Origin of the sequence: Pseudomonas sp. IT-P395 (assembly GCF_949767675.1) — a bacterium.
Classification (GTDB): Bacteria; Pseudomonadota; Gammaproteobacteria; order Pseudomonadales; family Pseudomonadaceae; genus Aquipseudomonas.
Genome location: NZ_CATKPW010000055.1, coordinates 224,657 through 334,571 on the forward strand (window position 1 = coordinate 224,657; position 109,915 = coordinate 334,571).

Consider the following 109,915-nt stretch of genomic DNA (forward strand, 5'->3'; position numbering starts at 1 on the left):
TGTTTTTGTGTTGTTCATTCATTTTGTGAAGGAGATCGAGTTTTGTCCTCTCCCATCCCGGTCACGGTACTCAGCGGTTTCCTCGGCGCCGGCAAGACCACTTTGCTGCGCCATATCTTGAAAGCCGAGCACGGCCTGAAAATCGCCGTGATCGAAAACGAATTCAGTGACGCCGGTATCGACACGCAGCTGTTGGGTGACGAACCGGTGCAAGTCATGACCCTGGCCAACGGCTGCGTGTGCTGCACCATTCACACAGACCTGACCAAGGCGCTGTACTTGCTGCTTGAGCGTCAGGACAGTGGCGAGATCGCCTTCGACCGTCTGGTCATCGAGTGCACCGGTCTGGCCGACCCTGCTCCAGTGGCACAGACCTTTTTCATCGACGAAGAACTGCGCGAGCGTTACCTGCTCGATGGCATCATCACCCTGGTCGATGCCGCCCACGCGGACGTGCACCTGACCCAGACCATCGCTCAGGCGCAGATTGGTTTCGCCGACCGCTTGCTGGTGAGCAAGACTGATCTGGTGGACGAGGCGACTTTCAACGCGTTGAGCGAACGCCTGACGCGAATCAACCGTCGCGCGCCAGTCCGCGTGGTTGAACATGGCAACATTGATCTGGCTGAACTGCTGGATGTGCGTGGCTTCAACCTCAATGCCGATCTTGGCGGCGGATTGAGCCTTCGCCCAGTGAGCAAGGCACCGTCGATTGATCGCATTTCCAGTCTGGTGTTGCGCACAGATCAGCCGCTGGATATCGATCAGCTCAGCGAGTTCATGAATGAACTGCTGGAAGAACACGGCAAGCAATTGCTGCGTTACAAAGGCGTGTTGAACATTGCGGGTGAGGATCGGCGCTTGGTGTTTCAGGGTGTGTTGAAGCTTTACGGTTTCGACTGGGACACTGAATGGGCCGAGGGTGAGGCGCGGGAAAGTGTGATTGTGTTTATTGCCGATGACTTGCCGGAAGAAAAGATTCGGGCGGGGTTTGCCAGGGTGGCTTCTGCCTGATGGGTTTGTAGTGTCAATGATGACGCCATCGCGAGCAGGCTCACTCCTACAGGGGAACGCGTTTCAAATGTAGGAGCGAGCCTGCTCGCGAAAGCGATCTAACCGACAGCACAATGTTCACGATCTGAACCCAGCAACGTCTGCTCAAGATGATCCAGATGCCGATTCATCAGCATCCCGGCCTTGGAAGCATCCCGATTTTCCACCGCTTCAACCAATGCCAAATGCTCTTGCCATGCGCAACGGCTGTGCGTTTGACGCTCACTTCGCGCAACCGCCAATGACGTCAACGGCACCAGACTGCCGAGAAAATGCGCCAACGGTGCATTCCCCGCCATCTGCGCCAAGTGCAGATGAAACTCCCCGGACAAGCGAATCGCCGCACCACGCCGATCCTGCTCGACAGCCTGACGCTCACGCTCGATCAACCCGCGCAAGCGTTTCAACCCTTCCGCTTGCGCGCGCTGACAGGCCAAATGTACCAGCGTGCTTTCGGCCAGCCGCCGCGCATGCAGGGCCTGTCGTGTCTGCTCCCGATCAGGTGCTGCCACACGCGGCCGATGGTTGGCCCGCAGCACAATGACGTGCTCAAGCGACAACTGCGTCAACACCCGCCGCACATCGGCGCGGCTGGCGCAGAACATCTCTTTCAAGCTGTCCTCGGTAAATCGGCTGGTCGAATCGATGCGCTGTTCCAGAATCGCATCGAACAGTCGCGGATAAAGACCCTCTGCCGGTTCGCGGAGGCGGGAGAAGGGCAGGGGCGCAGTAGTCGATTGGGTTTGCGACGGTGAAGCGAAACTGTTCATGGCCTGTCTCCAATAGAAATCAGCGACTCAGGTTGTCTTCCGGAATATTCAACTCAATCCCCATCCGCTGGCCTTCGCGCAAAATGTGCCGACGCATTTCCGCACTGGCCTGGGCGCTGTTCTTGCTGCGGATCGCGCGGACCACCGCTTCGTTTTCTTCGAGGCGCTCGGCCAGATGTTCTGGAGAATTACGCAGCACCTCGGCGCTCTGCTTGAGGGCGTTGCTGGTTTGCTGCACCACACTCTGGAAGATCGGATTCGACGTGAGCGTGAACAGCTCTTCGTGGAAGGCGATGTAAGCGCTGACCCCGGCCTCGCTGTCGCCGGCCTCAAGGGCTTCGCGCATGTCCATCAGGGTCAGGCGCAACTGGCCGACTTCCTTGCTGCTGATCGACTGCGCAACCAGACCGACAATGAACGGCTCGAGGGTATAACGCAGTTGCAGCACGTCTTCGAGGCTGGCACCGGCCACCGCGCTGTCGTGGCTCTGGTTATCGCTCAATTGCGCGTCGAGCACGACCACGCCTTTGCCCGGCATCGAGCGGACGAGGCCGAGGGTTTCCAGGACGATCACTGCTTCGCGCAGGCTCGGGCGGCTGATGCCCAATTGTTCGGCCAGTTCGCGCTGGCCCGGCAGCATGTCGCCGGAGCGCCACTGGCCACGGGCCAATGCGGCGCGGAGTTTTTCTACGACTGAGTTGACGACGGTTGATGTGGTTATCAAGGGTCTTGCTCCATTTGCCTGGGGGGAGATAGCCGCAAACTCAAGATCAAAAGATCGCAGCCTGCGGCAGCTCCTACAGGGGTTAAATCAGAACTCCTGCTGGTGCGCCGGAGTTGCTGTTTTACGCGGCTGAAAGGTGTAGCCCTGCTGACCGCTGAGTACTTTGTTGGCGCGTTGCACGTCGATGTCTTTTTCCCAACGGGCGATCGCAACCGTGGCGACGCAGTTGCCGATCAGATTGGTGAGTGCCCGGCCGATGCCCATGAACCAGTCCACTGCCAACACCAGCACCAGACCGACCACCGGGATCGCCGGAATCGCTGTCAGCGTTGCCGCCAGAATCACCAGTGCCGACCCCGGAATCCCGTGGGCACCTTTGGAGGTAATCAGTGACACCAGCAAAATGGTCAGCAGATCGGTCATGGCCAGCGGCGTGCCGGTGGCGTTGGCAATGAACACGATGGCCAGGGTCAGGTAGATCGAGAAACCGTCAAGGTTGAACGAGTACCCGGTTGGAATCACCAGACCCACGGTCGAGCTGCCAATGCCGAGGTGTTCGAGTTTGCGCATGATCTGTGGCAGCACGGCGTCGGACGATGCCGTGCCCATGACGATCAGCAGTTCTTCGCGCAGATACTTCAACAGCGGCCACATGCGCAGGCCGGAAGCGCGCATCACCAGACCGAGAATCACGCTGACGAACGCGATGCAGGTCAGGTAGAACAAACCGACCAGACTACCCAGATGTTGCAGGGAGTCGAGGCCATATTTGCTGGTGGTGAAAGCGATGGCGCCGAACACGCCGATCGGCGCCAGACGCACGATCATGCCCATGATGCGGAAGATCACATGGCTCAGCTCGTTGATCAGCCGCGAGATCCCGGAAGCCGCTTCACCGACCAGATTCAACGCGCTACCGAACAGCACCGAAAACAGCAGCACTTGCAGGATGTTGTTGTCAGCGAAGGCGCCGATCACCGAGGTCGGGATCAGGTCCATCAGGAACTGCGTGGTGGTGTGCATGTGCTGGCTGCGTTCGGCGAGATCGCCCATGTCGGCCGCAGACAGTTGCTCGAGATGGATGTTCGCGCCGCTGCCGATGCCGGTGCTGAAGGCGAAGACCAGGCCGATCACCAGAGCGATGGTGGTCAGCACTTCGAAATAGATCACCGACTTGAGGCCGATGCGCCCGACCTTCTTCAGATCGCCGGCGCCGCTGATGCCGCTGACCACCACGCAGAACACGATGAGGCCGATGAGCATCTTGATCAGTTTGATGAAGCCGTCGCCGAGCGGTTTGAGCTGGGCCGAGTATTCAGGAAGGGTCAGCCCGCAGACGATGCCGAGCATCAGTCCGAGAACCACTTGGAGGAAGATTGAACGCGAGCACCATCTGAGCATGGGAGGAATCCTGGTCGGTGTCCTGGCTGCCGTGCGCTTGAACGCATCAGATTCAGAACTTAATTATTGTGGTCTTACCGGTATGTCCAGTGCAGGCGCAGTCTAGGCGCTGGATTTCTTTGATCGCAAGTGAAAAATGACGAATTGGCATGACCGGTCTGACCAGTTGTGCGGCAAGTCCCATTCTTGAGCGGTTCAGGCGTTTGAAAATATTCAGGCGAAAAAAAACCGGCCAATCACTTGGCCGGTTTTTCATGGTGCAGATTTAACGTCGCAATTAAGCGCCGTATACCGGCAGTTTCTTGCAGATGGCTTTGACTTTCTCACGAACGGCGTCGATCACCGCTTCGTTGTTCAGGTCAGCCAGGATGTCGCAGATCCAGCCAGCCAGCTCTTTGCACTCAGCTTGCTTGAAGCCACGAGTGGTCACAGCCGGAGTACCGAAACGCAGGCCGGAAGTGACGAACGGCGAGCGTGGATCGTTTGGCACGGAGTTCTTGTTCACGGTGATGAACGCTTTGCCCAGAGCGGCGTCGGCGTCTTTACCGGAGATGTCCTGCTTGATCAGCGACAGCAGGAACAGGTGGTTCTTGGTACCGCCCGAAACCACGTCGAAACCGCGCTCGATGAACACTTCGGCCATGGCCTGGGCGTTCAGTACCACTTGTTCCTGGTAGGCCTTGAACTCTGGCTGCAGCGCTTCCTTGAAGCAGATCGCTTTAGCGGCGATCACGTGCTCCAGCGGGCCACCCTGGGCGCCCGGGAATACCGCGGAGTTCAGCTTCTTCTCGATGTCGGCGTTGGCGCGCGCCAGGATCAGACCGCCACGTGGACCGCGCAGGGTCTTGTGCGTGGTGGTGGTCACGACGTCAGCGAAAGGCACCGGGTTCGGGTACACGCCAGCGGCAACCAGACCGGCTACGTGAGCCATGTCGACGAACAGGTAAGCACCGACTTTGTCCGCGATGGCGCGGAAACGCGGGAAGTCGAGAATTTGCGAGTAGGCAGAGAAACCGGCCACGATCATTTTCGGCTTGTGTTCAACTGCCAGACGCTCGACTTCGTCGTAGTCGATCAGGCCGTTGGCGTCGATGCCGTACTGCACAGCGTTGTACAGTTTGCCCGAGGAGGAAACGCTGGCGCCGTGAGTCAGGTGACCGCCGTGGGCCAGGCTCATGCCCAGAATGGTGTCGCCACCTTGCAGCAGGGCCAGGTAAACAGCGGCGTTGGCTTGCGAACCGGCGTGCGGCTGAACGTTGGCGTAATCGGCGCCGAACAGCTCTTTGGCGCGGTCGATGGCCAGTTGCTCAACGATGTCGACGTACTCGCAACCACCGTAGTAACGCTTGCCTGGGTAGCCTTCAGCGTACTTGTTGGTCAGGACCGAGCCTTGAGCTTCCATCACCGCTGGGCTGGTGTAGTTTTCCGAAGCGATCAGCTCAATGTGTTCTTCCTGGCGCTGAGCTTCTTGCTCCATGGCGGCAAAAAGGTCGGCGTCGTACTTGGCAATAGTCAAATCACGGCTGAACATGGCGGTCCTCAAGGATCGGGGGCAGAAAAGGGGGGCATTCTAACCCAATGGGTTTTGGATGGCATATGAAACGACATCATGTCGCAGACAAGTGGCGTTCATGCGCAGATAGATGGTGATTGTGCTGGCCTCAAAAGATCGCAGCCTTCGGCAGCTCCTACAGTAATCCGAGCTGATCCCGAATACTGTGACCGACATCAATCCTTGCAGGAGCTGCCGAAGGCTGCGATCTTTTCGGTCGCGCCGCCGATGTTCAGTCGAACATGAACAGCGCGTCATTGCTGAACTGCGCCTCAAACCGCCCCGCCGGCATCGGCCGCCCGAACAGATAGCCCTGAACCTCATCGCAGCCATGTTCGCGCAGGAAGTCCAACTGCTCATGGGTCTCCACACCCTCGGCGATCACCGCCAGATTCAGACTGTGCGCCATGGCGATGATCGCCCGGGCGATCTGCGCGTCCTGCTCACCGGACGGCAGGCCATCGACGAACGTGCGGTCGATCTTCAGCACGTCGATCGGGAATTGCTTGAGGTAGTTCAGCGATGAGTAACCGGTGCCGAAGTCATCGACCGCGATGCTCAGGCCAAGGTTTTTCAGCCCGGCAAGAATCTGCATGGCCTCGCTGACTTCACGCATCAGGATACTTTCGGTCAGTTCCAGTTCCAGGCACGCCGGCGGCAGGCCGGTTTCGCGCAGGATTGTGGCGATCCGCGTGCCGAGCTGGCCATCGGAGAACTGCCGCGCGGAAATGTTCACCGACACCTTCGGCACGCGTACACGATTCTGGTGCCAGGTCTTAAGTTGACGGCACGCTTCGCTGATCACCCAATCGCCAACGTCGACCACCAGACCAAGCTCTTCGAGCACCGGAATGAAATCCCCCGGCGGCACCAGTCCACGACGTGGATGGCGCCAGCGCAACAGCGCTTCGGCGCCGGTCAGACGCTTGCCGTCGCCGCTGAATTGCGGTTGGTAATACAGGACGAATTCGTTTTGTTCCAGGGCGTGGCGCAAGTCGCTTTCCAGCTCCAGACGCTCCAGCGCACTGGCGTTCATGTCGGCCTGATAGAACTGGAAGTTGTTCTTGCCGCGCTCCTTGGCGTGGTACATCGCGGTGTCGGCGTTCTTCATCAACTGGCTGAGTTCGTTGCCGTCCTGCGGACTCAGGGCGATGCCGATACTGGCGGTGACGAAGAACTCGCGACCTTCGAGCACGAACGGCCGCACCAGGCTGCCGAGGATCTGTTCGGCGACATGAATCGCCCGGTTCAACGCCATTTCGCGACTGGAGCGATGTTGCAGCAGCAGCGTGAATTCGTCACCGCCCATGCGCGCTACAGTGTCGTCATCGTCGACACAGGCCAGCAGGCGCGTGGCCATGTCTTTGAGCATGCGGTCGCCGGCGGCGTGGCCGAGTGAGTCGTTGATCGGTTTGAAACGGTCGAGGTCGAGGAACATCAGCACCACCCACGACTTCTGCCGCTCGGCCGATTGCAGCGCGGTGTGCAGGCGATCCTGGAACAGCGTGCGGTTCGGCAAATGGGTCAGGGCGTCGTAGTAGGCGAGGCGGTGAATGCGCTGCTCGCTGGCCTTGCGCTCGCTGATGTCGCTGAAGAAGCACACATAACTGGCCAGATCGCCTTCGTCGTCGAGCACCGCGGTGATGCCGACCCACGCCGGGTAGTGCTCGCCGTTACGGCGCTTCATCCAGACTTCGCCTTCCCACGTGTTGTGCTCGTGCAATTGCTTGATCACGTAACGCAGGTGCGCGTCCTGCTGTTCGTCAACGGTGAGCATGTTCGGCAATTGGTCGAGCACTTCGCTCACCGCGTAACCGCTGACGCGGCTGAAGGCTTCGTTGGCCTGCACGATGTATCCGGCCGGGTCGGTGATCAGGATCGCCGAGGTCGAGTGTTCAAATACTGTGGCGGCCATGCGCAGGTCTTTTTCGGCGCGGCGCTGCTGACTGATGTCGCGACCGACACCGAGCACGCCTTCGAACGCGCCGTGCTCGTCCCACACCAGCACCAGACGCAACTCGATCGGGATCTTGCGGCCATCGGCGCGCAGGCAGTCGAACAGGAACAATTGCGTTTGCACCTGATTGCGCAACACCGCCAGTTGCTCGGGCTTGTCCAGCGCCTTGCTGACCCGATCCATCAGCGTATAGATGCCGCTCAGTTGCTGCGGGTTGGCGATGGTCGATTGCCAGCCGTTCTGGAAAATCCACTCGGCGTCGTAGCCCAGTACCGCCTGCACCGACGGGCTGACGTAGTTCAGCGAGAGCTTGCTGTCGGTGGAAAAAATCACGTCACTGATGCTTTCGGCGAGCATGCGATAACGCTGCTCGCTGTCGCGCAGGGATTCGCTGGCTTCGATCTGTTCGGTGATGTCCTTGGCCACGCCGATGATTCGCGTCACCTGATCGTGTTTGTCGCGAGCCAACGCCTGTTCGCGAATGTCGAAACGCCGCCATTTGCCGTCGCGATGGCGGAAGCGCAATTGGCACTGAAGCAACTGACTGTAACCGGCGTGCCGCTGCATCTGCCGCGAGCGATGGTAGTAGTCGGCGTCTTCCGGGTGCAGGAGGATTTCCCAGAAATACTCGCCCATCTGATGCAGTTCAGTGCGGTTGTAGCCGAGGGTTTGACCGAGGTGGTGGTTACTGAAAATCATCCGCTGGCTGATCACGTCCTGCACGTACAGATGATCCGGCACGGTGCGCACCACGTCCGACCAGAAGCCTTCGCGTTCAAGCAGCGACAGTTCGATCAGCTTGCGGCTGGTGATGTCGTTGATGCTGAGGATCACCGCCTTGTAGTCGTGCTGCTCGTTGGGCAGGCGCAAGACCATCCACAGGTGCTGGTCGCGGCCGTTGACGTCCGGCAGTTTGATTTCCAGTTCCAGCTGCTTTTGTTGCTGCAGGACGGCGTCGAGTACTTGATTGCCGATGGCGCACTGGCGGTGTGGATGGCCATCGATCAACAGTTGCCAGGCGTGCTCGCAAGAGTTGACGTTGAGCAGTTGCAACGCGACCTGGTTGACCTCGGTGACGCGCAATTCCTGCAGCAGTTGTTGACGTTGCGCCGGCTGGTCGAGCCAGGCTTTGAGCTGGTCGCTGGTCTGGATCTGCGCCTTGTCGAACACCTGCTTGAGGCCGGACAGATCAAGCACACACAGCGCCACGCCGGTGCCTTCGAAAATGTCTTGATAGCGTCGGCGACCCTCATGCAACTGGCGCTGGCGGCGGCGCATGTTGAGCAGGGCGATCACCGGCAGCATCGAGAACGCCAGGCCCAGCAGGCATTTGCCGATAAACGCCGGCAGCAATTCTTCGAGCACGCGCTGGCGGTCGAACAGGCCACGCAATTGCCAGTCGCTGCTGCTCAGTGGCACGGTCAGCACGGTGTTGGCCAGGTCGTCCGGGCTCAGCACGCCGGGCTTGGCCGAGGGCAACGCTTCATCGCGGCTGATGATCTGATGGTTGATGCGGTTTTCCACCAGCCACAACGGGCGGATGCCGGTTTCGCCCTGTTTGGTCAGCGAGTCGAAAAAGGTCGGGGTCAGGCGCAAGGCCCAATAACCGCGCGTGCTGCCGCTGGCTTGATGCAGCAATAGATGCACCACCGAGCCGTCGTCGGCGTTACTGAAATAATGTGCCTGGGCACGGCTGCGGCGCACCAGTTCGGTGAGGTAGTCGGCATCGTGACTGTCGACGGCGCTGTCGTTGATGATTCGTCCGGAAGGACTGAGCAACGCCAGGCTGCGCAAATCGGGCAGCGATTGCTGGAGCTTGCGCAGCAACGCCTGCTGTTCGTCGGCTGATTGCGGTTGTTCGACGATCGGTAGCAGGTTGAGGGCGATTTGCGCGTTCAGCGCCATGTTCAGGCTGACCTGCGAGGCGAGGTCGGCGGTGTAATCGATGGTGTATTGACGCTGGTTTTTCTGGGTTTCGCGCAGTTGATCGAGCAGTTGCCAGAACAGCAATGCGAGCAACAAAAGCACAAGCGTCGCCAGCGCACCCTTTAATGTACCGCGCAGGGACGAGCCGGGCGCCGGTGGGGTGCTGCTCACAGAGGCTGGCGGAGTGACATTGGACAAGCTGGAATCCTGCGGTTTGGCTGGACTGGCGCGACGTGCACTATAAGCCGGACGCCCAAAGGGCGGCTAGCATGCCTTGAGTCGTGGCGAAGTGCCAGCCCCGCGCGGCTGGACTGCCTTTCATCATTCAGGTAGCTTTGCCGGTTACGCGGGAGCCCAGACACTGTTAAAACTACTGCGCTCGGAAATACTGCGTTGAAAACAGGCTCGGACTGCTCATTTACAACCCGTAAACTCCGCGTCCTCGCCTGTTTTCGCCTTGTCTTTCCTTCGCTCGTTACGTTTTAACAGCGTCTGGTCCAGCTCCTAGACTCAGACTTTTTCAGCGCGCACGCATTGATAACCATCAAGTGAACGACGCGCATGGTCTGGCCGGGCTTCGCCTGCGCTGCAATCATTCATCTGTCACTGACCCAAGGTTCTCCATGGCTCAATACGTCTTCACCATGCATCGGCTGGGCAAAGTTGTTCCGCCGAAGCGGGAAATTCTCAAAAACATTTCGCTGTCGTTCTTCCCCGGCGCCAAAATTGGCGTACTCGGCCTCAACGGTTCGGGTAAGTCCACGCTGCTGAAAATCATGGCCGGCGTCGACACCGAGTTCGAGGGCGAAGCCCGTCCGATGCCGGACCTGAACATCGGTTATCTGCCACAAGAGCCACAACTTGACCCGACCAAGACCGTGCGTGAAGTGGTCGAGGAAGCAGTCAGCGTGATCAAGGATGCGCAAGCGCGTCTGGACGAGGTCTACGCCGCTTACGCCGATCCGGATGCCGACTTCGACAAGCTCGCCGCCGAGCAAGCCAAACTCGAAGCGATCCTGCAGGCCAGCGATGGGCACAACCTTGAGCGTCAACTGGAAGTCGCTGCCGACGCCCTGCGTCTGCCGGCCTGGGACGCAAAAGTAGAACACCTGTCCGGTGGTGAAAAGCGTCGTGTGGCCCTGTGCCGTCTGCTGCTGTCCGCCCCGGACATGCTGCTGCTCGACGAACCGACCAACCACTTGGACGCTGACTCCGTGGCGTGGCTGGAGCACTTCCTGCACGACTTCCCGGGCACCGTGGTAGCGATTACGCACGACCGTTACTTCCTCGACAACGTCGCCGGCTGGATTCTCGAACTCGACCGCGGCGCGGGCATCCCGTACGAAGGCAACTACTCGGGTTGGCTCGAAGCCAAGTCCGATCGTCTGGCGGCGGAATCCAAGCAGCAGTCGGCCCACGAAAAAGCCATGAAGGAAGAACTGGAGTGGGTGCGCAAAGGCGCCAAGGCCCGCCAGTCGAAATCCAAGGCACGTCTGCAACGCTTCGAGGAAATGCAATCGCAGGAATTCCAGAAGCGCAGCGAAACCAACGAGATCTACATCCCGGCCGGTCCGCGCCTGGGCGACAAGGTCATCGAATTCAAGAACGTCACCAAGGGCTACGGCGATCGCGTGCTGATCGACAACCTGTCGTTCTCGATGCCGAAGGGCGCCATCGTCGGCGTGATCGGCGGTAACGGTGCCGGTAAGTCGACCCTGTTCCGCATGCTGATGGGCAAGGAAACACCGGATTCGGGCAGCATCGAAGTCGGCGAAACCGTGCAACTGGCCTGCGTCGATCAGAGCCGTGACGACCTGGATGGCAGCAAGACTGTGTTCCAGCAAATCTCCGACGGTTCCGACCAGATCCGCATCGGCAACTACGAGATTCCGTCGCGTACTTATGTCGGTCGCTTCAACTTCAAGGGCGGCGATCAGCAGAAGTTCGTCAAGGATCTGTCCGGTGGTGAGCGCGGTCGTCTGCACCTGGCGCTGACCCTGAAGGAGGGCGGCAACGTCCTGCTGCTCGACGAACCGTCCAACGACCTCGACGTTGAAACCCTGCGTTCCCTGGAAGAAGCCCTGCTGGACTTCCCGGGCGCTGCGATTGTGATCTCTCACGATCGGTGGTTCCTTGACCGTGTGGCGACACACATCCTGGCGTACGAAGACGACTCGCAAGCGATCTTCTTCGAAGGTAACTACACCGAGTACGAAGCGGATCGCAAGAAACGCCTCGGCGAAGCGGCTGCCCAGCCGCACCGCGTACGTCACAAGAAACTGGCCTGATATCGGGTTGGTTGCATGAAAAAGCGGAGCCTTCGGGCTCCGTTTTTTTTTGCCTGGTTTTTCAGGGATACCGAGTTGGATTCATCGCTGGCAAGCCAAGCTCCCACAGGGTTTTGTGGGGTGTTCGAGATAGGTGTTTCACCGATGTCCACTGTGGGAGCTGGCTTGCCAGCGATGGCGGTATAACTGTTGGTGCATCACTTGAATTTGATCTCACCATTCAGGTGCAAAACTGGGCAAAAACCAGCCGGATTTATATCTTGTGCACCATTTAATTTCATAACTGCGACATTTTGCTCTGTTCCTGTGCGCATTTCGTTTGTTACAGTCCGGCCCAATCTCCTCCAACGACAATAAATTTGCCGAGACTTTTGCCATGATCGAATCCGTTGAATCCTTCCTCGCCCGCCTGAAAAAACGCGATCCGGATCAACCCGAATTTCACCAGGCCGTCGAAGAAGTCCTGCGCAGTCTGTGGCCGTTCCTCGAAGCCAATCCGCATTACCTGAACTCGGGGATTCTGGAACGTATCTGCGAGCCGGAGCGTGCCGTGGTGTTCCGCGTGTCATGGGTCGACGATCAGGGCAAAGTGCAAGTCAATCGCGGTTTCCGCATCCAGATGAACAGCGCCATCGGCCCGTACAAGGGCGGCTTGCGCTTTCACCCATCGGTGAACCTGGGCGTGCTGAAATTCCTCGCCTTCGAGCAGACCTTCAAGAACTCCCTGACCTCGTTGCCGATGGGCGGCGGCAAGGGCGGTTCCGACTTTGATCCGAAGGGCAAGAGCGACGCTGAAGTCATGCGCTTCTGTCAGGCGTTCATGAGCGAGTTGTATCGCCATATTGGCGCCGACGTTGACGTGCCGGCCGGTGATATCGGTGTCGGTGCGCGCGAGATTGGCTTCCTCTTCGGCCAGTACAAACGCTTGAGCAACCAATTCACCAGTGTGCTGACCGGCAAAGGCATGACCTACGGCGGCAGCCTGATTCGTCCGGAAGCCACCGGTTTCGGTTGCGTGTATTTCGCTGAAGAAATGCTCAAGCGTCGCGGGCAGGGCGTTGAAGGCAAGCGCGTGGCGATCTCCGGTTCCGGCAACGTTGCGCAATACGCGGCGCGCAAAGTGATGGATCTGGGCGGCAAAGTGATTTCCCTGTCCGACTCCGAAGGCACGTTGTATTGCGAAGCCGGGTTGAGCGAAGAGCAGTGGCTGGCGCTGCTGGAACTGAAAAACGTTAAACGCGGGCGCATCAGTGAATTGGCGGCAGCGTTCGGTCTGGAATTCCGCGCCGGCCAGTTGCCGTGGTCGCTGCCGTGCGACATCGCGCTGCCGTGCGCTACGCAGAATGAGCTCGACGCTGAAGCCGCACACGCGTTATTGCGCAATGGCTGCGTGTGCGTGGCTGAAGGCGCGAACATGCCGACCACACTGGAGGCTGTGGATATCTTTATCGAGGCGGGGATTCTGTTCGCCCCGGGCAAAGCATCCAACGCCGGCGGCGTGGCGGTGAGTGGTCTGGAGATGTCGCAGAACGCCATGCGCCTGCTGTGGACGGCGGGTGAGGTGGACAGCAAGCTGCACGCGATCATGCAGTCGATCCATCACGCTTGCGTGCATTACGGCGAAGAGAACGGGCGGATCAACTACGTCAAAGGTGCGAACATCGCCGGCTTCGTCAAAGTCGCCGACGCGATGCTCGCGCAGGGCGTGGTTTAAGCCGGTTCGATGCGGATCACTTCAATCATTTGATCGCCGGCGGGGCGCTGCCACAGCACCTCGTCGTTGAGTCGGGCACCGAGCAGCGCCCGGCCCAAGGGTGAGCCCCAATTGATCAGGCCTTTGCTGGCATCGGCCTGATCTTCGCCGACCAGTTGTACCCGGCGCTCAGTGTCGTGTTCGTCGGCGTAGGTCACCCAACTGCCGATTTGCACCTTGTCCGTGGACGTAGCAGCGACGGCGACTTGCGCGCTGCTCAGGCGTTGATTGAAATAACGCAAATCCCTTTGCAGATCCGCCAGCCGTTGCTTGTCAGCCTGCTCGCCTTTGGCGGTTTGTTCGGCATGCAGGCTTTGCAGCTCGGCGACTTTGGCCTGCAACTGCGCCAACCCTTGCGGCGTGACGTAATTGGGCTGCTCGCTGACCTGTCGTTCAACCGGCTGATCGGCTTGTGCGGCGGCGTTGTCTTCGTTGACGAATGCGCGACTCATGGTGTCCTCCTCGTATGAGGTTTGGGCCATGCTCGCAGGCATTTGGTTTCACTGGATGTCTGGAAGCGACCTATTGCGAGCGATAAGCCCGTCCGGCGTCCTGATCTTTCTGCTGCTGCCAGGCGCGTTCTCGTTGGTCCCAGTGTTCGTTGCGATACTCTTCGCGTCCCTTGTTTTCCAGCATCGCCTGACACTGGCGGAAGCCGTCGGTCCAGCCTTCGGCGTATTGCTTGTCTTTAAGATAACGCGGCACGTTCTTGCGGAATTCGCCGCTGATCGAACCGGCCGCCTGGCGACCGCTGATGCAACCGTCATCGAAGCCGTCGGCGAAGGCCGGTGGATAACCCTTGGCGATCAGATCTTCATGGGTGGTCTGGCAACCGCCCAGCAACAACACAACACCCAACAAACCCGCACACCGCCACATCGCACTCTCCCGCGCCGGTTGTCCGGCTTATGGGGAAAGTCTAGAAGGGGATTCGTTGGTGGGGTGTGAAAGAAAGATCAAAAGATCGCAGCCTGCGGCAGCTCCTACAGGTGAAACACATTCCAAATGTAGGAGCTGCCGAAGGCTGCGATCTTTTAATAGTGATACCACTTCACTTCAAGCATGACCTCGGTTTCCGGCGTGGCGAGATGGCTGAACTCACGCTGCGCACTCAGGCGCAAACCAAGGTTGCGCGACAATTCCCACTGCTGATTCAGACTCAGGCTGCGGCGCACTTCGCCATTGAAGAAGTAATCGCCCTTGGCCTCCAGGCTGAGATTGCCCAGCGGATTTTTCCACAAGACGCCGGTATTGAAACCGCCGGCCGGGGACACGAACTCGGCGAAATCATTGTTGTGTTCAACGCGCACGGTGCCGAGGGCAAAACCCAGCACATCGTCACCCAGCGCCCACGTGCCACCGCCACCACCGTTGACGTGGCTGACCAGCGTCTCGTCATCATGCTTGCCCGGTACGCGCTCCAAACCACCAGTGACCTGCCACGACAGCGGTTGCAGCAGCTCATTACGCGGCGTCAGCGAACGAATCGTCGCCAGATCCAGTTGCTGGAACTGCCAGTGATTGCCTTCGTACTGACGCAACTTCATCTGCAGGATCTCGATTTGTGCGCCGAGCGGGAAGCTTTCGGCGTTGTCGTTGAGATCGTGATAAGCCATGCGCAAACCGTACTCACCGAATGCACGATCACCACGGGTGCCGAGACCGGCCTGCCAGGTGCGGGATTCGTGGCCGTCTTCCGGCAAGCCTGGCTGCGGAATGTCCAACTCAGGCGCCGGGTTCTTGTTGATCGCCCGCAGCAATTCGAAACTGCGTTGCGCTCGCTGCGGATCACGCTCCTGACCGTTGGCGCGGTAGCGCTCCAGACGATACGCCGCGTCGATGATCAACGCCTGACGGTCGCGTGGCAGGGCTTTGAACGCCGGATCCTGCAACTGCTGCTGATCGGCGCTGACGTTCAGCACCCATTGCTGCTCTTCACCGCTGAGCGGCTCGGCGCGGCTGAGCAGTTCGCGCTCGCGGGACGGACGATATTCGATGCTTTCCACCAGCCCGGCTTCTTTCACCGCTTTAACGGTGTCGGTAGGAATGGCGGTCAGCGGGAATTGTTCGGTCAGGCGCAGGCTCGGGCGTGCGACTTGCAGCAGTTCCAGCAAGCGATACGAGCAGTTTTCGTCGAAGAAAAAGTAATCGAACTGAATCTGCTTCAACTCCCACACATGCTCGACCATGCGCGCGGTTTCTTCTTGGCTCAGATTGAGCCGGTATTCCCACAGGTCGCGGTTTTCCAGGCTGCGGTATTCCGAGAGTTTTTCCTGATACGGCACCAAGGCGAACAATCCCGGATAACCGCCCATCAAACCTTTCCAAGCGTAGAGAATGCTGTTGTCCGAGCCTTCGATGTAGGCGCCAAAGTTGATCGCATAACTGAGCAGCGACGTTTTGTCGGCCTGCACGTCAGCCTGATCGATACGCAGCAGGGTGTGACCGAACATCGATGACGGACTGTTCAAATAAGCCGCCGGGAAGATCATCACCGCGCTGTGCGGCGAGACATCCTTGAACCACTTCTTGTATTCAGCGCATGCCGGTGTCGGTAGATCCCCGAGATTGAGCTGCGCTTTCAGCCAGCGGGTGCGCGCCGGATAAACGCATTGCGCATGTTGCTCGCCGAGACTGGCCGGGGCGTACAGCGCTTGCACGGTGGCCGCCAGTTCATGATCGGGGTGTTCGTTGCCATCGGGCGCCAGAAAAAACTTCTTGTCGCTGACATAGCTGCGCCAGCCGCCAAGCTTGGCGGTTTCGTAGTGACCGAGGGAAATCCAGAAGCGGTCGTTGGCCAGTTGCTGCAAACGTTGAGGGTCGATGGTTGGCGCGGCGGACAGCGGGGCGCAGACACAGAGCGCCAGCCAGGCAAGGCGTTTGAGCATAGTCGGCAACTTGAACAGGAAAGAAATAAAGACCCAAGGAGGGCGGGCCGAAAAAATAAAACCCGCTTCCCGAAGGAAGCGGGCGAGGTCGAGCTTAAGCCTGAGTTGCGTACTTGGCCAGACGAGGATCCGATTTCAGTACGGCCAGGGTGTTGGTATGCACGTCTTCAGCGGTCACGTCAGCCTTGCTGAAGATCTGCTGGAAGTGCTCGTGAGTCACCGCCGCGAAGTGCGCACGGTCTTCCGGCGCCACGCCCAGTACCACGGCATAAGTCGTCAGCGCTTCGCCGTTGCCTTTGGCCATGTCTTCGGACAGCTCGTTCATCATGCCATTCATGGCAAACCAGGATTTGCCGCCGTAGGTCAGCGATGCGTTGGTCGAGCAACCGTTGGTGCCGGACGTCATCCCGAAGGTGGCGTTACCGGAAGTACCGTTGGTGGTGGAAGCGAGGAAGTGAGCAGGGGTGCCACGCTGACCTTCGAACAGCATGTTGCCCCAACCGCAATCCGGGCCGCCTGGAGCTTGCGCCATTGCGTTGATGGATACAGCGGTGAAGAGAGTACCGAGAAGAATCCGTTTCATAGCTTTTTTCTCTTTGTGTGCATACCAATGGACAGGGTTCTGGCCGGCTCTAAACGTAAGCTGCCTGCGCGACGATCATGCTGCGTTGAAAACAGGCTCGGAATGCTCATGTAGGACCCTACACTCCGCTTCCTCGCCTGTTTTCGCCTTGCCTGATCGCCGCTCGGCGAGCTTACGTTCAGAGCCAAACGAAGCCAGTGGGCCGGTATTAGTTCCAGCCGCGCAGTTTGGAGTTTAGGCACGTTCCAGGGGTTCCGTGGTTTTTTGCAAAATATTTGGAATAAACCCCGGTTTCAGGGGGCGGGCCGCCGGCTTGGCCGGTTGTCTATGCTTTGTGGTGTGGCGCGCCTTGCCAGTGGGGCACGGGCAGCGCCAGAATGCCGCTATCTGCCCCGCCTGATTGTTAAGGAAGCCCGATGCCTGATCCTGTTGCTGCCAGCTTGCGTCTCGCGCCCGAAGCGCTGACCCGTCCGTTTTCCGCTGAACAGTTCAGCTTCACTACCACCAATGATCTGGAGCCCTTTCGCGGTGTGCTCGGCCAGGAACGCGCGGTCGAAGCCTTGCAGTTCGGTGTGGCCATGCCACGCCCCGGTTACAACGTATTCGTGATGGGCGAGCCCGGCACCGGCCGCTTCTCGTTCGTCAAACGCTACCTGAAGGCCGAAGGCAAGCGCCTGCAGACCCCGGCCGACTGGGTCTACGTGAATAATTTCGACGAGCCGCGCGAACCGCGTGCACTGGAATTGCCTTCTGGCACTGCCGGCGTCTTTATCGGTGACATCAACGGCTTGATCGACAACCTGCTGGCAACGTTTCCAGCGGTGTTCGAGCACCCGTCCTACCAGCAAAAGAAAAGCGCCATCGACCGCGCCTTCAACCAGCGCTATGACAAGGCCCTCGACATCATCGAGCGTCTGGCCCTGGAAAAAGACGTCGCCCTGTACCGCGACAGCAGCAACGTTGCCTTCACGCCGATGCTCGACGGCAAGGCTCTGGACGAAGCGGAATTCGCTCAGTTGCCAGAGGCTGATCGCGAGCGTTTTCACGAAGACATTTCCGGCCTCGAAGAGCGCCTGAACGAAGAACTCGCCAGCCTGCCGCAGTGGAAGCGCGAGTCGAACAATCAACTGCGTTCGCTCAACGAAGAAACCATCACCTTGGCGCTGCAGCCATTGCTGTCGCCGCTGTCGGAGAAGTACGCCGAGAACGCCGCGGTCTGCGGTTACCTGCAAGCCATGCAGGTCTACTTGCTGAAAACCGTGGTCGAGCAATTGGTCGATGACAGCAAGACCGACGCCGTCGCGCGCAAGCTGCTGGAAGAGCAATACGCGCCGAGCCTGGTGGTCGGCCATCCGGTGAGCGGCGGTGCGCCGGTGGTGTTCGAGCCGCACCCGACTTACGAAAACCTCTTCGGTCGCATCGAATACACCACCGATCAGGGCGCGCTTTACACCACCTATCGGCAGTTGCGTCCCGGTGCCTTGCACCGCGCCAACGGTGGTTTCCTGATTCTTGAAGCGGAAAAAATGCTCAGCGAGCCGTTCGTGTGGGACGCGCTGAAACGCGCCCTGCAATCGCGCAAACTGAAAATGGAATCGCCGCTGGGCGAGATGGGTCGTTTCGCCACTGTGACGCTCAACCCGCAGCACATACCGTTGCAGGTCAAAGTCATCATCATCGGTGCGCGGTCGCTGTATTACACGCTGCAGGACCTTGATCCGGACTTCCAGGAGATGTTCCGCGTCCTCGTGGATTTCGACGAAGACATCCCGATGGTCGACGAGAGCCTGGAACAATTTGCCCAGCTGTTGAAAACCCGCACGTCGGAAGAAGGCATGGCACCGTTGACCGCCGATGCGGTGGCACGTCTGGCGACGTACAGCGCTCGTTTGGCCGAGCACCAGGGGCGTTTGTCGGCACGTATCGGTGATCTGTTCCAACTGGTCAGCGAAGCGGATTTCATCCGTCATCTGGCCGGCGATGAGATGACCGATGCCGGGCATATCGAACGTGCGCTGAAAGCCAAGGCCACACGCACCGGTCGAGTGTCGGCGCGGATTCTCGACGATATGCTCGCCGGGATCATCCTGATCGACACTGATGGTGCGGCGGTCGGCAAATGCAATGGCCTGACCGTACTCGAAGTCGGTGATTCGGCATTCGGTGTGCCGGCGCGGATTTCCGCCACGGTGTATCCGGGCGGCAGCGGCATCGTCGACATCGAGCGTGAAGTCAACCTTGGGCAGCCGATTCACTCCAAAGGCGTGATGATTCTCACCGGGTATCTGGGCAGCCGTTACGCTCAGGAATTCCCGCTGGCTATTTCCGCGAGCATCGCGCTGGAGCAGTCGTACGGTTACGTCGATGGCGACAGTGCGTCGCTGGGTGAGGCGTGCACGCTGATTTCGGCGCTGTCGAAAACCCCGTTGAAGCAGTGCTTTGCGATCACCGGTTCGATCAATCAGTTTGGCGAAGTGCAGGCGGTGGGCGGGGTCAACGAGAAGATCGAAGGCTTCTTCCGTCTCTGCGAAGCACGCGGGCTGACGGGCGAGCAGGGCGCGATCATTCCGCAGGCCAACGTCGCTACGCTAATGCTCGATGAGAAAGTCCTGGCGGCAGTGCGTGCCGGGCAGTTCCACGTGTACGCGGTGCGTCAGGCCGACGAGGCGTTGAGCCTGCTGGTCGGTGAACCGGCCGGTGAGCCGAATGCCGATGGCGAATTCCCGGAAGGCAGCATCAACGCGCGGGTGGTGGAGCGCTTGCGCGACATCGCTGAAATGATCAGCGAAGAAGACCTCAAGGAAGCCGAGAAGGAACTGGCGCAAGAGGCCTTGGCCGAAGCCAAACCGGCTTAAGCCTGGCGCGGTCAAACTGTAGGAGTGAGCCTGCTCGCGATAGCGGAGTGTCAGTCGGCGAATAAGTCGACTGGTTCACCGCTATCGCGAGCAGGCTCACTCCTACATTTGTTTTGTGGGGATCTTCGGGAAAATCGCCACTACTCTGGCGCCAATATTCACACAATGACCATTCGGCGCCTTCTGGTTTCATTCGGCTTGCGCAGCGGACTTTTCTTCTATTCTCAGCTCAAGGATATCGACAGTATCACTGGATCGAGCCAGTCCTCCCGTGGGGGCTGAATACCGGCTTCACCGAGGGTCGCCGCCATGTCGCGCAACCTCTGCCTCACCCGTCAATGCCTGGGTCTTGTGACCCGTATCGAATGCGCCATCAAGCCGTTGGCCGGCGATAACGGTATGTGGACGCTGCTCTTCGCGGCCGGCATGGCCGGCGAACAACCTTCTGCCATCAAAGCCCAGGGCCCGTTTCATGGGCCGGTCGCCGCCGAATCGATACTCGACACCATTGTCGAAAGTCTGACCTTGCATGGCTACGAACTGGCTGACGATCCGCAGATCTGGAGCCTGCACCTGCAAGCGCAGTTGCGGCAGATCAACGGTGGTCGCGGCCGCGCTCTTTAGGCGCTGCCGCAGGCTGAGATCTTTTGATCTTGCCCTTCAAGGGGCAGCATCAGGCATTGGCGCCTTGTCGAGCTTGACCTCAAAACCGTATTGCACGGTGGCGAGGTCGGTTCGCTGATAGGCTTCGACGTGGGTCGGGCGGCCATAGAAATAATGCACGCCAAACAACGCCGGGCCTTCTGCGCTTGCATCGTGGCTGACCGAGAGAATCTGCTTGAGGTAGTTGCCACTGTCGTCTTTGACGAAGAAACGCCACTCGTTGGGCGGGAACAGTTTCAGATCCACCACCAATTGGTTGTTCTTGATCTCCAGGCCTTTGGGCAAGGACTTGGCGTCGTATGCCTGTTTGGCCACCGTGGCGAGAAACAGTGGCATTGAGCCTACCGCAATCGCCGGGGTTTCCGGGAACAGGTTCAGGTCGTAGGTGATCGTCGCGCGCAGCGGATCGACTTGATAGGCCTCGGGCGGCAGTTCGATCGGTTCATCGAGCTTGCCACTGCGCTTTTCGGTAAAGAACGTGACCGGACTGACGCCCGGACTGAAGTCATCGCCCAGCAACTCATCGTTGAACGTGCGGCGATGGGAAAACTCGATGCGCGCTGCGCTCGGTTCTTCCACGGACTGATGGACGCGGATGCCAGCCTTCAATTGCTCTTCGGTCAGGCTCGCCCCCTTGAGCCAGTTAACCGCCAGATCGTCGTACACCGTCACCGAGGGATCCAGCGGCTGGATGGTTTTCTCCGTGGTGTGCTGATTGAACGTACGAATCGGCAGATCCAGCGATTTGCGGGTCACGGTCGCCGAAGAAAAATCCAGCACGCTGACTTCCAGCGTTTCGATCGGGCCATTGAAATAGACCTTGTTGTAGCGACGCGGGTGTTTCTGCTCGAAATCCTGTTGTTCCTGGGTCAGCTGCTTTTCCAGCGTAGCGCTCCAGGCTTTCTGCTGTTGCAGGTACGTCAGTTGTTTTTCGTAGAAGGCTACTTGCTCCGGACCCTCGTTGATCGAACCGGCGCGTACCAGATACTGCCCGGTTTTATCGCGGGCCTGGACGATCAGCGGATTGAGCTGCGCCTCTGCGACTTCCGCAGCCAGTGGCAGGTTGTTGCTGAATTCGACTTCGGCGTAGTTGTTTGCAAGTTTCAGCAGTTTGACGCTGAGGTTGTCATTGCTGCGGGTCTGGCCGACGTCCTGTTGTGTCAGGTCGAAGCTGTACAGGCGGCGCGGGGCGATGACTTCGATCTGGCCTTGCAGGCTGACCGGTTGCGGCAGGGACTTCTTGTCCACGTTCAGCCCATCAATGAACGGATAGGTCACGGTCAGGTCATCGGGGTTGGTGACGTTGGAGCTGGAAGGGCTGAGCTGAATGCCAGGATCGGTTTCTGACCATTCCGGCTGATAGGCGATCACACGGTTGTTGCTCAAGGTCACTGACTGCCATTCCACGCCATGGGGGAACAGGAAACCGCCGGGAATGTTCAGGTTGAACGGGAACACCGGTTGCAGATCGGTGAGGTAATCGGAACTGGCGTCCTTGTGCAGCACGAACAAGCCATTGATAAACGTGTCGACCAGCGTCTGCGGGGCAGGGTAGTGCTTGAGCACGGCGAGGGCGTCTTCACCGTATTCGGTGTGCGGTGGGTTGTCGTCGAGTTTGATCTGCGCCCGTTCGAGCAGCAGCAGCGAGCCGCCGAGTTCAGTGATGGCGTCCTTGAGTTTTGGATCGGTGATGGCGTCCAGTGACTGTTCGAACTTTGCCGTTTTTTCTTCAAGGCTGGCGGCGTGTTTCTCGTCGCCGGGCGAGCAACCGCTGATCAACAGAGCAAGGCAGATTCCGGCCGTCATTATCGGTAATCGCACATCCATTTCCACACGTCCTGTCTACAGTCACTGGGCTGTCAATGGTTTGGACACTAGCAGAAAAAAAACGCCCACACGCGCAGGTGGCGGATTTTCGGGCAGTTTCTGGCTGTCATGGGGGGCTGGTATACTCGCGGCCATTTCCAGCCCCCTGTGTGAGATTCAATGGAACGCTTTATCGAAAATGCAATGTACGCCTCGCGCTGGCTGCTGGCGCCGATCTATATCGGGCTGTCCCTCGGGCTGCTGGCGCTGGCACTGAAATTTTTCCAGGAAGTTTTTCACATCCTGCCCAACGTGTTCTCGATGGCCGAGTCGGAACTGATTCTGGTGCTGCTGTCGCTGATCGACATGGCGCTGGTTGGCGGCCTGCTGGTGATGGTGATGATTTCCGGCTACGAGAACTTCGTCTCTGAACTGAACATTGATGAAGGCAAGGAAAAACTCAGCTGGCTCGGCACCATGGACTCTTCGTCGCTGAAGATGAAAGTGGCGGCCTCGATCGTGGCGATCTCTTCGATCCACTTGCTGCGCATCTTCATGGATGCCAAGAACGTCGATCCCGAGCACTTGATGTGGTACGTGATCATCCACATGACCTTCGTCGTCTCGGCGTTCGCCATGGGTTACCTGGACAAGGTCACCAAGCACTGATCAACCGTTGATCGCTGCAAAAACACCGCCCGTCTGTTGCGAAACAGACGGGCGGTGTCATTTGTGGCTTGTGCTTTGATGCGTGCGGGCATATCCCTGTAGAGGTCCTGATTCGCCACTGTCTGAGGTGCGTTCATGAACCTGCAAGAGTTGAATGCGTATGCCATCGCCAAGAAGGTCGATGAGTTGAACCTGATCTCCATGGAAGGCGGGATTTATCTGCTCGAAGCACGGATGCATGGTGCGGCATATCCGTTAAGTGATCTCAAAGGCAACATGCTGACACTGCGTTCGGTGGAGCATGCGCGGGATTTGCTGCATGCCTTCCCGGTGCTGCCGTTCAATCTCGTACACACCTCGGTACACGATGAAATGTGTGGCCTGGGCCCGAGCAGCGAGGAAAGTCTGAAAGTGCCACTGGCCTGGGGTTCGGCGCTGTAGGCCTTGCGCGCCATCGCCTGAGCATCTGTGCTAGTCTGCTCGCCCTTTTGATTCCGGGCGCGCCGGGACGCGCTGTGCACGCACGGCAAGTCTTGTGGCCGTCCGCACAGCGGAGCAGTGTCATGTCCGAAGTAAATCTGTCCACCGACGAAACCCGCGTCAGCTACGGCATCGGCCGTCAGCTGGGTGACCAGCTGCGCGACAACCCGCCACCGGGCGTGAGCCTGGACGCGATCCTGGCTGGCCTGACCGACGCGTTCGCCGGTAAGGAAAGCCGTGTTGGCCAGGAAGAAATGTCCGCCAGCTTCAAGGTTATCCGCGAGATCATGCAAGCCGAAGCGGCTGCCAAAGCTGAAGCCGCTGCTGGCGAAGGCCTGGCCTTCCTGGCTGAAAACGCCAAGCGTGACGGCATCACCACCCTGGCTTCCGGCCTGCAGTTCGAAGTGCTGACTCAGGGCGAAGGCGCCAAGCCGACCCGTGAAGATCAAGTACGTACGCACTACCACGGCACACTGATCGACGGCACTGTGTTCGACAGCTCCTACGAGCGTGGCCAGCCTGCAGAATTCCCGGTTGGCGGCGTGATCGCCGGCTGGACCGAAGCCCTGCAACTGATGAATGCCGGCAGCAAATGGCGTCTGTACGTGCCGAGCGAACTGGCTTACGGCGCTCAAGGCGTTGGCAGCATCCCGCCGCACAGCGTTCTGGTATTCGACGTCGAGCTGCTGGACGTTCTGTAAGACCGGGCCTGTCTTGATGGCGGGCTAATGTGGGAGCCAGCCTGCTGGCGATAGGGTCGACCGGGTTTTCCTTCAGGACCGCGTTGATACCATCGCCAGCAGGCTGGCTCCCACAGTTTTTTGGGTGATGCTCATAGTTCTATCTTGTGATGCAGCTCACTGGTCGGGCGCAAGGCCCGGGCATAGCAGAACAGGAACAGATTGCGCACCAGCTCCTTGAGCACCAATGGCTCGCTGGAATTGAGGCTGCTGACGTCCAGATCCCCTTGGTCTTGCAGCTCATGCAGGGCCTCTTCTTCAAGCACCGCGCAGACTTCACCGGTTTCCCGATGGAGGATTCTGAGGTAAGGGTGTGGGCGATCCAGCCACGCGTCGATCAAATAAGTCATGGTTCTCATCTCCTTGAAGGGTTTCAATGAGAATAATTCTTATTCATTAAATAGCAAGCGTCTATTGGCGGATTCTGAGATTTTCCGGGTAAAGATTGCGTAAGGTCAAAACGGCTGGCGTTTGGCTATTGCGTGATTTTATTGGGGCGGAGCGCGGAGGGCGAAGCTCCATCCCACGTCTGGCGCGGGATGGATGACAACAGATTCAGACCTTTCTGACGAACTCGGATTTGAGCTTCATCGGGCCGATACCGTCGATCTTGCAGTCGATGTCGTGGTCGCCATCGCACAGGCGGATGTTCTTGACCTTGGTGCCGACCTTGACCACCAGCGAGGTGCCCTTGACCTTGAGGTCCTTGATCACGGTGATGGTGTCGCCGTCCTGCAGGACGTTGCCGACCGAATCTTTCTTCACGGCATCATCGGACGCCACTTCGGTTTCGCCGCTGGCGGACCACTCGTGGGCGCACTCCGGGCACACCAGTTGGCTACCGTCTTCGTAGGTGTATTCGGAATTGCATTTCGGGCAGGGTGGCAACGTGCTCACTAAGGCTCCTTGGGTATGGATCGCTAAAAGTCGCACATTGTATAGGGTTTTAGCTTTTCAGGCAGTCAAAAGCAAAAGATCGCAGCGTCGACAACCCCTGTAGGAGCTGCCGAAGGCTGCGATCTTTTGATCTTGCTTCAGCGATATCAGTGCGTACGGGCGACCGCAAACTCGCTCAGTTCAACCAGTGCATCCCGATATTCACTGGCCGGCAGCGCCTCAAGGCACTTGATCGCACGGGCCACATAATCACGGGCCAGTTGCGCGGTGTACTCCAGCGAACCGGAAGCTTCTACGGCAATACGGATGCTTTCCAGGTCTTCGATCCCGCCTTTCTGGATCGCCTGACGTACCAGTGCAGCCTGTTCCGGCGTGCCTTCGCGCATGGTGTAGATCAGCGGCAGGGTCGGCTTGCCTTCGGCCAGATCGTCACCGACGTTCTTGCCCAGGGTTTCGGCGTCACCCTTGTAGTCAAGCAGGTCGTCGACCAACTGGAACGCCACACCGAGGTGATCACCAAACGTGCGCAGCGCTTCGCTCTGTTCGGCGGTAGCGCCAGCCAGTGCGGCAGCACTGTGGGTTGAGGCTTCGAAGAGCATCGCGGTCTTGCCGCGGATGACTTCCATGTAGGTTTCTTCGGTGGTGCTGGCGTCGCGCACCTTGGACAGTTGCAGCACTTCGCCTTCGGCGATGATGCGCGTGGCCTGGGAGAGGATCTTCATCACCGGCATCGAGCCCAGTTCGACCATCATTTCGAACGAGCGCGAATACAGGAAGTCGCCGACCAGCACGCTCGGGGCGTTGCCCCACATGGCGTTGGCGGTCGAACGGCCACGGCGCATGCCGGACATGTCGACGACGTCGTCATGCAGCAGAGTGGCGGTGTGCAGGAATTCGATGGTGGCGGCCAGCAGACGCATGTCGTCGCCTTCGCGACCCAGGGCCTTGCCACACAGCAACACTAATAAAGGACGCAGACGTTTGCCGCCGGCCGAGGTAATGTAATCGCCGATTTTCGATACCAGCGGTACTCGGGAAGTCAGCTGCTTCTTGATGATGCCGTCGACGGCGCTAAAATCGTCCGCCACCGCGCGGTAGAAAGCTTGGGGTTGCATCAGCGAGAGTCGCTCCAGAAGGGTTGCGCGGCATGCTAGGACCCCCGTCCAGACCTGTCAAGGCGCGATGGACGGCTACTTGCAAGGCTGCCGCGCCTTGCGTACAATCGCGCACCCTGAACTTCCTGGGCAGCACCTGCCTTACGCAATTGCAACGGGCCTTCCAGCCTAATGCAGCCATGCCAGCCAATACCTCTTCTTATAAAGAGCTGGGTGAGCAGGATTATCGGAGAAATACCATGTCTTATGCAGTAATCGTTACTGGCGGCAAGCAGTACAAAGTCGCCCCAGGTGAATACCTGAAGATCGAAAAACTGGAAATCGCTACCGGCGAATCCGTTACCTTTGATCGCGTTCTGTTGGTTGCCAATGGCGACGACGTGAATATCGGCGCTCCAGTTGTTGCTGGCGCTACCGTTGTGGCTGAAGTGATCTCCCAAGGTCGTCACGATAAAGTCCGCATCATCAAGTTCCGTCGCCGTAAGCACCACATGAAGCGTATGGGCCACCGCCAGTGGTACACCGAGATCAAAATCACCGGTATTCAGGCTTAATTTCAGCCTAATTCCTCACTAGGAGAATTGACTCATGGCACACAAAAAAGCTGGTGGTAGTACCCGTAACGGTCGCGACTCAGAAGCCAAACGCCTTGGCGTGAAGATGTATGGCGGCCAGGTCATCAAGGCCGGCAACATCATCGTGCGTCAGCGCGGCACCCAATTCCACGCTGGTTACGGCGTTGGCATGGGTAAAGATCACACCCTTTTCGCGAAAATCGAAGGCGTGATCAAGTTTGAAGTAAAAGGCGCTTTCAACCGCCGTTACGTGAGCGTAATCGCGGCTTAATCGCGAGATCGCTGGAAGAGCCCTGTCTTGCGACGGGGCTTTTTCGTTTGTGGGGTGAGTCTCTTGCAAAACTGTTTGTATGGGCTGTCGGCGTGCGATACATGTCGTGTTTTGGGGTCGCTGCGCTCATTTTTGCAAGAGTCTTATGTCTTGATTGTTTTTCGGCTCGTCCGTATGGCGAGAGGCGTTGGTTATGAAGTTTGTTGATGAAGTATCGATTCGTGTAAAGGCTGGTGACGGCGGCAATGGCGCCATGAGTTTCCGTCGGGAAAAGTTCATCGAAAACGGTGGCCCGAACGGCGGTGATGGTGGTGATGGCGGTTCCATCTACATGATGGCCGATGAAAACCTCAACACACTGGTCGACTACCGTTACACCCGGCACTTCGATGCCGAGCGTGGTTCCAACGGCGGCAGCACTGACTGCACCGGTAAAAAAGGCGAAGACCTGATCCTGCGCGTGCCGGTCGGCACCACGGTGATCGACTCTGCTACCCAGGAAGTGATTGGCGACCTGACCAAGGCTGGCCAGAAGCTGATGGTCGTGCAGGGCGGTTGGCACGGGCTGGGTAACACCCGTTTCAAATCCAGTACCAACCGTGCGCCGCGTCAGACCACTCCGGGTAAGCCGGGTGAGCAGCGCGACCTGAAGCTGGAAATGAAAGTCCTGGCTGACGTCGGTCTGCTGGGCTTGCCGAACGCCGGTAAAAGTACCTTTATCCGTTCCGTATCGGCCGCCAAGCCGAAAGTCGCCGACTACCCGTTCACCACGCTGGTGCCGAACCTCGGTGTGGTCAGCGTCGATCGCTGGAAGAGCTTCGTCATTGCCGACATTCCGGGTCTGATCGAAGGTGCTTCCGACGGTGCCGGTCTGGGTATTCGCTTCCTCAAGCACTTGGCGCGTACGCGTCTGCTGCTGCACCTCGTCGACATGGCGCCGCTGGATGACAGCAGTGCACCGGATGCCGCTGAAGTGATCGTCAACGAGCTGATCAAGTTCAGCCCGTCCCTGGCTGAGCGTGATCGTTGGCTGGTACTGAACAAGTGCGACCAGATCCTTGAAGAGGATCACGATGAGCGCGTCAAGGAAATCGTTGATCGCCTCGAGTGGACCGGTCCGGTCTACGTTATCTCGGCCATCGCCAAGATCGGTACCGAGCGTCTGTGCCACGACATCATGCGTTACATGGAAGATCGTGCCGACCGTTTGGCTGCCGACCCGGCGTACAAGGAAGAGCTGGCCGATCTCGATCAGCGCATCGAAGACGAAGCTCGCGCGCAACTGCAGGCGCTGGATGACAAGCGTGCCCTGCGTCGCAGCGGTGTGAAGTCGGTCCATGACATCGGCGACGATGATTGGGACGAAGAAGATGTGGATGACGAAGACGGTCCGGAAATCATTTACGTGCGTGACTGATTCGTTGGGTAGGAGCTGCCGCAGGCTGCGATCTTTTGATCTCCAGAAGATCGCTGGTGTGTGCTGAGTCTTCATCTCGGGGCGGTGTTATCATCGCTGCAAGCCGTTTTTCTATGGCGCCGCTCAATCGAGCGGCGTTTTAGTATCTGGAAATCGCAAGTCACAAATAACGTCATGGGCGGCGCTGGGTCGCGCTGCCCTCAAGCTAAGGTTGAAGATGATGCGGAGCAAGGTGACAGGTGCGCAGCGTTGGGTCGTGAAGATCGGCAGCGCTTTGCTGACAGCTGATGGCAAGGGGCTGGATCGCGCGGCAATGAGTGTCTGGGTCGAGCAGATGGTGGCCTTGCATGAGGCTGGCGTCGAGTTGGTGCTGGTGTCCTCTGGGGCGGTGGCGGCCGGCATGAGTCGTTTGGGCTGGACCGCACGACCCAGTGCGATGCACGAGCTCCAGGCGGCCGCTGCTATTGGTCAGATGGGTCTGGTGCAGGCGTGGGAGTCGAGCTTCGCTGAGCATGGCCGGCACACTGCACAGATTCTGCTGACTCATGACGACCTGTCCGACCGCAAGCGCTACCTGAACGCCCGCAGCACCTTGCGCGCACTGGTCGAGCTGAAAGTCATCCCGGTGATCAACGAAAACGACACTGTGGTCACTGATGAAATCCGTTTCGGCGACAACGACACGCTGGCGGCGTTGGTGGCGAATCTGGTCGAGGCGGATCTGCTGGTGATCCTGACCGATCGCGACGGCATGTTCGACGCTGATCCGCGTAACAACCCTGAAGCGCAGCTGATTTACGAAGCGCGCGCCGATGATCCGAGCCTCGATGCGGTAGCGGGCGGCACGGGTGGTGCGCTGGGGCGCGGCGGCATGCAGACCAAGCTGCGTGCGGCGCGACTGGCTGCGCGTTCCGGTGCGCACACCATCATTGTCGGTGGGCGTCTTGAGCGCGTGCTTGATCGCCTGAAAGCGGGTGAGCGCATTGGCACCTTGCTGTCGCCGGAGCGCGGCATGCTCGCGGCGCGCAAGCAATGGCTGGCCGGGCATCTGCAAACTCGCGGCACCCTGGTGCTGGATGAGGGGGCGGTGTCGGCGTTGTCCAAGGGCAATAAAAGCCTGCTGCCTGTCGGTGTGAAGTTGGTGCAGGGCAGTTTCCGCCGCGGCGAAATGGTGGTCTGTGTGGCGCCTGACGGTCGTGAGATTGCCCGGGGCCTGGCTAACTACAGTGCGCTGGAAGCGCAAAAAATCATCGGTCAGTCGTCGGATGCGATTGTCGGTTTGCTCGGTTACATGGCGGAGCCGGAACTGGTTCACCGTGACAACCTGATTCTGGTCTAAGGAAAACTCGATGCGTTTAGCGAAAGGATTGTTGGGCTTGCTGATGGCAATGCCATTGCTCGCCTCGGCCGAGGAAATCGGTCAGGTGTCGACGGTGTTCAAGTTTGTCGGCCCGAACGACCGCATTGTGGTCGAGGCTTTCGATGATCCGAAAGTCGAAGGGGTGACCTGTTACCTGTCGCGCGCCAAGACGGGCGGTGTGAAGGGCGGTCTCGGTCTGGCTGAGGATCGCGCCGAAGCGTCGATCGCCTGTCGCCAGGTTGGTCCGATCAAGTTCAAGGGTGATCTGAAGGATGGCGATGAGGTGTTCAAGGAGCGCACTTCGCTGGTATTCAAGACCATGCAGGTGGTGCGTTTCCTCGACAAGAAGCGCAACACGCTGGTGTATCTGGTCTACAGCGACCGCTTGATCGAAGGCAGTCCGCAGAATGCCGTGACCGCCATCCCGATCCTGCCGTGGGTGCCGGTCCAGCAATAACGCCGCGAAACCAACTGTAGGAGTGGGGCTGCTCGCGATAGCGGTGTGTCAGTCGATGCAATTATTGACTGTGACACCGCTATCGCGAGTGGGCTCACTCCTACATTTTTTTGCGCTGGGATTTGTTAAATCACAGGCAATAAAAAACCGACCCTAAGGTCGGTTTTTTAATGACTACGTCGGATTAAGCAGCTTCTTTCAGTGCTTTGACGTGGCCATTCAGACGGCTCTTATGGCGAGCAGCCTTGTTCTTGTGGATGATGCCTTTATCGGCCATACGGTCGATAACTGGCACAGCCAGAACGTATGCAGCTTGAGCTTTTTCAGCGTCTTTTGCGTCGATGGCTTTAACTACATTCTTGATGTAGGTGCGAACCATGGAACGCAGGCTGGCGTTGTGGCTGCGACGCTTCTCAGCCTGTTTTGCACGTTTTTTGGCGGAAGGTGAGTTGGCCACCGTCGAGCTCCTCGAAAGACTTTTTAGGAAATAGCAAACAAAATAGGCCGCGAATCATGCCGATGAGTTGAAGTCTTGTCAAGGGCACTTGAAACGTTCCGCTAAGTGGTAGGTATAAAGAGGCGGGATATTTATTTCCGGCGCTTGACCTGTAAACTCGCGAGCTTTGGCTCTGTGCTGCTGCGGCGCGGAGTATCGCACAAGTAGGCGCTTTGTTCGCCTGCTGTTTATCGACAGGCACAAATTCCCTCAATGAATCTGCTCAAATCGTTGGCCGCCGTCAGCTCTATCACGATGCTTTCCCGGATTCTGGGCTTTGTTCGTGACACGCTGATTGCCCGTACATTCGGCGCCGGGATGGCGACGGATGCCTTCTTTATTGCCTTCAAATTGCCCAATCTGCTGCGACGAATCTTCGCTGAAGGTGCGTTTTCTCAAGCATTCGTGCCGATTCTCGCTGAATACAAAAGCCAGCAAGGTGAAGAGGCAACCCGTACGTTCATTGCCTATGTCTCGGGTTTGCTGACACTGGTGCTCGCGGTGGTGACTGCGCTGGGCATGATTGCCGCACCCTGGGTGATCTGGGCTACGGCTCCGGGTTTTACCGACACGCCGGAAAAATTCCAGCTCACTTCTGATCTGTTGCGGGTGACCTTCCCTTATATATTGCTGATCTCCCTGTCCTCACTGGCGGGCGCGATTCTCAATACCTGGAACCGTTTCTCCGTGCCGGCCTTCGTGCCGACTCTGCTTAACGTCAGCATGATCGTGTTTTCGCTGTTCCTCACACCGTACTTTGACCCGCCGGTGATGGCGCTCGGTTGGGCGGTGCTGGTCGGTGGTCTGGCGCAATTGCTCTACCAGCTGCCGCACCTGAAAAAGATCGGCATGCTGGTACTGCCGCGTCTGAATCTGCGCGATACCGGCGTCTGGCGCGTAATGAAGCAGATGCTGCCGGCGATTCTCGGCGTCTCGGTCAGCCAGATCTCGCTGATCATCAACACCATCTTCGCCTCGTTTCTGGTCGCAGGCTCGGTGTCGTGGATGTATTACGCCGACCGCCTGATGGAGTTGCCATCCGGCGTACTGGGTGTGGCGCTGGGCACAATCCTGCTGCCGACCCTGGCAAAAACTTACGCGAGCAAGGATCGCCACGAATACTCGCGAATCCTCGATTGGGGCCTGCGTCTGTGCTTTGTGCTGGTGCTGCCGTGTGCGCTGGCGCTGGGGATTCTCGCCGAGCCGCTGACGGTTTCGCTATTCCAGTACGGTCAGTTCAGCGGCTTTGACGCCGAAATGACTCAGCGCGCATTGATTGCTTACTCTGTCGGGTTGCTCGGGATTATCGTGATCAAAGTCTTGGCGCCGGGCTTTTATGCGCAACAGAACATCCGTACGCCGGTAAAAATCGCAATCTTCACCCTGGTGGTCACTCAGTTGTTCAACCTGGTACTGATTGGCCCGTTGGCGCACGCGGGGCTGGCACTGGCGATCAGTGCCGGTGCCTGTCTCAACGCCGGATTGCTGTTCTATCAACTGCGCAAGCAGCAGATGTATCAGCCGCAGCCGGGTTGGGCCAAGTTCGGTTTCAAACTGGTTATCGCGGTGGCGGTGATGTCGGCAGTGCTGTTGCTGGGCATGCATTTCATGCCGGCGTGGGATCAGGGGCACATGCTTGAGCGCTTTCTGCGTCTGGGCGCATTGGTCGCGGCGGGCGTGGTCGCTTATTTCGGTATGTTGCTGCTGCTCGGTTTCCGCCTGCGAGACTTCAATCGCAAGGCCTTGAGCTAAGGTTTTACCCTTTATAAGCAGGCCCGGGCCGGCAGTTTTGTCGGCTCGTTCACTTTGCGTTACGGTGTTGCCTGTCGTCGACCGTCGGGTGTGGTTATAATCGACCACTTTATGAGCAAGAAGCGCGTTATGCAGCTGGTTCGAGGCCTCCACAACTTGCGCCCCCAGCATCGGGGCTGCGTCGCCACTATTGGCAACTTTGACGGTGTTCACCGTGGTCACCAGGCTATCCTGGCCCGACTGCGTGAGCGTGCGCTCGAGTTGGGCGTACCCAGCTGCGTGGTGATTTTCGAGCCGCAGCCACGGGAGTTCTTTGCCCCCGAGACTGCGCCGGCGCGTCTGGCAAGGTTGCGCGACAAGCTGCAATTGTTGGCTGCCGAAGGCGTTGACCGGGTCTTGTGCCTGGCGTTCAACCAGCGCTTGAGCAAGCTCAGCGCGAGTGAGTTCGTCGACACCATCCTCGTCGATGGCCTCGGCGTGCAGCACCTGGAAGTCGGCGATGATTTCCGCTTCGGCTGCGACCGCCTCGGCGATTTCGATTTTCTGATGCAGGCCGGGCAGATGCACGGTTTTACCGTCGAAGCGGCACAAACCGTCGAGCTGGACGGCATTCGCGTCAGCAGCACACAAGTGCGCAACGCCTTGGCCGCCGCCGATTTTGCCTTGGCCGAACGTTTGCTCGGCCGCCCGTACCGCATCGCCGGTCGCGTGCTGCATGGCCAGAAGCTGGCCCGGCAACTGGGTACGCCGACTGCGAACATTCAACTCAAGCGTCGTCGCGTGCCGTTCACCGGGGTGTACCTGGTGGATGTCGATATCGACGGCAAGACCTGGCCCGGTGTCGCCAATATCGGCGTACGGCCTACGGTGCAAGGTGATGGCAAGGCCCACCTTGAAGTCCATCTTTTAGATTTTGCCGGCGATCTGTATGACCGGCGTTTGACGGTGGTTTTCCACCAAAAGCTGCGTGAAGAGCAGCGCTTCGCCTCCCTGGAGGCATTGAAAACGGCGATCAATGCGGATGTCGCCACCGCCCGTGCACTAGCCGCACCTAGCGCCCATCGCTAATGAAGAGCCTTAAATGACCGACTATAAAGCCACGCTTAACCTTCCGGACACCGCCTTCCCAATGAAGGCCGGCCTGCCACAGCGCGAACCGCAGATCCTGCAGCGCTGGGACAGTATTGGCCTGTACGGAAAGTTGCGCGAGATTGGCAAGGATCGTCCGAAGTTCGTTTTGCATGACGGCCCTCCGTATGCCAACGGCACGATCCACATCGGTCACGCACTGAACAAGATTCTCAAGGACATGATCATCCGCTCGAAGACCCTGTCGGGCTTCGACGCGCCGTATGTTCCGGGTTGGGACTGCCACGGCCTGCCGATCGAGCACAAGGTTGAAGTGACCCACGGCAAAAATCTGGGCGCGGACAAGACCCGCGAACTGTGCCGTGCCTACGCCACCGAGCAGATCGAAGGGCAGAAGTCCGAATTCATCCGTCTCGGCGTGCTGGGCGATTGGGCTAACCCGTACAAGACCATGGATTTCAAGAACGAGGCCGGTGAAATCCGCGCCCTCGCGGAAATCGTCAAGGGCGGTTTCGTGTTCAAGGGCTTGAAGCCTGTGAACTGGTGCTTCGACTGCGGTTCGGCTTTGGCTGAAGCGGAAGTCGAGTACGAGAACAAAAAGTCCTCGACCATCGACGTGGCCTTCCCGATCGCTGACGAAGCCCAACTGGCTGCCGCGTTCGGTCTGCCATCGTTGAGCAAGCCTGCCTCGATCGTGATCTGGACCACTACCCCGTGGACCATCCCGGCCAACCAGGCGCTCAACGTGCACCCGGAATTCAACTACGCGTTGGTTGATGTCGGCGACAAGCTGCTGGTACTGGCTGAAGAGCTGGTCGAGGCCTGCCTGGCGCGTTACAGCCTGGAAGGTTCGGTCATCGCCACCACCACCGGTAAACAGCTGGAACTGATCAACTTCCGTCACCCGTTCTACGACCGTCTGTCGCCGGTGTACCTGGCTGACTACGTCGAACTGGGCGCTGGCACCGGTGTGGTTCACTCCGCTCCGGCCTACGGCGTGGACGACTTCGTGACCTGCAAGAAATACGGCATGGTCAACGACGACATCCTCAACCCGGTGCAGAGCAACGGCGTGTACGTGCCGTCGCTGGAGTTCTTCGGCGGTCAGTTCATCTGGAAGGCCAACCCGGCCATCGTCGACAAGCTGACCGAAGTCGGTGCGCTGATGCACACCACCGTCATCGAACACAGCTACATGCACTGCTGGCGTCACAAAACCCCGCTGATCTACCGCGCGACTGCGCAGTGGTTCATCGGCATGGATAAAGAGCCAACCAGCGGTGACACCCTGCGTGTGCGCTCGCTCAAAGCCATTGAGGACACCAAGTTCGTTCCGGCCTGGGGCCAAGCGCGCCTGCACTCGATGATCGCCAACCGTCCGGACTGGTGCATCTCGCGTCAACGTAACTGGGGCGTGCCGATCCCGTTCTTCCTCAACAAGGAAAGCGGCGAACTGCACCCACGCACCGTCGAGCTGATGGAAGAAGTCGCCAAACGCGTTGAAGTCGAAGGCATCGAAGCCTGGTTCAAGATGGACGCTGCCGAACTGCTCGGCGACGAAGCGCCGCTGTACGACAAGATCAGCGACACCCTCGACGTCTGGTTCGATTCGGGCACCACGCACTGGCACGTCCTGCGCGGTTCGCACCCCATGGGCCACGAGAGCGGCCCGCGTGCCGACCTGTATCTGGAAGGTTCCGACCAACACCGTGGCTGGTTCCACTCGTCGCTGCTGACCGGTTGCGCCATCGACAACCACGCGCCGTACCGCGAACTGCTGACCCACGGTTTCACCGTCGACGAAGCCGGCCGCAAGATGTCCAAATCGCTGGGCAACGTGATCGCGCCGCAGAAGGTCAACGACACCCTGGGCGCCGACATCATGCGTCTGTGGGTGGCTTCGACCGACTACTCCGGCGAAATGGCGGTTTCCGACCAGATCCTGCAGCGCAGTGCGGACGCCTATCGTCGTATCCGTAACACCGCGCGTTTCCTGCTCTCGAACCTGACCGGCTTCAACCCGGCCACCGACATCCTTCCGGCCGAAGAAATGCTCGCGCTGGATCGTTGGGCGGTCGACCGCACCTTGCTGCTGCAGCGCGAGCTGCAAGAGCACTACGGCGAATACCGTTTCTGGAACGTCTACTCGAAGATCCACAACTTCTGCGTGCAGGAGCTGGGCGGTTTCTACCTCGACATCATCAAGGACCGTCAGTACACCACTGGCGCCAACAGCAAGGCCCGCCGTTCGGCGCAAACCGCGCTGTTCCATATCTCCGAAGCGCTGGTGCGCTGGATCGCGCCGATCCTCGCCTTTACTGCTGACGAACTGTGGGAATACCTGCCGGGCGAGCGTAACGAATCGGTGATGCTCAACACCTGGTACGAAGGCCTGACCGAACTGCCGGCTGACGTGGAACTGGGTCGCGACTACTGGGAACGCGTGATGGCGGTCAAAGTAGCGGTCAACAAAGAAATGGAAATCCAGCGCGCAGCGAAAGCTGTCGGTGGCAACCTGCAAGCCGAAGTGACGCTGTACGCCGAAGACGCCCTGAGCGCCGATCTGGCCAAGCTGAGCAACGAACTGCGCTTTGTCCTGATCACTTCGACCGCAAGCGTTGCGCCGTTCGTTCAGGCACCGGCTGATGCGGTAGTGACTGAAGTCAGCGGCCTGAAGCTGAAGATCGTCAAATCGGCCTTCCCGAAGTGCGCCCGTTGCTGGCACTGCCGCGAAGACGTCGGCGTGAACCCGGAGCATCCGGAAATCTGCGGTCGTTGCGTCGACAACATCAGCGGCGCTGGCGAGGTTCGTCACTATGCCTAATGCCGTTGGCCGTTTCGGACGGTTGAGCTGGCTGTGGTTGAGTTTGCTGGTTCTGGTCATCGACCAGGCCAGCAAGTTCTACTTCGAAGGCAAGCTCGAAATGTTCCAGCAGATCGTGATCATTCCCGATTACTTCAGCTGGACCCTGGCTTACAACACCGGCGCTGCTTTCAGCTTTTTGGCTGACAGCTCCGGCTGGCAGCGCTGGCTGTTTGCCCTGATCGCGATTGTGGTCAGTGCGGTGCTGGTGGTCTGGCTCAAGCGTCTGGGCCGCAACGAAACCTGGCTGGCCGTCGCGCTGGCGCTGGTATTGGGCGGCGCGCTGGGCAATCTGTATGACCGCATTGCCCTGGGCCATGTGATCGATTTCATTCTGGTGCACTGGCAGAACCGCTGGTACTTCCCGGCGTTCAACTTCGCCGACAGCGCGATTACCGTTGGCGCGGTGATGCTGGCACTGGATATGTTCAAAAGTAAAAAGACCGGAGAAGCCGTTCATGACTGAACAGGTATTGGCTGAGCAACGCATCGGCCAGAACACGGAAGTCACCTTGCACTTTGCATTGCGCCTGGAGAACGGCGACACCGTCGACAGTACGTTCGACAAAGCCCCGGCGACCTTCAAGGTCGGCGACGGCAACCTGCTGCCGGGTTTCGAAGCAGCGCTGTTCGGCTTCAAGGCCGGCGACAAGCGCACGCTGACCGTCGAGCCGGAAAACGCCTTCGGCCAGCCGAACCCGCAGAACGTGCAGATCATTCCGCGTTCGCAGTTCGTCGACATGGAGTTGTCACCGGGTTTGCTGGTGATCTTCAACGATGCGGCCAATACTGAGCTGCCGGGTGTGGTGAAAGAGTTCGACGACACGCAAGTGACCATCGACTTCAACCACCCGCTGGCGGGCAAGACGCTGACCTTTGACGTCGAGATCATCAACGTTAAAGCGCTGTAAAAATGTGGGAGCGAGCCTGCTCGCGAATGCGGTGTGTCAGGCGACATCAGTGTTGAATGTCAGTCAGCTTTCGCGAGCAGGCTCGCTCCCACAATTAGTAATTCATTGTTTTCGCGCGCAAGACACGAGGCACAGCATGCAAATCAAACTCGCCAACCCCCGTGGCTTCTGCGCCGGCGTGGACCGGGCGATCGAAATCGTCAACCGCGCCCTGGAAGTCTTCGGGCCGCCGATCTACGTGCGTCACGAAGTGGTGCACAACAAGTTTGTCGTTGAAGACCTGCGTAGTCGCGGGGCGATCTTCGTCGAGGAGCTGGATCAGGTGCCGGACGATGTCATCGTGATTTTCAGTGCTCACGGTGTTTCCCAAGCTGTGCGCACCGAAGCCGCCGGCCGTGGCCTGAAAGTATTCGACGCCACTTGCCCGCTGGTGACCAAGGTGCACATCGAAGTGGCGAAATACAGCCGCGACGGTCGTGAGTGCATCCTGATCGGTCACGCCGGTCACCCGGAAGTCGAAGGCACCATGGGCCAGTACGACGGCAGCAATGGCGGCGCGATCTACCTCGTTGAAGACGAGAAAGACGTCGCCGAATTGCAGGTGCACAACCCGGACAAACTGGCTTTCGTCACCCAGACCACGCTGTCGATGGACGATACCAGTCGTGTCATCGATGCGCTGCGCACGCGCTTCCCGGCTATCGGCGGCCCGCGCAAGGACGATATCTGCTACGCCACGCAAAACCGTCAGGACGCGGTCAAGCAATTGGCTGACGAGTGCGACGTGGTGTTGGTGGTCGGCAGCCCGAACAGCTCCAACTCCAATCGTCTGCGTGAACTCGCCGAGCGCATGGCCACACCGGCCTACCTGATCGACGGTGCCGAAGACCTGCAAAAGAGCTGGTTCGATGGCGTTGAGCGTATCGGCATTACCGCCGGTGCTTCCGCGCCGGAGGTACTGGTGCGCGGCGTGATTCAGCAATTGCAGGCCTGGGGCGCTACCGGTGCCGATGAACTGGCCGGGCGTGAAGAGAACATTACGTTCTCGATGCCTAAAGAGCTGCGCGTGCGTTCGATCTGACGTTTTCGGTTTTTTGACACAGCGCCTGCTCAGTCTCTTGACTGTTCAGGCGCACGCGACCGGTCGCCGCCAGTACTATCTGGCGCTGACTGACCGGCTCGCGAGCCGAGCAGACATGTAATGTCCCAGCCTGAAACGCCCGCCCGGGCATCAGTGGTTGCCCCAGACTGCTGAAACGTACGTAACCACTCACCGACCAATTGCCGACAATCGGCACCTGCGTGTCACTCGCACGCTCTTGCAGCAGCGGATTGCTGCTGTCCTTCGGCCCTTTGCCGCTGATATCCAGAATGATTCGCCAGCCCTGACTCCAGTCGCCGTTGATGCCATGAATCACCACGCTCTGATTGCGCGTGATGGCCAGTGTGCGAGCGTTACGCAGGCCATCGAGCAGCGATTGCGCCGCTTGATCCCGATGGCTCGATTCTCTGAGCGTGGCGAACGCCGGACTGACCAGCAGCAGAACAATTGCGCCAATCGCCAGTCCCATAAGCAGTTCTATCAGGCTGAAACCCTGTTGCGGCATGAAAACACCCTCCGTGGAATGTGATGAACGGCGCGCTCCGTGCGCCGGGCAGGGCAAATCAACCGACGCGGGCCGGTTGAATGTTCTAGCGTGTAGAAGCAGGTATAGCCGACGGCAACGGAGGGCATCGATGGATCTTCGTACAAAAGGTTTCACGCTGATCGAGTTGTTGGTTGCGATCGCGATCTTTGTGATCCTGATTACCCTGGCGGTGCCGGCGTTCACCCGTTCGGTACAGGGCAGCAGGGCTGATACCGAGATGGGCGATCTGCAACGGGCGATCAATTTCGCCAGGCTCGAAGCCATAAATCGAGGTACTACCTTGCGCCTGCGCCCGACTGCCGGCGGCAGCGTCTGGACCGGTGAACTGGCGGTTTATGACAGTACTGGCACTCCGGCCAATGTGTTGCGGGTTGTTCCCGCGATGAGCAGTGGTGCGACTCTGACGCTACCCTCAGGAGTGACCGCACTGGATTTCAACAACCTTGGCGGTCTGGCGGCGCCGTCGACGGCGGTGGTCATCAGTTACACGCTGGGAACGCAAAGCAGGACGCTGAACGTGTGTTTGAACGGACGAATTCAATTGGGTGGAAGTTGCGGATGAGGGCAGGGAGCAAAAATGCACAGCACGGCATGACGCTGATCGAGGTGCTGGTCGCGTTGCTGATTCTGACGGTCGGGCTGCTGGGCGCGGCAGCGGTGCAACTGAATGCGCTGAAGTACACCGATAGCTCACGGATGACCAGTCAGGCCAGTTTCATTGCCTACGACATGATGGACCGCATCCGCGCCAACTCCGGCGCCGACTACACCGCCACGCCGCCGACCTCGGGCAATCTGAGCGTTGCCCGCGATCAGGACCTCTACGATTTCACTACCAACATCACCAACTTCGGTGGGCCGACCGCGACTGGCAGCATCACCCTCAATCAGCGCGTCTACACCATCACCATCAACTGGAGCGATGCGCGAGCCGCCAACACCGCCAGCGCCCAGCGCAGCTTTGTCCTGACCAGCCGCGCTGCGGTTGATCCGGTGGCCACGCCATGAAGCAGCAAAACCGTGGATTCGGTCTGATCGAATTACTTATTGCTTTGGCACTGGGGCTCATCGTGGTGCTGGGCGTGGTGCAGATTTTCATCGCGGCGAAAAATACTTATGTCAGCCAGAACACTGCCGCGGCGATGCAGGAAGACGCACGGTTTGTGTTGAGCAAGATGATTCAGGAAATTCGCATGGTCGGGATGTTCGGCTGTCTTGGCACCATTACCGATTCGAGCAGTGCGGGCGACTTCAACGCTGCGCAGGTCACGCCGATCAACTGGGACAATGCCAACCTCAAACTGACGCTGGTCACTGCCGATATCGGCAGCGGCGGGGGCACGCCAACCTGGACCGTGGTCTCCGATTGCCGCAACAGCGCAACGGCCTATACCGGCTTGCGCTCCCCGGCGAGCGGGCAGATCGCGTTCCCGATCCGGCGTCTGATCTACAGCTTCAGCAACAATCAGATTCTCATGGGCACCGGCAGCGGCAATCCTGCGCAGCAGGTGCTGGTGAACAACGTCAGTGCGTTCACCGTGATGTTCGGTCTGGCCAGTTCGGCAACGGATGTGGCCGCTTCGACTTACAGCGCCAATCCCAGTGATCCGGCGCGCATCCGCAGTGTGCGCCTGAGCCTGACCCTCACCGACCCGAACAACCGGGTGCGCAATCAAACCTTCAACGTGGTTGCCGCTTTGCGCAACCGCTTGCAGTGAGGGGCGCGGCGATGAGGATGACTCTCCACACCCGTCAGGCGCAGCACGGCATGGTCTTGCTGGTCAGTCTGGTATTCCTGTTGTTACTGACCCTGATTGGTCTGTCGTCGATGCAGAGCGCCAACCTGCAGGAAAAAATGGCCGGCAGCGTGAGCCTGCGCAATCAGTCGTTCCAGACTGCCGAGGCGGCGTTGCGCATTGGCGAAAGTGCGGTGCAACTGGACAGTTATTCGCTGGCTGTATGCAGCGGTACCACGCAATGCGCGCCGCCGGCGGAGTCGTCGGTGGTCAGCGCGGCGGGACTCAATTCGACTTCCGGGGTGACCTGGATTGCGGCCGGCAATGGATTCTATGGAGTACAGAACATCGGTACGACTCTGACGGCCGTGAACGTACCGAGCAACACCTCGGTGACGTTGTATCGGGTTACAGCGGTCGGCATCGCCGGCACTTCGCGTAGCGTGGTGGAGAGTGTTTATGCGAAGTATTGAGCGCTGCATATCACTATGGATCGGCATGCTGCTGAGCTGTTATCTGGCCGCGCCGGCGTATGCGTTCACGCCTTCCGATTCGCCGCTGTTGAGTGCGGCAGCGGTACCACCCAACGTCATGCTGCTGATCGACGATTCGGGGAGTATGAACAGCATCATCTATGCGACCGGTTTTGACCCCACCGACAATTTCACCCCGGCCCGGCAATGCAACGCCTTACTTGGCCTGTGCCTGAGTTCGACAGCGATTACCGGCGATACGATCTTTCTGTCCAGCCTGCCGACATCAGGTTGCTCCGGCGGCGCCTATGCGTTCTACAACAACAGTCTGGCGCCGTTGTGCCTGAAGCTGCCGGATCCGGTCGGCAGCGGCAATACGCGTTACTCAGGGGATTACATTTCCTACGTATTCGGCATGGCCATCAACAACGGCACACGCGATTTCACCACCGGGGCGATTCCCAACGACTACCGCATCAACGTCGCGCGCAACGTCTCCACGGCATTGGTCAGCAGCAACCGCACGTTGCGTATGGGTCTGTCGACATTCAATCCGGCCACCAGCAACAATTCCGGCAATGGCGGTTTCATTGCTCGTGCGATCAGCGATTTGTCGCCGGTGTCCGGCAGCGTGACTCAAGCCCAGGCCGACTCCAATTACAACGCACTGATCTCTTCCATCAACGGTTTGAGCGCCGTGGCCAACACGCCGTTGGCGGAAACCTATTACGAAATCACTCGTTACATGCGTGGCATGGCGCCGTACTACAACAGCACACCGACCACCTACACCAGCCCGATTCAGTACCGCTGCCAGAAAAACTATGGTGTGGTGATCACCGACGGCTTGCCGACCTTCGACCGTACTTTCCCCACCAATGACCCACTGGGCGGCAGCCGTTTGCCGAACTGGGATGGCGTCAACAATGACGGCAACAACCTTAACGGTGATGGTGAAGGGGATACGCTGTATCTGGATGACATCGCCAAGTTTGCCTTTGACATCGATATGCGTTCGACCGGCACCGACGCAGCGGGTAAGAGCTGGAGTGCGGTGGATTTTCCCAAACAGAACATGAACACCTACACCGTGGGTTTCACCGCCGATAATGACATGCTGTCGGACGCCGCCAGTTATGGACAGGGCAGGTATTACCAGGCGACCGACAGTACCGGGCTCAACGCCGCCTTATCCTCGGCGCTGAGCGACATCACGTCCAAGGCCGGCTCCGGCGGCGCGGGAGTCACCAGCGGAACCACACTGACGTCCAGCAGCAGCTTTTATCAAACCACTTATGACCCCAAGGACTGGCGCGGCACGATCAAGTCGTTTGGGTTCACCTCGACCGGGACGGTCAATACCTCGGCGGCGCAGTGGACGACCGACACCACCATCGTGCCAGCCGCCACCGCCGCGACCTTTCAGTCATGGAATACCCTGAGCAACGCAGCGGTAACCCTGGCTTACGGCAACTTTTCCCCGGCCCAGCAGACCACGCTGAGTCAGGGATTGCCCACCGGTATCAGTGGCATTGATCTGGTGGAGTGGAGCAAGGGCACGAACAAGGCCGGGCTGAAAGTGCGCAGCGTGCTGCTCGGCGACATCATCAATTCGCCGCTGGTGCTGGCTTCGCCATCAGACAAAACCGCCTCCGATCTTTCCGGCGACACCAGCTACAGCACTTACCTGGCCACCAAGGCTGCGAATATGAACACCAGCCTGGTCGTCAACGCCAACGATGGTTTCGTCAACGTGATCAATTCGGCGAACGGTACTCGCCGTTACGCCTACATGCCGTCCAGTGTGCTGCCGTCATTGCGCCTGATCGCCGATACCAACTACGTCAACGGTGTGAGCCACAAGTTTTTGGTAGACGGTCAGGTTGGGGTGTTCGACGCGCAGTCCGGCACCGCGTGGAAAACCCTGGCCATTGGCGGCACCGGTGCCGGGGGTAAAACCTTCTACGGGCTGCAACTGTTTGATGCGTCTGCGGGCAATGTGATCAAGGCCTTGTGGGAGGTCAGTGCGCCGGCCACCGCCAGTGCTGCGAACGCATTCAATGATCTGGGTTATGCCTACGCCCGTCCGGAAGTGGCACGCTTGGCCAATGGTCGCTGGGCGACATTCATTGCCAATGGCTACGGCAGTAATTCGGGCGTGGCGGCCCTGTATGTACTGGATGCGCTGGACGGTTCGCTGATCAGGAAAATCGTTATCGACAGCACGGAAACCACCAACGGTTTGTCGTCGGTGAAACTCAAGGTCAACTCTTCGAATGTGGTGCAGGCCGCTTACGGTGGCGACTTGAAGGGGCGGTTATGGAAGTTCGACCTGAGTGCCACGTCCTCCGATAGTTGGGGCGTGGCGTTTTCCGGCAAGCCACTGTTCACCACGGCGGGCGGGGCGACTCAACCGATCACCGCGCAGCCGTTACTGGCGGATAACGCGCTGGGCGGCAAACAGGTCTTCGTCGGTACCGGCAAGTTCAATGAAACGGCCGATAAGACCAACAAGGATTTGCAGGCGTTCTATTCCGTGTGGGACGCCGATGGTGGTTCTGGACAGTTGACCGTCAGCAGTTTGCAGCCGCAGGCGATCACCGGATCATTCTCCGGCAGCTCTGGACAGTTTCTGACCACAACGCAGAATGACACGACGTATCCGGCGGAGAAGGGTTGGTATCTTCCGCTGGTGTACAACAACGTGCTGACCGGCGAGCGGGTGATCAATCAGGCGAGTATCGTGCTGGGCCGTGTTGTCTTTACCACGGCGAGTGTTGATACCACTGATCCCTGTGCGAGTTTTGGTACCGGCAAACTGGTCGAACTGGATGCGTTCAGCGGTAAGATGCTCAATTACGCCGTGCTCGATACCAGCTCTGACGGTTTGGTCGACAGCAATGACTCGATCTCCAGCGGCGTGATATTCACCGGTGGCATTCCGACCCTGAACTTCGTCTCCAGCGATGGCAAGCGCAAGGGTACGACCGACACCAGTGGCACCATCACGATCATTGTAGAAAAGGGCGGTGGCGGCAGCCGTCGTATCATGTGGCGACAAATACAGTAAGCGAGAGTTTGAGGCATGCGCAGATCCAACCGAGGCTTCACCCTGATCGAAATCATGATCGTGATTGCGATCATCGGGATCGTCATCACCATCGCCGCACCGAGCTATACCGAATATGTGAAAAAGGGCCGTCGCGCCGAAGTGGTGTCGCTGCTCTCGGAGCAGGCGCAGACCCTTGAACGTTTCTACACCAAGAGCAATGTCTACACCGGCGTTACCGGGCTCAGCACGGGCACTGATTTCTACACCATCACCCCGACCATCGCTGACCAGACCTTCCTGTTGACCGCCACCCGCAAGACGGGCACGGCCATGGCCACCGACAAATGCGGGGATTTCACCCTGACCAACACCGGTGTCAGAAGCATGAACAACGCGACTACCGGGCTGACCACCAAGGATTGCTGGGGCCGCTGAGGCGCTTTCTTTCGGGTGCCTTTTGCGCCCACTGTCTTTTTTACGGTTGGATCAAACATGACCAGGCAACAGCAAGTGGTGATTGTCGGTGGCGGGGTGATTGGCCTGCTGACCGCCTACAATCTCGCCTCCGAAGTACGCAGCGTGGTGCTGCTCGATCGCTCGAACCTCGGCCAGGAATCGTCCTGGGCGGGCGGCGGTATCGTTTCGCCGTTATATCCGTGGCGTTATAGCCCGGCGGTCACGGCACTGGCGCACTGGTCGCAGGATTTTTATCCACAGCTCGGCGAGCGTTTGTTCGCTGACACCGGGGTGGATCCTGAAGTACATACCACCGGCCTGTACTGGCTGGATCTGGACGATGAAGCCGAAGCGCTGGCCTGGGCCGAGCGGGAAAACCGGCCGCTGCGGGCTGTGGATATCTCGGCGGCGCATGATGCGGTGCCGGTGCTCGGTGGCGGTTTCTCCCGAGCGATCTACATGGCGGATGTCGCCAACGTGCGCAATCCGCGTCTGGTGAAATCACTGAAAGCGGCGTTGCAGGCACTGCCTAACGTGACGATTCATGAACAGTGCGAAGTCAGCGGGTTTGTCCGTGAGGGCGGGCAGGTTGTTGGCGTCGAGACGTCGAAGGGTGTGATCAACGGTGATCAGGTCGTACTGACCGCGGGGGCGTGGAGCGGTGATCTGCTCAAGACGCTGGATCTGACATTGCCGGTCGAACCAGTCAAAGGCCAGATGATTCTCTATAAATGTGCGGCAGATTTCCTGCCGAGCATGGTGCTGGCCAAAGGGCGTTATGCAATTCCGCGTCGTGACGGTCATATCCTGATCGGCAGCACGCTGGAGCACGAAGGTTACGACAAGACCCCAACCGACGTTGCGCTGGAAAGTCTCAAGGCTTCAGCGGTGGAATTGTTGCCGGCGCTGGCAGAGGCCGAAGTGGTAGGGCACTGGGCAGGGTTGCGTCCGGGGTCGCCGGAGGGCATTCCGTACATTGGCCGTGTGCCGGGGTTTGCCGGGTTGTGGCTGAACTGCGGACATTACCGCAATGGGCTGGTGCTGGCGCCAGCGTCGTGTCAGTTGTTTGCCGATGTGATGCTGGGAAGGGCGCCGATTATTGATCCGGCGCCGTATGCGCCTGAAGGCCGCATTTAGTCTGATATTTCTCTGTAGCCTGGCAGATCGCTTTCGCGAGCAGGCTCGCTCCCACAGTTGATCTTTGTCGGTCAAAAAATCCAATGTGAGAGCGAGCTTGCTCGCGAAGGGGCCCTCAGTCCAAACCGAGTTTTTTCAGCCTGTAACGCATCGACCTGAACGATAGACTCAAGCGCTGCGCCGCCGCCGTACGATTCCAGCGCGTCTCCTCCAGCGCTTGCAGAATCAGCTTCCGCTCGACGTTCTCCAGGTAATCCTCAAGATTGTCGATCTGCGTCAGATCGGCAATCCCGCCATCCGCCGCGCAGTTCCCCTCGCTCAAGCGCAAATCCTCTGCCTCGATCGTGCGGTTTTCACACAAGGTGTGCGCCCGTTCGAGCACGTTTTCCAGCTCCCGCACATTCCCCGGAAACCGGTAATTCTTCAGCGCTTCCAACGCCTGCGGATGCAAGCGTGCTGCTGGTTGGCCGGTGTCCTTGGCGAGGCGCTTGAGCATATTGGCTGCCAGCACTTCAATGTCATCACGGCGCTCACGCAGGGACGGCACGCGCAATTCAATCACGTTCAGGCGGTAATAAAGGTCCTGACGAAAGCGTTCGGCCGCGACCTCGGCATCGAGGTCCTTGTGCGTGGCACAGAGGATCCGCACATCGACCACGCTTTCCTGCTGACCGCCAACACTGCGCACAGCTTTTTCCTGAATCGCTCGCAGCAGTTTTACCTGCATCGACAACGGCAAGTCTGCCACTTCATCGAGGAACAACGTGCCGCCGTGGGCCGCCTGAAACAGCCCCGGCTTGTCTTCGACCGCGCCGGTGAAACTGCCTTTGCGATGGCCGAAAAACTCGCTTTCCATCAGCTCCGAAGGTATTGCCCCACAGTTCACCGGCACGAACGGCTGGCTGGCGCGTGGCCCTTGTTCATGGATCAGCCGCGCGACCAGTTCCTTGCCACTGCCCGACTCGCCACTGATGTACACCGGCGCTTGGCTGCGAGCGAGTTTGTCGATTTGCTTGCGCAGACTGCGCATCGGCTGCGAATCGCCCAGCAAGCGCCGTTCTATCGTTGTAGAGCTGCCTCCTGCCGCCGGCATGCGCAGGGCCGTGCCGACCAGTTCGCGCAGGCGCGTGAGGTCGACCGGTTTGGTCAGGAAGTCGAAAGCACCTGCTTTCAAAGCGTTGATGGCCGTTTCCAGGCTGCCATAGGCGGTGATCATCGCCACCGGCAGTTGTGGATAACGTTGCTGGATGTGCTGCACCAGTTCCATCCCCGTACCATCGGGCAGGCGCATGTCGGTCAGGCACAGATCGAAGTTCTCGCGGTTCAGCAGCGCCTGGGCTTCAGCCAGATTGCGTGCGCTGTAGGTGTCGAGCTTCATCCGTCCCAGAGTGATTTCCAGGAGTTCGCGGATGTCCGGTTCGTCGTCGACGATGAGGATTTTTTGCCGTGGGCTCGTATTCAACTTTGTTTCCGTCCGTGAGCAAAGGTGATGCGAAAGCAGCCGCCGCCTTGGCGTGATTGAAAGTCTAGGCGCGCTTGGTTGCTTTCGCACAGCTCACGGGACAGATAAAGCCCAAGGCCGGTGCCCTGGCTGCTGGTGGTGAAGAACGGTTCGAACAGATGCGCCTGTTCATCGGCAGGCACGCCGGGGCCGTTGTCCTGCACTTCAAGGACCGCCAACTGGCTGTCGGCGTCGATGAACAGGGCCAGCCAGACTTGCGCCTGATCGTGCAGCAGGGCGCTGTGGCGCCAGCCGTTGCGTAACAGGTTGTCGAGAATTTGCGTGAGCTGGTTGGGGTCCATCAGCGTGGTGAAATCCCCCGAATTGATTCGCAGGTGAATCTGCTGTCGCTCGCTGGCCTGTTCGCGGCTTTCAACAACGAAGTTTTCCAGCCACGGCTTGAGATCCAGTCGTTGCGGGGCGCTCTGTTGGCGGCGAGACAGTTGCAGGACGTTTTCGATGACTCGGTTCATGCGCTGGGAGTGGTCTTGAATGATCTGCGTCAGACGCCGATCGGCGCTATCGAGTTCCTCGGATTCAGCCAATAGCTGTGCGGCGTGACTGATGGCACCCAGCGGGTTGCGGATCTCATGGGAGATGCCAGCGGTCAGTCGCCCCAACGCAGCGAGTTTCAGTTGCTGAGCTTGTTGGGCGATTTGCGCGAGGTCTTCGAGAAACACCAGGGTTTGCTGGTTTGGGCTTTGTTCGAGGGCGATGAAACTCGGTTGCAGCTCCAGGCCGTTGCCGGGGATTTTCAGGCTCTGTGGGCGCAGGGTCGGGTTGTTCATCCACAGTTGCAGGCGATCAACCAGCGCCATCGAATAGTCATCGATCAGATGTCCCTGAAGTTGCGATTGCGCGAGCAGGGTTTGTGCGCTGTGGTTGGCCAGTTGCACCCGACGCGCCTCGTCGAGCACCAGAATGCCGGTGCGCATGCGTTGCAGGATCAGCGCGTTGAGGGCTTCGAGCCCCACCACTTCGCTGGCGCGTTGCTCGGCCAGGGTTTCGCTGACCTCCAGGCGTCGGATCAAGCCTTGCACCAACAGCGAGGCGGCAAAGCACAGAGCGCCGAGGGTGCCGGCCTGCAAGTATTCATTGGCGCTCAGGGGATGGTTGAAGCCGAGCAGGAAACTTGAGCCGACGATGCCCAGCGCACCGATAGCGGCGATCAACAGGCCGATGCGTCGCCGTAGCAGGGTGTTGCTGATCGCCACCGAGACAATCAGCAAATTACCCAGCGCACTGCCGACGCCGCCCGCAGCAAAGAACAATGCGCATAAAAGCAGGATATCGACGAGGGCCAGGCTGAATAGCTGCGCCGGCCGTCGTGTGTTCTCCAGGAACACCACCAACAGAATATTGAGGATCAGGTACAGCCAACTGCCACCGCGCAGCAATTCGTCATTGGCCGACGTCAGCAGGCGGTTGTCCATGTTGCTGGAGATCAGCAGCACCAGGGTGATGCCGATGCTTAAGCGGTAGAGATGATAAAGGCGCAGCAGGCGCTGCGCCTGTTTGCTGTCGGCGTGGGTGGCCTCAGCGATCACTGGAGCCCGGGCCTTGCTCGAGGTGAGCCTGGCTGCAATACCACTGTTGTTGCACGCTCAGCGCACGGTCGCGCGGCAAATGTACGCCGCAATGGGCGCAGCGCACCATCGGTGGCGCGTCCTGTTCGCGATTTGGGCGATTGGATGGGTTGGATGCGGCAGGCGCCTTGAATTTACGCCACAACCATATCGCGGCAAAAATCACGACGATCCAGAACAATAAACGAAGCATGATGAGCGGCTTTTCGACTGATGATCCGGCAGTTTAGCCAAGGAGCTGACGAGCGCACAGCGGATTAAAGCGCAGAAATGAAAAAGGGAGATCCGCAGATCTCCCTTTTCTGTACCGCCGGTGTGATCAGTCGAACACGCCGAAAGTCATGTAGCTGAACCACGAGCGGTCGGTGTTGCTCGACTCTGGTTCCGGCTCTTCGATCACGTCGCCGTTTTCGTCTTTAGGCTTGAGCTCGTTCGGGATCGCGTCTTTCGCGTCCTGGAACTGCTTCTGCACGTCCTGGTTGGCGCGGGTTTCGCCCGGCGGCAGCGGTGGACGCGACTCGATCAGACCCAACGTCGCCTTGCTCAGGAACGAACGGTTGTCGGCTTCGGCAACCCGTGGCACGAACTGGCCGTCTTGCAGGCTCGGGTGGTTCGGGTAGTTGAGCTTCAGGGTTTCCAGGCTGGTGGCCGCCAGTTCGTCCAGGTGCAGACGCTGGTAGGCTTCAGTCATCACTGCCAGGCCGTCGCCGACCGATGGGGTTTCCTGGAAGTTTTCCACTACGTAACGGCCACGGTTGGCAGCGGCTACATACGCCTGACGGGTCAGGTAGTAGTCGGCCACGTGGATTTCGTAAGCGGCCAGCAGGTTGCGCAGGTAGATCATGCGCTGCTTGGCGTCCGGCGCGTAGCGGCTGTTCGGATAACGGCTGGTCAGCTGTGCGAACTCGTTGTACGAGTCGCGGGCGGCGCCCGGGTCACGCTTGGTCATGTCCAGCGGCAGGAAGCGCGCCAGCAGGCCGACGTCCTGGTCGAAAGAGGTCAGACCTTTCAGATAGTAGGCGTAATCCACGTTCGGGTGCTGCGGATGCAAACGAATGAAACGCTCGGCGGCGGACTTTGCAGCTTCCGGCTCGGCGTTCTTGTAGTTGGCGTAGATCAGCTCCAGCTGTGCCTGATCGGCGTAGCGACCGAACGGATAACGCGACTCCAGAGCCTTCAGCTTGGCTGTGGCGCTGGTGTAGCTGTTGTTGTCCAGGTCAGTCTGAGCCTGCTGATACAGCTCGGCTTCGCTGAGGTTTTCGTCTACGACTTCCTTCGATGAGCAAGCAGCGGTCAATGCGAGGATGGCGATCAGCAGCAGGTGTTTCACTTGCATGGCGGCTTGCGTCCCTATGACGGCCGCTGTCTTGGGCGGGGCCGTCCTGTTATGATGAGCGCCCCGTTGAAAAGCCTCGGGGCAAAAGACGCCGTATTTAACCACAAGCGCGCAGCCGAAACCAAAAGCTGTGCCGACGCACAGTCAGAGCATGTCCGATAAAATTGAACTTCGCGCAGAGGTGCCGTCCGAATTGGGCGGCCAACGCCTCGATCAAGTCGCTGCCCAACTCTTCGCTGAGCACTCACGCTCGCGCCTTTCCGCCTGGATCAAAGAAGGTCGCCTGACTGTGGACGGGGCGGTCATCCGCCCGCGCGACATCGTGCATGGCGGTGCCATCCTTGAGCTGACTGCCGAGCAGGAAGCCCAGGGTGAATGGATCGCTCAGGACATCGAGCTCGACATCGTCTATGAAGACGACGACATTCTGGTGATCAACAAGCCTGCGGGCCTGGTGGTACACCCGGCTGCCGGTCACGCCGATGGCACCTTGCTCAACGCCTTGCTGCACCACGTGCCGGACATCATCAATGTCCCGCGTGCCGGCATCGTGCATCGTCTGGACAAGGACACCACCGGTCTGATGGTGGTGGCCAAGACCATTCAGGCGCAGACCAAGCTTGTTACTCAACTGCAGAGTCGCAGCGTCAGCCGCATCTATGAGTGCATCGTGATTGGTGTCGTGACCGCCGGGGGCAAGATCAACGCCCCGATCGGTCGTCACGGCCAGCAGCGCCAGCGCATGGCGGTTATGGAAGGTGGCAAGCCTGCCGTCAGCCACTACCGCGTGCTGGAGCGCTTCCGCTCCCACACCCACGTACGGGTGAAGCTGGAAACCGGTCGTACGCACCAGATTCGCGTGCACATGTCGCATATCAACTTCCCGTTGGTCGGTGATCCGGCGTATGGCGGCCGTTTCCGCATTCCGCCGGCGGCAAACCCGACGATGGTTGAGTCCCTCAAGCATTTCCCGCGTCAGGCCCTGCATGCGCGCTTCCTTGAACTCGATCATCCGACGACCGGTGTGCGCATGAGCTGGGAATCGCCGCTGCCAGAAGATTTCGTCTGGCTGCTGACCCTGCTCAAGCAGGATCGCGAGGCCTTCGTCGGATGAACTGGCTGACGCCGGACTGGCCTGCGCCGGCCAGCGTCAAAGCCTGCGTCACCACCCGCGAGGGCGGTGTCAGCGAGGCGCCGTTCGACAGCCTCAATCTGGGCGATCATGTCGATGATCGTCCTGAGGCTGTTGCCGAGAACCGACGGCGCCTGACCGATCACTTCTCTATACAGCCTGCCTGGTTGCAGCAAGTGCACGGGATTGCCGTGGCGCATGCTGATCCGGGCATTGTTGCGACTGCCGATGCCAGCTGGACGGCAACGCCGGGCATTGCCTGCGCGGCGATGACGGCAGACTGTCTGCCAGCATTATTCTGCGATCGTGCCGGTACTCGCGTCGCAGCGGCTCACGCCGGTTGGCGTGGTCTGGCGGCGGGTGTGCTGGAAGCGACCCTCGACAGCCTCAATGTTCCGGCTGAAGACGTTTTGGTCTGGCTCGGCCCGGCGATTGGCCCGAAGGCCTTTGAAGTCGGCCCGGAAGTGCGGGAAGTCTTTATTGATCAATTGCCCGCAGCGGCAGATGCCTTCGTGCCGAGCCACAATGCCGGCAAGTTCATGGCTGACATCTACTTGCTGGCGCGCCTGCGCCTGGCGGCTCGTGGTGTCACAGCGGTTTACGGCGGTGGCTTCTGCACCGTGACCGATCCACGCTTCTTCTCCTATCGCCGTGCTTCACGCACCGGTCGCTTCGCCTCCTTGGTTTGGCTCACCCGCTAGACTGTCTGATCTGCATCAACTGCCTGACGCTTGAATCTTGCAGAATCGACCGCATCTACAGTGGTATCTGGCAGGTTTCTTTATTCAGGATGGTTTTTTAGGTCCGGCCTGCTCAAAAGGAAGGTGACCCATGCGTATAGACCGTTTAACCAGCAAATTACAGTTGGCCTTGTCCGACGCCCAGTCGTTGGCTGTCGGCCACGATCATCCGGCCATCGAGCCGGCGCACTTGATGCAAGCCATGCTTGAACAGCAGGGTGGTTCGATCAAACCTCTGCTGATGCAGGTGGGCTTCGACGTCAACAGCTTGCGTAAAGAGCTGACCAAAGAGCTCGACCAATTACCAAAAATCCAGAACCCCACTGGCGACGTCAACATGTCGCAGGATCTGGCGCGCCTGCTTAACCAGGCTGACCGGCTGGCCCAGCAGAAGGGCGATCAGTTCATTTCCAGCGAACTGGTGTTGCTCGCGGCGATGGACGAGAACAGCAAGCTCGGCAAGTTGCTGCTCGGCCAGGGCGTGAGCAAGAAAGCTTTGGAAAACGCGATCAATAACCTGCGTGGCGGCGAAGCGGTTAACGACGCCAACCACGAAGAGTCGCGGCAGGCGCTGGATAAATACACCGTCGACCTGACCAAGCGCGCCGAAGACGGCAAGCTCGATCCGGTGATCGGTCGTGATGACGAAATCCGTCGCACCATTCAGGTTCTGCAACGCCGCACCAAGAACAACCCGGTGCTGATCGGCGAGCCCGGCGTGGGTAAAACCGCAATCGCCGAAGGCCTGGCGCAGCGCATCATCAATGGCGAAGTGCCGGACGGCCTTAAAGGCAAGCGTCTGCTCTCGCTGGATATGGGCGCGTTGATTGCCGGTGCCAAGTATCGCGGTGAGTTCGAAGAGCGCCTGAAATCGCTGCTCAACGAGCTGTCGAAGCAGGAAGGGCAGATCATTCTGTTCATCGACGAACTGCACACCATGGTCGGCGCCGGTAAGGGCGAAGGTTCGATGGACGCCGGCAACATGCTCAAGCCAGCACTGGCGCGCGGCGAGTTGCACTGCGTCGGTGCGACCACGCTCAACGAGTACCGCCAATATATAGAGAAGGACGCGGCGCTCGAGCGACGCTTCCAGAAAGTATTGGTGGATGAGCCAAGCGAAGAAGACACCATCGCCATCCTGCGGGGCCTCAAAGAGCGTTACGAGGTTCACCATAAAGTGGCGATCACCGACGGCGCGATCATCGCCGCGGCCAAGCTCAGCCATCGCTACATCACTGACCGGCAGTTGCCGGACAAGGCCATCGACCTGATCGACGAGGCCGCGAGCCGTATCCGCATGGAAATCGATTCCAAGCCGGAAGTGCTCGATCGTCTGGAGCGTCGCCTGATTCAGTTGAAGGTGGAATCCCAGGCGCTGAAGAAAGAAAGCGACGAAGCGGCGATGAAACGTCTGGAAAAACTCCAGGAAGAAATCGTCCGTCTGGAGCGCGAGTACTCGGACCTGGAAGAAATCTGGAACTCGGAGAAAGCCGAGGTGCAGGGTTCTGCGCAGATTCAGCAGAAGATCGAACAGTCGCGTCAGGAGCTGGAAGCCGCACGCCGTAAGGGCGACCTTAACCGCATGGCCGAGTTGCAGTACGGGGTGATCCCGGATCTGGAGCGTAGCCTGCAAATGGTCGATCAGCACGGCAAGAGCGAAAACCAACTGCTGCGCAGCAAAGTGACTGAAGAAGAAATCGCTGAAGTTGTATCGAAGTGGACCGGCATCCCCGTGTCGAAAATGCTCGAAGGCGAGCGCGACAAGCTGATGAAGATGGAAAGCCTGTTGCACAAACGCGTGATCGGCCAGGAAGAAGCGGTGGTTGCCGTCGCTAACGCTGTACGCCGTTCGCGTGCCGGGTTGTCCGATCCGAATCGTCCAAGCGGCTCGTTCATGTTCCTCGGCCCGACCGGTGTCGGTAAAACCGAACTGTGCAAGGCGCTGGCCGAATTCCTCTTTGATACGGAAGAGGCGATGGTGCGGATCGACATGTCCGAGTTCATGGAGAAACATTCCGTGGCGCGTCTGATCGGTGCGCCACCGGGATACGTCGGCTATGAAGAGGGCGGTTACCTGACCGAAGCGGTGCGTCGCAAGCCTTATTCGGTGATCCTGCTGGACGAAGTCGAGAAGGCGCACCCGGATGTGTTCAACATCTTGCTGCAAGTGCTCGAGGACGGTCGCCTGACTGACAGCCATGGCCGTACGGTGGACTTCCGCAATACCGTGATCGTCATGACCTCGAACCTGGGGTCGGTACAGATCCAGGAGCTGGTCGGTGATCGTGAAGCGCAGCGTGCTGCGGTGATGGATGCGCTGACGTCGCACTTCCGTCCGGAGTTCATCAACCGGGTCGACGAAGTGGTGATCTTCGAGCCACTGGCGCGGGATCAGATTGCGGGCATCACCGAGATCCAGTTGGGTCGCCTGCGTACGCGTCTGGCTGAGCGTGAGCTGAAGCTGGAACTGAGCCCGGAAGCGATGGATAAGCTGATCGCTGTCGGTTACGACCCAGTGTATGGCGCACGTCCTTTGAAACGCGCGATTCAGCGCTGGATCGAAAACCCGCTGGCGCAATTGATCCTTTCGGGTCACTTCATGCCAGGCGACACCGCAACCGGCGTGGTTGAGAACGACGAAATCGTTTTCAACTAAGTCCAAACGCCAATGAAAATTGGCAGGCCCCACCTTGTGGGGCCTTTTTTTTCGTTAGGCTGTTGAACTCAAAGGAAAAGGCTTGTAAAGTGCGCCCCGCAGTCAGTCGCCAAGACGGTCTCAGCTCACTGAGTTGAAATCTGAAATAAGTTGCAAATCATTAACTTGAAAGCAATTTAGGGGGTTGACAGAGGTGTTCTAGGTTGTAGAATAGCGCGCCTCAGACACACGAACGCAGCGATGCGAACGAGTGACTGAAAGCAACAAGTTTCACCGTTGTAAATTGAAATATGTAGTTCCGTGATAGCTCAGTCGGTAGAGCAAATGACTGTTAATCATTGGGTCCCAGGTTCGAGTCCTGGTCACGGAGCCAATTTCAAACCGGGGTATAGCGCAGTCCGGTAGCGCGCCTGCTTTGGGAGCAGGATGTCAGGAGTTCGAATCCCCTTACCCCGACCATTTTTGGGTCGTTAGCTCAGTTGGTAGAGCAGTTGGCTTTTAACCAATTGGTCGTAGGTTCGAATCCCACACGACCCACCATTTTTGAAACCAGTTAGCGCTGGGATCGAATCTTAAGATCAGAGGCCAAAAGCGCTGATCGAAGAAGGCGATCTTTGAAAGGTCGCCTTTTTTTTACCGGGGTATAGCGCAGTCCGGTAGCGCGCCTGCTTTGGGAGCAGGATGTCAGGAGTTCGAATCCCCTTACCCCGACCATATTAAAAATCCTCGTATCGAAAGATACGGGGATTTTTTTTGTCCGACAAAAACTCATTTCCCTTCAAGTCATCATACAACCTGCCGATAGCCCGCTAACACGAGGGGACTGCCATGGCTTTCGCCCCTTGAATCTGGCCAATACAAGAATAAGGGCGTGCGTCATGTTGCTTCGTCAGTTGAATATTGCTCCCCGGGCTGCCTTGGGATTTGCCCTGATTGCGGTGTTGGTCGCCTTGCTCGGCGTGTTTGCGCTGGGGCAGATGTCGAGTATTCGCGACAGTGAAGTTGCGGTAGAAAATCAGTGGCTGCCAAGCATTCGTGGCGGCGACGAGATTCGCGAGATCATGCTGCGCATTCGCACCATCTCGTTGCGCATGGCGCTGGACCAGGATGCGAACAATATCGCCACCTACCGCAGCCAGATGGACACCCGCGACAAGGAGCTGAGCGAGAAAATCGCCGCCTACGACAAACTGGTCAACACCCCGGAAGGCCAACAGTTATACGACCAGTTCAAAAAAACCTTCGCCGCGTATCGCAGCGGTATCGCTCAATCCTTCGCCCTTGCCGAGCAAGGCAAGCGTGATGAGCTGACCAAGTTGCTGTTGGTCGACATGAAAACTGTCGTCGATGGCTCCGGCAAACAACTCAACGACCTGGCAGACCTGTTTGCCAAACAGGTCGCGGCTGAAAGCCAGAAGTCCGCTGCGCACTACGAAAACTCGCGCACGATCGTCAGTTTGTTCATTGCGTTGGCCGCGCTGGCCACGGTAGCACTGGCGATGATGCTCACGCGCAGCATCGTTCGACCGCTGAGCAGTGCCGTGAGCGCCGCAGAAAGTGTCGCGCAGGGTGATCTGACCCGGCCGATCGAAACTCATGGCAACGACGAAGTCAGTCGTTTGCTCAAAGCCTTGGCGACCATGCAGCAAAACCTGCGCGAGACGCTGCAAGGCATCAGCGGTTCCGCCACGCAACTGGCGACCGCTGCCGATGAACTCAATGCGGTAACACTCGACAGTACGCAAGGGCTGCAACAGCAGAACCACGAAATCGAACAAGCCGCGACAGCGGTCAATCAGATGACGGCTGCGGTGGAAGAGGTCGCACGCAATGCGGTGTCGACTTCTGACGCGACCCGCCAGTCCAGCGAGTCGGCGCATCTGGGCCAGGTGCGTGTCAGTGAGACCGCCACGGCCATCAACGCACTGGCCAGCGATGTGCAACAGACCGGTGAGTTGGTGCAATCACTGGCCAACCAATCGCAGGACATCGGCAAAGTACTCGACGTGATTCGGGCGATCGCCGAGCAGACCAATCTGTTGGCGCTCAACGCGGCTATTGAAGCGGCGCGGGCCGGTGAGAGCGGGCGAGGTTTCGCCGTAGTGGCCGATGAAGTACGCGCGCTGGCCTATCGCACGCAGCAATCGACTCAGGAGATCGAGCAGATGGTCCAGGGCATGCGCAGCGGTTCGAGCCTGGCGCTGGATTCGATGCAGGCCAGTACCGCGCGGGCGACGACCACGCTGGCCTTGGCTGAGCGCGCCGGTGAGGCGCTGCAAACCATTACCGCGTCGGTGCATGAGATCCATGAGCGCAATCTGGTGATTGCCAGCGCTGCGGAAGAACAAGCGCAAGTCGCGCGGGAAGTGGACCGCAATCTGGTGAATATTCGGGATTTGTCGGTACGTTCTGCCGCCGGTGCCGACCAGACCAGCGCCTCCAGCCATGAGTTGTCGCAACTGGCCAATGCTTTGCAAGGCATGGTGCGGCGTTTCCAGCTGTAAATAACCACGCATAAAAAAGCCGCGCTTCTCTCAGGAGAAGCGCGGCTTTTTCTGCCGATCAGGCGCCGTCTTGATCTTTCAGGTGCTCGAACAGACCTTTTGGCATCTTCTTGCCGTTGGCTTCAAAGTTGGCCTTTACGTTGTTGTAGGCCTCTTGCTCGTCGATGAAACCGTCATGGTTGGTGTCGATCTTGTCGAAGTCGGACTTCGGTGCGACTTTGAGGAATTCGGCGCGGGAGACCTTACCGTCACCGTCGCTGTCAGTCTTGGCCATCGAGGCATCGCCGCATTTGCCTTCACCGCATTTGCCTTCCGGCGCTTTCACCGAGGTTTCCGCCGAGGCGACCATGTAGCCCTGTGCCAGTGGCTGGGCGGCAAACACCGATCCGGACAACATCAGCCCGCCAGCCAACGCTGCGCCGATCAGGCCAATGGATTTTTTACCGAGGGTCGAAGTACGGGACATTTACATTCTCCTGGCTGCACAACGCAACCACACGTTAAGGACGAAAGCCTGAGCAGGTGTGCTCGGGTGTGGCCATTAGGCGGTGGCGGTGTATCGCGACTGTGTCGCGCAGCGGGGGAGTTTGTAAGCGAAGGAGGGAAAAGCGGGGCGGGGATACAGTAAGAAACAGATCTTTCGATCAACACAAAACATTGTGGGAGCGAGCCTGCTCGCGAATGCATCAGATCAGTCGCATCAATAACGACTGACAGAACGCTTTCGTCGGATCGCCGCCCGGAGCAGGCTCGCTCCCACAGGTTTACATCAATGCAGTTTCAGACGCGGTTCAGTGCCACGGCCGATCTTGCTGCCCAGCATCAGCATCGCCGTGCGGAACGGCCCGTACAGCGCCATCTGGTGCATGCGGTACAGCGACACGTAAAACATCCGCGCCAGCCAGCCTTCAAGCATCACGCTGCCGGTCAGGTTGCCCATCAAGTTACCCACCGCCGAAAAACGCGACAGCGAGATCAGCGAGCCGTAGTCGGTGTACTTGTACTCCGGCAGGGTCTTGCCTTCGATGCGCAGCTTCAGCGACTTGGCCAGCAACGACGCCTGTTGGTGCGCGGCTTGCGCCCGTGGCGGCACGTTACGATCGGTGCCCGGTTGCGGGCACGCAGCGCAATCGCCGAAGGCAAAGATGTTTTCGTCGCGAGTGGTTTGCAGCGTCGGCAGCACTTGCAGCTGATTAATGCGATTGGTTTCCAGACCGTCGATGTCCTTGAGGAAACCTGGTGCGCGAATACCGGCAGCCCAGACTTTCAGGCTGGCCTTGATCTCATTGCCATCGGCCGTGATCAGACTGTCGGCGGTCACTTCGCTGACCGACGCGTTGGTCATGACCTTGACCCCGAGCTTTTCCAGGGTTTTGTGCACCGGCCCGCTGATACGCTCGGGCAGGGCCGGCAACACCCGTGGGCCGGCTTCGATCAGAGTGATGTGCATGTTTTCCGGTTTGATCCGGTCCAGACCATACGCCGCCAGTTCATGGGCGGCATTGTGCAGTTCTGCCGCCAGCTCGACGCCCGTGGCGCCAGCGCCGACGATCGCTACGCTGATCTGTTCGACCACATCGGTTTGCCCGGCGTGCGCACGCAGATAGTGATTGAGCAGTTGTTGGTGGAAACGCTCGGCCTGTTTGCGCGTGTCGAGGAACAGGCAGTGCTGCGCCGCGCCCTGAGTGCCGAAATCATTGGTGGTACTGCCGACGCTGATCACCAGCGAGTCGTACTGCACTTCACGCGCCGGCACTAGCTCGACGCCGTTTTCGTCGTAGGTCGCCGCCAGCTGGATTTTCTTCTGTGCGCGATCAAGCCCGCTCATGCGCCCCAGCTGGAACTCGAAGTGGTTCCATTTCGCCTGGGCAACATAGTTGAGTTCGTCTTCGGAAGAGTTCAGCGATCCGGCGGCCACTTCGTGCAGCAGCGGTTTCCAGATGTGTGTCAGGTTGGCGTCGACCAGCATCACACTGGCCGTGCCGCGCTTGCCCAGAGTCTTACCCAGACGGGTAGCCAACTCCAGACCGCCGGCGCCGCCGCCGACAATAACAATACGATGGGACATAGGGATAACTCGCAAGGTTTTTAAAGGAAATCGGTGTCGTTACCCAAGCGAGCGCGAGGCAGCTCATAGCGTCAGGTAACTGATAAATCGGCTCAACAGGCCCAGACCAATGGTCACTGCCAGCACCAGCACCAGGAGCATCCACGGCCGGAAAGGCCGGCGCTCGACTCGGTGTTGGGACAGTTGCAGGTACTCTTCGACATGTTTCTGGTCTTCGGGGTTCAGGCGGCTGGTCATATTTGCCTCGTCAGGTAGACGTTGCTGAATGGACAGAAGCTACAGCGGTTTTTATCCGGGGTTGAACGCAGCATAGCCGCTGTCCGGAACCGGCTCGACGCTGACCCGGTCTTCGAGGCGAATGATCCCGCTTTGTAACACCCGCGCGGTAATTCCGCCATGTCCGCGCACCGCTTGAAAGGTGCCCGGGCCGAGGTTGTTCTGCAGGCGTGCGCAGGGCTGACACCAGCCCGTGGTTTCGAATATTGCCTGACCGATGCGAAAGCGCCGACCTTTCAGGCTAAACAAATTGATACCGCTGATAACAAGGTTGCGCCGCAGGTCTTCAGGCCTGACGGGTTGATCGTCGGGGCGGCCCATCAATGCGCTGATCACTGCCAGATGTTCCCACTGGACCAACGTCACCTGCCGCGCGTTACGCACACCGGGACGGGCGTGATCGCCGGTCAGCCCTGCTTCCAGACGCGCTTCCACCGCATCAAGTTCGATCATCGGCCCACGGGATTCCGGACGCACGCCGATCCAGCGCACGCGGCCGGTTTGCGGCACATCGGCGATCAATTGCTGCAGCGGCGTCACAGGCTGATCCCGACATCGAAAACAATGCTGCGACCGAGGTTGCTGCGCAGAAAGTCCGGCGCATCCGGATGGGCGAACAGCACGCGGGCGAAAGTCGGGCCGACCAGCGACAGCGAGCGCCAGCCCTGGCGCAGATATTCGGTGGGCGGGGGGAAATGGCTGTTCAGATCCAGCACCTCACGTTTAAGACTGGCGAAGGCGATGATATCCAGTTCGCCCAGATCCATGCCGCGTTCCTTGTAGTTGTGGGCTTTTTTGCGCAGGGTCGGCGCCAGTCGCAGCAAGAATTCATTGGCCGGGATCCGTTTCGGTTTGGCTTCGCGGCGCACCAGTTGGCTGAGGGAAAAGGCGCTGCGGCGGCGCTGCAGTTCATCGCGCCATTCGTCGTTGAGTCGGCGCCCCTCGTCGAGCACGAAGAACACCTCGAAATTGGCATCGCGAAACAGCACATCCGGCGGTTCGCCGGCCGGCGCGAATTCGTCGGCGCGGTAGGGAATGTTGAGGCCTTGCAGCAGGCGTTGGCAGACCCAACGCTCACGCTCCCATTTGCGGGCATTGGACAGAAAGGCGTTGGCCTGCTCGGCCGCGATGGTCAGCAGGCGTAAATAATCTGAGTCATCCATAAGCCCAAGCTTAGCGTTCAAATGCGACAAGCTGAAAGCGTTACGCGGCAAAGTGCATCAGTGGGCAGTCGAGAAGGGCGGTGTAGACTCATGGCAATCGATTATTTGCGCCAAACCGTGAGGACTCATCGTGAAATTTCGCTGGCTGCTGCTGTTTGCTGTTTTTCCGCTGTGTGCCCATGCACTCGAAACCGGCGAGCGTCTGGCTCCCTGGACGTTACTCGATCAGTACGAGCAACCCTTCACCCTCGACAACAGCACCACCACGCTGCTGGTGGCGCGCGATATGGACGGCGCCAAACTGATCAAAGAAGCGTTGAAGGATCGGCCCAAGGGCTATCTGGAGGCGCGCCACGCAGTATTCGTTGCCGACATCCAGCGCATGCCGGCGCTGATTGCCAAAATGTTTGCCGTACCGGCCATGCGCGACTACCGCTATCGAGTCATGCTCGATCGAGAAGGTCGGGTTGCATCGCGCTATCCCGGCGCGGAAGGGCAGGTGTTGTGGTTGCAACTCAAGGACGGTCAATTGCTCTCGCAACGTGAATACGCCAACGCGAGCGAGCTGCGCGAGGCACTGGAGAAGGCGCGCCCATGATCGGCGTCGAGGTGCTGGCGACTGAAAGTCTGCTGCTGGGCTGGCTGATTTACTTGCCGGTGTTGCTCTGGGCGATCATGCGTGCACCGTGGGTCGAGTTGTTCAGCGACAGCCGGCGTCAGCATCTGCTGTTCGGCACCGTGTTTGCGTTGTTTCTGTTGTGGTTGATGCGCAGGGATTTCGATACCGGTGTGTCGTATCACTTCCTCGGCATGACGGCGGTGACACTGCTGCTGGACTGGCCGCTGGCGATCGTCGGCGGGCTGGTGGCGCAAATCGGCCTGGTGCTGCTCGGGCGTCAGGATCTCGCGGCGATGGGGGTCAATGGTGCCTTGTTCATTTTGCTGCCGGTGCTGGTCACCGAGTGTGTGGCGATCCTCGTCGAGCGGGCGCAGCCGCGCAACCCGTTCGTGTACATCTTCTGTTCCGGATTTTTTGCCGCCGCGTTGTCGGCCCTGTTGTGCCTGATCCTCAGCCTGACGCTGCTGTGGTACGACGGCCTCTTCGCCATGCCGGAGTGGCTGGAAGACTTCATCGGTTACGTGTGGCTGATCATTTTCCCCGAGGCGTTCATCAACGGCATGATCGTCAGTGCGCTGGTGGTATTCAGCCCGGAATGGCTGGAGACCTTCAACCGCACGCGCTACCTTTCGGCGCCGTGGAAGGACGACGACCCCAAGTCTTGATCCACATCAAACCCGCCACGCGCGGGAAATTTCATGCTCGCGCAAATCTCTTCAGGAGCAGCGGCATGAGCGTTTACGAGTGGGCAAGGCAGGAAACCCGACAGAGTCTGGACATGGCGCAGGAGGTGGGCTTTGACCCGGGGTTGAGTTTGCGCGCCTTGCTCAGTGCGGTGGTGCAGCAGAGCAAGGCCGTGCGCAACGCCGAAGACCTGGCCGACGAGTTGCGCTTTCTGGCGGAAAACCTCGACGACGATCAGGACTACGGCTTTATGCGGCCCTGAGAGGATCAGTGGCGCGGATCGAAGTCACCGGAAAACAGTTCGTCCTCGGCATCCGGTGCGACCGGAATTTTGTGTTCTTCCGACGCCCAGGCGCCGAGGTCGATCAGTTTGCAGCGATCGGAGCAGAACGGCCGAAACTTGTTTTCGGCGGTGAATTCTACGGGGGCGCCACAGGTCGGGCATTCAACGGTGGGGATCTGGCTCATGCTTGGCCTCCGGATAAAGTCAGGTAAAAGTGATGCAGACGCTCGACTTCGCTGTGCAGCCAAGCGAGATCGCGGTCGTTGACCACCACGTCGTCGGCGCGGCTTACACGGTCTTCGCGGCTCGACTGAGCCTTGAGGATCGCCTGAACCTGCTGCTCGCTGGTCTGGTCACGCTGCAAGGTGCGTTCGATCTGCAATTGTTGCGGGGCGTCGATCACCAGGATGCGCTGGGTCATCGCGTATTGCCCGGATTCGATCAGCAGTGGCGAAACCAGAATCGCGTAAGGCGATTTTGCCAGCGCCAGGTGATGGGCGATTTCTTCGGCGATCAACGGATGCAGCAGCGCTTCGAGCCAGCGACGTTGCTCCGGCAATTCGAAAATCAGTTTGCGCAGGGCGGCGCGGTCCAGCGTGCCATCGGCCTGCAGCACGCCGGGGCCGAAGTGTTCGGCAATCTTTGTCAGCGCCGCACGCCCGGGTTCAACCACCCAACGCGCCGCGTGATCGGCATCCACCACGTGGACACCCAGATCAATGAAGTGCTGAGCCGCCGCGCTTTTGCCGCTGCCGATGCCGCCGGTGAGGCCGAGAATCCAGGGTTTTTCCACAGGGGTATTCATTTCAAACCGACAAACTGCCAATAGAAGCCGGTTATTTGACCACCCCAGAGCAAGGCAATCCAGCCGGCAATTGCCAGCCAGGGGCCAAAGGGTATCGGCGTGGAGGTTTTCTCATTGCGCAAGCGCAGTAAAACCACCCCGATAATGGCGCCCACCAGCGATGACAGCAGGATGGTCAGCGGCAGAATCTGCCAGCCGCCCCACGCGCCGAGCAGCGCCAGCAACTTGAAATCACCGTGACCGATGCCGTCCTTGCCGGTCAGCAGTTTGAACAGCCAGAACACCGACCACAGCGTCAGGTAACCGGCCACCGCGCCCCACAGCGCATCGTGCAACGACACGAACAGGCCGAAGCTGTTGACGATCAACCCCAGCCACAGCAGCGGCAGCACCAGCACATCGGGCAGCAGTTGATGTTCGGTGTCGATCAGGCTCATCGCCAGTAACCCCCAGGTGAGCAAGATCAACAAGCACGCCGGCCAACCGAAACCGAAGTGCCAGGCGATGAAGGCCGAGAGCAACCCGCAAGTCAGTTCGGTCAAAGGATAGCGTTTGCTGATGGGCGCCGCGCACGCTGAACAACGCCCGCGCAGCCATAGATAACTGAGCAGGGGAATGTTTTCCCACGGACGGATCCGGTGGGCGCAATGCGGGCACTCGGAGTGCGGCAGCATCAGGTTGTAGGTGGGCAGCGGCGTTTCGCCGGGCAAACCGAGCACGTCGTGGGCCTGCTGGCGCCAATCGCGTTCGAGCATTTTCGGCAGGCGCCAGATCAGCACGTTGAGGAAGCTGCCAACCACCAGACCCAGCAGCAGGGCAGTGAAAACAAAGGCCAGCGGATACAGGGCAAACAGTTCGTCGATAGGCATGTCAGATCGCTGAGCCGAGTTGGAAGATCGGCAGGTACATGGCCACCACCAGCCCGCCGACGATAACGCCTAGCACCACCATGATGAACGGCTCCATCAGGCTGGTGAGGTTGTCGACCATGTTATCCACTTCCTCTTCGTAAAAGCCTGCAACCTTGTCGAGCATTTCATCTAGCGCCCCCGACTCTTCGCCAATTGCAGTCATCTGCACGGCCATGTTCGGAAATACCCCGGTGCTGCGCATCGAAAAATTCAACTGCATGCCGGTGGAGACGTCCTGGCGAATGCGCAACACGGCACGCTTGAACACCACATTGCCGGTGGCGCCGGCCACTGAGTCGAGCGCTTCCACCAGCGGCACACCGGCAGCGAATGTGGTCGACAGGGTTCGAGCGAATCGCGCCACCGCGGACTTGTACATCAGCGTGCCCACCAAGGGCAGTTTCAACAGCCAGGTGTCTTTGCGGTCGCGTAATGCCTGAGATGTTTTCAGTGCATGGCGGGTACCAAAGATCGCCGCGACCAGCGCGCCGAGCATCGCCCACCACCATTGCTGCATGAATTCCGACAGGCTGATCACCATCAGGGTGAAGGCCGGCAGTTCGGCGCCGAACCCCGAGAACACCGACTGGAATTGCGGCACCACTTTGACCAGCAGGATCCCGGTCACGACTGCCGCCACCAGCACCACGGCGGTGGGGTAGGTCATGGCTTTTTTGATTTTGGCCTTGAGCCGTTCGCTTTTTTCCTTATAGGTCGCGACGCGTTCCAGCAACGTGTCGAGGGCGCCGGACTGCTCGCCCGCATCGACCAGGTTGCAATACAACTCGTCGAAATACTGCGGCTTCTTGCGCAGGGCTGTGGCGAAGCTGTTACCGGCCGCGACCTCCTGTTTTATCTCGTCCACCAGCTTGCGCATGGCCGGGTTTTCAAAGCCTTCGCCAATGATGTCGAACGACTGCAGCAGCGGCACACCGGCCTTCATCATGGTCGCCATCTGCCGGGTGAACAGAGCGATGTCCTGGGCCTTGATGCGTTTGCCAAAACTCAACAACGATGCGGATTTTTTGCGTACCTTGCCGGGACTGATCCCCTGTTTACGCAGTTGTGCCTTGATCAGTGCCGGATTCTGTCCACTGAGTTCACCGGTGACTTTGCTGCCTTTCCTGTCCGTACCTTCCCAGGCATAGATACTGATTTTCGCTGCCTTGACCGCCATGTTCAGTCCTTGGTCACCCGGTTGATTTCTTCAAGGCTGGTGATGCCTTGCATGGCCTTGTGCAGCCCGGAGGTGCGCAGGTCGTCGAAGCCGTCGCGGCGCATCTGCAGGTCGATTTCCAGCGAGTTGCCTTCGGCCATGATCAAGTGTTGGAGTGCTGGTGTGTTCTTCACCACTTCATATATCCCCACGCGTCCTTTGTAGCCGCCGTTGCAGTGATCGCAACCGACCGGCTCGTAGATCGTGAAATGGCCGATGCGTTCCTCGGGGAAACCTTCCTTGATCAAGGTTTCGCGCGGGATCTCGATGGCTTTCTTGCAGTGACTGCACAGTTTGCGCGCCAGGCGCTGGGCAATGATCAGGCTGACCGAGGTGGCAATGTTGAAGCCGGGAATGCCCATGTTGTGCAGGCGCGTCAGGGTTTCCGCGGCGCTGTTGGTGTGCAGGGTCGAGAGCACCAGGTGACCGGTCTGCGCAGCTTTGATGGCGATCTCGGCGGTTTCCAGGTCGCGGATCTCACCGACCATGATCACGTCCGGGTCCTGGCGCAGAAACGAGCGCAACGCCTGAGCAAAGTCGAGTCCTTGTTTAGGATTGACGTTGACCTGGTTGATGCCTTCCATGTTTATCTCCACCGGGTCTTCGGCGGTGGAGATGTTGATGTCGACGGTATTGAGGATATTCAGGCCGGTGTAGAGCGACACGGTTTTACCCGACCCGGTGGGGCCGGTGACCAGAATCATGCCCTGTGGCTGCTTGAGTGCGGCCATGTACAGATCCTTTTGCTCGGGCTCATAGCCGAGGGCGTCGATACCGATCTGCGCGCTGGACGGGTCGAGAATCCGGATCACCACTTTTTCGCCCCACAACGTGGGCAGAGTGTTGACCCGGAAATCGATCGACTTGCTTTTCGACAGGCGCATCTTGATCCGCCCGTCCTGCGGTTTGCGCCGTTCCGAGATATCGAGGCTGGCCATGACTTTCAGGCGTGCGGCGATGCGCCCGGCCAGTTGAATCGGTGGTTTGGCCACCTCACGCAGGATGCCGTCGGTGCGCACCCGCACCCGGTAGTTTTTCTCGTAAGGCTCGAAGTGCAGGTCGGAAGAGCCACTCTTGATCGCGTCGAGCAGCATCTTGTGCACGAAACGCACCACCGGCGCATCGTCGGCATCGAGGCCACCGATGGCGTCCTGCTTGCTGTCATCGACGGATTCGACATCGAGGCCGTCAAGATCGACATCGGCCATGTCTTCCAGGCCACTGCTGTGGGTGTCGAAGAACTTCTCGATGGCATCGGTGAGCTTGTCGTCCTCGACCAGAATGGCTTCGGTGCTCAGCCCGGTGCTGAACTGAATGTCGTTGATCGCTTGATGGTTGCTCGGGTCGGAGATGCCAACGAACAGCTTGTTGCCACGTCGCCACAGGGGCAGGGCATGGTGCTGACGCACAAGTTTTTCGCTGACCAGTCCTTTGGGTTGGGTTTCCTTGTCGAGGCAATTGAGATCAAGGAACGCCATGCCGAAATGCTCGCTGGCAATCTCGGCCACTTGCCAGCTCTTGACCAGTTTGTTCTGCACCAGATAGCTGACCAGCGACAGGCGATTGCGCTGGGCCTGTTGCCAGGCTTGCTGGGCGCTTTTTTCCGTGAGCAGTTCGGCCTGGACCAATTGCTTGGCCAGACCGCTCAGAGCGATGTCATTCATGGGAATTCCGCACACTTGCAGTTCATGACTTATAGCCTAGTCAAGTGACAGCGCCAAACACGGCGGGTGCAGGTGACAAAAAGTGTCAGATAGTGCGGTTGCGGGTTGTAGGAAATGGCGTTGTAGGTGGTTCGCGCCCAAGGGGCAGGGCCTCGAAGGCATTGGCATGGCCTATGCTGCGTCCCTTTCAGATCATGAGATTTCGACTCATGCATGGAGCGTGTCTATGAAAAAACAACAAGGTTTTACGCTGATCGAGCTGTTGATCGTGGTGGCGATCATCGGGATTCTGGCGACCATCGCCCTGCCGCAGTACTCCAAGTATCAGGCGCGGTCGAAGGTGACGGCGGGGCTGGCGGAGATCAGTGCGATGAAAGTGCCGTTCGAAGACACCATCAACCAAGGTACCGATCCGACGCTGACGCTGGTGGCCGGTAGTGCCACGGTCACAACGTCAAATTGCGCCGTGACCGCATCGGGCACCGCTTCGACCGGGGCCGGCACCATTGTCTGCACAATCAAGAACGCTCCTGGCCCTGTTCTGGACAAAACCATTACCTTGACCCGTTCATCGGGCACCGGTGCTGGCGTCTGGACTTGCGGCACCACGGTGGCACCGGACTATTCGCCAAAAGGCTGCACCGCCAGCGGTACATAAGTTGAATGTGTGCTGAACAGGATGCCCCGCTTTGCGGGGCATTTTTCATTGCGCGACACTTCACAAAAGCTTCAATAATTTCAGCGTCTTAGGAACTTTCCAAAAAACCGCAACTTGCATGTGAATATTGCGCATGTCATGCAAATTGCATGATTTCGAAAAACTGCGTTAAACATAAGATGTTGATTTATAAGGATTTTGTGTTGATGGAAAAGTTGGCACAGCGTTCGCAACTACCTTGGTAACCCTGCTGACAAGACAACCAGCAGACTTTCCAGAAAAACAGGAGTTACTCGTATGAAGAAGTTCGCTATCACTGCCGCTGCTGCTACCGCGCTGACCCTGACCATGACTTCCGGTGCATTCGCACAATCCACTCAGGCTACCCAGGCTCCAATGACTCTGGCTGCCGGTGAAGTCACCCAGGCTAAAGAAGCTACTTCTGACACCTGGATCACCACTAAAGTGAAAAGCGACCTGGTGACCGAAAAAGGCATCCCAGGCACTGACATCAAAGTAGAAACCAACAAAGGTGTTGTATCTCTGTCGTCGACTGTAGCCATTACCGAAGCTCAGAAAACCACCGCAGTGAATATCACCAAGAAAATCAAAGGCGTCAAAGCGGTCTCCGCTGACGGCCTGAAAGCCGAGTAAGGCATGACTTCTCGCCTGGACCGGGAGAAGACGCGACAGACGGGCCGAGCAATACGTCTGCCGCAACTTTAGAGTTCATGCGAACGGTCACACGGAGGTGACCATTACGGGCCCCGGCACTTGTGTCGGGGCCTGTTCTATTTTTAGAAGCAAAAGATCGCAGCCTTCGGCAGGTCCTACAGGGAAATGCATTCCAGATTGTAGGAGCTGCCGAAGGCTGCGATCTTTTGCTTTTTCAGTTGCCGCGTTTGCTGTTGATCTGCCGCAGGCGATTGCCTTCGAAGCGCAGGTATTGATACATGCCGTTGCTCGGGCCGTAAGTCCACTCCTCGACCTGAAACTCCTCGCGGCGATTGGCGCTGCGCTTGTAGCCCAACACATCACGGCTGACCGGCTCACCGCATTTCTGCAGGACTTCGCTGGACCGGTCGCCAAGGCTGATCAATTGACTGCCGCAGCGCAGGGTATCGGACGCCGAGGCGTGACTGGCCGCGAGCGTCATTGCGAGCAAGGCCAGCCACTGAAGTTTCATCACTCGGCATCCAGATGCATTTGCGTGACCACGCGGCCATCGCTTTCGGCCTCGCCAAGGTTGGCGTCGATGAAGTACACGCGGTCGTCTGCCAGTTGGCCTTTATCGACCAGATAATCCTTGATGCTGCTGGCGCGGTCCTGACCCAACTGACGCAACAGCACGTCGCTGCCACTCCAGAACTTGATCACGCCTTCGCGCATTTTCGCCGTACGTTCTTCCTTGCCCAGATCCTTCCATTCCGCCGGTGGCTGGGTTTTCAGGCGGGTGCGGTAAATGCCTTCGAGCAGCGGACCTTTCTCGCTGTCCGGCACTTGCAGCAACGACGCCTGCGCCGGGACTTTATCGCCGCGACGCTGGAGCATCTTGTAGTAGTTGTACTGGTATTCACGTTCCAGACGCTGCTCGGCGAGCAATGGGCCATCGCTGCTTTGCGCGGCAGTACCCTCGATTTCCAGGCGCAGTGCCGGACGTTCCTTCAGTGCTTGGGACAGCTTGATCAGCGCCGCTTCGGCATCCTTGCTCAACTCGCTGGAGCCGGGCGCAAACGACACAGTGCCAAGGTCTTGCGAACCGCCGCCACTGATCAACCCGCCGATCATTTTGAATGGCGCGGCTGCGGCTTTGACGATCAGGTTGCGCAGGGTCTGCCAGACGATCGGCATCACGCTGAATTGCGGGTTGTTCAAGTCGCCGGTCACCGGCAATTCGATGGAGATCTTGCCGTCGACGTCCTTGAGCAGGGCAATCGCCAGTTTCAGCGGCAGGCTCACGGCATCCGGGCTGTCGACTTTTTCGCCGAGCTGCAATTGTTCGACCACCACTTTGTTTTCGGCTTTGAGCTGGCCCTTGGTGATCAGGTAATGCAGGTCGAGGTTGAGCCGACCCTTGCGAATGCGGTAACCGGCGAATTTGCCGGAGTAGGGCGTCAACGTCGTCAGTTCGACCCGTTTGAAACTGGTGGCGATGTCGAGGCTGGCCATCGGGTCGAACGGATTGACCGCGCCCTTGATGGTCACCGGTGCATAGCGGTCGACCTTGCCTTTGATGTCGACGCTGGCCGGTTTCGCCTGACGGCTGTCGATGGTGCCGATCTGGCCGTTGAGCTGCTGCACGGCGGTGGCGAAGTTCGGCGTCAGGCTGAAATCGGCGAAGTTGGCCGAGCCGTCATTGATCGCGATGCCACCGATGTGAATGCCCAGCGGTTTTTCGTTGCTGGCTGGTTTGGCTGCTGTGCTTTTTGCGCCACTGTCAGCGGGCTGCGGGATCAGCAGATCATCAATGTTGGTGGTGCGATCATCGTTGATCATGAACCGCGCGTACGGCTGGAACAGGTTGATCCTGTCGATCGACAGGCTGTCGCCGTGCTGATAATTCAGGCCTTCGACCACCACTTGCTGCCACTTGAGGAAATCGCGGGTTTTCAGGGTGTCGAGGGTGTGCAGTTGATCGATCTGCGCGCGACCGGTGACGCTGAGCGCCAGCGGTTCGGTGCTCTTGAGGTTGAGCTTCAGGTCACTGCCGAGCATGCCGCTGCGCAGTTCCAGGCGAATGAAAGGATTGATGTAGGACTGTGCGACGCGCAGGTCGATGTCCTGGGTTTTCACGTTGAGCTGGGCGTTGACCGGGGCGAGATTGACGGTGCCGTCGGCGGTGATCTTGCCTTGCTTGCCCACGCCGCTTTCGAGCTTGAGCTTGAAGGGCGAGCCGTTGAGGCTGTCGAAATCCTGCAGGTCGACGTTGAGCGGGGTGATATCCAGTGCTACTGCCGGTTGGGCCGAGCGGTCGGCCAGATGCACGGTGTAGTTACGCAATTGCACGTCTTTGAGCAGCACTTGCCAAGGCTTGCTTGGCGCAGTCGGTTCAGCTTTCGGCGAGTCGGCAGCGGCGGGCGTGCTGGCAGGTTCTGCGGCGGCTTTGGCGGCCGGTTTCGACGGTTGGCTGGCGAACAGTTTCTGCCAGTCCAGTTGGCCGTCAGCTTCGAGCGCCGCCCAGGTTTCCAGTTTGTTGCTGCGGATCTTGCCGACCACGACTTGTTGCTTGGCCAGATCCAGCGAGGTTTCGCTGATGTCGAGACGTTCGAGTTTTGCCAGTGGGCGTCCATCAGGCGCCTTGATCGCGAAGGGCGCGATGCTCACTGCGACATTGTTCAACTGCAGTTCGGTTTCTTTCGACAGATTGAGTTTGTATTCGCTGCTGAGACTGATCACGCCGTCTTCAAGTACCAGCGGCACCGAGTCTCGCACGTAGGGCCAGAAGGCTTTCATCTTGCCGTCGGTGACTTTCAGGGTGCCTTCGGAAGTGAACGGGATCAGGCTGAAATTGCCACTCCAGTCGATCCGGCCACCGGCCGGGCCGATGGCGACCAGGGTCATGTCGGCGCTGTCTTCGGGCAGGGTGCTGAGGTTTTTCAGCTCGAAGCTGAGATCGTCGTAGAGAAACTCGATGGGTTCGCTGGGGCGCACGTCCTCAAAGTGCACGACGCCGCCGGCCAGTTTGATGTTGTCGATGCGCAGCGGGAACGGTTTGGCGTCCGGGTCGGCTGGTGTCGGCTCACTGGCCGGCACATTGAACAGGCCCAGCAGGTTGAGTTTGCCGTCTTTGGCGAAAAGGATTTCGCTCTTTGGTTTGTCCAGCTCGATGTTGGACAGATGCAGGGCTTTGGTCCACAGGCTGTCGATTTGCAGGTCGGCGTACAGGCGATCGAAGCCGATCTGTTCCTTGCCCGGCTCGCCGATGACCAGCCCCCACAGGGTGACTTCAAGGCTGAACGGGTTGAGCTCGATACGCTGGATATGCGCAGGCACCGTAGCGTAGGTGGCCAGTTGCTGATTGGCTACCCGCAGAGCGATGCCCGGCAAAATCAGAAACCCCAGCAGGCTGTAGAGGGCCAGAGCAGTCAACAAGGCGCCAATCGCGCGAATCAATCCTTTGGGCATGTGCGGCTTCATCTGTCTGAATCGGAGTGCCTTGGAGTATGGCACGCGATTCTGGTTCCGAAGTACCTCGCATGGAGCAGGATTGTTCAGATTTCTCTCAAAACACAGAACCCCTGTGGGAGCTGGCTTGCCAGCGATGAGGGAATACCAGTCGACAACTTTGTTGACTGACCCCCCGCAATCGCTGGCAAGCCAGCTCCCACAGGGTTGTTTATAGCTGCAGGATCAGGGTTTTCAGCGGCGGTTGCTGGTCCATGGACGGGAAGTCTGCACCCGGGGTCATCACGCTCCACTCACGCACCGGTCGCCCGGCCTTCTCGGCGCAGCGCAGCACCTGTTCGCGCCAATCGTCCATGCTGACTTTCGCCAGGTTGTTGCAGCAGATCAGCACGCCGTTGTCGGCGGTGGTCAGCAAGGCCGGTTTGAGCAGGCTCTGATAGTCGCGCAGCAGGTCGACGGTGCCGAATGCGCTCTTGGCCCAGGCGGGCGGATCAAGCAGGACCAGATCGTATTGACGCTGATCGAGGCGCTGGTAGCTCGGCAGTTTCTGCCCGCGACGCTGGCTGATCGGCAGGCCGGCGAGTTGGCGAATGGCCGGGAAGTAGTCCGACTGAATGAATTCCATCTCCGGCAACTGCGGGTTAAGCCGACCGTTTTCGCGTCCGACCGCCAGATTGCCTTCGGCGAAATCCAGGTTGCACACTTCACTCGCGCCGCCGGCAGCCGCACTGAGGCCGACGCCGCAGGTGTAGGCAAACAGGTTGAGCACGGATTTACCTTTGGCGTGATCCTTGACCCAGCCGCGCGTGTTGCGCAGGTCGAGGAACAGCAGCGGATCCTGCCCGGCATGACGCCCGCGCACACGGTAGTTGAGGCCCCATTCGTGACCGACCAGATCAACCAGTGCGGCGTCTTCGGCTTTGTAGACGCTGTCTTCACGGTCGATGCGCGAGTTGCCACGGGAGCGGTCGTTGTAGACCAGCAAGGTTTCCAGGCCCAGGGTTTGATTGACCATCGCGTGCAGTTGCAGCAGGTCATCGCGTTCCAGCGTCTGGTGAAAACTCTGCACCAGCAGTTGCGGGCCGTAGCGGTCGATGGTCAGACCGCCGGCGCCTTCCTGGCTGCCGTGGAACAGCCGATAGCAATCGGTGCCCTGGCTGTGCAGCACAGCGAGCAAGTCCTGGCGTTGATCGAGGGCGGCGCGCAGCGCCTGATTCAAGGAAGACATGCATGCGCCTTGCTGGAGAGAATTGGGGCGCGGGAGTTTAGCAGCTTGGCGGGTAACCGAGGTGCTGCCTTCGCGAGCAGGCTCGCTCCCACATGGGAATGCATTCCAAATGTGGGAGCGAGCCTGCTCGTGAAGCTTTTTAGGTCAACAGGCCCATCCGCCGTTTCGCTCGTTGCACCGAACCATTGCGCATCGCCCAACGCAGCATCGGTGCGCTGCGCCTGACGCTGGCGCGAATCAATTGCCGTTGCAGCGAGCTCTGCCGGACATCGAGCATGTCGCTGGCCCAGTCCGGCAGCAGGTCGATGCCGGCCTTCATCATCAAATCACCAAAGGGTCGCGCCAGAACACTCGGCGCCGGTGCTGCGAGCAACAATCGCAAAACCTCGCGGCTGCGTTCATCGCACAACAACTGCGGGCGCATGCGTTGCAGATAGTCGGCCACGGCTTGCCGTGATTTCGGCACATCCCGCGCGCCCAGGCGTTCGGCAATCACGGCGATTTCCGCGTAATAACGATCCTGATCCGCCCCCGACAACTGCGGATTGCGATAACGCAAATGCGCGGCGAGAAAGTTACTCACTTCCGCCACATGCACCCACGTCAGCAAATCCGGGTCGCTGGCCGCGTAAGGGCGGCCATCCGGCGCGGTGCCAACCACTTGCAGGTGAATGGTGCGCACCTTCTCGATCAACCAGTCGGCGTCGCGTCGCGAGCCGAACGTGGTGCCGGATACAAACTGACTGGTGCGCCGCAAACGCCCGAGCATGTCTTCACGAAAATTCGAATGATCCCAAACCCCGGCCAGTGCCAGCGGATGCAAAGCCTGCAACAACAACGCACTGATACCACCGATCAACATGCTGCTGAAATCGCCGTGCACTTGCCAACTGACTGAGTCGGGGCCGAACAGGCCGGGGTCGCCCTTGGGGTTTTCCAGGTCGAGTTGACCGAGCGACAGCCCGGTCAGGCTCATGAGTTGCTGTTCGATACGACTGCGGATGAATTCCATGACCACTCAGTGCGAAAGGGCGGGCGCGGTCGGTTGACCACGCCCGGGGTGTTACTGATTGAGGCGCTTGTCGATCAGTCCCTGCACCACACTCGGGTCGGCCAAGGTCGAGGTGTCGCCGAGGCTGTCGAGTTCGTTGCAGGCGATCTTGCGCAAGATGCGCCGCATGATCTTGCCTGAGCGGGTTTTCGGCAAGGCCGGCGCCCATTGGATCAAGTCGGGTTTGGCGAAGCTGCCGATTTCCTTGCTGACGTGGGCGAGCAGTTCTTTCTTCAGCTCGTCATTCGGTTCGGTGCCGTTCATGGGCGTGACGAAGGCGTAGATGCCCTGACCTTTGACGTCGTGCGGGTAACCGACCACGGCAGCTTCGGCGATGCTGTCGTGCAGCACCAGCGCGCTTTCCACTTCAGCCGTGCCGATGCGGTGGCCGGAAACGTTAATCACGTCGTCGATGCGCCCGGTGATCCAGTAGTCGCCATCCTCGTCGCGGCGTGCGCCGTCGCCGGTGAAATAGTAGCCGGGGTAGGGTTTGAAATAGGTGTCGACCATTCGCTGCGGGTCGCCATAGACGCTGCGGATCTGCGCCGGCCAACTCGACTTGATCGCCAGCACGCCGCTGCCGGCGCCTTTGATTTCCTTGCCGTGCTCATCGAGCAGCACCGGTTGCACGCCGAACATCGGTTGTGTGGCGCAGCCCGGTTTGATTCGCTGGGCGCTGACCAGCGGGCTGAGCATGATGCCGCCGGTTTCGGTCTGCCACCAGGTGTCGACGATGGGGCAGCGCTGTTCTCCTACGACATTGAAATACCATTCCCACGCTTCCGGGTTGATTGGCTCGCCGACGCTGCCGAGCAACCTGAGGCTGGCGCGCGAGGTTTCTTTCAATGGTTCGGCACCTTCACGCATCAACGCGCGCAGAGCGGTGGGTGCGGTGTAGAAAATATTGACCTTGTGTTTATCGATGACCTGCCAGAATCGTGAGCTGCTCGGATAACTCGGTACGCCTTCGAACATCAGCGTGGTCGCGCCGTTGGCCAGCGGGCCGTAGACGATATAGCTGTGACCGGTGACCCAGCCGACGTCGGCGGTGCACCAGAACACTTCGCCGTCGCGGTAATCGAGCACGTATTTGAAGGTCATCGCCGCTTGCAGCAAATAGCCGCCGGTAGTGTGCAGCACGCCTTTGGGTTTGCCGGTACTGCCGGAGGTGTAGAGGATGAACAGCGGATCTTCGGCGTCCATCGGTTCTGGCGGGCAATCGTCGCTGACATCGCGCACGGCCTGGTGATACCAGATATCGCGCCCCTCGACCCAGTCGACCTTGCCTTGGCTGCGCTCGACCACCACGACGGTGCTGACGTCCGGGCAACTTTGCAGGGCTTTGTCGACGTTCTGCTTCAGTGGCACGAACTTGCCGCCGCGCACGCCTTCATCTGCGGTGATCACCGTGCGGCAATCGGCATCGAGAATGCGGTCACGCAGGGAATCAGGGGAGAAACCGCCGAACACCACCGAGTGAATCGCGCCGATCCGCGAACAGGCGAGCATGGCGTATGCGGCTTCGGGGATCATCGGCATGTAGATGCACACCCGGTCACCTTTCTTCACGCCACGGCTTTTCAGCACGTTAGCCAAGCGGCAGACGTGGTGGTGGAGTTTTTTATAAGTGATTTGCGCCGACTCGGCGGGATCGTCGCCTTCCCAGAGCAGGGCGGTCTGCTCGCCGCGCTGTTCCAGGTGACGGTCGATGCAGTTGTAGCTGACGTTCAGTTTGCCCCCGGCAAACCAGGCGGCTTCACCGGTTTTCAGGTCGTAGCGCTGAACGGTCTGCCACGGCGTGCTCCAGTCGAGGAAACGCGTGGCCTGTTCGGCCCAGAAGGCCGTGGGGTGTTCAATGGATTCGCGGTAAAGCCGTCGATACTCATCCTGACTCAATTGCGCAGCCTGGCGGACGGCATCGGCTTTGGGGAACGTGCTGATATCGAACATGACGGTTCCTTATTCTTGTGGTGCGACAAGGATAAAGATGCGCTGATGGGGGGAAGGGATCAAGGCCGCCCCTCACCCTAACCCTCTCCCAAAGGGAGAGGGTTAGGGTGAGGTGTTTGGGCTTGATACATCGACTTGAAATTCCGGAGTCGAACTCAAGTATTGAAAAGCGTGAAAATCGGCTCCCTTTCCCCCTCTACCCCTTGGGGGAGAGGGCTGGGGTGAGGGGGAAGCGATTTGGCTGCCACCGCGAAATCCACGCCAAACGCCAGACGAAAAAAAGCCCCTGAACTTCAGGGGCTCTCTATCAAGCAACAGATCAACCGCGGTGACGACCGCGGAAGTAGTTGATCAGGCCCTGGGTGGAAGGATCATCAGCAAGGGTTTCATCGCTGCCGACCAGGCGGTTGTAAACGCCTTTGCCCAGTTCCTTGCCCAACTCCACGCCCCATTGGTCGAAGGCGTTGATGCCCCAGACCACGCTCTGTACGAACACTTTGTGCTCATACATGGCAACCAATGCGCCGAGGCGACGCGGGCTGATGCGTTCGACCACGATGGTGTTGCTCGGGCGGTTGCCCGGGATCACCTTGTGCGGCGCGAGTTTGTGCACCTGCTCTTCGCTCATGCCCTTGTCGCGCAATTCCTGCTCGGCTTCCGGCAGGGTCTTGCCGAGCATCAGCGCCTGGCTCTGCGACAAGCAGTTGGCGTACAGCCACTGATGGTGGTCGGAGACCGGGTTGAAGCTGACGATCGGCACGATGAAGTCGGCCGGGATCAACTGCGAACCTTGATGCAGCAACTGGTGGTAGGCGTGCTGACCGTTGCAGCCGACGCCGCCCCAGATCACCGGACCGGTATCGGTCGACACCGGCGTGCCGTCCTGACGCACGCTCTTGCCGTTGGATTCCATGTCCAGCTGTTGCAAGTGCTTGGTGATGTTGCGCAGGTAGTGGTCGTACGGCAGGATCGCGTGGCTTTGCGCGCCCCAGAAGTTGCCGTACCAGACACCGAGCAGGGCCAGCAGCACCGGCATGTTCTGTTCGAACGGCGCGGTCTGGAAATGCTGGTCCATGGTGTAGGCACCGGACAGCAGCTCCTTGAAGTTGGACATGCCGATGGCCAGGGCAATCGGCAAACCGATGGCCGACCACAGCGAGTAACGACCGCCAACCCAGTCCCACATCGGGAAGATGTTTTCTTCACGGATACCGAACGCCACGGCTGCCGCGTTGTTGCTCGATACAGCGATGAAGTGACGATACAGCTCGGCTTCCGAACCGCCCTGTGCCAGGTACCAGGCACGAGCAGCCTGAGCGTTCTTCAGGGTTTCGAGGGTGTTGAACGACTTCGACGAAACAATGAACAGCGTGGTCTCGGCGCGCAGCTTTTGCGTCAGCTCGTGGAATTCGCTGCCGTCGATGTTCGCCAGATAATGGCAACGCACGCCTTTCTGCGCGTACGACAGCAGTGCTTCGGAGACCAGCTCAGGGCCGAGGAACGAGCCACCGATGCCGATGTTGACCACGTCGGTGATCGGCTTCTCGGTGTAACCACGCCACAGACCGTCGTGGATGCGGCCGACCAGATCGGTAATCTGGTTCAGAACCTTGTGGACTTCCGGCATCACGTTGACGCCATTGACCGACAGCTTGTCGCCTACCGGGCGGCGCAGGGCGGTGTGCAGCGCCGGGCGGCCTTCGGAAGTGTTGACGATTTCGCCTTCAAACAGCGCTTTGATGGCGCCTTTGAGATCGACTTCATTGGCCAGACCGACCAGCAGGTTGCGGGTCTGGGCGTTGATCAAATTCTTCGAATAATCGAGAAACAGTCCGCAGCTGCTGAGGGTGAACTGGTTGAAGCGCTGCGGATCGGCGTTGAAGGCTTCGCGCATGCTGAAATCCTGCATGGCTTGGCGGTGATCTTTCAACGCTTGCCAGGCGGGCAGAGCGGTAACGTCTTGAGGAGTGAGGTAATACGCCATCGCTGCGGTTTTCCTTTTTACTTGAACGGCCTTTTGAACACTGAACAGACCCGGCACGCCATGTTTGGGCATGGGATCAACTGCGTCGACACGATTTCTGGACACAGGGCGAATACAGTAAACCTCGCGCTGCGTTCTGTCTTGACTTTGTCTGACCAGATCCCTGTACTTTTTTAACATCGAGACCGGGAACTGGCCGACAAACGGAGGGGGAGCGGGGCGGTTTCGCGATCAGGCGAGCTGAACCGGGATGGCGTTGCTGGTGTGGCTCAGCTCATTGCCCGGCGCCATGTAAAGCATGCGCGGCTTGAAATTGACCAGCTCGGCTTCGCTGTAATGGGCGTAGGCACAAATGATCACGCGGTCGCCAACCTTGGCCTTGTGTGCAGCGGCGCCGTTGACGGAGATCATCCGCGAACCCTCTTCACCACGAATCGCGTAGGTGGTGAAACGCTCGCCGTTGTCGACGTTGTAAATCTGGATCTGCTCGTATTCACGGATGCCGGACAAGTCCAGCCACTCGCCATCGATGGCGCACGAACCTTCGTAATCGAGCACCGCATGAGTGACTTCGGCGCGGTGCAGTTTGGCCTTGAGCATGATCGCGTGCATGAGGGTTTTCCCGGGTTGGAATCGAACGGCGGGCAGTGTGCCCGAAGGCTTTGAGGGCGGCAATACAGCTGGAATGCAATCTTCATGACGCTGAAAAACACTGTAGGAGTGAGCCTGCTCGCGATAGCGGTGTGTCATTCAACACTAATGCTGACTGACACACCGCTATCGCGAGCAGGCTCACTCCTACAGGGGGTATTGCGGTGTAGGTTAAACCGGGGTATCGAGATTCAGGTGCAGGTTATCGATCAACCGCGTGGTGCCGAGGAATGCGGCCACCAGAATCACCAGATCACGGTCTTCAGCCGTCGCCGGACGCAGGGTCAGGGCGTGGCGGATTTCCAGGTAATCCGGACGCAACCCAGATGCCTCCAGCAGTTGCTGCTGAGCACTGATCAACGCCGGGAAATCCCGTTCGCCTTGCTTGATCGACTCGGCAATGTTGCTCAGGCTGCGATAAACCACCGGGGCCACCGCACGTTGTTCTTCGCTGAGGAAGCCATTGCGCGAGGACAGCGCCAGGCCGTCGGCGGCACGCACAGTCGGTTCGCCAATGATCTGGATCGGCATGTTCAAGTCGTGCACCAGGGCACGGATCACGGCCAGTTGCTGATAATCCTTCTGGCCGAAAATCGCCAAATCCGGCTGGACCATGTTGAACAGCTTGCTGACCACGGTCGCCACGCCTTCAAAGTGCCCCGGACGGCTGGCGCCGCACAGGCCTTCGGACAATTGCGGCACGCTGACCCGAGTCTGCCCGGCCATGCCGTCGGGGTACATTTCTTCGACCGTCGGGGCGAAGAGCAGGGAGCAACCGGCTTCGAGCAGCTTCTCCTGATCCGCTGCCAACGTGCGCGGGTATTTATCGAGGTCTTCACCGGCGCCGAATTGCAGCGGATTGACGAAAATGCTCGCGACCACGAAATCCACACGTTGCGTGGCTTTGGTGATCAGTGCAACGTGACCGCTGTGCAGATTGCCCATGGTCGGCACGAAGCCGATGCGCTTGCCTTCGCTGCGGGCGCGGGCGACAGCGGCGCGCAGTTCGCGTACGGTTTTAACGGTGTTCATGCAGAGAATCCGTGTTCGATGCCAGGGAACGTGGTGGCTTTGACTTCGTTGACGTAAGCCTTCAGCGCGGACTGGATGCTGTCCTGGCCCTGCATGAAGTTCTTCACGAACTTCGGCACGCGACCAGTGATCGACAGGCCGAGCATGTCGTGCAATACCAATACCTGACCGTCGGTGGCGTTACCGGCGCCGATCCCGATCACCGGAATCTTCACTGCCTGGCTGATTTCAGCGGCCAGTTCACTCGGCACGCATTCGAGCAGCAGCATCGCCGCACCGGCCTGTTCCAGCGAAATCGCGTCAGCGCGCATCTGCCGTGCCTGGTTCTCGTTGCGACCCTGCACTTTATAGCCGCCAAGAATGTTCACCGCTTGCGGGGTCAGGCCCATGTGCGCGCACACCGGTACACCGCGTTCGGCGAGCAGACGGATCGACTCGGCGAGCCACAACTGACCTTCGACCTTGACCATGTGCGCACCGGCCTGCATCAGCATGGCGCTGTTGGTCATGGTTTGTTCAAGGGTGGCGTTGGCCATGAACGGCAGGTCGGCGAGGATCAGGGCATCAGTGTTGCCGCGTTTGACGCAAGCGGTGTGGTAGGCCATTTCTGCGGTGGTCACCGGCAACGTGCTGTCGTGACCTTGCAGGACCATGCCGAGGGAGTCGCCCACCAGCAGCACTTCGACACCGGCCTCATTACAGGCGTGGGCGAAGGTCGCGTCATAGCAGGTCAGCATGGTGATCTTTTCACCTTTCTGCTTGAGGCTCTGGAGCGTGGTCAGGGTGATGGCTGGCATGTAAAAAATCCTCGTTCAGGCGCTCTGGAAACTACTGCGAGTAACGCGCGTGATTCTTCATCTACTCAGGCGCACGCTCTTTTGTCGTGCTTATAAGGCCTGGATTGCGCCCGTATGTGCCGGGTTGGCGGCAGCGGGACGCCTATAGTCGTGATGAGCCAACAGGAAGTCAATTGCGTGTGTTACCGCATTGTTACGAGGGGAGTGTTACCGCCGTTACTGATGCGATTCAGCGGCGCGGCGGGCCTGATTCGAGGGTTTTTTGTCCGACAATAAATCTGGATATGGAAAGCTATTGCTGTAGGAGCTGCGGAACGCTGCGATTTTTTGATCTTGATTTTGAAGATCAAAAGATCGCAGCGTTCCGCAGCTCCTACAAGGGATTTATGTCAGGCGTGGGGGAGGCGTTCCAAGCCGACGAACGGGCAGGCTGCCAGCAGATCGGAGAGGTTGCGGCCATCGGCCAGGCGCAGGTCCTGTGGGGCCAGTTCGGCGAGCGGATACAACACGAACGCGCGTTCCTGAATCTGGTAATGCGGGACTTTCAGGCGCGGCTCGTCGATCAGTTGATCGCCGAACAGCAGAATATCCAGATCCAGCGTACGAGGCCCCCAACGCTCAAGGCGTTCGCGACCTTGATCGTTTTCGATGGCTTGCAGCGCGTCGAGCAGTGCAATCGGCGCAAGATCGCTGTCGAGCGCCGCGACCGCGTTGGTGTAACGCGGCTGGCCCGGCAGCAATGAATCGCTTTGATAAAAGGCAGAAACGCCAGCGAGCAGGGTCTGCGGCAATTGCCCCAGCGCCTCGACGGCGCTGCGCAACTGTTCGGCCGGGTCAGCGAGGTTGCTGCCCATGCCGATGTAGATGCGTTCCATGCCTTTACTCGCCTGTCGAAGCGCTCGGTGCGCCGGCGCGTTTGCGCTTGGAACCGCTGCTGCGGCGACGTTTGCGCGGCGCGCCACTGGCGTCATCACCTTTACCGCTGAGGTCGCGGATCATGTCGCGGCGCTCGCTGTCGTTGGCGTCCTGATAATCCGTCCACCATTCGCCCAGGCCATCGGTTTCCTCGCCAGCGCTTTCACGCAGCAGCAGGAAGTCGTAACCGGCACGGAAACGCGGGTTGTCCAGCAACAGGTCGGCACGTTTGCCGCTGCGCCGTGGCAGACGCTCCTGCATGTCCCAGATCTCGCGGATCGGCATGGTAAAACGCTTCGGAATCGCAATGCGCTGGCACTGTTCGGCGATCAGTTCGTGAGCGCCTTCCTGCATCGCCGGAATCGGCGGCATGCCACGTTCTTGCAGACGCAGCACGCGGGCCGGCAAAGCAGGCCACAACAGCGCGGCAAACAGGAACGCCGGGGTCACCGGTTTGTTCTGCTTGATGCGCAGGTCGGTGTTGGTCAGCGCTTCGCTGATCAGCGTGTGCGTGTACTCCGGGTTGTGTTCCAGCGCATCGGCACTGGCCGGGAACAATGGGGCGAACAGCTGCAGATCAACCAGCATTTCGAAAGTGATCGCGCCGTGCCCGGAGAGGAACAGCTTGAGCACTTCTTCGAACAGACGCGCCGACGGGATCTCGCGCAGCATTGGCGCCAGTTCACGGATCGGCTGCACGGTGTGCTTTTCAATGCCGAAATTGAGCTTGGCGGCGAAACGCACCGCGCGCAGCATGCGCACCGGGTCTTCCTGGTAACGCTGCTTCGGATCACCGATCAAGCGGATCAGGTGGTTGCGGATATCGTGTACGCCGTTGGCGTAATCGAGGATGCGCTCGCTGACCGGATCGTAATACAGGGCGTTGATGGTGAAGTCGCGGCGTTGCGCGTCTTCTTCCAGGGTGCCGTAAACGTTGTCGCGCAGAATCCGCCCGCTCTCGTTACGCGAAGACTGATTGCTGTCTTCGTCGTCTTCGTTGACCGGGTGGTTGGCGCGGAAGGTCGCGACTTCGATGATTTCGCGGCCGAAATGGATATGCACCAATTTGAAGCGGCGACCGATGATCCGCGCATTGCGGAATTCGGCACGGACTTGCTCGGGGGTGGCGCTGGTGGCGACGTCGAAATCCTTGGGCGTGATGCCCAGCAGCATGTCACGCACGCAACCGCCGACCAGATAAGCCTGGTAACCGGCACCTTGCAGGCGTTCGACGATATTCACCGCATAGCGGCTGAATTGCGTTTTCTGCAGCGAATGTTGGCCGCTGTTGAGCACTTCAGGGGTGCTGCGGATGTGTTGCGTACGACGCACGGGAGCTCGGAATGACTGGAACAACTTCTTCAGCATGGGATGCACTGTTTGAAGGAATGTTCGGCCATACCAAAGAATGACCGCATGATGGGCGCAGATTCTAGCATTTAGTCGGGGGATGGTGTAGGACACGGCCGATTTGAGCTGCAAGCCGCAGGCTACAGGCATCGCGCACGGTAAAAAGGGGGGATTTTGCTACGAGGAGAAACTACAAGGGGAGCCGAAGCTCCCCAAGAAGTAGTTGCGTGCTCTTTTTATTATTGATTCGGGCTTCTTGTTTTTGTTGAGTGCCCTCGCCACGAAGTGTTTCCCTCGTGACCCTCCCAATCGGGAGCCAAGAGCAAACGGATTGCTTTGGTCGCTGAATTGCAGTGATCTCTCGATCCAACCAGTACAGGCTCTGTCTTAGGACAGTTTTTGTTGTTCTCGGCCTGGTCGTGGGGCAAGCCCCAAATACAACGCCTCTCCAAAAGAATCAGTTAGCTGCGCCTCTCGCCGTCTTGTTTTTATTGTGCGTGAGTCGATTCGTCTTATTTTTATTGTCTTGTGCATTGCTTGTTATTGTTCTTGTACTGAACATATAGCAGGTGCCGTGCCAACTTTTGCGAAACCCAATAAAACAAGGGGTTAGGTCGATATAACCGTTTTGTCGGGGCGAAAAAAAGCCGGGGTTTCGTTACCGATAACCCCGGCTTCTGTTACGTGAATCGACTGAGGTAACAGTTTTTTCACATCTTCAAGCGTTACCCGCACACTCGACAGGTAACGTTCAGCTCTCGCTGGCGACCCCGGTCTTGCGCCGCGGAATGCCCAGACGCTGACGGCGTTCCCACAGGCATTTACGGCTGACGCCCAGTTTGCGCGCCAGTTCGGTCTCGGTCATGTGGTCCTGATGCTCGAGGACGAAGTGCTGGAAGTAGTCTTCCAGCGACAGGTCTTCGGTCGGCTCATGGCTGCTGTTGCTGGCGTTACCGCCCGTTTGCGGTGGCAGACCGATGAACTCGTCGTCTTCCAGATCGCTCAGCTCGATATCGATGCCCAGCAGATCGGCGGAGATTTCCGGGCTTTCGCTCAGAATCACTGCGCGCTCGACCGCGTTCTCCAGCTCACGCACGTTACCCGGCCAGGAATAATGCCGGATCGCCTGTTCGGCATCCGCAGCAAACTTAAGGTCGGTACGGTTGATGCGCGCGCTCTGGCGAGCGAGGAAAGCCGTGGCGATCTCATTGACGTCGGCACCGCGCTCGCGCAAGGCCGGCAGTTTCAGTGCGATCACATGCAGACGGTAATAAAGGTCTTCACGGAACTGGCCGATTTTCGCCAGGCTCTTGAGATCCCGGTGAGTCGCCGCGATCAGGCGCACATCGACTTTCTGCGACTGCACCGAGCCAACCCGGCGAATCTCGCCTTCCTGCAACACGCGCAGCAGGCGGGCCTGGGCTTCCAGTGGCAGCTCACCGATTTCGTCAAGGAACAAGGTGCCGCCGTCCGCCGCTTCAACCAGACCGGCACGCCCGGCGCTGGCGCCAGTGAATGCGCCTTTCTCATGGCCGAACAGTTCGGACTCGATCAGGCTTTCCGGAATGGCTGCGCAGTTCACCGAAATCATCGGCGCCTTGGCACGTTTCGAGAGGTTGTGCAGGGCGCGGGCCACCAGTTCCTTACCGGTGCCGGACTCGCCCTGGATCAACACATTGGAATCGGTCGGCGCGACTTTGCGGATCTTGCTGTACAGATCCTGCATCGGCGGGCAGGAGCCGATGATGCCGATTTCGCCGTTGCTGTTGTCGACGGCGGATTTACCGCTGCCATTGGCCGGTTTGCTGGCAACCGCTTCGCCGGCCGCCGGTGCCGATTGGCGATCACGCAGGATCCGCGCGACAGCCTGAAGCATTTCATCGTGGTCGAAAGGCTTGGCGATGTAGTCCACCGCGCCCATCTTCATCGAGTCGACCGCCGAGCGCAGGCTGGCGTAACTGGTCATGATCAGCACCGGTGTGCCCTGGCCGAGCTTGATCAGCTCGGTGCCCGGCGCACCCGGCAAGCGCAGATCGCTGACGATCAGATCGAACGTAGGAATGGTGAAGCGTTCTTGTGCTTCCTGCACTGAACCGGCTTCGCTGACCTGGTACTGATTACGTTCCAGCAGGCGGCGCAAGGCGGAGCGGATAATTGTTTCGTCTTCGACGATCAAAATGTGCGGCATTGATTCGATACTCTCGACGGTCTCAGTTCACAGCGGACGTCGCTTCGACATGACGCGGTAAGGTCACCCGGATACGGGTGCCGCGTTGGCTTTGTACATCAGCCGGGCTGTCGATGGTGATTTGTCCATAATGCTCTTCAACGATGGAATAGACCAGTGCAAGGCCCAGACCGGTGCCTTCGCCAGGATCCTTGGTGGTGAAGAAGGGTTCGAACAATCGGTCCATGATGTTCTTCGGAATTCCGCTGCCTTCGTCCTCCACGATCAGATCGACCGTGTGTTCGCCGGCTTCGCTCTTGACCCGCACCGCACTGTGCGGCGGCGAGGCGTCGCGGGCGTTGGAGAGCAGATTGATCAGTACCTGGGCGAGCCGCTGCGGGTCACCTTCGACCCAGTGATCGGGGTCGCACAGGTTGTAGAACTGCACTTCGAAATTGCGTCGGTTCAGCGCCAGCAGGCCAATAGCATCCTGGGCAACTTCGGCCAGACAAACGGGTTCATCGCTGTGCTGATGGCTGCCGGCGTGAGCGAAGCTCATCAGCGACTGGACGATGCGTGACACGCGTTTGGTCTGTTCAAGAATCTGCCCGCTGATTTCCGTCAGTTCGCCGTCGTCTTCACGCTCTTCGCGCAGGTTCTGCGCCAGGCAAGCGATGCCGGTGATCGGGTTGCCGATTTCGTGGGCCACACCGGCCGCGAGGCGACCGATGCTGGCCAGGCGCTCGGAGTGCACCAGTTTGTCTTCGAGCATCTGGGTTTCGGTCAAATCCTCGACCAGTAACACCAAGCCACTGTTACCCGGCGCCAATGGCTCATCGATGGCGGCTTTGTGCAGGTTCAGCCAGCGCGTCTGACCGTCGAGGGCCAGATGTTGTTTGTGCAAATGCTCGTCGGGCAGGTTGATGAAGCCTTGCAGCAATTCCTTCCACGGCTCGCCGATAGTGCTCAGGCGTGAACCGACCACACGCTGCGCGGCGATCCCGGTGAGTTCTTCCATGGCCTTGTTCCACATCAGGATCTCTTGATCCTTGGCCAGCGAGCAGACGCCCATCGGCAGTTCCTGCAAGGTCTGGCGGTGGTAACGACGCAGGGCATCGAGTTCGGCGGCCAGGCCTGTGAGGCGCGAGTGGTAATCCTCGAGACGGCTTTCGATGAAGTGGATGTCTTCGGTCACATAGTTTTCGCCGCCGGCCTTGTAGGGCAGGAAGGTTTCGACCATGTCCTGCGCCACGCTCGGGCCCATCAGGCCGGAGAGGTTGGCTTCGATGCGGTCGCGCAAACGACGCAAGGCGTACGGGCGGCGTTCGTCGAAAGGCAGATAGAGGTCACGCAGCGCTTGCTCGACCTCCTTCTGCGCAGCCTTGGCGCCCAACGGTTTCGCCAGTTGTGTGGCGAATTCCTGGGGCGAGGCAGCGTGCAGTTCGCGGCGTTGCGGGCGCCGGACGTTATCCACAGCGCAGGCTTCGGCGGCGCTGGCTTCTTCGGGGCTGGCGTTGGTGAACAGCGAGATCAGCGTGAACATCAAGACGTTGGCGGCGAGCGAGGCGATGGCCGCCATGTGCCAACTGGTGTCGTCGAGTACGTAAATCATGTTCAGCAGCGGGATGTAGAAACCCTGCAGATTGCCGACCAGCGGCAGCAGCATGGTCACTACCCAGACCAGAATCCCCGCCAGCAGACCGGCGATAAAGCCGCGCCGGTTGGCGGTCGGCCAGTACAGCACCGACAACACGCCGGGCAGGAATTGCAGGGTCGCCACAAACGCAACGATGCCGAGGTTGGCCAGATCCTGTTCGGCGCCGAGCATCAGATAGAAACCGAAACCAGCCATGATGATCGCGACGATCAGCGCGCGGCGGGTCCACTTCAGCCAACGGTAGATATTGCCTTCGGCCGGCGGTTGATAAAGCGGCAGCACCAAGTGGTTCAGCGCCATGCCCGACAACGCGAGCGTGGTCACAATGATCAATCCGCTGGCCGCCGATAAGCCACCGACGTAAGCCAGCAAGGCCAGCGGTTTGCTGTTGGCGGCGATGCCGATGCCGAGGGTGAAGTATTCCGGATTGGTCGTTGCACCGAGCTTGAGCCCGGCCCAGAGGATCAGTGGTACTGCCAGACTCATCAGCAGCAGGAACAGCGGCAAACCCCAGCTCGCACTGACCAGCGAGCGCGGATTGAGGTTTTCGGTAAAGGTCATGTGATACATGTGCGGCATCACGATCGCCGAGGCGAAGAACACCAGCAGCAACGTGCGCCACGGGCCTTCCTGCAATGGCGTGTGCAGGGCGGCGAGGGCGGTCTGGTTCTGCAGCAGCCACAGCTCAAGTTGCTGCGGGCCGTCGAACACACCATACAGCGCATACAAACCGACGCCGCCGAGAGCGATCAGTTTGATCACCGACTCAAAGGCGATCGCAAATACCAGTCCTTCGTGCTTCTCACGGGTAGCGATATGCCGGGAACCAAAAAAAATCGTGAACAGAATGATCAGCGCACAGAACGCCAACGCCACGCGGCTCTGGATCGGCTCGCCGGTCAGAATGCCGATGGAGTCGGCCACCGCCTGAATCTGCAACGCCAACAGCGGCAGTACGCCGATCAGCATGAAAATCGTGGTCAGCGCGCCGGCCCAGGTGCTGCGAAAGCGGAACGCGAACAGATCCGCCAGCGACGACAGTTGATAGGTGCGGGTGATCTTCAGGATCGGATAAAGCAACACCGGCGCCAGCAGAAACGCGCCGGACACGCCGAGGTAACTGGAGAGAAAGCCGTAGCCGTACTGATAGGCGAGGCCGACCGTGCCGTAAAACGCCCAGGCACTGGCGTAAACACCCAGTGACAGGGTGTAGGTCAACGGGTGGCGAATGATCGCGCGCGGGATCATGCCCCGTTCGCTGATCCAGGCAACGCCGAACAGCACCGCCAGGTACGCGGCGCTGACCAGGATCATCTGGGTCAGGCTAAAGCTCATCGGCATCTTTTTGGCTCTGCAGGATGAAGGTCACGACTATGAGGATCAGCCAGAGCAGATACGGGCGATACCAGGCGCCCGTAGCGTCGATCCACCAATCCATGATGGCGGGGGAAAACAGGTAGATCCCCACGACTAAAAGCAGGACCAAGCGATAGATGTACATCCCGGCCTCTCTTTTTTATGCGCGTGCCCGAAAACGTGCGGCGATGGTAACGGATGGGCGCACGACTGCAAGTGTCGTCATAGCAGTTGCGCTTCGGGCAGCGTCAGTGTGCGCGGGATCTGTGTGGCATCCCAGTGTGCGCTGCCCCACGCCAGCAACTCTTGCGGCGAGGCGTGAGCCAGTTCGGCGCCTGGGTTTTGCCCCAGTGCGCGCAGGGCTCGCAGCAACAATGGCGTGGCTTGATCGGCTTGTAGCGGCGGCGAGCGGTAGGACTTGCCGAGCTTGTTGCCGTCCGGTTGGATAATCAGCGGCAAGTGCAGGTAACGCGGTTGGCGCAAGCCGAGCAATTCTTGCAGATAGAGTTGGCGTGGGGTCGAGTCGAGCAGGTCGGCACCGCGCACGATGTCGGTGACGCCTTGCCAGGCATCATCGAGGACCACGGCCAGTTGATAGGCGTAGAGGCCGTCGCGGCGACGGATCACGAAATCGCCGACGTCGCGGCCCAGATGCTGGCGGTATTCGCCCTGAACACGATCGATGAAGTGGTATTCCAGTTCCGGCACGCGCAGGCGGATCGCCGCGTCTTGCTGATCGTGACCGGCATTGCGGCACAGGCCCGGATAGATGCCGTTGTACGCTTCGAGCTGTTTGCGCGAGCAGGTGCAAGCGTAGGCCAGGCCATGATTGAACAGGCTGTTGAGCACTTCGGCGTAAGCATCGTGGCGATCGCTCTGGCGCACCATGTCGCCGTCCCATTCAAAGCCGTAACTCTCCAGCGCCTTGAGGATCGCCACCTGCGCACCGGGTTCTTCACGGGGCGGATCGAGATCTTCCATGCGCACCAGCCAGCGACCACCGACCGAACGGGCGTCGAGGTAGGAGGCGAGGGCGGCAACCAGCGAACCGAAGTGCAGGTGGCCACTCGGGGTTGGGGCGAAGCGGCCGATGTAGGCGGGGGATGTTTTGGCAGTCATGGAGACGAAGCTACTTTTCAGGCTATACGCAGGTCAACCTGTGGGAGCGAGCCTGCTCGCGATAGCGTAATTTCAGACGATTAAATGCTGAATGACACACCGATTTCGCGAGCAGGCTCACTCCTACAAAAGGCAAAAGGCAGAAACAAAAACGGAGCGTTCGCACGCTCCGTTTTTCGTTCAGGTCGAGATTACTTGCCGACCTGCTTTTCCTTGATCTCAGCCAGGTTCTTGCAGTCGACGCACATGTCGGCAGTAGGACGGGCTTCAAGGCGCTTGACGCCGATCTCGATGCCGCACGAATCGCACCAGCCGTATTCGCCGTCTTCGATCAGTTGCAGTGTCTTGTCGATCTTCTTGATCAGCTTGCGCTCGCGATCACGGGCACGCAGTTCAAGGGCGAACTCTTCTTCCTGACTGGCACGGTCGGCCGGGTCGGGAAAGTTGGCCGCTTCGTCCTTCATGTGATCAACAGTTCGGTCGACTTCCTGCATCAAGTCCAGTTTCCACTTGGTCAGGATCTTGGTGAAGTGCGCGCGCATGGGTTTGCCCATGTACTCTTCGTCTTTGGCCTGAACATAAGGTTCGAAGCCGCTGATCGCCGTTTGCTGCTGTTGCTTTGCTTGGGTGGGCATGAAATGGACCGCCTCTACTCTTGTAATCCATTGCGCAGGATTGCTCCATCACCGACACCTGCCGGCCCTGCGGCTGCAAGCGGGCGAACTTACCAGATCAAATCGGCCTGCGCTACTCCCGGATGTCGAGGCCCCGGCGGGTGGCGCTTGCAAATGTTTGGCAAGCCGTGTCTGGTGGTGTTGAAGACCTGTTCAATCACTGATTTTAGTCAATCCTGGAGCGTACGTGCGTATCGTTACAGTCCAGCGTTCTTGAGGCTGTGACCGCTGCGGGTTCTCGCTCGTTCCGGCAGATGGGTAGAATCGTCTCTTTTTCCCTGCCGAAGGAAAACCAATGGCTCAGCCTTACAGTGCGCGCAGTCGTGCGATCGAACCGTTCCATGTGATGGCGCTGCTGGCGCGGGCCAATGAGTTACAGGCTGAAGGTCATGATGTCATCCATCTGGAAATCGGTGAGCCAGACTTCACTACCGCTGAACCGATCATTCGTGCCGGGCAAGCGGCGCTGACGGCGGGCAAGACCCGTTACACCGCTGCGCGCGGCATTCCGGAACTGCGCGAGGCAATCGCCGGGTTTTATCAATCGCGTTATGGCTTGAATATCGACCCACGGCGGATTCTGATTACACCGGGCGGTTCCGGTGCGCTGTTGCTGGCCAGCGCGTTGCTGGTCGATCCCGGTAAACACTGGCTGCTGGCGGATCCGGGTTACCCGTGCAACCGGCACTTCCTGCGTTTGGTCGAAGGTGCGGCGCAGTTGGTGCCGGTGGGTCCGGACGTGCGTTATCAACTGACTCCTGATCTGGTCGAGCGGCATTGGGATCACGACAGCGTCGGCGCACTGGTGGCTTCGCCGGCCAACCCGACCGGGACGATCCTGACACGCGATGAGCTGGCCGGGTTATCCACAGCCATCAAGGCGAAACACGGGCATCTGGTGGTGGACGAGATCTATCACGGTCTGACCTACGGCACCGATGCCGCCAGCGTGCTGGAAGTCGATGACAGCGCTTTTGTGTTGAACAGTTTCTCCAAGTATTTCGGCATGACCGGCTGGCGTCTCGGCTGGCTGGTGGCGCCGGACGCGGCGGTCAGCGAGCTGGAAAAACTCGCGCAGAACCTCTACATCAGTGCACCGAGCATGGCGCAATATGCGGCGTTGGCCTGTTTCGAGCCGGATACTATTGCGATTCTTGAAGAGCGTCGTGCCGAATTCGGCCGTCGCCGGGATTTCCTCCTGCCAGCGTTGCGCGAGTTGGGTTTCAACATCGCCGTGGAGCCGGAAGGCGCTTTCTATCTCTACGCCGATATCAGCCAGTTCGGCGGCGATGCCTTCGCGTTCTGCCGACATTTCCTCGAAACCGAGCATGTGGCGTTCACCCCGGGTCTGGATTTCGGTCGCTATCAGGCCAGTCACCATGTGCGTTTTGCCTACACGCAAAACCTCCCGCGCTTACAGGAAGCGGTGGAGCGAATCGCCCGTGGCTTGAAGAGCTGGCAAGGCTGATGCGCTTTTATCCACCTCTGGAAGAGGCGCGACTGATCCGGCGTTACAAGCGTTTTCTCGCCGATATCGAAACCGTTGGCGGCGAGTTGCTGACCATTCACTGCCCGAACACCGGTTCGATGCTCAATTGTCAGGTCGAGGGTGGGCAGGTCTGGTTCAGTCGCTCCAACGATCCGAAACGTAAGTTGCCCGGTACATGGGAAATCGGTGAAACCCCGCAAGGCCGGTTGTTTTGCGTGAATACAGCGCGGGCTAATGGACTGGTCGAAGAGGCGTTGCAGGCGGGTGTCATCAGCGAGCTGAACGGCTTTACCGCGTTGAAACGTGAAGTCGCTTACGGGCAGGAAAAGAGCCGTATCGATTTCCGTCTCGAATACCCGAGTGGCCCGGCCTATGTAGAGGTGAAAAGCGTCACCCTGGGCTTCGACGGTACTGCGGTGGCAGCATTTCCCGATGCCGTGACCCAGCGTGGCGCCAAGCATCTGCGGGAGTTGGCGCATCTGGCACGGGACGGGATTCGCGCGGTGCAGTTGTACTGCGTCAATCTGAGCGGGATTGACGCGGTGCGGCCGGCGAAGGAAATCGATTCGGCGTACGCCGATGCACTTCTCGAAGCAGTGGCCTGCGGCGTTGAGGTGCTGGCGTATGGCGTGCGGCTGGACCATGAAGAGATGGTCATCGACCGGCGTCTCGACGTGTTACTCAACGGTTAAACATCGATCCACAGGCCTTGGGCGTCTTCGCGGCAGGGGATGGCGGTGAGTGATTGCCCGGCGCAGGGGCCAGCGACGCATTCGCCGTCCTCGATCAGAAACAGTGCGCCGTGGGTGGCGCACTGGATCAGGCTGTTGCTCGGGTCGAGAAACTGGTCTGGCTGCCATTCCAGCCCGACGCCGCGATGCGGGCAGCGATTGAGGTAGACATACGCCTGGCCGCTGCGGCGCACGGCGAACAGTTTGTTGCCGTCGATCTCAAAACCACGGCTTTTCGCTTCAGCCAGGTCGGCGCCCGCGCAGAGAAACTTCATGACTATCCTCTAGTGTCCGCTCGTGTCTGGATATGTCCGAGCTTGACGTTTAAATGCAAACAATTATCAAATGGCGGCCTTCACCCGCAGGCGTCTGGCAGATGTCGAGGATACTTGGCCTGCCATCCTGATGCCCGGGAAAAACCTTATTCAAGGAAGCTGTGTATGCGCCTGAGTACCCGCGTTGCCGCGCTGTGTGTCGGACTTTTGGTCAGCCACCAGGCTGCAGCGGCTGATTTGCCGCAACGTTGGGTCAGTGCCGGCGGTGCGCTGTCGGAGTGGGTCAGTGCGTTGGGCGGCGAATCGAAACTGGTCGGCGTCGATACCACCAGCCAGCACCCGGAGTCGTTGAAGGCGCTGCCGAGCATTGGTTATCAGCGCAGCCTTTCGGCTGAGGGCATTCTCAGTCTGCGTCCGGATATCTTGATTGGCACTGAAGAAATGGGCCCGCCGCCGGTTCTGTCGCAAGTCAAAGCGGCCAAGGTTCAGGTGGTGTTGTTCTCGGCTCAACCGGATCTGCCGACGCTGGAGAAAAACGTTACTCATTTGGGCCAATTGCTCGGCGCCGAGCCGAAGGCTGCGCAGTTGCTGCAAACTTATCAACAGCAGCTCGATGCGCAGAAGGCGCGTGTTGTTCAAGTGCAGAGCAAACAAAAGGCGCCGGGCGTGTTGCTGTTGCTCGGGCATGCGGGCGGCAAACCGTTGATCGCCGGCAAGGACACTGCCGCCGACTGGCTGTTGCAGCAGGCCGGGGGGCGTAACCTGGCGACGCACACCGGTTACAAACCGTTCTCCGTGGAATCCCTCGCCAGCCTCGATCCTGAAGTGCTGGTGTTCGCCGACCGTGCGTTGACCGGTGAGCCGGCGAAAGCAGCGCTGTTCAAGGAAAATCCGATTCTCAGTTCCAGCCGCGCGGCCAAGGCCGGGCGCGTGCTGGAGCTTGACCCGACTTTGCTGGTCGGCGGCCTCGGGCCACGTTTGCCGGCGGCGCTGAAAAGCCTGACTGACGGTTTCTACCCGGCCAAGAGCGGCCAATGACCACACTGGTAAAACCCCGTGCCTTGTTCATTGGCCTGACACTGCTGTGTTTGCTGGCGATCTGGCTGTCGCTGGCGTTGGGGCCGGTCAGCCTGCCGCTGTTCGATACATTACGCGCGGCGTTACGCATGCTCGGCCTGCCGCTGGCACCGGACGGTCTGGAGCAGGCGGAGCTGATCCTGGGGCAGATTCGTTTGCCGCGTACTTTGCTCGGGCTGGCGGTCGGCGGTGTGTTGGCGTTGTCCGGTGTGGCAATGCAGGGCTTGTTTCGTAACCCGTTAGCGGATCCGGGGCTGGTCGGCGTTTCCAGCGGCGCGGCATTGGGCGCGGCGATCGCGATTGTTGGTGGCTCGTTTTTCGGCGGTCTGCCGGAATGGTTTGGACCGTATCTGTTGTCGGTCTGTGCGTTTCTCGGTGGGTTAGGGGTGACGGCGCTGGTCTATCGACTGGGGCGACGCAACGGCCAGACCAATGTTGCAACCATGTTGCTCGCGGGGATTGCCCTGACGGCGCTGGCCAGTTCGGCCGTCGGCTTGTTCACTTATCTGGCGGATGACGCGACGCTGCGCACGCTGACCTTCTGGAACCTTGGCAGCCTCAATGGCGCCAGTTACGCGCGGCTGTGGCCTTTGCTGATCATCAGCGCCGGTGTCGCATTGTGGTTGCCGCGTCGGGCGAAAGCGCTGAATGCCTTGCTGCTCGGAGAATCCGAGGCCGGACATTTAGGCATCGATGTCGAGCGGCTCAAGCGTGAATTAGTGTTTTGTACGGCGCTGGGGGTTGGCGCCGCAGTGGCGGCAGCCGGGATGATCGGTTTTGTCGGGCTGGTGGTGCCGCATCTGGTGCGCTTGCTGGCGGGGCCGGATCACAAAGTCTTGCTGCCGGCATCGGTGTTGGCGGGGGCGAGCCTGTTGCTGTTGGCTGATCTGGTCGCGCGATTGGCGCTGGCGCCGGCAGAATTGCCGATCGGTATTGTCACCGCGTTTATCGGTGCGCCGTTCTTCCTCTATCTGCTGTTACGAGGGCGCGCCTGATGTTACGTGCACAGGATCTGCACATTCAGCGTGGTCGCAAGACAGTGCTCAGCGATGTCACGCTGCAGCTTGAACCGGGTGAAGTACTCGGTGTGCTGGGGCCGAACGGTGCCGGCAAGAGTACCTTGCTGGGCGCCTTGTGCGGCGAGTTGGCGGCGAGCAACGGCGGGGTTTCCCTCGACGGGCAGGCGTTGAGTCACTGGACTGGCCCGCAACGTGCGCAACGACTGGCGGTGTTGCCTCAGGTGTCGACCCTGGATTTTGCCTTTCGCGTTGAAGAAGTGGTCGGCATGGGCCGCTTGCCTTGGCAAAGCGGTCGGGTGCGGGATGACGAAATCATTGCGGCGGCGTTGACGGCGGCGGATGCCGGGCACTTGAGCGGTCGCAGTTATCTGGCGCTGTCCGGTGGCGAGCGTCAGCGTGTGCATCTGGCGCGGGTGCTGGCGCAGCTTTGGCCGGGGCAGGCCGGGCAGACGCTGCTGTTGGATGAGCCGACGTCGATGCTCGATCCGCTGCATCAACACACAACGCTGCAGGCCGTGCGCGAGTTTGCTGATCGTGGCGCCGCGGTATTGGTGATCCTGCATGATCTGAATCTGGCGGCGCGTTATTGTGATCGCATTCTGCTGCTGGAAGGCGGGCATCCGGTGGCGCTGGATACACCGCAGCAGGTTTTGCGACCGGACACGCTCCAGGCCGTATTCGGTCTCGAAGTGTTGGTGCAGCCGCACCCGGAGCGTGGGCATCCGCTGATTATCGCCCGCTGACTGGATCATCGAGGTGATTGCATGCGTGGGATGTGGCTGTTGGCGGTGGTGTTGCTTGCGGGGTGTCAGCATGCTGTGGCGCCACCGCCGGTCAGTGGCGAGATTCGCGATCTACGCAACGGCGAAGTGCTGACGGCGCAGCAGCTGGTGAAGCGCTTGGCTGAGCCTGAGCGGTTGATCATCGGTGAGCAGCATGACAATGCCGATCATCATGCCGCGCAGTTGTGGCTGTTGCGCTCGCTCGGCGAGCAGCGGCCGCAGGGCAGTCTTCTAATGGAAATGTTCACGCCGGACCAGCAGCCTCGTGTTGACCAGGCACGCCAGACGAAAACGCCGTCCGCTGATCTGCCCGGTGCATTGGCCTGGCAGGACGGTTGGGACTGGAATCTCTATGGGCCGATTGTCCGCTTCGCGCTCACTCAACCTTATCCGCTACTGGCGGCAAATCTGGATAGCGACGAGATTCGAACCTTCTATCGCAATCCGTCCGTGTTGAAGGGAGAGCGCAGCAATGCTGAGTCGGTGAAAGCCGTATTGTTGGAGCAGATCAGCGATTCCCACTGTGGCCTGCTGCCCGAATCACAGATGCCGGCAATGCTCGCTGTTCAGCAACAACGTGATCGGCGTATGGCCGAAGGGCTATTGGCGGCCCCGACACCTTCAGTCTTGCTGGCCGGTGCGTGGCATGCGCGCAAGGATGTTGGCGTGCTGTTGCATGTTGTGGATTTGGGCGCCACGGAGTCCCCGACGGTGTTGATGCTGGCAGAGCAGGGCACCGAGATAACGGCAGCGATGGCCGATTACGTTTGGTACACGCCCGCCACGCCCAAGCAGGATTACTGCGAGCAGATGCGCAAACAGTTCGGCAAATGACTTTTCCACAGGCAAAAAAAGACCCGGTAAAAACCGGGTCAAATAACCGTGATTAGCCTGATGAGGAGATAATCTGAGAGTCCGAACCAAGGGCTTTTCAGAATATCGACTGATCTCGCGACCAGTTGTGATAATCATAGCGATTCTCATTACCGAGTCAACAACTGTTTTTCCGTTTCTTTGAATTCGTCTGGTAAATGGCCGGAACACCCCGTAAACAAAGGGTTCAGCGCAGGCTTTCCGGTGGGGGTATTCGTGTGATCTGCCGATTCAGCTGGCCGATCCGCCGCGCCATGCTCTCGATCAGGCTGTGGGCGATCTTCGGATTGGTGCGAGTCATGCTCAAGAATTGTTCACCGGGAATCAGCATTATTGTGCTCGGTTCTCGGGCGATGACCGTGGCACTGCGTGGCTCGCCGGTGAACACGGCCATAGCACCAAAAATTTCGTCCTTGGGCACGTCGCCAACTTTCTGCCCGTCTACAAACGCTTCGGCATGCCCGTCGATGATTACGAACACGTGGTCAGCTACGTCACCCTGGCTGATCAGGGTTTCACCTGCTTCGACCCGTTTGAAACCGTTGGTGCTGCGAAACTCGCGTGGCTTCAGCTCCGCGACGGCATGGGCAAGGATTGCCATTTGCCCGAGCAGATACTCCAGAAACTGCTCTGCCCGATGAGTGTCGGCATGCAAATGCTGGAAAAACTCACCACGCCGATAGGGCGTCAAGCGCAATGCCCCTTCATTGCATAAACGGCAATCAGCCCAGTTCTCACCTTGCTGGAGGCCGATCAAATCACCCTCCTGCCAATAAAACAGCGGGCGGGCGGCGATACAGCCGCTGATCCCACCTTCATTGAGCAGGAATAGCTGATCGGCGGGCAATTGCGCGAGCAAATCATCCGACGCTTCCAGCTCCAGAGTCGGCCCGCAAGGCGCCAAATCGCGCAGCCACAGTGCAGGCAAGCTCTGCAAACGGTTGATCAAGGCATCGGCCCAGGCCGATTGTTCCCCCAGTAAATACATAACGGTCTATGCCCGTTCAGTTCTTGTGGCGCGAGGAAATGGCTTCAAGCTGCTTGTTCAAGGCGTCCTTGCGTTCGGCGGGGATGTCGTTCCAGTGCACATCCATCAGCGCGCCTTCAATCGCATACAACAACACCTTCGATGCGCGAAACCCGCGGGTACGCACGGCCCGGTAGGCATCCACTGCGCCCAGGCGACGCAAGTCCGAGGCGCTGTGGATGCCCACGGCATGCAGCCATTGCGCCGACGTCTTGCCAAGATTCTTCAGGTGTTGCAGTTCATCATTCATCAAGCCTCCTTGCGACGGCCGAATGGTGCGTGGGCGAGCTTCTCAGGAGTGTAGCCATCAGTAGGAAAAGCGTGGTTGTTTGGTCGGATTCAACGCAAACGCTTCTAAGAAAGGGCGCTTTTAAGGGCTGCGAGCGCAGATGAGGAGGGGGGAACACAAATCAATGTAGGAGTGAGCCTGCTCGCGATAGCGGACTTGCAGGCACACATGTGTTGAATTCTAAACCGCTATCGCGAGCAGGCTCACTCCTGCAGGGAAGGCGTTGTGTCAGGGAACAATGAGGCGATCAGCGGGTGCGATAACGCAAACGCGTGCCGAAATTCATCGACATCAGAATCTCGTCAGCGCTCAGCTCCGGCGGGAAATACGCCCCGGAAATCTGTGCGTGAGCCAGGCTTGCACCTTCCAGCGACGCATTGCGGAAATCGATGCCACGCAGATCGGCGGAACGGAAGTACGCGTCCCGGAAATCCACGCCATCGGCGTTCAGTTCACGTAAATCGAGACCACGGAAATCGCCGCCGACCATGTCGATCGGGCCATCCTGTGGGCGCTCTTTGTTGAAACCTGTGATGTCGTCTTTGTGCAGCAAGGCATACAGCGGGGTGTCGAGAAGTTTCGGCTGGCTCATGTCATATCACCGTTGGTTTTATGACGCCAGTATAGTGCCACTATTTGACGACCGTGAAGCGAGCGAGGGCTTCACGGCCGAAATAGTTTCTTACAGGCCTGGCAGGCGCTGACGGATCTGCGCGACCACGGTGTCCAGCGTGCCGGATTCGTTGGTCTGCACGCGTTTGCTGCGCAGGATTTCTTCCGGCGTCAGCGCTTCACGATTGGCCTGCTGCGCTTCGATTACGGCCAGGGTGGCGTCAGACGGATCCTGTTTGTCGGCCTGACGAATCGCCAGCCAGCTCTCGATCACCGCTTGCGGTGCGTTGCAGTCGAGGATCAGGAATGGTGTGCCGGTGGCTTCGGCAATTTTTGCCGCGTTGTCGCGTTGTTCGCGTTTGAGGTAAGTCGCGTCGATGACCACCGGGAAACCAGCGTGCAGGATCACTTCCGCAATTTCGTGCAGGCGCGCGTAGGTCGCGGTGCTGGCGTCAGCACTATAGATACCGGCTTGCACATCGTTGGTAACGGTTTGCTCGCCGAACAAGCGCTTGCGCTCGACATCGGAGCGCAGGCGGATGGCGCCCAGCGCTTCGACCAGACGCATGGCCACGTGGCTTTTGCCAACCGCGGAAACACCGTGGGTGATCGCCATGAAACGCGAGGGAATGGTGCTGTAGCTCTCCGCCAGGTTGGCGTAGTTGCGGTACTGGCGCAGGGTGGTGGCGCGCTGCACTGGTGTTGCGTCTGCCGGCATGCTGAACAGCGCAACCTTGGCGCGAACCAGTGCGCGGTAGGCTTTGTAGAAGTTCAGCACTTCCAGGCCTTGATAGTCGCCGGTCAACTCGAGGTACTGGCTGATGAAGCGGCGCGCCAGGGATTTCAGGCCACGGTCTTCCAGGTCCATCGCGAGGAAACCGGTGTCGGCCCAGACGTCCGTGAAACGGAACGGTTCGTTGAACTCGATGCAGTCGAAGATCACCACTTTGCCGTCAATGACCGTGGCGTTGCCCAGGTGAATATCGCCGTGGCATTCACGGGTAAAACCTTCGGTTTTGCGCTGAGCGAACAGTGGCTTGAGACGTTCGAAACTGCTTTCGGCCCAGGCTTTCAGTGCGTCGAGTTGCAGCAGATCGTTTTTGTCGCTGAGGAACGGCAGGATCTGCTCGAAGTTTTGCGCGACCGGCGCCATTACGCTGTCCGGGGTGCCGGCATCGTGTTCGGCCGGGACTTTTGGCGCGGTGAGGTGGAAGCGCGCAATCTGCTGCGCCATCTCGTCGATGTGCTGGGTGGTCAGCTCGCCATTGGCTTGCAGGGTGCTGAGCAAACCGCTCTGCGGGAACTGGCGCATTTTCAGCACGTATTCGATCGCTGCGCCGTCGCCGCCCAGTTGCGGTGCTTCAACGCTGCCAGTCACCGGCAACACTTCCAGATACAAATCATCAGTCAAACGCTGGTTCAAACGCAGCTCTTCTGCGCAGAAATGTGCACGCGACTCGAGACCGGTGAAGTCGAGGAAGCCGAAATTGACCGGTTTCTTCACTTTATAAGCGAAGGGACCGGTGAGGATCACCCACGAGATATGGGTTTCGATGACCTGAAACCCTTCGACAGGGTGCGGGTAGAGGGCCGGGTTTTGCAGGGCAGCGATCAGTGACTGGCTCACGGGCGATCCTTCAGAGACTGGGGGAAATTCGAGGTGGCCATTATGGCCGCTCGCCAGCCCGACGCAAACCTCGGAGCGCTCCTGTTGAGGATGAATAAAGTGCGTATAATCCGCCGCCATGACTCGAACTCGATCCCCCCGTACCAAGAAAAAGCCACCCTCCAAGGGCCTTAGCCCGTGGTTGAGCTGGGCCATTAAACTCAGTCTGGTCGGCCTTGTCGTGCTGGCCGGCTTCGCCGTTTACCTCGATGCCGTGGTGCAGGAGAAGTTCTCCGGCAAACGCTGGACCATCCCGGCCAAGGTCTACGCGCGGCCGCTCGAGCTGTTCGTCGGACAAAAGCTCAGCAAGGACGATTTCCTTACCGAACTCGATGCCCTTGGCTATCGCCGTGAGGCGGTCAGCAATGGCCCCGGCGCCGCAGCCGTCAGTGGCAATACGGTCGATCTGAATACCCGTGGCTTCCAGTTCTATGAAGGCCTGGAAAAACCGCAGCCGGTACGCGTGCGTTTCTCCGGCGATTACGTCGCAGAACTGTCGGCGACCAACGGTTCAAAGTTATCCGTAGTGCGCCTTGAGCCGTTGATGATCGGCGGCATTTATCCAAAGAATCTCGAAGACCGCATTCTGATCAAACTCGATCAGGTGCCGCCGTATCTGCTCGAAACCCTGGTCGCTGTAGAAGACCGCGACTTTTATAGCCACTGGGGCGTGTCGCCGAAGTCGATTGCCCGCGCTGTCTGGGTCAACACCTCTGGCGGCAAGATGACCCAGGGCGGCAGTACGCTGACCCAGCAGTTGGTGAAAAACTTCTACCTGACCAGCGAACGCAGCCTGACTCGCAAGCTCACCGAAGCAATGATGGCGATGCTGCTGGAGTTGCATTACGACAAGAAGGAAATTCTTGAGGCTTACCTCAACGAAGTCTTCGTCGGACAGGACGGTCAGCGTGCGGTGCACGGTTTTGGTCTGGCCAGCCAGTTCTTCTTCGGCCAGCCATTGTCCGAGCTGAAACTGCATCAGGTGGCGTTGCTGGTCGGCATGGTCAAAGGCCCGTCCTACTACAACCCGCGTCGTAATCCTGAGCGCGCGCTGGAGCGGCGTAACCTGGTGCTCGACGTGCTTGAGCAGCAAGGCGTGGCGACTGCCGAACAGGTCGAAGCGGCGAAGAAAATGCCACTGGGCGTGACCACGCGCGGCAAGCTCGCCGACAGCTCGTTCCCGGGCTTTATCGATCTGGTCAAACGCCAGTTGCGTGAAGACTACCGCGACGAAGACTTGACGGAAGAAGGCCTGCGCATCTTCACCAGTTTCGATCCGATCCTGCAGATGAAGGCCGAAGCGTCGGTCAACGACACCTTCAAACGTCTGGCCGGGCGCAAGGGTTCTGATGACGTGGAAGCGGCGATGGTCGTGACCAATCCGGAAACCGGCGAAGTCCAGGCCATGATCGGCAGCCGTCAGGCCAGTTATGCCGGTTTCAACCGCGCACTGGATGCCGTGCGGCCGATTGGCTCGTTGATCAAGCCTGCGGTTTATCTGACTGCGCTGGAAAAACCGAGCCAGTACACCCTGACCAGTTGGCTGTCCGACGATCCGTTGTCGGTCAAAGGCGCGAACGGTCAGGTGTGGAAACCACAGAACTATGACCGTCGCTCTCACGGTACCGTGTTTCTTTATCAGGGCTTGGCGCATTCCTACAACCTGTCGACTTCGCGTCTGGGCCTGGAAGTCGGCGTGCCGAATGTATTGAAAACCCTGGGTCGACTGGGCGTGACGCGTGAGTTCCCGGCATTCCCGTCGATGCTTCTCGGCGCTGGCGGCATGACCCCGATCGAAGTCGCGACCATGTACCAGACGCTGGCCAACGGTGGTTTCAATACGCCGATGCGCGGGATTCGTAGCGTGCTGACCGCCGAGGGCGAGCCGCTCAAGCGTTATCCGTTTCAGATTGAGCAGCGCTTCGATCCGGCGTCCATTTATCTGATCCAGAACGCCATGCAGCGCGTGATGCGTGAAGGTACCGGCAGCTCGGTTTATAACGTGCTGCCCAAGACTCTGACGCTGGCGGGCAAGACCGGTACCAGTAACGATTCCCGTGACAGCTGGTTCGCCGGTTTCAGTCAGGATCTGCTGGCGGTGGTCTGGTTGGGTCGTGATGACAACGGCAAGACACCGTTCACCGGGGCGACTGGTGCGCTGCAGGTCTGGACCAGTTTCATGCGCAAGGCCGATCCGCTGCCGCTGGACATGCCGCAACCGGACAACGTCGTGCAGGCGTGGGTCGATTCGCGTACCGGGCAGGGCTCCGATGCCAACTGCCCGGGGGCGGTGCAGATGCCGTATATTCGCGGCAGCGAACCACCACCCGGCGCCGCCTGTGCGGGCGAAACGCCTGCTTCCGGCGAGTCGGTGATGGATTGGGTCAAGGGCTGGATGAATTAAGCGAAGAGGGTTTCAAGTGAACAAGTGGTTGATTCCAGCGGTGACCGCCGTGGCTTTGCTCAGCGGCTGCTCTACCGTACAGCGTGGTTCGATTCCGGTGGTTGATTCCGGTACTGCGGTGTCCAACAGCGAGCGTATTTCGGCCAATGGCGGTTTCCGTCAAACGACGGTGAAGCGTCCTGCGCAGGGCCAGACTCAGGCCATTCCGCAAGGTGATACTGGTGTGGTGGTGATGGTGCCGGGCGGCGGCGCTGCCGTGTCGACACCGATCAGCGCTTCGCCAATCGTGCCAGGCCCGGCATCCGGCGGTATCACGGCGGGGCCGTACAATCCTTCGCCGGCCGAGTCCGCGCCGATCAATTCCGGCAGCTACAGCATGCCGTCGACGCCCAGCGGGATTCCTTCGGCCAGCAGCGGCGGTGGCTTGTCGGCAGATGAGCAACTGGACGGTCCGGTGCTTGCCTTGCTGACGACAGCTCAACAACAACAGGCCGGTGGCGACCTCAATGGCGCGTCGTCCAGCCTGGAGCGTGCTCAGCGTGTGGCGCCGCGTGAGCCGCAAGTGCTTTATCGTCTGGCGCAGGTGCGCATGGCCCAAGGTGACGCGCCGCAAGCAGAGCAGTTCGCCCGTCGTGCGTTGACCATGGCCAACGGTCGTCCGGACTTGCAGGCCAGCCTATGGGAAATCATTGCTCAGTCCCGTGAGAAACAAGGCGATTCCGCCGGCGCCGCTCAGGCCCGTCAGAAGGCCAAGGTTTCGCTGTGATGGATGCTCGTTTCCCGAAAATCGCTGATCAGCTGTTGCTGATCGAGCGTGAGCTGCGCACACAAGGCTGGTGGGATGAGGTTTCTCCGTCGGCCGAAGCGCTGAGCAGTGTCGAGCCGTTTTCGGTCGATACACTGGACTTCGAGCAGTGGCTGCAATGGATCTTCCTGCCACGCATGAAGATGATCCTTGAACAGGATTTGCCGTTGCCGAATGCTTCGGGGATTCAGGAAATGGCCGAAATGGTCTTCGCCCAGCGCAACCTGGGTGGCAAGGATCGTCAGTTGCAGGTGCTGCTCAAAGAGTTTGACCTGCTGATCACTGCCTCGCGCTAACCCAGACTGACACCGGATAGGTAGGAGCTGCCGAGGGCTGCGATCTTTTGATCTTGTTTTTGAAAGCAAAATCAAGAGATCGCAGCCTGCGGCAGCTCCTACAGGTGTCTATTCACAATTCTGCGCGATTTGTTTCTGTGCCTCGACGATGCGTTCCTGACGCTGTGCATCATCCAGCCGGCGCATCTGCCCCTCCACCTCCTCCCTCAAACGCGGATTGTTCTGCAATTGCGCAAGGTTCGTCCGTGCCTGCTCGCAAAACTGCTTGAGCTGCGCCTGCTGGTCAGCCACCTGTTTCTTCACCTTGTCGTCGATAGCCTTCTGGTCACCGAGTACACCGCTGCCCGGCATTGCCCCGGGCTTGGGCGGGGGCGACGAGGGCGTCTGCAAGGTCGTCGACGGCTGGCCCGCTGGCGGCTGCGCATCGAAATGCGTGACGCCTTGAGCGTCGACCCATTTGTAGATTTGAGCGGCCATGCCCCATGGGCTGATGCCGATCAGCAGAGTGAGGAGGAGCGTTCGCATGCTGAATCCTTGGTAAAAGTGCGCAATTGACACTAACAGAGTAGCGGTTTTCAGGTTTTTTCTTGCGTTCTCATGTGTTTACCCACAATTAACCACATAGACGGCTTGACTTGGAGAGGGCGAAACAGAAGAATCCAAAGTCCGCTGTAGAGGGACTGCCAGAAGCAGACCCACTCGGTAGATCATGAGGCGCACATCCGCGCCGACCTGTTACACCCGCAACGCGTTACCTCGCGCTGGGTGGGAAAGGCCCGCAACACTTGGGACGATCCCAATACTTGCTCAGTCAGTGCTGACGTAGTCGGCGACCACCGTCGCTCATGCTCTGCCGAGAAGTAAACCTATTAAGACCCGCCCCTTTTTTGTGGACGGTATTCTGGCGTTTTAGAGGTGAACAACGTGGAGCTTTTATCTGGCGGTGAGATGCTAGTCCGCTTTTTGCGTGACGAAGGCGTCAAATATATCTACGGGTACCCGGGTGGTGCTCTCCTGCATGTTTACGATGCCCTGTTCAAAGAACCGGAAGTGACTCACATCCTGGTTCGTCACGAACAAGCGGCAACCCATATGGCTGACGGTTATGCCCGTGCCACCGGTAAAGCCGGCGTGGTATTGGTGACTTCCGGTCCTGGCGCCACAAACGCCATTACCGGGATCGCGACCGCCTATATGGACTCGATTCCAATGGTGATCATTTCCGGTCAGGTGCCAAGCACCATGGTCGGCACCGACGCGTTCCAGGAAACCGACATGATCGGTATCTCCCGGCCGATCGTGAAGCACAGCTTCATGATCAAGCACGCTTCGGAAATCCCGGAAGTAATGAAGAAGGCCTTCTACCTGGCGCAATCCGGTCGTCCGGGCCCGGTCGTGGTCGATATCCCGAAAGACATGACCAACCCGGCCGAGAAGTTCGAATACATCTTCCCGAAAAAAGCCAAGCTGCGTTCCTACAGCCCGGCCGTTCGCGGTCACTCCGGGCAAATCCGCAAGGCGGCAGAAATGCTCCTGGCGGCCAAGCGCCCAGTGCTCTATTCGGGTGGCGGCGTGATCCTCGGCAACGGTTCTGCACCGCTGACCGAACTGGCGAAAATGCTCAACCTGCCCGTGACCAACACGTTGATGGGCCTGGGTGGTTTCCCGGGTACTGATCGTCAGTTCATCGGCATGCTCGGCATGCACGGCAGCTACACCGCCAACCTGGCGATGCACCATGCTGACGTGATCCTCGCGGTCGGCGCACGTTTCGACGATCGCGTGATCAACGGCGCGGCGAAGTTCTGCCCGAACGCCAAGATCATCCACGTCGATATCGACCCGGCTTCGATTTCCAAGACCATCAAGGCCGACGTGCCAATCGTTGGCCCGGTGGAGAGCGTCCTGACCGAAATGGTTGCGATCCTCAAGGAAATCGGCGAGACCCCGAACAAGGAGTCCGTTGCCAGCTGGTGGAAGCAGGTTGATGAATGGCGCGGTGATCGCGGCCTGTTCCCTTACGAGAAGGGCGACGGCAGCAAGATCAAGCCACAGACCGTGATCGAAACCCTCTGCGAAGTGACCAAGGGCGATGCCTTCATCACTTCCGACGTGGGCCAGCACCAGATGTTCGCTGCGCAGTACTACACGTTCAACAAGCCGAATCGCTGGATCAACTCCGGTGGTCTGGGCACCATGGGCTTCGGTTTCCCGGCGGCCATGGGCATCAAGTTGAGCTTCCCGGATGACGATGTTGCCTGCGTCACCGGCGAAGGCAGTATCCAGATGAACATCCAGGAACTGTCGACCTGCCTGCAATATGGCTTGCCAGTGAAAATCGTCATCCTCAACAACGGTGTTCTGGGGATGGTGCGTCAGTGGCAGGACATGAGCTACGGCAGCCGTCACTCGCATTCCTACATGGAATCGCTGCCTGACTTCGTCAAGCTGGCTGAAGCCTACGGCCACGTCGGCGTACGCATCACCGAATCGAAAGATTTGAAGTCGAAGATGGCAGAAGCGTTCGCCATGAAGGATCGCCTGGTGATCATCGACGTTTCGGTCGACACCAGCGAGCACGTCTATCCGATGCAGATCAAAGACGGCTCGATGCGCGATATGTGGCTGAGCAAGACGGAGCGTACTTAATCATGCGGCACATTATTTCCTTGCTTCTGGAAAACGAACCCGGCGCTCTGTCTCGCGTAGTCGGCCTGTTCTCGCAGCGCAACTACAACATCGAAAGCCTGACCGTGGCTCCGACCGAAGACCCGACCCTGTCGCGTCTGACGCTGACCACCGTTGGCCACGATGAAGTCATCGAGCAGATCACCAAAAACCTGAACAAGCTGATCGAAGTGGTCAAGCTGGTGGACCTGTCGGAAAGCGCTCACATCGAGCGCGAGCTGATGCTGGTCAAGGTCAAGGCCACTGGCGCCCAGCGCGCCGAGATCAAACGCACCACCGATATTTACCGTGGACAGATCGTCGACGTCAGCGCCAGCGTGTATACCGTTCAATTGACCGGTACCAGCGACAAGCTCGACAGCTTCATTCAGTCCATCGGCACCGCATCGATTCTGGAAACCGTCCGTAGCGGCGTGACCGGCATTGCCCGCGGCGACAAAGTACTCAGCATCTAAACCAAATTAGCGAATGGCCTGAACGGCCTGGATATATAGGGGAAATTCATGAAAGTTTTCTACGATAAAGACTGCGACCTGTCGATCATCCAGGGCAAGAAAGTTGCCATCATCGGTTACGGTTCCCAGGGCCACGCCCAAGCGTGCAACCTGAAAGACTCCGGTGTCGACGTTACCGTTGGCCTGCGTAAAGGTTCGGCCACCGTTGCCAAAGCAGAAGCTCACGGCCTGAAAGTGACCGACGTTGCTTCCGCTGTTGCTGCTGCCGACCTGGTCATGATTCTGACCCCGGACGAGTTCCAGTCTTCCCTGTACAAGAACGAAATCGAGCCGAACATCAAGAAAGGCGCCACCCTGGCCTTCTCCCACGGCTTCGCGATCCACTACAACCAGGTTGTACCGCGTGCCGACCTCGACGTGATCATGATCGCGCCGAAAGCTCCGGGTCACACCGTACGTTCCGAGTTCGTCAAGGGCGGCGGTATCCCTGACCTGATCGCGATCTACCAGGACGCCTCGGGCAACGCCAAAAACGTTGCGCTGTCCTACGCCGCTGGCGTTGGTGGCGGTCGTACCGGCATCATCGAAACCACCTTCAAGGACGAGACCGAAACCGACCTGTTCGGCGAACAAGCCGTTCTGTGCGGCGGTACCGTTGAGCTGGTCAAAGCCGGTTTCGAAACTCTGGTTGAAGCTGGCTACGCGCCGGAAATGGCCTACTTCGAGTGCCTGCACGAACTGAAGCTGATCGTTGACCTCATGTACGAAGGCGGTATCGCCAACATGAACTACTCGATCTCCAACAACGCCGAGTACGGCGAGTACGTGACTGGCCCGGAAGTGATCAACGCCGAGTCCCGTCAGGCCATGCGCAACGCCCTGAAACGTATTCAGGACGGCGAATACGCCAAAATGTTCATCAGCGAAGGCGCAACCGGCTACCCTTCGATGACCGCCAAGCGTCGTAACAACGCCGCTCACGGCATCGAAGTCATCGGCGAGCAACTGCGCTCCATGATGCCGTGGATCGGTGCCAACAAGATCGTCGACAAAGCCAAAAACTAAGTCGTCGTCCCTTGTATGAAAAAACGCGGCCTCGGCCGCGTTTTTTCGTTTGAGCCGGTGGTTCTGGTATAAAGCTGCAGCGTTTGTGGCCGAACTGTCGTCCTCAAGCACCTGTCGAATTTTCTCCAAACCGTTGCAAGGTAATGTCCATGAGCGAACGTCCCGAAGAGCCGAACAAGGCTTCTGACGCCGAAAGCCTGCTGCCTATCGATGAACACATCGAGGAAGGGCACGACGCAGAAGGTCGTAAAGTCCGGCATCGTGGTATCTATCTGCTGCCGAATCTGTTCACCACTGCGAACCTGTTCGCAGGGTTTTACTCCATCATCAACTCGATGAGCGCCCAGGCGGCCTTGAGTGCCGGTGATTCCGCCAACGCGAGCAAGTATTTTGCTTTCGCTGCGATCGCGATCTTCGTTGCCATGGTGCTCGACGGCCTCGACGGTCGTGTCGCGCGCATGACCAATACACAAAGTGCCTTCGGCGCCGAGTACGACTCGCTGTCGGACATGGTCGCGTTCGGTGTTGCACCGGCGTTGCTGGCATTCGGTTGGGCGTTGGGCGATATGGGCAAGGTCGGCTGGATGGTCGCCTTTATCTATGTAGCAGGCGCGGCGTTGCGTCTGGCGCGCTTCAATACTCAGGTCGGTACGGCGGACAAGCGCTATTTCATCGGTCTGGCCAGTCCGGCGGCTGCTGGTGTGGTGGCGGGGATTGTCTGGGCGTTCAGTGATTACGGCATTCAGGGTTCGAAGATGTCGTTCCTGGTTGCGTTGATGGTGGCGGCCGCCGGCATGCTGATGGTCAGCAACATCAAGTACAACAGCTTTAAAGAGCTGGATCTGAAAGGGCGCGTACCGTTCGTGGCTATCCTTGCTGTGGTGCTGGTGTTTGCCGTGGTATTCAGCGATCCACCGCGCATTCTGTTGCTGGTGTTCCTTGCTTACGCGGCGTCCGGCCCGGTTCAGTACCTGTTGCATCTTCGTCGGCACAAAAAAGCCGAGTGATGTAATTTCCCGCATACTCCGCAGTCTATGGGTGCATCTGTCCTCCAAAGCTGCGGAGTTGCCATGTTGATCAAAGTCCCCAAAGCGTCCGACTGCCACGAGTCGGATGTCACGCCTGAATCCATCTATCTTTCTCGCCGCCAATTGCTGGGGGCCACTGCTGCCGGTATCGCCGTCAGTAGCCTGCCGCGCTGGGCCAATGCTGACGATGCGGCGCGGTATGCCGATGTCGAGCCGGGCAAGGCACCTGCCTGGTTTAGCGAGAAGCTCTCCTCTACTAAATGGGGGGCGGTCAACGTCAAGGATGAGGCGATCACGCCTTATAAAGACGCCACTCACTACAACAATTTCTATGAGTTCGGTACCGACAAGGGCGACCCGGCGGCGAATGCTGGCTCGCTGAAAACCGAACCATGGAGCGTAGTGATCGACGGGGAGGTGGGTAAGCCAGGGCGCTATGCGCTGGAAGACTTCATGAAGCCTTATCAGTTGGAAGAGCGTATCTATCGTTTGCGCTGCGTCGAGGCGTGGTCGATGGTCATTCCGTGGATTGGCTTTCCGATCTCGGCGCTGCTCAAGCAGGTCGAGCCAACGTCCAAAGCCAAATACATTCGCTTTGAAACCTTGCAGGATCCCAAGAGCATGCCCGGCCAGCGCTCCGGTTTTGCCTTGATCGATTGGCCTTATGTAGAAGGCTTGCGGCTGGATGAGGCGATGAATCCCTTGGCGATTCTGGCGGTAGGCATGTATGGCCGTGAATTGCCGAATCAAAATGGCGCGCCGCTGCGTCTGGTGGTGCCGTGGAAGTATGGCTTCAAGAGCGTCAAATCCATCGTGCGCATCAGTCTGGTCAGCGAGCAGCCGAAGACGACCTGGCAGAGCATTGCGGCAGATGAATACGGGTTTTATGCGAACGTGAATCCTACGGTTGATCACCCACGATGGACGCAAGCACGGGAGCGTCGCCTGCCGAACAGTCTGTTCAAGCCGAATGTTCGTGATACGCAAATGTTCAACGGCTATGCGGATGAAGTCGCTTCTTTATATGCAGGGCTCGATCTGCGGAAGAACTACTGATGCGATTCCCGTACTGGCGTATAGGCGTTTTCATTGCGGCAGCGGTCTGGCCGATGCTGTGGTTGTATCAGGCGCTTGAGGATTTGCTTGGGCCGGATCCCGGCAAAGTGCTGGTTGATCGGCTGGGGCTGGGAACATTGGTCTTGTTATTGATCACCCTGAGCATGACGCCGATGCAGAAACTGACCGGCTGGGCAGGGTGGATTGCGGTTCGCCGGCAGTTGGGGCTCTGGTGTTTCGCCTATGTGGTTTTGCATCTGTGTAGCTATATGGCGTTCATTCTGGGTTTCGATTGGTCGCAGCTGACGGTCGAGTTGCGCAAGCGACCTTACATAATAGTAGGGGCGTTGGGCTTTCTCGGATTGTTGGCGTTGGCGGTGACTTCCAATCGCTACAGTCAGCGTCGTTTAGGTGTGCGCTGGAAGAAACTGCATCGTCTGGTCTACGTGATTCTGGGCCTGGGTTTGCTGCACATGTTGTGGATCGTGCGCGCTGATCTTGAGGAGTGGGCGATCTATGCCTTTATAGGTGCGGTGCTGCTGCTACTGCGTATTCCGCCGGTGACGCGTCGGATCCCGCGTTTGCTGGCTAAAAAGCAGGTTTTGC

At 59.1% G+C, this 109,915-nt stretch carries 101 protein-coding genes, 4 tRNA genes and 1 pseudogene; 55 read left to right on the top strand and 51 right to left on the bottom strand.

The genetic code is table 11. From position 1 onward, the window contains the following. Positions 1-42 precede the first annotated feature (42 nt). Entirely contained in the window at positions 43-1,014 is a 972-nt protein-coding gene (yjiA, locus tag ACM6IN_RS23175; RefSeq protein WP_414916764.1) for a GTPase, read from the top strand. Positions 1,015-1,112: 98 nt separating this feature from the next. On the opposite strand, the gene ACM6IN_RS23180 is transcribed toward yjiA, so the two are convergent. The 5 genes from ACM6IN_RS23180 to morA form a co-directional block, all read right to left on the bottom strand. After that, positions 1,113-1,823 carry a GntR family transcriptional regulator gene (locus tag ACM6IN_RS23180; protein WP_414916765.1) on the bottom strand — a complete coding sequence of 237 codons (711 nt, stop codon included), beginning with the start codon at positions 1,821-1,823 and terminating at the stop codon, positions 1,113-1,115. Between the two features lie 19 nt (positions 1,824-1,842). Continuing rightward, positions 1,843-2,547 (bottom strand): FadR/GntR family transcriptional regulator, encoded by a 705-nt coding sequence (locus ACM6IN_RS23185; RefSeq protein WP_414916766.1) that lies wholly within the window; start codon positions 2,545-2,547, stop codon positions 1,843-1,845. 87 nt (positions 2,548-2,634) lie between these two features. Then, positions 2,635-3,948 carry a C4-dicarboxylate transporter DctA gene (locus ACM6IN_RS23190; RefSeq protein ID WP_007909782.1) on the bottom strand — a complete coding sequence of 438 codons (1,314 nt, stop codon included), beginning with the start codon at positions 3,946-3,948 and terminating at the stop codon, positions 2,635-2,637. A gap of 277 nt (positions 3,949-4,225) precedes the next feature. Then, positions 4,226-5,479 (bottom strand): serine hydroxymethyltransferase, encoded by a 1,254-nt coding sequence (glyA, locus tag ACM6IN_RS23195; RefSeq protein WP_007909785.1) that lies wholly within the window; start codon positions 5,477-5,479, stop codon positions 4,226-4,228. A 253-nt stretch (positions 5,480-5,732) separates the two neighbouring features. Beyond that, positions 5,733-9,581: a cyclic di-GMP receptor MorA gene (gene morA, locus ACM6IN_RS23200; RefSeq protein ID WP_414916767.1), complete on the bottom strand. Its 3,849-nt coding sequence runs from the start codon at positions 9,579-9,581 to the stop codon at positions 5,733-5,735. Positions 9,582-10,006: 425 nt separating this feature from the next. Between morA and ettA the strand changes: the two genes are divergently transcribed. After that, entirely contained in the window at positions 10,007-11,671 is a 1,665-nt protein-coding gene (ettA, locus tag ACM6IN_RS23205; protein WP_007909789.1) for an energy-dependent translational throttle protein EttA, read from the top strand. 376 nt (positions 11,672-12,047) lie between these two features. Then, positions 12,048-13,385: an NADP-specific glutamate dehydrogenase gene (gene gdhA, locus ACM6IN_RS23210; protein ID WP_007909792.1), complete on the top strand. Its 1,338-nt coding sequence runs from the start codon at positions 12,048-12,050 to the stop codon at positions 13,383-13,385. On the opposite strand, the gene ACM6IN_RS23215 is transcribed toward gdhA, so the two are convergent. The 4 genes from ACM6IN_RS23215 to ACM6IN_RS23230 form a co-directional block, all read right to left on the bottom strand. Then, on the bottom strand, positions 13,382-13,876 hold the full coding sequence (locus tag ACM6IN_RS23215; protein WP_414916768.1) for a GreA/GreB family elongation factor: 495 nt from the start codon (positions 13,874-13,876) through the stop codon (positions 13,382-13,384). The two genes, gdhA and ACM6IN_RS23215, sit on opposite strands and share 4 nt — an antisense overlap. A gap of 70 nt (positions 13,877-13,946) precedes the next feature. Then, complete coding sequence (locus ACM6IN_RS23220) at positions 13,947-14,303, bottom strand: hypothetical protein (RefSeq protein ID WP_414916769.1); 357 nt, start codon at positions 14,301-14,303, stop codon at positions 13,947-13,949. A 155-nt stretch (positions 14,304-14,458) separates the two neighbouring features. Next, entirely contained in the window at positions 14,459-16,312 is a 1,854-nt protein-coding gene (locus ACM6IN_RS23225) for a DUF4105 domain-containing protein (RefSeq protein ID WP_007909796.1), read from the bottom strand. Positions 16,313-16,406: 94 nt separating this feature from the next. Next, positions 16,407-16,895 (bottom strand): DUF3015 domain-containing protein, encoded by a 489-nt coding sequence (locus ACM6IN_RS23230; protein WP_007909797.1) that lies wholly within the window; start codon positions 16,893-16,895, stop codon positions 16,407-16,409. 416 nt (positions 16,896-17,311) lie between these two features. Here ACM6IN_RS23230 and ACM6IN_RS23235 point away from each other — a divergent pair, with 416 nt between their 5' ends. Then, positions 17,312-19,750 carry a Lon protease family protein gene (locus tag ACM6IN_RS23235; protein ID WP_007909798.1) on the top strand — a complete coding sequence of 813 codons (2,439 nt, stop codon included), beginning with the start codon at positions 17,312-17,314 and terminating at the stop codon, positions 19,748-19,750. 309 nt (positions 19,751-20,059) lie between these two features. After that, a complete protein-coding gene (locus ACM6IN_RS23240; RefSeq protein WP_007909799.1) occupies positions 20,060-20,374 on the top strand; it encodes a hypothetical protein in 315 nt (104 codons plus the stop codon). A 36-nt stretch (positions 20,375-20,410) separates the two neighbouring features. Here the strand turns inward: ACM6IN_RS23240 and ACM6IN_RS23245 are convergent, their stop codons facing one another. Then, positions 20,411-22,240 (bottom strand): hypothetical protein, encoded by a 1,830-nt coding sequence (locus ACM6IN_RS23245; protein ID WP_414916770.1) that lies wholly within the window; start codon positions 22,238-22,240, stop codon positions 20,411-20,413. A gap of 159 nt (positions 22,241-22,399) precedes the next feature. On the opposite strand from ACM6IN_RS23245, the gene ACM6IN_RS23250 reads away from it, so the two are divergent. The 3 genes from ACM6IN_RS23250 (at position 22,400) to ACM6IN_RS23260 (ending at position 24,069) form a co-directional block, all read left to right on the top strand. Beyond that, a complete protein-coding gene (locus ACM6IN_RS23250) occupies positions 22,400-22,888 on the top strand; it encodes a TIGR00645 family protein (RefSeq protein ID WP_007909801.1) in 489 nt (162 codons plus the stop codon). Between the two features lie 135 nt (positions 22,889-23,023). Further along, on the top strand, positions 23,024-23,329 hold the full coding sequence (locus tag ACM6IN_RS23255) for a DUF6482 family protein (protein WP_007909802.1): 306 nt from the start codon (positions 23,024-23,026) through the stop codon (positions 23,327-23,329). Positions 23,330-23,451: 122 nt separating this feature from the next. Beyond that, complete coding sequence (locus tag ACM6IN_RS23260) at positions 23,452-24,069, top strand: FKBP-type peptidyl-prolyl cis-trans isomerase (protein WP_008078561.1); 618 nt, start codon at positions 23,452-23,454, stop codon at positions 24,067-24,069. A gap of 131 nt (positions 24,070-24,200) precedes the next feature. On the opposite strand, the gene ACM6IN_RS23265 is transcribed toward ACM6IN_RS23260, so the two are convergent. The 3 genes from ACM6IN_RS23265 to ACM6IN_RS23275 form a co-directional block, all read right to left on the bottom strand. Further along, positions 24,201-24,458, bottom strand: a complete 258-nt coding sequence (locus ACM6IN_RS23265) for a hypothetical protein (protein ID WP_034153845.1) — start codon at positions 24,456-24,458, stop codon at positions 24,201-24,203. Between the two features lie 205 nt (positions 24,459-24,663). Beyond that, positions 24,664-25,005, bottom strand: coding sequence for a zinc ribbon domain-containing protein YjdM (locus ACM6IN_RS23270; protein ID WP_007909815.1), 342 nt, complete (start codon positions 25,003-25,005; stop codon positions 24,664-24,666). A gap of 146 nt (positions 25,006-25,151) precedes the next feature. Further along, positions 25,152-26,120 carry a polyprenyl synthetase family protein gene (locus tag ACM6IN_RS23275; RefSeq protein WP_007909817.1) on the bottom strand — a complete coding sequence of 323 codons (969 nt, stop codon included), beginning with the start codon at positions 26,118-26,120 and terminating at the stop codon, positions 25,152-25,154. A 239-nt stretch (positions 26,121-26,359) separates the two neighbouring features. Here ACM6IN_RS23275 and rplU point away from each other — a divergent pair, with 239 nt between their 5' ends. From rplU to ACM6IN_RS23300, 5 genes are all read left to right on the top strand, one after another. Beyond that, positions 26,360-26,674: a 50S ribosomal protein L21 gene (gene rplU / locus ACM6IN_RS23280; RefSeq protein ID WP_003176051.1), complete on the top strand. Its 315-nt coding sequence runs from the start codon at positions 26,360-26,362 to the stop codon at positions 26,672-26,674. A 34-nt stretch (positions 26,675-26,708) separates the two neighbouring features. Next, the gene (gene rpmA / locus ACM6IN_RS23285; RefSeq protein ID WP_007909818.1) at positions 26,709-26,966 is read left to right on the top strand and encodes a 50S ribosomal protein L27; all 258 of its coding nucleotides are present in this window, start codon (positions 26,709-26,711) and stop codon (positions 26,964-26,966) included. Positions 26,967-27,159: 193 nt separating this feature from the next. Next, a complete protein-coding gene (gene cgtA, locus ACM6IN_RS23290) occupies positions 27,160-28,383 on the top strand; it encodes an Obg family GTPase CgtA (RefSeq protein ID WP_123375908.1) in 1,224 nt (407 codons plus the stop codon). A 220-nt stretch (positions 28,384-28,603) separates the two neighbouring features. Beyond that, the gene (gene proB / locus ACM6IN_RS23295) at positions 28,604-29,722 is read left to right on the top strand and encodes a glutamate 5-kinase (protein ID WP_042704923.1); all 1,119 of its coding nucleotides are present in this window, start codon (positions 28,604-28,606) and stop codon (positions 29,720-29,722) included. Between the two features lie 10 nt (positions 29,723-29,732). Beyond that, the gene (locus ACM6IN_RS23300) at positions 29,733-30,200 is read left to right on the top strand and encodes a CreA family protein (RefSeq protein ID WP_007909822.1); all 468 of its coding nucleotides are present in this window, start codon (positions 29,733-29,735) and stop codon (positions 30,198-30,200) included. A 184-nt stretch (positions 30,201-30,384) separates the two neighbouring features. Here the strand turns inward: ACM6IN_RS23300 and rpsT are convergent, their stop codons facing one another. Further along, a complete protein-coding gene (rpsT, locus tag ACM6IN_RS23305) occupies positions 30,385-30,657 on the bottom strand; it encodes a 30S ribosomal protein S20 (protein WP_003228351.1) in 273 nt (90 codons plus the stop codon). A 252-nt stretch (positions 30,658-30,909) separates the two neighbouring features. On the opposite strand from rpsT, the gene murJ reads away from it, so the two are divergent. The 6 genes from murJ to ispH all read left to right on the top strand — a co-directional run bounded on the left by murJ (position 30,910) and on the right by ispH (position 38,392). Further along, positions 30,910-32,448 carry a murein biosynthesis integral membrane protein MurJ gene (gene murJ / locus ACM6IN_RS23310; protein WP_007909826.1) on the top strand — a complete coding sequence of 513 codons (1,539 nt, stop codon included), beginning with the start codon at positions 30,910-30,912 and terminating at the stop codon, positions 32,446-32,448. A gap of 129 nt (positions 32,449-32,577) precedes the next feature. Further along, positions 32,578-33,516 carry a bifunctional riboflavin kinase/FAD synthetase gene (ribF, locus tag ACM6IN_RS23315; RefSeq protein WP_007909828.1) on the top strand — a complete coding sequence of 313 codons (939 nt, stop codon included), beginning with the start codon at positions 32,578-32,580 and terminating at the stop codon, positions 33,514-33,516. Between the two features lie 13 nt (positions 33,517-33,529). After that, the gene (gene ileS / locus ACM6IN_RS23320) at positions 33,530-36,361 is read left to right on the top strand and encodes an isoleucine--tRNA ligase (protein WP_414895059.1); all 2,832 of its coding nucleotides are present in this window, start codon (positions 33,530-33,532) and stop codon (positions 36,359-36,361) included. Then, positions 36,354-36,866: a signal peptidase II gene (lspA, locus tag ACM6IN_RS23325; RefSeq protein WP_007909836.1), complete on the top strand. Its 513-nt coding sequence runs from the start codon at positions 36,354-36,356 to the stop codon at positions 36,864-36,866. The genes ileS and lspA overlap by 8 nt, the downstream gene beginning before the upstream one ends. A gap of 7 nt (positions 36,867-36,873) precedes the next feature. Next, positions 36,874-37,311, top strand: a complete 438-nt coding sequence (gene fkpB, locus ACM6IN_RS23330; protein ID WP_174245140.1) for an FKBP-type peptidyl-prolyl cis-trans isomerase — start codon at positions 36,874-36,876, stop codon at positions 37,309-37,311. A 136-nt stretch (positions 37,312-37,447) separates the two neighbouring features. Further along, complete coding sequence (gene ispH, locus ACM6IN_RS23335; RefSeq protein ID WP_007909838.1) at positions 37,448-38,392, top strand: 4-hydroxy-3-methylbut-2-enyl diphosphate reductase; 945 nt, start codon at positions 37,448-37,450, stop codon at positions 38,390-38,392. Here the strand turns inward: ispH and ACM6IN_RS23340 are convergent. Next, on the bottom strand, positions 38,364-38,918 hold the full coding sequence (locus ACM6IN_RS23340; RefSeq protein WP_414916771.1) for a GspH/FimT family pseudopilin: 555 nt from the start codon (positions 38,916-38,918) through the stop codon (positions 38,364-38,366). The genes ispH and ACM6IN_RS23340 overlap by 29 nt on opposite strands. 130 nt (positions 38,919-39,048) lie before the next feature. Here ACM6IN_RS23340 and ACM6IN_RS23345 point away from each other — a divergent pair, with 130 nt between their 5' ends. The 7 genes from ACM6IN_RS23345 to thiO are packed head-to-tail and all read left to right on the top strand — an operon-like array spanning position 39,049 to position 45,814. Beyond that, complete coding sequence (locus ACM6IN_RS23345; RefSeq protein WP_414916772.1) at positions 39,049-39,522, top strand: GspH/FimT family pseudopilin; 474 nt, start codon at positions 39,049-39,051, stop codon at positions 39,520-39,522. After that, positions 39,519-39,968 carry a type IV pilus modification protein PilV gene (pilV, locus tag ACM6IN_RS23350; protein WP_007909841.1) on the top strand — a complete coding sequence of 150 codons (450 nt, stop codon included), beginning with the start codon at positions 39,519-39,521 and terminating at the stop codon, positions 39,966-39,968. Before ACM6IN_RS23345 ends, pilV begins: the two co-directional genes overlap by 4 nt. Then, positions 39,965-40,678 (top strand): PilW family protein, encoded by a 714-nt coding sequence (locus ACM6IN_RS23355; RefSeq protein WP_095114075.1) that lies wholly within the window; start codon positions 39,965-39,967, stop codon positions 40,676-40,678. Before pilV ends, ACM6IN_RS23355 begins: the two co-directional genes overlap by 4 nt. Before the next feature lie 11 nt (positions 40,679-40,689). Continuing rightward, a complete protein-coding gene (locus ACM6IN_RS23360; RefSeq protein ID WP_414916773.1) occupies positions 40,690-41,169 on the top strand; it encodes a PilX N-terminal domain-containing pilus assembly protein in 480 nt (159 codons plus the stop codon). Next, positions 41,156-44,239 (top strand): pilus assembly protein, encoded by a 3,084-nt coding sequence (locus ACM6IN_RS23365; RefSeq protein ID WP_414916774.1) that lies wholly within the window; start codon positions 41,156-41,158, stop codon positions 44,237-44,239. The genes ACM6IN_RS23360 and ACM6IN_RS23365 overlap by 14 nt, the downstream gene beginning before the upstream one ends. 15 nt (positions 44,240-44,254) lie before the next feature. Then, positions 44,255-44,656: a type IV pilin protein gene (locus tag ACM6IN_RS23370; RefSeq protein ID WP_007909846.1), complete on the top strand. Its 402-nt coding sequence runs from the start codon at positions 44,255-44,257 to the stop codon at positions 44,654-44,656. A 57-nt stretch (positions 44,657-44,713) separates the two neighbouring features. Next, positions 44,714-45,814 carry a glycine oxidase ThiO gene (gene thiO / locus ACM6IN_RS23375; protein ID WP_007909847.1) on the top strand — a complete coding sequence of 367 codons (1,101 nt, stop codon included), beginning with the start codon at positions 44,714-44,716 and terminating at the stop codon, positions 45,812-45,814. 115 nt (positions 45,815-45,929) lie between these two features. Here thiO and ACM6IN_RS23380 read toward each other — a convergent pair whose 3' ends face one another. The 4 genes from ACM6IN_RS23380 to ACM6IN_RS23395 form a co-directional block, all read right to left on the bottom strand. Next, complete coding sequence (locus tag ACM6IN_RS23380; RefSeq protein WP_414916775.1) at positions 45,930-47,276, bottom strand: sigma-54-dependent transcriptional regulator; 1,347 nt, start codon at positions 47,274-47,276, stop codon at positions 45,930-45,932. Then, positions 47,273-48,862: a sensor histidine kinase gene (locus ACM6IN_RS23385; protein ID WP_095114078.1), complete on the bottom strand. Its 1,590-nt coding sequence runs from the start codon at positions 48,860-48,862 to the stop codon at positions 47,273-47,275. The genes ACM6IN_RS23380 and ACM6IN_RS23385 overlap by 4 nt, the downstream gene beginning before the upstream one ends. After that, on the bottom strand, positions 48,852-49,094 hold the full coding sequence (locus tag ACM6IN_RS23390; protein ID WP_007909852.1) for a PP0621 family protein: 243 nt from the start codon (positions 49,092-49,094) through the stop codon (positions 48,852-48,854). The genes ACM6IN_RS23385 and ACM6IN_RS23390 overlap by 11 nt, the downstream gene beginning before the upstream one ends. A gap of 126 nt (positions 49,095-49,220) precedes the next feature. Further along, on the bottom strand, positions 49,221-50,237 hold the full coding sequence (locus ACM6IN_RS23395) for an outer membrane protein assembly factor BamD (RefSeq protein ID WP_007909854.1): 1,017 nt from the start codon (positions 50,235-50,237) through the stop codon (positions 49,221-49,223). A gap of 151 nt (positions 50,238-50,388) precedes the next feature. Here ACM6IN_RS23395 and rluD point away from each other — a divergent pair, with 151 nt between their 5' ends. From rluD to ACM6IN_RS23440, 9 genes and pseudogenes are all read left to right on the top strand, one after another. Further along, positions 50,389-51,351, top strand: coding sequence for a 23S rRNA pseudouridine(1911/1915/1917) synthase RluD (gene rluD, locus ACM6IN_RS23400; protein WP_007909858.1), 963 nt, complete (start codon positions 50,389-50,391; stop codon positions 51,349-51,351). Then, on the top strand, positions 51,348-52,070 hold the full coding sequence (pgeF, locus tag ACM6IN_RS23405) for a peptidoglycan editing factor PgeF (RefSeq protein ID WP_123375915.1): 723 nt from the start codon (positions 51,348-51,350) through the stop codon (positions 52,068-52,070). The genes rluD and pgeF overlap by 4 nt, the downstream gene beginning before the upstream one ends. Before the next feature lie 130 nt (positions 52,071-52,200). Next, positions 52,201-54,765: an ATP-dependent chaperone ClpB gene (gene clpB, locus ACM6IN_RS23410; RefSeq protein ID WP_007909871.1), complete on the top strand. Its 2,565-nt coding sequence runs from the start codon at positions 52,201-52,203 to the stop codon at positions 54,763-54,765. Positions 54,766-55,062: 297 nt separating this feature from the next. Continuing rightward, positions 55,063-55,138 (top strand) — tRNA-Asn (locus ACM6IN_RS23415). A 9-nt stretch (positions 55,139-55,147) separates the two neighbouring features. Beyond that, positions 55,148-55,224 (top strand) — tRNA-Pro (locus ACM6IN_RS23420). A 5-nt stretch (positions 55,225-55,229) separates the two neighbouring features. After that, positions 55,230-55,305 (top strand) — tRNA-Lys (locus ACM6IN_RS23425). Between the two features lie 97 nt (positions 55,306-55,402). Next, positions 55,403-55,479, top strand: a tRNA-Pro gene (locus ACM6IN_RS23430). Positions 55,480-55,643: 164 nt separating this feature from the next. Further along, positions 55,644-56,414 (top strand): annotated as a pseudogene (locus tag ACM6IN_RS23435) (MCP four helix bundle domain-containing protein); the annotation flags it as partial. Then, positions 56,406-57,269 (top strand): methyl-accepting chemotaxis protein, encoded by an 864-nt coding sequence (locus ACM6IN_RS23440; protein ID WP_409212654.1) that lies wholly within the window; start codon positions 56,406-56,408, stop codon positions 57,267-57,269. The pseudogene ACM6IN_RS23435 and the gene ACM6IN_RS23440, both read left to right, overlap by 9 nt. Before the next feature lie 58 nt (positions 57,270-57,327). Here the strand turns inward: ACM6IN_RS23440 and ACM6IN_RS23445 are convergent, their stop codons facing one another. The 5 genes from ACM6IN_RS23445 to ACM6IN_RS23465 form a co-directional block, all read right to left on the bottom strand. Beyond that, positions 57,328-57,735 carry a hypothetical protein gene (locus tag ACM6IN_RS23445; RefSeq protein WP_016986236.1) on the bottom strand — a complete coding sequence of 136 codons (408 nt, stop codon included), beginning with the start codon at positions 57,733-57,735 and terminating at the stop codon, positions 57,328-57,330. A gap of 303 nt (positions 57,736-58,038) precedes the next feature. After that, positions 58,039-59,337: an NAD(P)/FAD-dependent oxidoreductase gene (locus ACM6IN_RS23450; RefSeq protein ID WP_007909874.1), complete on the bottom strand. Its 1,299-nt coding sequence runs from the start codon at positions 59,335-59,337 to the stop codon at positions 58,039-58,041. 63 nt (positions 59,338-59,400) lie between these two features. Continuing rightward, entirely contained in the window at positions 59,401-59,574 is a 174-nt protein-coding gene (locus ACM6IN_RS23455) for a DUF3094 domain-containing protein (RefSeq protein ID WP_007909875.1), read from the bottom strand. A gap of 51 nt (positions 59,575-59,625) precedes the next feature. Continuing rightward, positions 59,626-60,153 carry an MOSC domain-containing protein gene (locus tag ACM6IN_RS23460; RefSeq protein ID WP_414916776.1) on the bottom strand — a complete coding sequence of 176 codons (528 nt, stop codon included), beginning with the start codon at positions 60,151-60,153 and terminating at the stop codon, positions 59,626-59,628. Then, positions 60,150-60,776: a DUF1780 domain-containing protein gene (locus tag ACM6IN_RS23465; protein WP_007909887.1), complete on the bottom strand. Its 627-nt coding sequence runs from the start codon at positions 60,774-60,776 to the stop codon at positions 60,150-60,152. The genes ACM6IN_RS23460 and ACM6IN_RS23465 overlap by 4 nt, the downstream gene beginning before the upstream one ends. A 130-nt stretch (positions 60,777-60,906) precedes the next feature. Between ACM6IN_RS23465 and ACM6IN_RS23470 the strand changes: the two genes are divergently transcribed. From ACM6IN_RS23470 to ACM6IN_RS23480, 3 genes are all read left to right on the top strand, one after another. Next, positions 60,907-61,374: an FAD/FMN-containing dehydrogenase gene (locus ACM6IN_RS23470; RefSeq protein ID WP_414916777.1), complete on the top strand. Its 468-nt coding sequence runs from the start codon at positions 60,907-60,909 to the stop codon at positions 61,372-61,374. After that, the gene (locus tag ACM6IN_RS23475) at positions 61,371-62,060 is read left to right on the top strand and encodes an energy-coupling factor ABC transporter permease (RefSeq protein ID WP_123375917.1); all 690 of its coding nucleotides are present in this window, start codon (positions 61,371-61,373) and stop codon (positions 62,058-62,060) included. The genes ACM6IN_RS23470 and ACM6IN_RS23475 overlap by 4 nt, the downstream gene beginning before the upstream one ends. 65 nt (positions 62,061-62,125) lie before the next feature. Further along, positions 62,126-62,341 carry a hypothetical protein gene (locus ACM6IN_RS23480; protein WP_007909901.1) on the top strand — a complete coding sequence of 72 codons (216 nt, stop codon included), beginning with the start codon at positions 62,126-62,128 and terminating at the stop codon, positions 62,339-62,341. Between the two features lie 5 nt (positions 62,342-62,346). Here ACM6IN_RS23480 and yacG read toward each other — a convergent pair whose 3' ends face one another. Genes yacG through pilB form a run of 5 tightly spaced genes read right to left on the bottom strand, consistent with a single transcriptional unit; the run spans position 62,347 to position 66,958 of the window. Continuing rightward, the gene (gene yacG / locus ACM6IN_RS23485; protein WP_007909902.1) at positions 62,347-62,547 is read right to left on the bottom strand and encodes a DNA gyrase inhibitor YacG; all 201 of its coding nucleotides are present in this window, start codon (positions 62,545-62,547) and stop codon (positions 62,347-62,349) included. Then, positions 62,544-63,167: a dephospho-CoA kinase gene (gene coaE, locus ACM6IN_RS23490; protein WP_414916778.1), complete on the bottom strand. Its 624-nt coding sequence runs from the start codon at positions 63,165-63,167 to the stop codon at positions 62,544-62,546. Before coaE ends, yacG begins: the two co-directional genes overlap by 4 nt. After that, positions 63,164-64,036, bottom strand: a complete 873-nt coding sequence (locus ACM6IN_RS23495; protein WP_414916779.1) for a prepilin peptidase — start codon at positions 64,034-64,036, stop codon at positions 63,164-63,166. Before ACM6IN_RS23495 ends, coaE begins: the two co-directional genes overlap by 4 nt. A 1-nt stretch (position 64,037) precedes the next feature. Continuing rightward, positions 64,038-65,255 (bottom strand): type II secretion system F family protein, encoded by a 1,218-nt coding sequence (locus tag ACM6IN_RS23500; RefSeq protein ID WP_007909905.1) that lies wholly within the window; start codon positions 65,253-65,255, stop codon positions 64,038-64,040. Positions 65,256-65,257: 2 nt separating this feature from the next. Then, positions 65,258-66,958 (bottom strand): type IV-A pilus assembly ATPase PilB, encoded by a 1,701-nt coding sequence (pilB, locus tag ACM6IN_RS23505; RefSeq protein WP_007909906.1) that lies wholly within the window; start codon positions 66,956-66,958, stop codon positions 65,258-65,260. Positions 66,959-67,184: 226 nt separating this feature from the next. Between pilB and ACM6IN_RS23510 the strand changes: the two genes are divergently transcribed. Both ACM6IN_RS23510 and ACM6IN_RS23515 read left to right on the top strand, forming a co-directional pair. Further along, on the top strand, positions 67,185-67,616 hold the full coding sequence (locus ACM6IN_RS23510; RefSeq protein WP_007909907.1) for a pilin: 432 nt from the start codon (positions 67,185-67,187) through the stop codon (positions 67,614-67,616). 297 nt (positions 67,617-67,913) lie between these two features. Then, positions 67,914-68,270 carry a BON domain-containing protein gene (locus tag ACM6IN_RS23515; RefSeq protein WP_414916780.1) on the top strand — a complete coding sequence of 119 codons (357 nt, stop codon included), beginning with the start codon at positions 67,914-67,916 and terminating at the stop codon, positions 68,268-68,270. A gap of 235 nt (positions 68,271-68,505) precedes the next feature. Here the strand turns inward: ACM6IN_RS23515 and ACM6IN_RS23520 are convergent, their stop codons facing one another. The 16 genes from ACM6IN_RS23520 to dksA all read right to left on the bottom strand — a co-directional run bounded on the left by ACM6IN_RS23520 (position 68,506) and on the right by dksA (position 89,633). Continuing rightward, positions 68,506-68,802, bottom strand: coding sequence for a DUF2845 domain-containing protein (locus ACM6IN_RS23520; RefSeq protein WP_007909909.1), 297 nt, complete (start codon positions 68,800-68,802; stop codon positions 68,506-68,508). Next, on the bottom strand, positions 68,802-71,753 hold the full coding sequence (locus ACM6IN_RS23525; protein ID WP_414916781.1) for a DUF748 domain-containing protein: 2,952 nt from the start codon (positions 71,751-71,753) through the stop codon (positions 68,802-68,804). Before ACM6IN_RS23525 ends, ACM6IN_RS23520 begins: the two co-directional genes overlap by 1 nt. 199 nt (positions 71,754-71,952) lie before the next feature. Beyond that, positions 71,953-72,969, bottom strand: coding sequence for a class I SAM-dependent rRNA methyltransferase (locus ACM6IN_RS23530; protein WP_414916782.1), 1,017 nt, complete (start codon positions 72,967-72,969; stop codon positions 71,953-71,955). A gap of 139 nt (positions 72,970-73,108) precedes the next feature. Continuing rightward, a complete protein-coding gene (locus ACM6IN_RS23535; protein WP_414916783.1) occupies positions 73,109-73,981 on the bottom strand; it encodes an oxygenase MpaB family protein in 873 nt (290 codons plus the stop codon). A 51-nt stretch (positions 73,982-74,032) separates the two neighbouring features. Beyond that, complete coding sequence (acs, locus tag ACM6IN_RS23540; protein WP_414916784.1) at positions 74,033-75,970, bottom strand: acetate--CoA ligase; 1,938 nt, start codon at positions 75,968-75,970, stop codon at positions 74,033-74,035. Positions 75,971-76,289: 319 nt separating this feature from the next. Further along, positions 76,290-77,954, bottom strand: a complete 1,665-nt coding sequence (gene pgi, locus ACM6IN_RS23545; protein ID WP_007909914.1) for a glucose-6-phosphate isomerase — start codon at positions 77,952-77,954, stop codon at positions 76,290-76,292. Between the two features lie 231 nt (positions 77,955-78,185). Beyond that, positions 78,186-78,566, bottom strand: a complete 381-nt coding sequence (panD, locus tag ACM6IN_RS23550; RefSeq protein ID WP_003205654.1) for an aspartate 1-decarboxylase — start codon at positions 78,564-78,566, stop codon at positions 78,186-78,188. Between the two features lie 210 nt (positions 78,567-78,776). Next, the gene (gene panC / locus ACM6IN_RS23555) at positions 78,777-79,637 is read right to left on the bottom strand and encodes a pantoate--beta-alanine ligase (RefSeq protein ID WP_007909915.1); all 861 of its coding nucleotides are present in this window, start codon (positions 79,635-79,637) and stop codon (positions 78,777-78,779) included. Then, positions 79,634-80,434, bottom strand: coding sequence for a 3-methyl-2-oxobutanoate hydroxymethyltransferase (gene panB, locus ACM6IN_RS23560; protein WP_007909916.1), 801 nt, complete (start codon positions 80,432-80,434; stop codon positions 79,634-79,636). The genes panC and panB overlap by 4 nt, the downstream gene beginning before the upstream one ends. A gap of 389 nt (positions 80,435-80,823) precedes the next feature. Beyond that, positions 80,824-81,309, bottom strand: coding sequence for a 2-amino-4-hydroxy-6-hydroxymethyldihydropteridine diphosphokinase (gene folK, locus ACM6IN_RS23565; RefSeq protein ID WP_007909917.1), 486 nt, complete (start codon positions 81,307-81,309; stop codon positions 80,824-80,826). Positions 81,310-81,313: 4 nt separating this feature from the next. Beyond that, complete coding sequence (locus ACM6IN_RS23570; RefSeq protein ID WP_007909918.1) at positions 81,314-82,717, bottom strand: polynucleotide adenylyltransferase PcnB; 1,404 nt, start codon at positions 82,715-82,717, stop codon at positions 81,314-81,316. Between the two features lie 733 nt (positions 82,718-83,450). Beyond that, on the bottom strand, positions 83,451-84,887 hold the full coding sequence (locus ACM6IN_RS23575; RefSeq protein ID WP_007909919.1) for a sigma-54-dependent transcriptional regulator: 1,437 nt from the start codon (positions 84,885-84,887) through the stop codon (positions 83,451-83,453). Positions 84,888-84,909: 22 nt separating this feature from the next. Beyond that, a complete protein-coding gene (locus tag ACM6IN_RS23580) occupies positions 84,910-87,864 on the bottom strand; it encodes a sensor histidine kinase (protein ID WP_007909920.1) in 2,955 nt (984 codons plus the stop codon). Further along, a complete protein-coding gene (locus tag ACM6IN_RS23585) occupies positions 87,848-88,024 on the bottom strand; it encodes a hypothetical protein (protein ID WP_003176118.1) in 177 nt (58 codons plus the stop codon). Before ACM6IN_RS23585 ends, ACM6IN_RS23580 begins: the two co-directional genes overlap by 17 nt. Positions 88,025-88,101: 77 nt before the next feature. Next, a complete protein-coding gene (gene gluQRS / locus ACM6IN_RS23590; protein WP_007909921.1) occupies positions 88,102-88,998 on the bottom strand; it encodes a tRNA glutamyl-Q(34) synthetase GluQRS in 897 nt (298 codons plus the stop codon). 191 nt (positions 88,999-89,189) lie between these two features. Continuing rightward, on the bottom strand, positions 89,190-89,633 hold the full coding sequence (dksA, locus tag ACM6IN_RS23595; protein ID WP_007909922.1) for an RNA polymerase-binding protein DksA: 444 nt from the start codon (positions 89,631-89,633) through the stop codon (positions 89,190-89,192). Positions 89,634-89,967: 334 nt separating this feature from the next. Here dksA and ACM6IN_RS23600 point away from each other — a divergent pair, with 334 nt between their 5' ends. After that, entirely contained in the window at positions 89,968-91,140 is a 1,173-nt protein-coding gene (locus ACM6IN_RS23600; RefSeq protein ID WP_007909923.1) for a pyridoxal phosphate-dependent aminotransferase, read from the top strand. Next, positions 91,140-91,853 (top strand): DNA/RNA nuclease SfsA, encoded by a 714-nt coding sequence (gene sfsA, locus ACM6IN_RS23605; RefSeq protein WP_007909924.1) that lies wholly within the window; start codon positions 91,140-91,142, stop codon positions 91,851-91,853. The genes ACM6IN_RS23600 and sfsA overlap by 1 nt, the downstream gene beginning before the upstream one ends. Here sfsA and ACM6IN_RS23610 read toward each other — a convergent pair. After that, positions 91,850-92,167, bottom strand: coding sequence for a Rieske (2Fe-2S) protein (locus ACM6IN_RS23610; RefSeq protein WP_095114498.1), 318 nt, complete (start codon positions 92,165-92,167; stop codon positions 91,850-91,852). The genes sfsA and ACM6IN_RS23610 overlap by 4 nt on opposite strands. A 165-nt stretch (positions 92,168-92,332) precedes the next feature. On the opposite strand from ACM6IN_RS23610, the gene ACM6IN_RS23615 reads away from it, so the two are divergent. The 4 genes from ACM6IN_RS23615 to ACM6IN_RS23630 are packed head-to-tail and all read left to right on the top strand — an operon-like array spanning position 92,333 to position 95,879. After that, positions 92,333-93,205 (top strand): heme/hemin ABC transporter substrate-binding protein, encoded by an 873-nt coding sequence (locus ACM6IN_RS23615; RefSeq protein WP_414916785.1) that lies wholly within the window; start codon positions 92,333-92,335, stop codon positions 93,203-93,205. Between the two features lie 50 nt (positions 93,206-93,255). After that, complete coding sequence (locus tag ACM6IN_RS23620) at positions 93,256-94,239, top strand: FecCD family ABC transporter permease (RefSeq protein WP_185051973.1); 984 nt, start codon at positions 93,256-93,258, stop codon at positions 94,237-94,239. Positions 94,240-94,283: 44 nt separating this feature from the next. Continuing rightward, complete coding sequence (locus ACM6IN_RS23625; RefSeq protein ID WP_414895106.1) at positions 94,284-95,006, top strand: heme ABC transporter ATP-binding protein; 723 nt, start codon at positions 94,284-94,286, stop codon at positions 95,004-95,006. A 21-nt stretch (positions 95,007-95,027) separates the two neighbouring features. After that, positions 95,028-95,879, top strand: coding sequence for a ChaN family lipoprotein (locus tag ACM6IN_RS23630; RefSeq protein WP_414916786.1), 852 nt, complete (start codon positions 95,028-95,030; stop codon positions 95,877-95,879). A 226-nt stretch (positions 95,880-96,105) separates the two neighbouring features. Here the strand turns inward: ACM6IN_RS23630 and ACM6IN_RS23635 are convergent, their stop codons facing one another. From ACM6IN_RS23635 to ACM6IN_RS23650, 4 genes are all read right to left on the bottom strand, one after another. Then, a complete protein-coding gene (locus ACM6IN_RS23635) occupies positions 96,106-96,906 on the bottom strand; it encodes a Crp/Fnr family transcriptional regulator (protein ID WP_414916787.1) in 801 nt (266 codons plus the stop codon). A gap of 16 nt (positions 96,907-96,922) precedes the next feature. Beyond that, positions 96,923-97,195, bottom strand: coding sequence for a TfoX/Sxy family protein (locus ACM6IN_RS23640; RefSeq protein WP_003228231.1), 273 nt, complete (start codon positions 97,193-97,195; stop codon positions 96,923-96,925). Between the two features lie 286 nt (positions 97,196-97,481). Continuing rightward, positions 97,482-97,826 (bottom strand): pentapeptide repeat-containing protein, encoded by a 345-nt coding sequence (locus tag ACM6IN_RS23645; protein WP_007909940.1) that lies wholly within the window; start codon positions 97,824-97,826, stop codon positions 97,482-97,484. Between the two features lie 90 nt (positions 97,827-97,916). Next, on the bottom strand, positions 97,917-99,473 hold the full coding sequence (locus tag ACM6IN_RS23650; protein WP_414916788.1) for an AAA family ATPase: 1,557 nt from the start codon (positions 99,471-99,473) through the stop codon (positions 97,917-97,919). 118 nt (positions 99,474-99,591) lie between these two features. Here ACM6IN_RS23650 and mrcB point away from each other — a divergent pair, with 118 nt between their 5' ends. The 3 genes from mrcB to ACM6IN_RS23665 are packed head-to-tail and all read left to right on the top strand — an operon-like array spanning position 99,592 to position 103,017. Beyond that, complete coding sequence (gene mrcB / locus ACM6IN_RS23655) at positions 99,592-101,916, top strand: penicillin-binding protein 1B (RefSeq protein ID WP_007909944.1); 2,325 nt, start codon at positions 99,592-99,594, stop codon at positions 101,914-101,916. Positions 101,917-101,932: 16 nt separating this feature from the next. Then, positions 101,933-102,682: a hypothetical protein gene (locus ACM6IN_RS23660; RefSeq protein WP_007909946.1), complete on the top strand. Its 750-nt coding sequence runs from the start codon at positions 101,933-101,935 to the stop codon at positions 102,680-102,682. Further along, positions 102,682-103,017 (top strand): YqcC family protein, encoded by a 336-nt coding sequence (locus ACM6IN_RS23665; RefSeq protein WP_007909947.1) that lies wholly within the window; start codon positions 102,682-102,684, stop codon positions 103,015-103,017. The genes ACM6IN_RS23660 and ACM6IN_RS23665 overlap by 1 nt, the downstream gene beginning before the upstream one ends. A 108-nt stretch (positions 103,018-103,125) precedes the next feature. On the opposite strand, the gene ACM6IN_RS23670 is transcribed toward ACM6IN_RS23665, so the two are convergent. Beyond that, complete coding sequence (locus ACM6IN_RS23670; protein WP_007949939.1) at positions 103,126-103,542, bottom strand: DUF4124 domain-containing protein; 417 nt, start codon at positions 103,540-103,542, stop codon at positions 103,126-103,128. 399 nt (positions 103,543-103,941) lie between these two features. On the opposite strand from ACM6IN_RS23670, the gene ACM6IN_RS23675 reads away from it, so the two are divergent. From ACM6IN_RS23675 to msrQ, 6 genes are all read left to right on the top strand, one after another. Continuing rightward, positions 103,942-105,666, top strand: coding sequence for an acetolactate synthase 3 large subunit (locus ACM6IN_RS23675; RefSeq protein WP_414916789.1), 1,725 nt, complete (start codon positions 103,942-103,944; stop codon positions 105,664-105,666). A 2-nt stretch (positions 105,667-105,668) separates the two neighbouring features. Continuing rightward, positions 105,669-106,160, top strand: a complete 492-nt coding sequence (gene ilvN, locus ACM6IN_RS23680; protein ID WP_003176102.1) for an acetolactate synthase small subunit — start codon at positions 105,669-105,671, stop codon at positions 106,158-106,160. A gap of 48 nt (positions 106,161-106,208) precedes the next feature. Beyond that, positions 106,209-107,225 (top strand): ketol-acid reductoisomerase, encoded by a 1,017-nt coding sequence (gene ilvC, locus ACM6IN_RS23685; RefSeq protein ID WP_007909969.1) that lies wholly within the window; start codon positions 106,209-106,211, stop codon positions 107,223-107,225. A gap of 149 nt (positions 107,226-107,374) precedes the next feature. After that, on the top strand, positions 107,375-108,232 hold the full coding sequence (gene pssA / locus ACM6IN_RS23690) for a CDP-diacylglycerol--serine O-phosphatidyltransferase (protein WP_016983477.1): 858 nt from the start codon (positions 107,375-107,377) through the stop codon (positions 108,230-108,232). 63 nt (positions 108,233-108,295) lie between these two features. Then, complete coding sequence (gene msrP / locus ACM6IN_RS23695) at positions 108,296-109,309, top strand: protein-methionine-sulfoxide reductase catalytic subunit MsrP (RefSeq protein WP_095114485.1); 1,014 nt, start codon at positions 108,296-108,298, stop codon at positions 109,307-109,309. After that, positions 109,309-109,915 (top strand): protein-methionine-sulfoxide reductase heme-binding subunit MsrQ (gene msrQ, locus ACM6IN_RS23700; protein WP_414916790.1); only part of this gene is annotated, 607 nt, incomplete at its 3' end. The genes msrP and msrQ, both read left to right, overlap by 1 nt.

Excerpts from the sequence above, each read along its gene's own strand:
- ACM6IN_RS23180 (WP_414916765.1), bottom strand. The coding sequence starts at position 1,823 with ATGAACAGTTTCGCTTCACCGTCGCAAACCCAATCGACTACTGCGCCC.
- ACM6IN_RS23190 (WP_007909782.1), bottom strand. The coding sequence starts at position 3,948 with ATGCTCAGATGGTGCTCGCGTTCAATCTTCCTCCAAGTGGTTCTCGGA.
- glyA (WP_007909785.1), bottom strand. The coding sequence starts at position 5,479 with ATGTTCAGCCGTGATTTGACTATTGCCAAGTACGACGCCGACCTTTTT.
- ettA (WP_007909789.1), top strand. The coding sequence starts at position 10,007 with ATGGCTCAATACGTCTTCACCATGCATCGGCTGGGCAAAGTTGTTCCG.
- gdhA (WP_007909792.1), top strand. The coding sequence starts at position 12,048 with ATGATCGAATCCGTTGAATCCTTCCTCGCCCGCCTGAAAAAACGCGAT.
- ACM6IN_RS23215 (WP_414916768.1), bottom strand. The coding sequence starts at position 13,876 with ATGAGTCGCGCATTCGTCAACGAAGACAACGCCGCCGCACAAGCCGAT.
- ACM6IN_RS23220 (WP_414916769.1), bottom strand. The coding sequence starts at position 14,303 with ATGTGGCGGTGTGCGGGTTTGTTGGGTGTTGTGTTGTTGCTGGGCGGT.
- ACM6IN_RS23225 (WP_007909796.1), bottom strand. The coding sequence starts at position 16,312 with ATGCTCAAACGCCTTGCCTGGCTGGCGCTCTGTGTCTGCGCCCCGCTG.
- ACM6IN_RS23230 (WP_007909797.1), bottom strand. The coding sequence starts at position 16,895 with ATGAAACGGATTCTTCTCGGTACTCTCTTCACCGCTGTATCCATCAAC.
- ACM6IN_RS23235 (WP_007909798.1), top strand. The coding sequence starts at position 17,312 with ATGCCTGATCCTGTTGCTGCCAGCTTGCGTCTCGCGCCCGAAGCGCTG.
- ACM6IN_RS23240 (WP_007909799.1), top strand. The coding sequence starts at position 20,060 with ATGTCGCGCAACCTCTGCCTCACCCGTCAATGCCTGGGTCTTGTGACC.
- ACM6IN_RS23245 (WP_414916770.1), bottom strand. The coding sequence starts at position 22,240 with ATGGATGTGCGATTACCGATAATGACGGCCGGAATCTGCCTTGCTCTG.
- ACM6IN_RS23250 (WP_007909801.1), top strand. The coding sequence starts at position 22,400 with ATGGAACGCTTTATCGAAAATGCAATGTACGCCTCGCGCTGGCTGCTG.
- ACM6IN_RS23255 (WP_007909802.1), top strand. The coding sequence starts at position 23,024 with ATGAACCTGCAAGAGTTGAATGCGTATGCCATCGCCAAGAAGGTCGAT.
- ACM6IN_RS23260 (WP_008078561.1), top strand. The coding sequence starts at position 23,452 with ATGTCCGAAGTAAATCTGTCCACCGACGAAACCCGCGTCAGCTACGGC.
- ACM6IN_RS23265 (WP_034153845.1), bottom strand. The coding sequence starts at position 24,458 with ATGACTTATTTGATCGACGCGTGGCTGGATCGCCCACACCCTTACCTC.
- ACM6IN_RS23275 (WP_007909817.1), bottom strand. The coding sequence starts at position 26,120 with ATGCAACCCCAAGCTTTCTACCGCGCGGTGGCGGACGATTTTAGCGCC.
- rplU (WP_003176051.1), top strand. The coding sequence starts at position 26,360 with ATGTCTTATGCAGTAATCGTTACTGGCGGCAAGCAGTACAAAGTCGCC.
- rpmA (WP_007909818.1), top strand. The coding sequence starts at position 26,709 with ATGGCACACAAAAAAGCTGGTGGTAGTACCCGTAACGGTCGCGACTCA.
- cgtA (WP_123375908.1), top strand. The coding sequence starts at position 27,160 with ATGAAGTTTGTTGATGAAGTATCGATTCGTGTAAAGGCTGGTGACGGC.
- proB (WP_042704923.1), top strand. The coding sequence starts at position 28,604 with ATGCGGAGCAAGGTGACAGGTGCGCAGCGTTGGGTCGTGAAGATCGGC.
- ACM6IN_RS23300 (WP_007909822.1), top strand. The coding sequence starts at position 29,733 with ATGCGTTTAGCGAAAGGATTGTTGGGCTTGCTGATGGCAATGCCATTG.
- murJ (WP_007909826.1), top strand. The coding sequence starts at position 30,910 with ATGAATCTGCTCAAATCGTTGGCCGCCGTCAGCTCTATCACGATGCTT.
- ribF (WP_007909828.1), top strand. The coding sequence starts at position 32,578 with ATGCAGCTGGTTCGAGGCCTCCACAACTTGCGCCCCCAGCATCGGGGC.
- ileS (WP_414895059.1), top strand. The coding sequence starts at position 33,530 with ATGACCGACTATAAAGCCACGCTTAACCTTCCGGACACCGCCTTCCCA.
- lspA (WP_007909836.1), top strand. The coding sequence starts at position 36,354 with ATGCCTAATGCCGTTGGCCGTTTCGGACGGTTGAGCTGGCTGTGGTTG.
- ispH (WP_007909838.1), top strand. The coding sequence starts at position 37,448 with ATGCAAATCAAACTCGCCAACCCCCGTGGCTTCTGCGCCGGCGTGGAC.
- ACM6IN_RS23340 (WP_414916771.1), bottom strand. The coding sequence starts at position 38,918 with ATGCCGCAACAGGGTTTCAGCCTGATAGAACTGCTTATGGGACTGGCG.
- ACM6IN_RS23345 (WP_414916772.1), top strand. The coding sequence starts at position 39,049 with ATGGATCTTCGTACAAAAGGTTTCACGCTGATCGAGTTGTTGGTTGCG.
- pilV (WP_007909841.1), top strand. The coding sequence starts at position 39,519 with ATGAGGGCAGGGAGCAAAAATGCACAGCACGGCATGACGCTGATCGAG.
- ACM6IN_RS23355 (WP_095114075.1), top strand. The coding sequence starts at position 39,965 with ATGAAGCAGCAAAACCGTGGATTCGGTCTGATCGAATTACTTATTGCT.
- ACM6IN_RS23360 (WP_414916773.1), top strand. The coding sequence starts at position 40,690 with ATGAGGATGACTCTCCACACCCGTCAGGCGCAGCACGGCATGGTCTTG.
- ACM6IN_RS23365 (WP_414916774.1), top strand. The coding sequence starts at position 41,156 with ATGCGAAGTATTGAGCGCTGCATATCACTATGGATCGGCATGCTGCTG.
- ACM6IN_RS23370 (WP_007909846.1), top strand. The coding sequence starts at position 44,255 with ATGCGCAGATCCAACCGAGGCTTCACCCTGATCGAAATCATGATCGTG.
- thiO (WP_007909847.1), top strand. The coding sequence starts at position 44,714 with ATGACCAGGCAACAGCAAGTGGTGATTGTCGGTGGCGGGGTGATTGGC.
- ACM6IN_RS23390 (WP_007909852.1), bottom strand. The coding sequence starts at position 49,094 with ATGCTTCGTTTATTGTTCTGGATCGTCGTGATTTTTGCCGCGATATGG.
- ACM6IN_RS23395 (WP_007909854.1), bottom strand. The coding sequence starts at position 50,237 with ATGCAAGTGAAACACCTGCTGCTGATCGCCATCCTCGCATTGACCGCT.
- rluD (WP_007909858.1), top strand. The coding sequence starts at position 50,389 with ATGTCCGATAAAATTGAACTTCGCGCAGAGGTGCCGTCCGAATTGGGC.
- pgeF (WP_123375915.1), top strand. The coding sequence starts at position 51,348 with ATGAACTGGCTGACGCCGGACTGGCCTGCGCCGGCCAGCGTCAAAGCC.
- clpB (WP_007909871.1), top strand. The coding sequence starts at position 52,201 with ATGCGTATAGACCGTTTAACCAGCAAATTACAGTTGGCCTTGTCCGAC.
- ACM6IN_RS23440 (WP_409212654.1), top strand. The coding sequence starts at position 56,406 with ATGCAGCAAAACCTGCGCGAGACGCTGCAAGGCATCAGCGGTTCCGCC.
- ACM6IN_RS23445 (WP_016986236.1), bottom strand. The coding sequence starts at position 57,735 with ATGTCCCGTACTTCGACCCTCGGTAAAAAATCCATTGGCCTGATCGGC.
- ACM6IN_RS23450 (WP_007909874.1), bottom strand. The coding sequence starts at position 59,337 with ATGTCCCATCGTATTGTTATTGTCGGCGGCGGCGCCGGCGGTCTGGAG.
- ACM6IN_RS23455 (WP_007909875.1), bottom strand. The coding sequence starts at position 59,574 with ATGACCAGCCGCCTGAACCCCGAAGACCAGAAACATGTCGAAGAGTAC.
- ACM6IN_RS23465 (WP_007909887.1), bottom strand. The coding sequence starts at position 60,776 with ATGGATGACTCAGATTATTTACGCCTGCTGACCATCGCGGCCGAGCAG.
- ACM6IN_RS23475 (WP_123375917.1), top strand. The coding sequence starts at position 61,371 with ATGATCGGCGTCGAGGTGCTGGCGACTGAAAGTCTGCTGCTGGGCTGG.
- ACM6IN_RS23480 (WP_007909901.1), top strand. The coding sequence starts at position 62,126 with ATGAGCGTTTACGAGTGGGCAAGGCAGGAAACCCGACAGAGTCTGGAC.
- yacG (WP_007909902.1), bottom strand. The coding sequence starts at position 62,547 with ATGAGCCAGATCCCCACCGTTGAATGCCCGACCTGTGGCGCCCCCGTA.
- coaE (WP_414916778.1), bottom strand. The coding sequence starts at position 63,167 with ATGAATACCCCTGTGGAAAAACCCTGGATTCTCGGCCTCACCGGCGGC.
- ACM6IN_RS23495 (WP_414916779.1), bottom strand. The coding sequence starts at position 64,036 with ATGCCTATCGACGAACTGTTTGCCCTGTATCCGCTGGCCTTTGTTTTC.
- ACM6IN_RS23500 (WP_007909905.1), bottom strand. The coding sequence starts at position 65,255 with ATGGCGGTCAAGGCAGCGAAAATCAGTATCTATGCCTGGGAAGGTACG.
- pilB (WP_007909906.1), bottom strand. The coding sequence starts at position 66,958 with ATGAATGACATCGCTCTGAGCGGTCTGGCCAAGCAATTGGTCCAGGCC.
- ACM6IN_RS23510 (WP_007909907.1), top strand. The coding sequence starts at position 67,185 with ATGAAAAAACAACAAGGTTTTACGCTGATCGAGCTGTTGATCGTGGTG.
- ACM6IN_RS23515 (WP_414916780.1), top strand. The coding sequence starts at position 67,914 with ATGAAGAAGTTCGCTATCACTGCCGCTGCTGCTACCGCGCTGACCCTG.
- ACM6IN_RS23520 (WP_007909909.1), bottom strand. The coding sequence starts at position 68,802 with ATGAAACTTCAGTGGCTGGCCTTGCTCGCAATGACGCTCGCGGCCAGT.
- ACM6IN_RS23525 (WP_414916781.1), bottom strand. The coding sequence starts at position 71,753 with ATGAAGCCGCACATGCCCAAAGGATTGATTCGCGCGATTGGCGCCTTG.
- ACM6IN_RS23530 (WP_414916782.1), bottom strand. The coding sequence starts at position 72,969 with ATGTCTTCCTTGAATCAGGCGCTGCGCGCCGCCCTCGATCAACGCCAG.
- ACM6IN_RS23535 (WP_414916783.1), bottom strand. The coding sequence starts at position 73,981 with ATGGAATTCATCCGCAGTCGTATCGAACAGCAACTCATGAGCCTGACC.
- acs (WP_414916784.1), bottom strand. The coding sequence starts at position 75,970 with ATGTTCGATATCAGCACGTTCCCCAAAGCCGATGCCGTCCGCCAGGCT.
- pgi (WP_007909914.1), bottom strand. The coding sequence starts at position 77,954 with ATGGCGTATTACCTCACTCCTCAAGACGTTACCGCTCTGCCCGCCTGG.
- panD (WP_003205654.1), bottom strand. The coding sequence starts at position 78,566 with ATGCACGCGATCATGCTCAAGGCCAAACTGCACCGCGCCGAAGTCACT.
- panC (WP_007909915.1), bottom strand. The coding sequence starts at position 79,637 with ATGAACACCGTTAAAACCGTACGCGAACTGCGCGCCGCTGTCGCCCGC.
- panB (WP_007909916.1), bottom strand. The coding sequence starts at position 80,434 with ATGCCAGCCATCACCCTGACCACGCTCCAGAGCCTCAAGCAGAAAGGT.
- folK (WP_007909917.1), bottom strand. The coding sequence starts at position 81,309 with ATGGAACGCATCTACATCGGCATGGGCAGCAACCTCGCTGACCCGGCC.
- ACM6IN_RS23570 (WP_007909918.1), bottom strand. The coding sequence starts at position 82,717 with ATGCTGAAGAAGTTGTTCCAGTCATTCCGAGCTCCCGTGCGTCGTACG.
- ACM6IN_RS23575 (WP_007909919.1), bottom strand. The coding sequence starts at position 84,887 with ATGCCGCACATTTTGATCGTCGAAGACGAAACAATTATCCGCTCCGCC.
- ACM6IN_RS23580 (WP_007909920.1), bottom strand. The coding sequence starts at position 87,864 with ATGCCGATGAGCTTTAGCCTGACCCAGATGATCCTGGTCAGCGCCGCG.
- ACM6IN_RS23585 (WP_003176118.1), bottom strand. The coding sequence starts at position 88,024 with ATGTACATCTATCGCTTGGTCCTGCTTTTAGTCGTGGGGATCTACCTG.
- gluQRS (WP_007909921.1), bottom strand. The coding sequence starts at position 88,998 with ATGACTGCCAAAACATCCCCCGCCTACATCGGCCGCTTCGCCCCAACC.
- dksA (WP_007909922.1), bottom strand. The coding sequence starts at position 89,633 with ATGCCCACCCAAGCAAAGCAACAGCAGCAAACGGCGATCAGCGGCTTC.
- ACM6IN_RS23600 (WP_007909923.1), top strand. The coding sequence starts at position 89,968 with ATGGCTCAGCCTTACAGTGCGCGCAGTCGTGCGATCGAACCGTTCCAT.
- sfsA (WP_007909924.1), top strand. The coding sequence starts at position 91,140 with ATGCGCTTTTATCCACCTCTGGAAGAGGCGCGACTGATCCGGCGTTAC.
- ACM6IN_RS23610 (WP_095114498.1), bottom strand. The coding sequence starts at position 92,167 with ATGAAGTTTCTCTGCGCGGGCGCCGACCTGGCTGAAGCGAAAAGCCGT.
- ACM6IN_RS23615 (WP_414916785.1), top strand. The coding sequence starts at position 92,333 with ATGCGCCTGAGTACCCGCGTTGCCGCGCTGTGTGTCGGACTTTTGGTC.
- ACM6IN_RS23630 (WP_414916786.1), top strand. The coding sequence starts at position 95,028 with ATGCGTGGGATGTGGCTGTTGGCGGTGGTGTTGCTTGCGGGGTGTCAG.
- ACM6IN_RS23635 (WP_414916787.1), bottom strand. The coding sequence starts at position 96,906 with ATGTATTTACTGGGGGAACAATCGGCCTGGGCCGATGCCTTGATCAAC.
- ACM6IN_RS23640 (WP_003228231.1), bottom strand. The coding sequence starts at position 97,195 with ATGAATGATGAACTGCAACACCTGAAGAATCTTGGCAAGACGTCGGCG.
- ACM6IN_RS23645 (WP_007909940.1), bottom strand. The coding sequence starts at position 97,826 with ATGAGCCAGCCGAAACTTCTCGACACCCCGCTGTATGCCTTGCTGCAC.
- mrcB (WP_007909944.1), top strand. The coding sequence starts at position 99,592 with ATGACTCGAACTCGATCCCCCCGTACCAAGAAAAAGCCACCCTCCAAG.
- ACM6IN_RS23665 (WP_007909947.1), top strand. The coding sequence starts at position 102,682 with ATGGATGCTCGTTTCCCGAAAATCGCTGATCAGCTGTTGCTGATCGAG.
- ACM6IN_RS23670 (WP_007949939.1), bottom strand. The coding sequence starts at position 103,542 with ATGCGAACGCTCCTCCTCACTCTGCTGATCGGCATCAGCCCATGGGGC.
- ilvN (WP_003176102.1), top strand. The coding sequence starts at position 105,669 with ATGCGGCACATTATTTCCTTGCTTCTGGAAAACGAACCCGGCGCTCTG.
- ilvC (WP_007909969.1), top strand. The coding sequence starts at position 106,209 with ATGAAAGTTTTCTACGATAAAGACTGCGACCTGTCGATCATCCAGGGC.
- pssA (WP_016983477.1), top strand. The coding sequence starts at position 107,375 with ATGAGCGAACGTCCCGAAGAGCCGAACAAGGCTTCTGACGCCGAAAGC.
- msrP (WP_095114485.1), top strand. The coding sequence starts at position 108,296 with ATGTTGATCAAAGTCCCCAAAGCGTCCGACTGCCACGAGTCGGATGTC.